Raw genomic sequence first — 115,343 nt, 5'->3', positions numbered from 1 at the left:
CCGAGCAAACGGCTCATAGACACGTTCAAAATAGTCTCTTCTGGGTTTCCCTATCTACCAAACGTATCGAACGCGCCTCACGATCGTCGGACGGAGATCTGACTTGGACCAAGAATCGGTCCGCGAACCAGAACGTTTTCGACCGAGTACGCTCGAGAGCAAGCCGTGCGAACCGACTCTGTCGAACGTCCCGATAGTCGCTACAGCTGGTTGGTGGCGATCGTCGGCGCCGTTGCGATGGTCTTCACCTTCGGGACGCCGCTGTCGTACGGGATCTTCCACGGGCCGTTCCGCGACGCCTTCGGCATCTCGTCGCTCGCGCTCTCGGGCGTGTTCGCGATCATGCTCTTTACGTTCTTTATCGGCTCCGGTCTCGTCGGGGTGTTCGGCGCGCGATTTTCGGCTCGAGCGGTGTTGCTCGTCTGTGCGATCGCGACGGGCGGTATCGCTCCCTCACTGTACGTCACGAGTTCGGTCGCCGGGCTGACCGTCGTCTTCGCCGTTCTGGGACTCGCACTCGGGACGGTGTTCGTTCTCGTCGCGTCGATCGTGCCACGTTGGTTCGAGCGCCGTCGCGGTGCGGCGACGGGACTCATCTTCGTCGGCAACGGGCTCGGACTGACAGTCCTGCCGCCGATCTGGCAGTTCACCTTTACCGAGGTAGGCGTGCGTCGGGGTTTTCTTCTCATCATGTCGCTGACCGCATTCGCGTTCGTGCTCTCGGCGCTCGTTTGTCGCCGACCGCAGTGGGCCGAGCAGTCGACCGAGAGCGTCGACGAACTGCTCGAGTGGCTCTCCCGTCTGAGCGGAACGCGGACGTTTCGGATACTGTTCGTCGGAATCGCCCTCTCCTTTGCGTGGTACCAGCTACTCGCCGCCTACGCCGTCGACCTGTTCGCCCACCGCGGGCTGACGGCGGCCGGTGCATCACTCGCGTTCGGTCTGATCGGCGGCGTCAGCATCATCTCGCGGATCGGTAGCGGTTATCTCGCCGACGTCGTGGGCTCGAGACGTGCCTACCTCGCGTCACTCCTCTGTGCGGCTGGCGGTATCGTCCTGCTGTTCGTCCCCACTGTTTCGGCCCTGGCGCTCGCAATCATCCTAATCGGGCTCGGTCTCGGCGGTACAGCAACGCTGTACATCCCGCTTCTCATGAACGTATACTCCCCCGAAAAGGACACTGCCATCGTCGGCGTATTCAATATCGCGATCGGCGTCACTGCGCTGGCGATGCCGCCGCTCGGAACCGCGAGCGTCGCGTACACCGACGGCTACCTCGTCGCAATCTTGTTGACGCTCGTCGCCACCGTCGTCGGCATCTGGGCCGTCACCGTCGGTACTTCCGGACGGTAGCCGGACCGCTCGAGGTTGATTGTGCTAGACGGCATCGCGGAGTAGCGGCTTCCGTTGCGCAGTAGCTGTCCACCTTTCGTCGCGGTCTCCGAACGACTATCTCTCGATAGAAACAAATCTGTCGAGAGCAGCCTCTTCGGCCGTGTCTTACGCTGTGGCGTGAAAAACGCGCTCACCAAGCGTACGTCCTCATGACGACAGTCAAACCAAACGCTGAATTCGATCACAAACGGTTTGTAACAGCTCTCGAGTAATTATCACATGGTGTCAGACGAACAACGAGATCGTGCGCAATCAGGACTCACTGATTTCGTTGGGGTCGTTACGGAGCGCCAGACCTACCGAAATCTCCTCTACCTCTTCGTTACGAGCTTTGTCGGCGGCCTCTATTTCATCGGCATCTTTTTCGGGTTTTTCGCCGCGCTTGTTCTCACTTTTGTGCTCGTTGGTATCCCCATCTTTCTCGTTCTGCTCGCCGGAACTCGCGGTGCGGCAGAGCTCGAACGGCAGTTGACCAATCGCTTGCTTGGAACGAACATCCAATCTCCCACATCCGGAGTGAATCCCCTCACGTACGGCTGGGGCGCTGCACTTCGCGAGCTCGTAACCGCTGACACGACGTGGAAAGGAATCGGTTTTCTCGCCATCAAAGGCGTGATAGCCTTCTTGCTTCCGCTGTTTGTCTTACTCGCTGGCGTCACCTCGCTCGCGCTGGTTCTCTCGCCGGTCGGCGAACCTGTCCTATGGGAAGTCTGGACGATCGACACGTGGATCGAGTCGTTGATCGCCGTTCCACTCGGGATACTCATCGGACTCGCGACGCTTCACGCTCTCAACGGACTCGCTCGAGTCATCGGGTCCATCGCGGAAAGCCTTCTCTGAGACGAACTAATTCACGTCGCCTCGCTCCTCCGAAACTGCGCGCCAGACACGCTCTTCAGTAAGCGGCATGTCGATGTGAGCGACGTCGAGCGCGTCACAGACGGCGTTTACGACGGCCGGCGGCGCGGCGATGGTCCCGGCCTCGCCGATTCCCTTGACTCCGAGTTCGTTCAGGGGGCTCGGAGTAACCGTTGCGTCGGTCTCGATCTGCGGGAGGTCGGCGGCTCGCGGGACGCCGTAGCTGTCCATCGCGTCGGTCAGGAGCGTGCCGTCATCGTCGTAGGCGACCTGCTCGTAGCGCGCCTGCGCGATCCCTTGTGCGACGCCGCCGTGGACCTGGCCCTCGACGATAGTGGGGTTGACCCGTTCGCCGCAGTCGTCGACGGCGAGATAGCGCTCGAGTTCCACGTCGCCGGTGGCGGGATCGACGGCGACGATGCAGGCGTGGGTGCCGAACGTGTACGCCGTTCCGTCGAGTTCGTAGAACGTCGTCGCCTCCAGCCCCGGCTCGAGGTCGTCGGGAAGCCCTCTACCGTACGCCGCCTCGGCGACGGCCGCGAACGAAACCTCATCGCCGCGCGCGCTGGCTGTGGCCGCCTCAGACCCGTCCGTTCCGGACACCGTGAACGCTCCGCCGTCGTAGACGACTCGCTCCGGATCGACCTCGAGTTCGGCAGCCGCGATCCGACGCACCTTCGAGAGCACTTTCTCGGCGCTCGTGACGACCGCGTTACCGCCGACGATCGTCGACCGGCTCCCGAAGGTGCCCGTTCCGGTGGGGATCGCTTCGGTGTCGCCCTCGGAGACGTGGATCCGCTCGATCGGGAGGGAGAGGGCATCCGCGACGAGCTGGGCGTAGGTCGTCTCGTGGCCCTGTCCGTGCGAGTGGGTCCCCGCGTACACTTCTACGTCGCCGTCGGGAAGGACGCGGACGAGCCCGCTCTCGAAGCCGCCGCCGGTGGACTCGACGTAGTTGGCGATCCCGACACCGCGAAGTCGGCCGTCGTCGATCGCCCCGTTCTCGACGTCTTCACCCGAGCTATCCCAGGTAGTCCCGGAGCGGTCGCGACGGTCGTCGTACCCGATCGCCTCGAGCGCTCTCTCCATCGCGGGTTCGTAGTCCCCCGAGTCGTACGTCGCTCCGACGGGCGTCTCGTACGGAAATGCGCCGGACGGGATGAGGTTCCGTTGCCGGAGTTCGACGGGATCTATCCCGAGTTCGTCGGCGGCGACGTCGACCAGCCGCTCGGTGACGTATATCGCTTCGGGACGGCCGGCGCCGCGGTAGGAGTGGATCGGCGCCGTGTTGGTGAAGACGGTGTGCGTCTCACAGCGGATCGCATCGATCGCGTACTGACTGGCCAGCAGCCGGCCGTACCGAGCGGGCATCGAGGCACCGACGCCGAGTCCGTAGCCACCGACGTTGGCGTAGGTTTCGGCTCTGAGCCCACGGATCGACCCGTCGTGGTCGACCGCCAGCGCTGCGGTTGTGCGGTGGTCGCGCCCGTGTGCGCCCTCGAGGTAGTTCTCGCTCCGCGTCGCGGTCCACTTGACGGGTCGATCGAGGTCGCGGGCACACCAGGCCGCCATCGCCTCGCCGGGATGGTGGTGGCCCTTGTGACCGAATCCGCCGCCGACGTGGGGCGAGATGACGCGGATCTCTCCTTCGCGAACGCCAAGGGTGTGAGCCAGCTTCCGACGGTGGCCGTGTGGCGACTGGCTGGTCATCGTGACGGTGAACCCCTCGTCGGGATCGAACTCCGCGATAGCCGCCCGAGGCTCGAGCGCAGACGGGATCAACCGGTTGTTCGTCAGGTCGATCTCCACCGTCCGATCGGCCGCATCGAACGCCCTGTCGGTCGCATCGGCGTCGCCGAGCTCCGCGGATGTCGCGACGTTGTCCGGTGCTTCCGCGAATAGTTGGGGCGCGTTCGGATCGGTCGCTGCGTCCTGCGGGTCGACCACCGCCTCGAGCGGCTCGTACTCGACGTCGACCGCCGCGACACCGTCGCGTGCGCGATACCGGTCCTCGGCGACGACAGCCGCGATGGGCTGGCCGTGGTATCGTACACGATCCGTCGCGAGCACCGGATGGGCCGGGATATCCCCTTCCAGTCCCGAAAGCGGGAGTCGACCCGGCGACGGCGACGCCTCGAGATCGTTCCACGTGTACACGCCGATCACGCCGTCCATCGCCTCGGCGGTTGACGTGTCGATTTCCTTCAGGTCAGCGTGGCCGTGCTCGCTCCGGACGAACGCGAGGGAGACCGTTCCCGGCGGCTCGTGATCGTCGGTGTACTCGGCACGGCCGGTCAGCAACGCGACGTCCTCCCGGCGTTTTTCGCGAGACCCCGTGTACGTATCACCCGTGTCACCATCGGCGTCGTCAGCGTCCAGTTCGACCCCCCGCGTTGCATCCGCAGAGTCCGCGTCGCTCATCGTAGCTCACCCTCCTGACTGTTCGTTCGGCTGCCTGCCGGGCTGTCAGTGGGAGCGGCGGCATCATCTTCCCTATCGATCTTCGCGTCGTCAGCGGCCGACAGAATCGCCCGTTCGACGTCGATTGGAAGGACGTTCACGCGATACTTGCTCGAGGCGTGAACGTCGCCGCGTCCCTTCACCGTCAACTGCTCCTGTTCCCCGTCGACGGTGAGGGTGATCTGGTGACCTAACATTAAGCGACTCTTAGTGGACGTAGACCTTGAAAGATCGCTCCACTGTGGAACTCATTCCACCTATCTGGTGGATCGAACTGATCAATACAGGCCACACACGTATCACAGACCGTCTTATCAGTCGATCAGTGATAATCTCTCGCGTTTTTCAGTTAGAATGGAGTTGACGTATTTCACGTCTTCATCGTCCCAAAGGCCGTCGAAATCGCCGTCAGTTGTGATCAAATAATCGGCATCACTTGTCCGCGCGAGGCCAACTATCGATATATTCGTCCCGTAGTGCAGATGTCTCTGCTGTTGAAACAGATTTGAAAACCACTTCGGGAATCTCGCTTAGATCTCAAAAGAGGAACTCCCGCTCGAGATCCTGCGGCAAAATCACCTCGAGTTCACCCCGAGACTCGTACTCGCGGAGCGTTTCGACCAGCGTCTCGAACGCCTCGAGGTCATCGTCCTCGAGCCGGTGGTAGAACATCGACGTGATCCCGCCCATCTCAGCCGTGCGCTCGAGTTCGGTCTCGATGCGCTCGTCGTCCGGTTCGGCGATTCGGGAGGCCAGCACGGTATTCGTGGTGTACCCCTGTACCGGTTGGCCGCCGCCGAAGCCGATCGCGTGGTAGTCGTCGACGAGTTCGAGCGTCGTCTCCTCGTACTCGCCGAACGGGTAGGCGAAGTACTGGGCACCCTCCTCGAACCCCTGCGCCTCGAGCCACGCCTTCCCCTCGCGGATCTCGACCTCCTGTTCCTCGGCGTCGAGTTCCGGGAGTTCCGGGTGGCTCACGGTGTGGTTCGCGATACACCAGCCGGCGTCGTGGAGTTCGTGTAGCTGATCGGTCGTCATTCGCGGGTCACCGCCGACATCGCCGCCGTCGACGTAGTCCGGGTTGATGAACGTCACCGCGGGATAGTCGTACTCCTCGAGAAGCGGCAGCGCCTCCGTGTAGTCGGTGACGTGGGTGTCGTCGAACTGGATCATCACCTTTCCCGTCTCCGGGCGAGGGGTGAAGTGGAAGTCGTCGAACCAGATTGTCCGTTCGTCGTCGTCCCCTTCGGGGATCCGTAGGTGTACCTCGTCGACGCTCGTCGCGTCGAACCCGTCGTCGACGTCGGTTACGCCGAAATTGTATCGCTCGAGCGGCAGGTCGCCGGTCACCGTGCGACGGTACTCGATCGTTTCCCCGTCGCTGTCGACCAGTCGCAGCCACGGGACCACCAGCTCCTCCGACGCGACCGCGACGCCGGGAACGACGTCCGTCAGTTCGCGCGACTCCGAGAACGATTTCGAGAGCGTCGCCGGTTCCTCGTCGGTCTCGAGTCGAGCGCTCTGCGAGCCGACGAGCACGCGACCCTCGTCGGCCGACAGGGTGGCCCCCTCGACGTCCCAGCGATCTAGCTCCTCGAAGTCGTCGTCGGTTCCCGCACCGTCCGGGTACTCGCTCGAGTCGTTCGCTCCGTCCTCGACCTCCGACTCCGACGGACCGTTCGCGGCGTCGGTACGGCCTGTAAGTCCCACCGCTGCCGTTGTGGCACCGAGGTAGGTCCGGCGGTTCAGTTTCGACGAATCCATCGGCGTCGATTGTCGATCCGTGCCGTCTTTTGTCTACCCCCTGATCTATACGGGCTCGAGTCGTCGCAGTCCCTGATCCGGACCGCCGGCGGTCGTTTTTTCTCTCGAGCGGCTATCGGTCCTCCGGACGATCGGTCGGGGACCCGGCACGAATTCGCGAGAGAGTGGTTGGGTACGTAAACGAGTGGACCCGGTAACGCACTCGTCACCGCGCGCATATGAGGCTCCGGCCCCAACATCGGTTATGAACCCTGAGTCCACGACGAAACTCTACAAAGCGCCGCGCACGGAGATCTCGCAGAATCAGGGACGGTTTCGAATTCACTTCAACTTTCCCGGACACAACCATCCGGAGCACGACGATCACGGTTACGGCCCCCTCGCAACCGTCGTCGAGTCGTTCATGGATCCCGAGACGCTGATCTCGATGCATCCCCACCAGAACGAGGAGATCATCTCGTGGGTCCCGTCCGGCGTGATGCGCCACGACGACCGACAGGGAAACCAGCTAGTTACCGACTCCGAGCACCTGATGGTAATGAACGCCGGCAGCGGCTTCTGGCACGAAGAACGCACGCTCGCGGACGATCCGCCGCTGCGAATGTTACAGATCTTCGTCCGGCCGCACAGTCTCGATCTCCCGCCGACCATCCAGCACGAACCGATCGCTGATCCGGTCGCCAACGAGTGGCGACACCTCTTCGGTCCCGAGGGCTCCGACGCGCCGCTGTCCGTGCGCAACGACGTCCACTTCTACGACGTCCACCTCGAGGAGGGTGCCAGCGTCGACTTGCCGACGAAGACCGACTGGGACACCTACTTCTACGTGTTCGAGGGCGCGGTGACGGCCGATGGAACGCGCTTCGACGAGACGGAGAGCGGCCTGCTCGTCGACGGAGACGGGCTGACGGTCACCGCTGAAACCGAGACGCTGCTCGTCGCGTTTTGCATCGATCCCGACGCGCCGATCACCCGTCAGGGGACTATCGGTCGGTGAGGGGCCACCGAGCATTGGATCGGCTCGCAACCGATCGCAGTATCTCGCTAACGCGTCCGAACCGGACTGCGCCGACGATGCCGTCGTGATACTCCTGTATACTGGCCCCGAAATCCCTACACAACCGACTGAAAGAAAGAACAGCGATTGAGCTGAAACGAATCCGCTGAGTCTCACTGCAACAATGGTGTGCTTTAACATGCCATGGAATCGTAGGTTGATTCGTGATGAGTTTCGATAGCAATTCCCAATCCACCCGAGACGACCGTGATAACAAAGAGGAAACCGAGATCCCGCTCGGCGAACCGCGAGACCCCGAGAGCCAAACTCACACGATGTGGCGGTGCCAGGAATGCGGAGAGATGGGACGACTCGGGGACACGCTCCCAAAAGAATGTCCGGGATGCACCGGGCCGAGAGAGGACTTGTATTATTGGGAAGAGGACTGATTTTCGTCGCGGTCCTTTCCCCTCATCTGATCACGTCATCGCTTCGTTGGCGACGGAACAAGCGACGTCCCAATCGTGGTATGCAACGACGTCCATCAGTCACCCATCAATACAAGAAATCCCCTGACTGATTGATTCGACGTGACTCCCGACTGGCGACCCAAAGAGACCGTCAAACGGTTACGGACACGGATCGCATTCAACGAGCAACAGATCTACTTCCGATTCGCGTGGGAGCAACCCGATCCCGGTGGCTGGCTCCACGATATGCTCGTCTATCAGGACGGGGAGTGGCAACAGTTCGGCAGTCCGTCGCCGTGGGTTGCCAGAGGCGACCACGAGAATCATACCGGATTTTACGAAGATCGCGTTAGCTTTCTGTTGGACGACGGCTCCGTGACGGGTGCCGAGCAGTTCGGGGGGTGGTTGACCGTCCACACCGGCCAGCGGTCTCTACCCAGTCAGGTCCCCGAATCGGACGTCCGCGAACACGAACACTTTGGGCCGGACGGGTTAGACAAGACGGATATCCGGAAGTACATCCCACAGGCATGTGCGGGAGAGTGGTGGGAAAACGACTGGCAAGCGGTTAGACCACAGCACGAACTCGAGCAGCTGAAAGCCGATGGCGTGTTTCTCGACCTGCCGATGTGGCGTGCGCATCGTAGTAACCCGAAGGGCTACGGGACGGACCACCACGTCCTCGAGTATCGTCACAGCGATCAGGGCCAAAATACGTACACGACCCAAAATTGGGACCCCGAGGACGGCCCCGAGTACATGTGGGACCCGGACGTGGTCGACGGCGGTGCGCTCGACTATACGGAGATTCGTGACGGGAATCTCCCAGACCAACAGGACGGGACGTACGCCCTAGAACTGGAGGATGCAGTGGCGTTCGATCCGGCTGTCGCGGAGTGGGAGGGCGCGATGATCCCGCGACGACCGTTGCGTGAACCCCATGGAAGTGCGGCGGATTGGAAGGCCACCGGGACGTGGGAAGACGGCGAGTGGACCGTCGAAATGTGGCGCGATCTCGAAACGGACCATCCTGGCGATACCAAACAGCTCCACCCTGGCGAGGTCTATACGTGGTCGCCGGCCGTTCATCACGGGGCTGGCCAACGATGGCACTGGGTCGCCTATCCCTACAAGGTAGGACTCGGCGTGAAACCCGATTACGTGGGCGACCGATACACCGATGGAACGACCGAACTCGTCGCTGACGAGTTCACCAGCGATGCGCCGAACTGGGACTCGATCGAGTCGTATACGATCCCACTCATCTTTCCAGGAATCCTCACGTGGGACGACCTCGCCGGTTCAGCGCACGCACGTCGTTCAGAGATCCGCAACGCGAAGATCACGATGTGGGAACTGTACGAGAAAGATCCCGCTTCGTTCCTCCCCTGAAGACTACCGAGAGATGTCACCATCCCAGCCCAAATCGCCGACTTCGCTGGTATTTATGTCCACGAGTGACTGAGAGATAGTATGGCAGAGCAACAGGTTGAAGTTGCCGGACCGATGGATGCCTTCCGGCAGTTCTTCTCGCTTCAACGAGACGTTTTGGTCCTCTCGTTGGCGATGTTTGCGTTCAGCCTTGGCTTCCAGATGACCAATCGATTCCTTCCGGAGTATCTCGTCTTTCTCGGCGCAACTGGGTTTATCGTGGGTCTGTTTGCCACGCTTGGGAACGTAATCGGGGCGGTCTTTCCGTACTACGGCGGGGTCGTCTCCGATCGCGTCGGATCACGGTATGCCTTGACCGTCTTCGGCTTTCTGTCGACGTTCGGATTCGCGATCTGGTTTGCTGCCGCCTATATTCCGGCGATCGATCTCGGTGCGTTCGTCCTCGAGCCGTGGGTCTGGGTATTCGTCGGCCTGTTGTTGGCCCAGTGCTGGAAGTCGTTCGGAATCGGCGGCCACTACGCGATCGTCAAACAGGCCACCGAACCGAGCCGACTGGCTCGCGGGTTCGCCAGTACGGAAACGTTCCGACGAACGGCGTTTCTGATCGCGCCGCTGATCGTCGCCGCCCTCGTGGCCGACCAACTCATGCCCGGCTTCCTCTGGGTACTCGTGATCGCCATCGTCTTCGCTATCCTCGGCACAATCGTACAGCACCTGTTGTACGAGACCGATACGGACACCGTCGGCAAAGAGTTCCAGGGCTTCGGTCAGATTCTCACCGATCTACGGGCGCTTCCAGAGCCGTTACGCCCACTGTTGGTGGCAGACACGTTCGTTCGGTTCGCCAACGGGATGGTGTACGCGTTTTTCATCCTCGTGATCACGCAACTGATGCGGATCGGACTGACGGTGTCGCTTCCCGTGTTCGGCACGATCGATCTGTCGCCCGCCGCGTTCTTCGGCATTCTCCTGAGCGTCGAGATGTTTATCGCACTCGTTACGATGGCCCCCGCGGCCAAAATCGCCGAGTACGTCGGACTCAAGCCGGTCGTTGGGCTCGGATTTTTGGTCTACGCCATCTTCCCTATCATGCTGATCTTCGCGCCGGAAAACGCGTGGGTATTGATCGCGCTGTTCGCGTTCTCGGGACTGCGCTTCGCTGGGTTACCGGCTCACAAGGCACTGATCGTCGGACCGGCTGAACGAGGCGCAGGAGGTCGAGTGACCGGGTCGTACTACTTCGTCCGCGGTGCGATCGTGATCCCCAGCGGGGTACTCGGTGGGTTCCTGTGGGAGTTCGTGGACCCGACAATTTCGTTCACGATCGCATCGGTCATCGGGATGATCGGCGTCGCCTACTTCGTGATCTTTGGCGAGGAGTTCGAGGCCTACCAGTAGTTGACAGCTAGATGACTAGTTGGCCTCGGTAGTTCACGTTTCCAACTGGTCGAAAAACTCACTGACCCGACGCTTGATTTCGTCTCGTTGCGTTCGCGTTGCCTCGAGGTCATCGCCCTCAGGATGGGGCAATTCCCACGTTTCGGCTTCACCGTTCCAGTTCTCAGGCCGGAATTGATCGACTGAGCAGCCCATCGTAATAACGTAGTCCACATCCCTGATGTCGTCGGGAGAAATCTCTCGAGGAGTTCGGTCGCTGATATCGATTCCCTCCTCTCGGAGTACGTCGATGACCTCTTCGTGAATGTGTTCGGCTGGATCGGTTCCACCGGTAACAATCTCCATATCGACGTTGCGTTGGTCTCGCTCTCGTTCGGCGAACGCTGTTGCCATCTGGCTTCGCCCTGCGTTTCCGACGCAGACGAACGCGAGTTTTATCGTCATTACAACGAGGTTAGCTCTCACTGCCGGTAAGACTTGGGCACAGTTCGATCTTCAGATCGTGATCTATCCACCTCCATGACTTCAACAAAACCCGTTCAGTTTCGCTGCTCGATTTCGTCGACCAACAGACAGATGTTCGAAACGGCCGCTTCCACCAGCGTCTCCCCCTTCGCTTCCGTCGCGACGGTCGGATCGCCGACATTCCCCGTCGGCGTCAGTTCCGCCATATCCTCGGCGGTGAGCGCCCATCCGACTTTGTTCTCACCGAGGGCGTCGTAGTCGGTCAACGGGAGCGATTCGTCCCCCGGTTCGACGGACTCGGCGCGATCCATATCGACGAGTTCGGGGAACAACTCGAGCATGATGCTCGTCTCGAACTCCGAGGCGTGAAAGGAGACCTCGCCGGTGCGGATCTCCGCTGCGACGTCCGCGAAGAGATTCACGAGCGGGACGTGAAACGCCGTCAGGTCGGTTTCTTCTTGGAGTTTGCGAACGACGATCTCGAGTTCGGGGTCCTGTGCGAGGTAGTGACCGTTGAGCAACAGGACGGTTTCGATCCCCCAGTCGGCCGCGGACGCACAGACGCCGAAGACGTATCGCTGGAACGTCTCCGTGGAGACGGTGAACGTACCGGGTTTGAACGTGTGGTGGGGACTGACTCCGTACCAGATCGGCGGTGCGAGTAGCGCCGGACTGCGCTCCGCGACGCGCTCGCCGATCGCCTCGGGCATGAAGACGTCGACGCCCAGCGGCAAGTGGTGTCCGTGTTGTTCCGTGCTTCCGACGGGCAGCAGTAACGTACTGGTCCGCTCGAGGGCGGCCTCGATCTCCTGCCAGCTCATCTCCGCGACGCGGTACGGATCGGTGTCGGAATCGGTGCTCATACGGGCCGTTCGGGACGACGAAGCAAAACGAAAGCGAGGCCGGAATACGTGCTGTCAGTGTCTATCGACGGCCAGTAGCTGTGCATGCTGCGTTCGTCTACGGCCAACGGATGTGTTGCCAGTCTTTGTCGATGATCAACGGATGCCCAGTCCGTCGACGACCAAAGGATGAAGCCGACGCTACGGAAATCTCCAGTATGGATCTCGCTGTAAACGGAGCGCGATTACGGTCCGATATCGAGACCAACGCCGAGTTCGGCGCCGTCGACGTTTCTGACGGCCGCGCGCGGACGGTTCGGACGGGAACGCCGGCGAACCGACGCGCTCGAGACCACCTCGTCGATCGAATGGAGGCTGCGGGACTCGAGGTGCGAACGGACGCCGTGGGGAACGTTGCCGGTCGATGGGAGCACCCGTCCGCAACCGGCGCCGCTCCTGTCGCCGCCGGCAGCCACCTCGATTCGGTACCCGAGGGCGGCATCTTCGACGGGCCGCTCGGCGTCTATGCCGCGCTCGAGGCGATCCGAACGATGCGGGACGCGGATCTTCGTCCCGACCGACCGATCGAGGTCGTCTGTTTTACCGAGGAGGAGGGCGGTCGCTTCGCGTCGGGACTGCTCGGTTCGTCCGTCGCTTCCGGACATCGATCGGTCGAGGAGGCGCTCGAACTGACCGACTCGGACGGGGTCAGGCTCGAGGACGCGCTCGAAACGATCGGCTACCGCGGCGACGGACGGTTCGACGCCGCGAACTGGGACGCGTGGCTCGAGCTACACATCGAGCAGAGCGACCGCCTCGAAACGGCCGGCGTCTCGGCCGGCGTCGTCACGACGATTACCGGGATCACTCACTGCGAGGTGACGATCGAAGGCGAGGCGAACCACGCCGGCTCGACGCCGATGTCGGATCGGACGGACGCGCTCGCGGCGGCGAGCGAGTTCGTCCTCGATATCGAGCGCGCCGCAAACCAACTCGTCGCCGAGGAGAGCCCCACTGCCGTCGGGACCGTCGGGTCAGTGGACGCAGCGCCGAACGCGACGAACGTCGTTCCGGGACGCGTCCAACTCGGCCTGGACGTCCGCGACGTCGAATCTGGCTCGATGAACGAACTCGTCGACCGAGCGCGCCGTAGCCTCGATCGCCTCGAGCGGACGCGAGGAGTGACGACGACCCTTTCGAGGCCGTTCGATCTCGAGCCGATACCGATGGCCGATCGGTGTCGCGATGCGCTCCACGAAGCCGGGGACGCCCACTCCGTGGAGACGGTCGAACTCCACTCCGGTGCCGCACACGACACGATGCACGTCGCGTCCGTGACCGACGCGGGAATGCTGTTCGCTCCGTCGCGTGATGGGATCTCGCACAGTCCGCTGGAGTGGACGGACTGGGACGATTGTGCTGCGGCGACGACCGTCCTTACCGGCGCACTGGCGCAACTCGTCGAGGCGTGAACTCCATCTTCTCGTTTATTTCATGCGAACACTGACATTCCAATCCGCGTCCGAGATGAACTATTGATTTGAACCGTCTCTCGTGGACGTTGTTACATACTGGTGACAAACGAGTCACATACCCCGTTCCGGTTCCACTACAGTCAAAAGAGCGGGCCGAGAAACCCAATCAGCGACCGGAGCTCCAATGAAATGGCAGTATCGTGATACCGTTCTCCTACTGTGTACGTGTGCGTTTTTCGTAACGTACTTCGCGAGACTCGCGTTCAGTCCCGTCGTTCCGTTCATCACCGATGATTTTTCGGTTTCGAACACCCAGATCGGGATCGCGCTGTCGGGGATGTGGATCGCGTACGGACTGACGCAGTATCCGAGCGGGTTGCTCGCCGACCGGTTCGGGGAGAAACGAATCATCCTCCTGTCAGTCGGCGGTACGGCTGTGCTGAGTTTCGTCGCCGCCGCGTCGCCGGTTTTCGTCCTCTTTTGTCTGGGCGTCGCCGGGATCGGTGCAGTCGCCGGACTCCACTATACCGTCGCGTCGACGCTGTTATCGCGGACGTACGACGACACCGGAACCGCAATCGGTATCCACTCGCTCGGCGCACCGGCCGCCGGATTGATCGCCCCGGTGGCTGCGGCTTGGGTCGGTGTTCGATACGGCTGGCGACCTGCGGTTGCGCTCGTCGTACTGTGTGCACTCCCGATATTCGTGCTGTTTCTGTGGCGAGTGCACCCGACCGAGCCGCGCCGGCCCGATACGGAGTCGACGGATCGGAGTATCGGTGGCTCGTTCGTTTCGTTTCTCGTACGGCCGACGATTGCGTTCTCTACCTGTGTTGCGATCCTCGCGATGTTCGCCATCAACGGACTGATCTCGTTTCTCCCGACGTTTCTCGTCGAATTCCACGGCTATACGCCTACATTGGCCGGCATCGTCTTTTCAGCGTATTTCGTCGCCCGGGGTGGAACGCAGATTGGAGTCGGCGCCCTCTCGGACTGGTACGATCGCGATGTCGTCATAGCGGGGTGTTTGTTACTGGGGATGGTGGGCATTCTATTGTTCCTGCTCGATTCGGGTCTCTGGGTCGCCTTTTTGGCCGTTCTCTTGTTCGGGACCGGAACGAGTTTTTTCGCGGCGCTGGAACCCAAGATGCTCGATAGATTGTCCGAGAGCGAGCGAAATACCGGATTCGGTGTGTTTCGAACGGCCTACGTCGTCGGCGGATCGACCGGTTCCATCGGCGTTGGAGCGTTCGCGGACGCCCTCGGGTGGCACCGAACGTTTCTCATCCTCGCCGTTCTTTTCGCCGCTTCGTTCACCCTCGTTGCGATCAATCGCCTCTTCAGACTCGGATACTGAGGGACGAACAGCGGAACTCTCGTCCGTTTAGAGCGCGGAGGAGTCGGTACCGTCGCGTAACGGTCGGTCGATAAGTCTGGTCGCCGTCGTTGCGTATCGGTCGTCGAAGAGGAGGACGGTATCTTTATCCAATCAGCGCTGTTTTTCGACCCATGGCTGTAGATGACACGCACGCTATCCGGCGACTCAAACACGAGTATTGTTTCGCGATCGACGCCGGGAACTACGAGGAGTGGGCAGCACTGTTCACCGAGAACGGCCGGTTCGTCCGTGACGACGGCTCTACCTTCGAGGGTGCCGACGAACTCTACGAGTTCGCCAGTGAACGCTTCGATGCCGCATTCGACCGTGTAGCCCATCTCGTCACCAATCCCGTCATCGACGTCGATGGCGACGACGCGACCGGCCAGTGGTACCTCTTCTTGCTGTTCCAAGATGACGATGGCAACGTCGGTTGGCGACAGGCGAAGTACAACGACCAGTACCGGAAGGTCGATGGAGCGTGGAGAATCGTCGAGTCCGAGGTCACCTACGGCGTCCGAACCGACGACTGACGGCCGCCTTCGATTCATCTTTTCGACGATACTTGCTGGTTCGATCGTACGCAGCACTGGAAATTGCGCGGAACCTGCGTATCACACCGAACGTCCTTACAGTTACAATAGTAACCTTCCCAAAAATTGGTAGCTATTTAACAATAGGTAGCTATTAAACTCCTGACCCCACCCGAATCTGTCTGTGATGGTTCCGCGCTTAATCCTGGTACCCCGGTGTCTCCCATCCCTCGGTTGTCGACTACGATTTCGAGAACTCCACGTACGAATATCGTAACAACTGAAACGAGTTACACACTAACCGCACAGCCGTCGTGCGATCAGGTGTGTATTGACTTTCAGTGGCTACTGTAGGCAGAACTAATTCGGGCACTTGTTATCAAATCGACACCTCAGCGACCAACCGCCCGAATTTCGCCCTCGTGAAGCGTGCGCCCGGCAGGAGACCTCGACTCCCCGTTGGTTTCCGACGGTCTGCCGGCTCCGCCGCCCCCTCGCTGAAGGCACAAAGCGTGCCAACACGAGCCTGGCCCGTCAGAGTGGGCTGATATCAACGCAGTTCGTCGTCGAAGAACGCCGATAGCAGGCTCAACCCACCCTTCCGGAGGTGCTGGTGCAGCGTCGACGACGAGACGCCCATCGAATCGGCGAGTTCCTCGGCGGTGGTCTTTCGCGGCCAGTCGTAGTAGCCGGCGAGGTAGGCTGCCTCGAGCGCCGCGCGCTGTTTCTCCGTGAGTTGTTCCGCGACGCCGTCACGGAACTCGCGGGCGGTCAGTATCGAGCGTTCGCGGTCTCGCTTGGCGACGAGTTCGAGCGTTTCGAACTCGCGCTCGAACGCGGCCACGATCTCGCGGACGTCCGACGTCTGCGGCGCTTCGAGAACGACCGTTCCCTCCCCGCCGTCGGCGACTGCAGATCGGACCGACGCTCCCTGCTCGAGTGCGAACTGAACCATCGAGTGGGACGTCACCGATTGAAGCACGAACCCGTCAATCCACTCCGAGACCACGCGGGCGCTTTCGATGTGGGTCGCGCGCTCTGCGATCTCGAGGACGGCCGCCGGCTCGGCGCCGGAGATCGTGTCGTAGGTGATGATCCGTCCGTTTTCGATCGGAACGGCGCGCTCGAATTCGCACTGGCAGTCGAGATCGGCCGTCACCTGCGTGTAAAAGACGGTGGGGTCACGCAGCGTGAACTCGAGTTCGACGATCGAGTCGGAGAGGAGCAACTCCCGACCTTTGAGTGCGTTCTTCGCGAAGCCGATGACCCTGCCGAGCGCCTCGAAACCGGCGATCGCATCCTCACAGAAGACGTCGTCGCGGATGCTATTGATGACGAGAACGCCGACGGTCTGATCGCCGTACAGCAGCGGAACCGCTGCGATCGCTTCGATGTCCGCGTCGGATTCACGCTCGCTCGAGTCGTCGATCCCGGCGATATGGTACTGCCGAACGATTTGCATTTCCTTCGTTTCGATCGCCCGTTCGACGGTTCCGCCGCCGATTTTCGAGAGCGCTCGCTTCGTGATCGCGTCGAGATAACTCGCTTCGACGCCGACGCCGACGGTTCTCACGATCCGATCCGTACTGCCGTCGAGGAGACCGATCCAGGCGCTCCGGTAGAGATCCGAATCGACCAGTCCCTCGCAGATCGTTCGGTCGAGTTCCTCGCGGGTCGTCGCCGCGACGAGCCCGGTCTGGATCTCGGTATTGACGGTGTTGATTCGACTCAGCGTCTCCAGTTTCTGGTGTTGCTGGCGTAACTCTCGTTCCTGGGTGCGAAACAGGCGCGTTCGATCGGCTCGAACGAACGCCGCTTCCATACCCATCGCAACCATCTCGGTAAGGGAGACGTCGCTATCGTCGACCGCTTCGGCACCGGAGACGAGGAGACTGAGGACGCCGTACGGGCCGATCGGAACGTGGACGCTGGAGCCTTCGTCGGCCAACCTCGACGCGTCTCCCGAGACCAGCTGTATCCGCGTCGATTCGGCTCTGAACGCGGATCCAGCGAGCGTGGCGTCCAGATCGTACGCCGTCCGCGTCTCGAGGAGCTCTCGAGCACCGTCGGTCAGGGCGCCGTACTCGAGACGGTTCGCGTCTCGATCGAAGAGGCGGACGCACGCGAACTCGAACCCGAGCACGTTCTCGATCGCCTCGACGCCGATCCGGGCGATGTCGTCGTGCGTGTCGGCGTTCATCAATTCGCGGGAGACCCCGTTGAGCGCCTCGAGCTGGTGTTCCCGCGCTTTCCGTTCGCTGACGTCGCGGACGAGACAGACGATTCCGTCGTCGAGGGCAGTGAGCGAGTGGTCTTGATGAAAGCGCGACCCGTCCGCCCGCTCGCCGACGGCTTCACCGCGCCAGTACCCCTGCTCCAGAAGAATCGGCAGGGCCTCCCGTTCCAGACGACTGACTTCGTCGTCGGGAAAGAGGACGTGCCAGGTGGTCCCGATGAGGTCCGCGGGGTCGTCGTAGCCGTGAAGGTCGGCGAGCGCGGGGTTGACGTAGCGAAGGACACCGGCTTCGTCGGAGAACCCCATCCCGTCCACGGCCGATTCCATCATCGCCGACCGTCGGCTGAGTTCGTGCTCGCGTTCGACGCGGTCGGTGATATCCCGGACGACACCGACGGTACCCACGAACTCGCCGTCTACGAGGAGGACGGACAGCCGCAGCTCACACGGGAGTACGCTGCCAGTCGCCGTTCTGACGTCGAGTTCGAGCGTGGCCGTCTCCTCGCCCGTGCGGACCAGGTCGCTGATTCGCCGTTCGATCCGCTCGATCGTGGCGTCGCCGAGAAGAACCGAGACGTGCCTCCCGAGTAACTGGTCGCGATCGTATCCAGTCGCGTCGACGACCCGATCGTTGACCGTAACGAACCGTCCGTCGCTATCGAGCTGGTAGATGCCATCGTCGACGGCGTTCTCGATGGATTCGATCGAGTGATCCGTCCGTTCTCTATTCACTGTGTTCTCTAATGCCATGCTTCTTGTTACCGTCTTATACGCGTTGCTCGAGTGTGAAGGGAGCAGTCCGTGCGCCACGGTCGGACGAGGGACGCCCCCATTGTCGTGCTGGCTCCACACAGTACAGACAGCCCCTCACGCTCCCGTCGTTGTCTCCGAACACCCGCGCGTACGCTCGGGAGAGATCGCTCCCACAAGTATTACAGGAGCGCATTGTCGACGCGGAGTGCGTTGGTTTCTTCCGTTTCGTACGCGGCCATGATGAGGCCGACGACTTCGGGATTCGATGGCTCGTACCCGAGTTGCTGTTCCATACTGGTTTTGATCTCTTCGAATCGGTTACTCTTCGAGCCGTAGAGTTTGATGTGTGATGTCATGGGTTGTTCTGATTGTCTCCGCGGCCGCAGATCGTCGCCCAACGGCGACTCGAACGCCGGTATCCGCCGAAATCGTTATCGAGGCCACCGGCAGGGGTGACGGCGATGATGGCGGCGACGCACCGTGGCAGGTCCGGATCGCGTCGCGCCGACACTCGTCGCCCGAGATAGCAGCAATCGACCGGTTCGTTGAACGAACCCCGAACGACGGTCAACAGCTACTATACGATTACAAACGACACGCTATGGTACGAGTTATCCGCCTATGTGGTTGGATGCCGTACAACCTAGATCCATTGATTGGCTCGTATTCGTGGTCCCGCCTGCCGGTTTTGGAGACCGCGCCGTGCTATCGATTGAGTAGCTCGGTGCGCTTGCGGCTCTCCGCCGCGCGAGCGAGCAGCTTTCCGTTGCTCGAGGGACTAACTCTCGGTCGCGCGAGTCGATAATTGAGTGAAGACGGACTACGAAGACGACTCTCACCCAGCGGTGGCCGTAACGCCCGTTCGACCACCTCATTCGTCGCGATCCGTTTCGTCGGCGAATACCATCGACAGCAGTTTCCGCTGTGCCATCCGGAGGTGATTGTTGAAGGTGGGTTGGGAGATTCCGAGACCCTCCGCGGTCTCTTCCCCGGTCGTGTCTCGAGGAATTTCGAAGTAGCCGCTCGCGAACGCCGTCTCGAGCGCCTCGAACTGTTTTGCCGTCAGCGCGCTCTCGAGTTCCGAACGGAATCCGTAGCTCGGTTCGTCGACGAACTCGTGGTCCTGCCGTCGAACGAGGGTCGAATCCGGGTACAGTCGGGTGAAGAAGTCGACGAACTCCCTGACGTTCGCGTGCTCGGGAAGCGAAACGACCAGGTGTCCTCCGGCTTCCGACGTCGAAATCGCCTTCGGAACGACTCCGTACTCGAGCAGGTGGGCGACGACGCTGTCTTCGGTATACGTACACTCGAACAGGTGTTCGTCCCCCCGGCTGGTGACGAGTCGCGTCTCGGCAACTGACGGCGATCGGTTGGCGAGTTCGAGAACCGTTTCGGCCGATACCCCGTCGGTCGTAAAGAAGCCGTGGATCGATCCATTGGGTCGCGAAACGACCGTCTCGAACTCGACCGTACAGCCCGTTTTTCGCGCCCACTCGAGGAACTGGATCCCTCGATCGCGGATGTCGAACTCGAGTTCGACCTCCCCCCGACCGACGAGGGCCGCTCTCGTCTCGATGGCGTGCATCGCGTGTGCGACCCACCGGGCGAGCGCCTCGAATATCTCGCGTTCGGTTTCGTCGAATGCGCTCGGTCGTTCGCTGTACACGGTCAATCCGCCGTAGGCCCGTTCTCGAAAGACGAGGGGGACGCCGACGACGGATCGGTATCCCCGCGTGATCGCATCCTGTCGCCAGCGTTCGTCGGTCGGTCCCGTCGGCATCTGCCGCACGACGCGCGACTCGAGCGTCCGGATCGCACCCGCCATCGGTTCGTTCTGTTCGACGAGGACGCTCACACTGGAATCGAGGCTCTCGAGGTAGCGCTTCTCGGACCCGGCCCACGCTCGGTCGCGGATCTCCTCGTCGACCTCGTCGAGCGTGGCGATTCTGGCAAACGCGTACCGCTCGCTCGAGACGAGTTGCTCACAGATTCGCGTCTCGAGTTCGTCTCGGGTCCACGCTTCGCCGATTACTCGAGCAACGCCCCGAACGAGTTCGACCGTGCTGTCGAGGCGTTCGGCGCTCACGGTTGCTGCTTCGAGCCGTCGTTCACACGCATCGAGTCGCCGTCGAGCGTCGAGGCGATCTAGCGCCAGTCCCGTAGTTGTACCGACGAGACGGACGAACGCGTGATCGAGCGGCGTCGGCCGTGCCCCCTCGAGCGTCCCCGCGACGAGAACGCCGTGGGTTCCGATCGGCGTGACGAGGGCGCGGGCCGTGGCGGGATCTCGTACAGGATCCTTCGGTCCAGTATGAACATCGGCGACGAGTGCCGGTTTGCGTTCGACGAAGGCGTTCCAGACTGCCGTCGATTCCTCGTCGAACGGTAACGCGACGGCCGCGTCATCGAACCGAGGAGTCACCGCCCGGCGCCGGAGCGCGTCGACGTTCTCGTCGTACAGGTAGATGGCGACGGCCGCCGACTCGTTTTCGTTTTCGATCGTCTCGACGACGGCCTCACAGAGATCTCGAACGGTGGATGTCTCGTCCCCGAAACGCGTCGTAAAGAGCGTTTCGACCCTCGCGAGTGCGCGCTCGAGACCGATGGTACCGTTGTCGCCGCCGGCGACAGTGGGACGGTGACCGCGGTCGGAGACGGTACAGACGTACCGCTTTCGAGTCACGCTGGCGAGCGAAACGAGCGCGGAGAACGTGCGCCCGTCTCCGCTGCGTGCAGTCGTTTCCCCGACTGCGCTCCCTTGGGATTGCACGCGTTCGACGACGTCGTCGAGCTCGGTCGCGCTGTTGTCCGCGAACACGGCCGCCCACGGCTCACCGACGAGTTGTTCCGGATCGTAGCCGTGAAGTTCCGCGTAACTCGTGCTGACGGCGACGAACCGAAGCGATTCGTCCAGTAGACAACTGCCGTCCAGTACATCGGTGTCAGGTGCCTTCGATCGATCGACGTCGGTTCGCTGCTGATAGTGAGCGACCGTCGTCGCCACCCTCGAGGCGAGCACCCAGTATCCGGCGTCGTCCGCGTCCGCTCGCAGGTAATCCGTCGCCCCCGCCGACAGCGCCTCGCCGACGAGCTCGGCGGTTCGAACCTCCGAGAAGACGATGTACGGGAGACCGGGTGCTGATTTCCGAACGTCCCGCAACACGTCCAATCCGTCGAACGCGGGCGGTCGTATTTCGCTGACGACGCAATCGACCGTCTCGAGCGATCGAAGCACGTCTTCGGTCCGGGAGGCGATCGTTACGTCGATACCGAACTCGCCTTCGAAAACGGGTTTCACGGCTTCGGCGGTCGTGCTACCCGCGTCGACGAAGAGGACCCGGATCGACTCGTTCGAACGAGACGAACCCCGTGACGGCGTCGTGCTACTCATTGATGGTCACTTTTGATCGGCCGGTCCCGCCCGCGAGGCGACCGGACGCGAACCCGGTGTCGTCTCGTTCTCGCTGCGTTCGTTCGCCTCGAGTCGGTCGATTCTCGTGCCGTCCGCTCGACGGTATCGCTTCACCAGTCTCTCGAGCGGAGCAGCACACACGTTCTGTAGGACGCGATACGGGCATAGAAACACGAAGCCGACGCTCGTAACCGCTCGCGACCGACGTACGTTATCGGCGTTCGCTCGGCAGCGCTGATCGACGAACGGGCGATCGCTCGGTTTTGCGGACGCGTCGCGCGACGACTTACCTCTATCGATCTGCACAGTCCCCCGATCCGGATTGTATGGTCCGGCGAACAGCAAGCGAGCAACGGGAAGAGACGGACGATCGAACGAAGACACTATTCGGATAGATTCGTCTTGAGCGTCGGACTATCCACGTAGCGCCAGCGGTTTTGTTTGTGTCGAAAAGAGCCCTTGTCGAAGAACGATATGACCGAACAGGGACGATCCCACCCGATCGACGACGAATCCACGCCAGCCTTCCCGGAGGATCGAGAGAAGCGCGAAGCCCGTCGCGCCGAGGGGCCGTCGGTGCGGTCGATTACTGCCGAAATCGTGCCGTTTCTGATACGCGGCCCGATACGGTATCTCCGTACGACTCTGCGTTCGGTACTCGGTTCGCTTCTCTTCGTTTTGCTGCTCACTGTTCGACACGGACCTACACGACGGTCGATCCTCGGGTCGTTCGGTGTCGGTCTCGTCGGTTCGTTCGGCGTCATCACGGCGTCTGCCGAGGACACGAACGGAGACGGTGACGAGAACGGGGCTGGAGATCGGTACGTCGTCGGTCTCGAGGCGGGAACGTCGACAGCCAGCGTCTCCCGAAGCGCGACGCAGCTGTATCGATCGTTGGACCTCTCATCGGGCGGGAGCGTCGTGGTCGGCGATTTCGACGACGACACCCGTCGACAACTCGAGGGTCGATCGGACGTGAGATACGTCGAGAAAGATCACGTCCGCCAACAACAGGTCCACAGCGCCGTCCAACCGTCGGAGAGCGTGGATCTGTCCGACGAACAGGAGACGCCGTGGGGCGTCGAGCGGATCGGCGCCACGGATTTCCACGGGAAGGGGGAAACGGAGTCGGGTGCGACGGTCGCGATTCTCGACTCCGGGATCGATCCCGAACACGAAAGTCTCGAGGTGGCCGACGGCAAAGCGTTCACCGATTGCAACGGCGGCTCGTGTGCGAGCGAGTGGGACGACGACACCGGCCACGGAACCCACTGTGCGGGGACCGTCGCTGCACAGGATAACGGTACCGGCGTCGTCGGAGCGGCTCCCGACGTGGATCTCTGTGCCCTCAAAGTCCTCGCGGGCGACGGATCGGGCTACGATTCGGACATCGCAGCCGCCATCGAGTGGTGCGCGGACAACGACATCGACGTCATCAACCTGAGTCTCGGCGGGAGCGACGAGGCACGGGTGCTCGAGGACGCCCTGCGGTACGCGTACGACCGCGGCGTGCTCGTGGTCGCTGCGGCAGGCAACAGCGGTTCCGTCGGCGGAATAGACTACCCCGCCGGCTACGACGAGTGTATCGCCGTCGGTGCGACGAACGACCGCGACGAGGTTCCGGACTGGTCGGCTCGCGGCGACGGAATCGAACTCGTGGCGCCGGGCGACGCCATCCTGTCGACGGTACCCGACGACGAGTACGCCTATTTGGAGGGGACGTCCATGTCGACGCCGCACGTCGCAGCCATCGGTGCCCAGCTGATGAGCCAGGGGCTTCCACACGCCGAACACACCGACGATGTCGACGATCCCGGTGGCGTCCGGGGTCTCCTTCGTGAAACGGCGGAAGACGTCGGATTCGATGAGGACGAGCAGGGATTCGGCCTCCTCAACGCGTTCGACGCCTTCGAGGAACTCGAACCGATCACCACCGAGGACGTCACCGACGTTCGTGCGACCACCGCGACGCTCAACGGGTCGGTTAGATCGATCGAGGACGCGTCCGCTGTCGACGTCCGCTTCGAGTGGCGCGAATCGGACGGTTCCGAGTGGACCGAGACGGACACGGAGTCGATCGAGCCCGGAGACGAGTTCAGCGTCGCAATCGACGGGCTGACGCCCGACACCGAGCACGACGTCCGCGGCATCCTCGACGACGGCGACGACACTTCGACGGCGAACGTGGAGACGTTCGCGACCGGACTCGACGAACTCGCCGTCGAAACGGGCGACGTCGAGGCGATCGATCACCGAACGATTCGGGGGGTCGGGAAACTCGAGGGACTGGGCGACGCCGAGAGCGTCGAGGTATCGTTCAGCGTTCGGCGAGACGGCGACGACGAGTGGGAGGAAACCGAGTCGCAGGGCCGCGACTCGATCGGGACGTACGAGGACGACGTCTCGGGGCTCGAGCCCGAAACCGAATACGAGGTCGAAGCCGTCGCCGACGGAAGTGGCGAGCGAACGAGCGGCGAGACGGTGACGATCGAAACCGATCCGGAACCCGGGATTCCGGAGATCGAACGGTTCGAACTCACCGACGACAGCACCGGTCAGTTCGTCCGGTGTAACGTCAACTGGGGCGTTGCAGATCGCGACAGCGACCTCGAACTCGTCGCGACCGAACTTCGCTACGCGGACGACGACGAGGAACTCCACCGCGTCGCGACCGAGATCGAAGGCGGCGAGGAGAGCGGCATTCACACGGTCAGAAACAGCGATCGTTTCGAGGGCGCCGGCGAGGAGTACGAAATCACGCTGACGGTTACGGACGCCGAGGGGAACGTCACCGAAGAGACCGAGGAAGTTACCCTCGACGAGCGCTCACCCGCACCCAGTATCGACCGGTTCGAGGTTTCGACCGACGACTTCCTCGGAACGCCCGAGACCGTCGTCGACTGGGCGGTCTCGGACGAGGGCGAAGAACTCGACGGCGTCGAACTCGAGTTGTGTCGCGCCGACGACGACGAGGTGATCGACGAGTCGAGTTCGATGGCGAGAGGCGAGGAAGCGTCGGGAACCGACTCCCTCAGAGGTGGAGACGCCGATGACGACGAAACGGCGTACGACGTCACGATGCGGGTGACCGACTACTTCGAACAGACCACCGAAGAAACGACGCGAGTAACCCACGGAGAGTAAAAAAGTGCTTGAACGACGGGAGGTAGAACCGCCCGACCACTGTTCGGTAGGCGTCAACTCGGGGTCGATCTTCGGTGGGCGTCGACTCAGGGTCGATCTTCGGTGGGCGAACCGGTGTCCGAACCGAGACCCGCCATCAGGAGGCCGAGGACTTCCGGATTGCTCAGCTCGTAGCCCATCCGCTCGCTCAACTCGAGTTTGACTTCTTCGAACCGTCGTGCCTTCGATCCGTGGAGTTTGATGTGTGTCGTCATAGTACCGTCCGGTGACCGCTCGTCGCTTCGTCGTAGTGGCGATCACTCCTCGAGAACAACGGTTCAGCAACGATAGGGGGTCTTCTCGTCCGACTCCGGATCGTCGATTCAGTTTCGCCGATCACGTCGATCACGTCTCCCCGTCCCGATCCAGATCCAGATCCAGATCGTCCCGTTCACGTCGCACTTTCAATTCTCTCGCGATTACGGACGCGTACTCGGGAACGATACTTCCCGTTCTGCAAAAGTGTACCCAGACGGCGTACTCGTCGTCACGTGGGTTCCTTCCGGGTCGCGTCTGTAGTTTCTGGAACATGCTCAGGTTCGTTTCGACACGACTTTGACCGGTCGACGGAAGCGGGTTCGTGTCATCGAAAGAGGGGTGCACCTCGAACCTAAACCCCGGTCGAAGCCGCGGCGTGGATCGGGAAGACCCGGAACCATTCGACGTCAAACACGTCCGAGCGGAGTACTGACGTGGTGCGAACGAGCACCGACCGACGGATCGCTCGAGTTTCGGACCAGTGGTCGGCCGGCGAGTGACCGTTGCAGAGTCGAGGCGGCTCGTTTACGGAGATGCAAGGAGAAAGCCTCGCCCTTTAGGGCGGGGATGAATCCGACACACCCCTTCACACCCACCGATTGATGACACGGCGGGATATTCTACGCTGCGTAATCCATACTCTCAAGTAACTATCTATACATTGGTTACGTATGGCGAAACAGGTCGTCACCCGAACCTACACTGCTTCCATACGGAACCAGTCACGGGTATCCGACGACCTTGATTCGCTTGGGTTCGCCGCCTCAAAACTCTGGAACGTTGGACGGTGGACAATCAGTTGCGTCTGGGATGAGATCGACTACATCCCAGAACACGACGAACTCACCGCGTACCTCAAGAGCCACGAACGCTACGATGACCTGCATTCTCAGTCAAGTCAGCGAGTTTTGCAAGAACTCGCTGAGGCGTTCCACGGCTGGTACGGCAAACGACGCAACGGAGACACGAGAGCGAACCCGCCCGGCTACCGTAAGCACGGTGACGAACACCCACGAAGCACGGTCACATTCAAAGCCGCTGGCTTCAAACTCGACACCCAGTACAACCGTGTCCGACTCTCCAAGGGATCGAACCTCAAAGAATACTGGTCGGATTTCATCCTCTGCGAGTACCAAATTCGCCCCGACGTTGACCTCTCCACCGTGGAGAACGTTCAGCAAGTTCGAGCGGTCTGGACGGGTGACGAGTGGGAACTCCACTTCGTCTGCAAAGTCGAGATAGAGGTGTCCGAGTCGCCCGGCGAGAAGACGGTGGGCGTTGACCTCGGTATCAATAACTTCGCCGCACTCGCCTACGAGGACGGCCACAGCGAACTGTACCCACTCAACTGCTTGAAGCAGGACGACTACTACTTCAGCAAGCGGATTTCACAGTGTAACGACTCGGACTCCGAGCAGGCCACGCGGCTAAACCAGAAGAAGTCTCGACGGCGCACCCATTACTTCCACACTCTCTCCAAACACATCGTCCAGCGATGTGTTGAGGAAGGTGTTGGAACCATCGTGGTTGGCGACCTCTCCGGCATCCGTGAGGACGAAGAGAACGGTGAGGCGAAGAACTGGGGCAAGAACGGCAACCTCGACCTGCACTCGTGGGCGTTCGACCGATTCACCGACCTACTCGAATACAAGGCCGAGATGGAAGGCATCACGGTTGAGCAAGTGTCTGAGCGTGATACCTCAAAATCGTGCTCGTGCTGTGGTCGGGAACGCAAAGCCAACCGTGTTGAACGCGGGTTGTACGTTTGTGATGAGTGTGGGACGGTGGCGAACGCGGACGTGAACGGTGCTGAGAACATTCGGCAGAAAGTATCTCCGAGTCCCGCCACGGATGGCGGCGATAGGAGTAACGGCTGGTTGGCACAGCCATCGGTGTACCTGTTCGATTTAGAGAGCGGATGCTTCGCACCGCGAGAACAGGCTACGTCATAAACCACAATATCCCAACGCGGGAATCCTCGCCCTTCAGGGCGGGGAGGATGTCAAGCCACGTGTTTGAGCGAGAGCGCAAACGTCGAACTGAGCCAGGCCGTCTCTCGGTGCTCGTCGTATATCGTGACGTTCCCGTCGTGATCGATATCGGCGACGATGGTCGTCGGGATACGTGGAGGCTCGGCGTCGGTACGGCGACCGTCGGAACTATCGTACGATACCATGAGTTGCGTGGGATTTCGGCGTGCGGCGGTCGTTCCCGTTCTGCGCAGCTACCGCACGCGTCTTCCCGTTCGTTACGAGACCGGAGAACATCTGCTGGACGCCGACTCACGTCGATCCGCTGGACCGAAATACGTTAGCAGGTAGTCACGCCGTCCCGTCCGATGTTCACTCTGACTGGTCGTCGAGGAACGCCCGAAGCAGGCTCCAGATTCCCTTTCGCAAGTGCTGGTGGAGCGTCGACGAGGAGATCTCCATCGACGCCGCGAGTTCTTCCGCGGTGATCGCTCGAGGCCAGTCGTAGTAACCGGAGGCGTACGCCGACTCGAGCGCTGACCGCTGTTTCTCCGTGAGCCCGTCGTCGACTGCCCGGCGAAACTCCGCTGCGGTCTCGATCGATCGATCGCGCTCCCGCTTCGCTGCGAGTTCCACGTTCGAGAACTCCTCGTCGAACTGGGAGACGATTTTCCGGACGTCGGCCGTCTGCGGGGTCTCGAGAACGATCCGCGCTTCACCGCCGGTAGCAACCGCGGATTTGAGGGTTGCACCGGCTTGCAAGGCGACGTGTGCCGTGGACTTCGACGTGAGCGTCTGGAGCAGGAGGCTATCGTCGCCCTCGCTGATCACGCGTGCGTTTTCGACCTGCGCAGAGCTCCTAGCGGCCTCCAGAACCGATGTCGGATCACTGCCCGTGATCGTGTGGTAATTGAGGATCTTCCCCGCCTCGATCGGAACCGATCGCTCGAACCGGCATTCGCAGTCGAGTTCGGACGAAACGGCGAGGTAGAACCGCTGCGAATCCTCGACGAGAAGCACCAGTTCGATCATCGAGTCGGTCAGTAACAGTCGCCTGTTCCTGGTCGCGTTGATAGCGAACCCGGTCACCTTTCCGAGCGACTCGAATCCGCTTATCGTCTCTTCGCTGAAGAGACTGCCACCCGTACCGTTTACCACCAGCACGCCGAGCAGTTGATTGCCGTACGTGAGGGGGATCGCCGCGGTGGACAGGGCGTCCGGAGACGACTCCTCACCGTTCGGGTACTCACCCGCGAACTGGTAGGACCTCACGACCTCGAGCGATCCGGTCTCGAGCATCCGTTCGACGGTCCCGCGGCCGACGCTCGAGATCGACATCCCGTTGATCGCCTCGAGATCGTCGTCCGTGATTCCGAACCCGACGCGGGTCGTGATTCGGTCGGTGCTCGCCTCGATATCACCGATCCATGCGCTCTGGTACAGATCAGTATCGCCCAACTGCTCACAGATCGTTCGCTCGAGTTCCTCGCGCGTCGTCGCCTCGAGGAGTCGACGACCGATCTCCTGAACGAGGTTGTTGATCTGGTTGTGCGTTTCGAGTTGATCGCGCTGCTGGCGCAGCTCCTGTTCGTGCGTTCTGAGGTGCCGGATTCGCTCCGCTCGAGCGATCGCAGTTCTCGCGTTGACGGCCAGCATTTCGACGAGTTGTACGTTGCGTTCGTCGAGTTCGTCCTCGCCGTCCGAGACGATGGTGAGAACACCGTACTCTCCCACCGGCACGTGTAGACTCGAGTGATCGTCCCCTCGTCGTTCGGGCGTTCGTCGGTCGATCACCGCCCGCTCTTCTCGGAACGCGTGACCGGCGAGGGTCGCTTCGAGATCGTACGCTCGCTGCGTTTCGAGCAGCGCCTCGGCCGCGTCCGTAAGCGCGACGCACTCGAGGCGGTTCGTGTCCGGGTCGAAGAGGCGCATACAGGCCCGATCGAACCCGAGAACGTCCTCGATTGCGTCGACGCTCGTTTGGCTGACTGCCTCGCTGTCGCCAGCCGTCATCAACGATCGGAGACCGTCGGTAAGCGCCTCGAGTTGCCGCTCCTGAGCTTTCCGCTCGGTAATATCGCGAGCGATGCAGACCGAGGAGCCGTCGGCGAGCATGGAGAGCGAGATCTCCAGCGGAATGTCGTCCCCCGTCCGGGACCTCCCGATCGCCTCTCCGCGCCACGATCCCCGCTCGGACACGACCGGGAGCACCTCGGACTCGTAGCGCGCGAGTTCGCTCGAGCCGAAGAGATCCTTCCAACTCGTTTCGACCAGGTCGATCGAATCGTCGTATCCGAACAGGTCGGCGTACACGTCGTTCGCGTACGTGAACACGCCGTCTTCGTTCGCGATCGCCATCCCGTCGATGGCTGCGTCGATAACCGCAGAGCGTTGGCGAAGCAGCTGCTCGCGCTCGAGTCGGTCGAACGCCGTCCGCGTGTGTTTTCCGAGGATCTCGATGAGTTCCTGCAAGGGTGCATCGATCTCCTCGTCGCCGGTGGAGCTGACCGCCAGCAGACCGTGCGTTCCGAGCGGAACGACGAGCCGTTCGTCGAGTCCCATCCCCGGATGCGCCGGATTCGTCACCGTCTCGTACGCGTCGAGAACGATCGGTTCGCCGTCCTCGAAAACCGTCATCTCGGCCGTCTCCGCGGTGATCGACGGGATGGGTTCCGCCGCCGACCCGCCCGATGCGCTGGTCGCTTCCCGGCTCGCTGCCGTAGCGCGAAGGACGTCCTCGTCGTCAGTAGCACACCACACTGCCGCGAACGATCGTTGCAGTACCGTTTCGACGACGTCGACGGTGATCCGCCCGATTTGCTCGGGAGTTTCGGCGACCATGAGTTCCCGAGCAGCTTCGTTGAGCGCCTCGAGTCGGCGTTCGTATTCGGTTCGTTGGACGTACGTATGGACGCTCGCGAGCACGCGTAGCCGATCCGAGTGCCCGATCGTCGACGTCGAAATCACGACGCGGACGTCCTCGCCGCCTCCGTCTCGGAGCCTGATATCGTTGCTCCAACCCCACCCTTCATCGACCGTCGCCGAGAGGAGCGTTCGAAGCGACTCTTCGTCGCGTGGCGCGAGAGCTGCGAGTTCGAGTGAGCGAACGTCGTCGCTCGAGCGGTCGAGAAGATCTCGGAATCGGTCGTTGCAGTCGGTGATCGTCCACGATTCGGGATCGAAGGCGGCGATTCCGATAGACGGGTGCTCGAATACGGGCTCGAACGTCGACTCCGGCGCTCGAACTGCGGGCGAGTCGTCACCCCCCGTTGTTTTGTGAAAATTAGTAATATACAGCGGGTCCTCGTCCCGCGTCGTACGGTGCAGTGCGAGAGTCACCGGAACCTCGCGGCCGCGGTGGTCCAGAAATGCAAACGGAACCGGTGCTTCCTTCGTTCCCGTCGGTCGCCGTCGGAGGCGGTCGAATACCGATCGCTTGTCGTTCGGGAGCAGTTCGCCGACCGATCGTTCGAGCAACTCTCCGGGTGCGTATCCGAGTAGTTCCCGTGCGGCCCGGTTGGCGAAAACGATCGTTCCGTCGGTCTCGAAACTGATCACGCCTTCAGTAACGGTATCTATCACGTCCTCGAAGAACGTGTCGTCGACTCGGGGAGATATGGTGTTCATTAGCGTAATTTAACGCCCCCTGTGGAGATAAGTGTTCCATGCAGAATTATGAAATAATAGCCTTACATTAGAAATAGAACAGTATAACCACTCGAACCATGTGTGTCAGAGATTGGCACGATACCGATTCGGCTCCGACGAGCGACGGGGGAGCACTCGCGCTGTCCGTCGCCACCGTACCGAACGCGTCGCCAGATTCGACCAGTCTCGACTCGATCCCTCGAACGCGGTGGATTCGAAGGCGTACGTCCTCTCCAAAGATGGTTCAGGACCAACTGCGGGTCTCACTCGTCGTTCGTGTCGCCGTCTCCCTCAGTTTCGTTTCCGCCATCGTCGTCGTCACCATCGTCACTATCGCTACCATCTCCGTCATCATCACCATCATTTTCGTCGCTCTCCGTTTCGTCGTCTCCTTTGCCCTCCTCGTCAGGGTCGCTTTCCTCCTCGGCGTTCGATTCCGCCTCGTCCCCCTGCCCGTCGACCGGCTCTTCCGACTCGAACGTTTCCGCAATTCGGGTGAGCAACTCGCGCCACTCGAGCGATTCCGAGAGATACGCGTCGACCCACTCGCTGTCGATCGAAAAGTGATCGAGCGGCTCTTGATCGTCCGAATCGAAGGCGGTCGCGTCGAGGTGCGTCGACGACAACCCGTGTTCAATAATGGTCGTGTACCCGTCTGCGATCAGTTCGATTTCCACAGCGACGTCGTCTTCGGCGGTTCCGGTCGCGTCGTATCCTACTTCGATACTGTCGTCAACCACGTCGACGACGACCCCGTCGAATCCGCTCGCCTCGAGTTCCGAGCCGAACTGCTCGAGGATGTCGGCGTCGCTCAACTCTTCGTCCTCCGTGCCCGCTCCAGTATCCGACGTCGATCGATCGCCGGTCTCGTCTGCTTCGGTGTTACCGTCGGACTCCGCCGTCGAACAGCCTGCCAGGAGCACTCCAGCAACCGCTGTCAGCAGTGTTCGTCGTCTCATAGCGATACCAGTCCCGGCACCCTTTTTAACAGGCGACGAACGATGACCGCGAGTAGAGAAGGTGCGGGTAGATTCCGCCCTCCGATTCGCGAGCCGATCGTCGCGCTCGAAACCGATCAGACGGAACGGAGGTATAGTAGCCACTGAAAGTCAATGCACACCTTATCGCACGATAGCTGTGCGATCAGTGTGTAACTCGTTTCAGTTGTTACTATAGCACGGTGCCTTCGAAGCGACCGCCGATCGACGTATGCCGACTCGGTAGAACGCTATGTCTCATCCGGAACCACGCACGCACGAAACAGGTCTGGCCGTTCGTGATCAAACCTACGTATTGAGGGGGCGAGACGCCAACTCCGGCCGTCGGTCACGCAACTGGGTCGCGAAAAACACGTAATGGGGCTGAAACGTAATCCCCCGAGCGCACCTCTAGTCCTCCGTGACCCGCTGATGTACCACGGAAGACACAGTCCAAATCGATCGGATATTTCGGACGGGGCTAGACCGGATCGTCTCGCGAGCTTCGTGTCGTTTACGACCGAAGATGGGTCAGCCGTCATCTACGATATACGCCAGCCTACCGCGTGGATTACCTCGGATCACGCCGTCCTCATCGATTCGTCTCAGTAACATCTCGCAGCGTCTTCGGTTACGATCATGAAACCCACAAACACAACCATCGGAATCATCGGTCTCGGAAATATCGGCTGCCTTCACGCTGAGCGTTTCGTTACACTCGGTGCGGACGTCGCTGGGATGGATAGCAATGACGATGCGCGGCGACGGTTCGTCGAAGACTTTGCCGCACCGGTATTCGACGACCACCACGAACTGTTCACCGTCGTCGATGCCGTCGTCATCGCCGTGCCAAATACGTATCACGAGCGGTACGCGATCGCGGCTCTCGAAGCCGGACTCGACGTGTTCCTCGAGAAACCGATGGCGGATACCTGGCTCAACGCCCGGCGAATCGCCGACGTCGCTGCGACGGCCGACGGGGTCTGCATGATCGGGTTTCACAACCGCTATCGGCCCGTCGTCGAACGGTTCAAGCAACTTCAGGTGGCTGGTCGTTTCGGCGATCTCACGCACGTCCAGGCGAACTACGTCCGGCAGAACGGCGTTCCGGAACACGGCGGGTGGTTCACTCGAGGAGACATCTCCGGCGGCGGCGCGCTGATCGATATCGGCGTGCACGCGATCGACCTCGCGCTGTATCTCCTCGATTTTCCGCGCGTCGAAGACGTAGTCGGAACGACTCGCCGGGGTCCCGACCGCGCGTTCGAGGTCGAAGACGCGGCGAGCGCGTTCGTTCGCTGCGCTGACGGAGCGACGATCTCTCTGGAAGTCGCCTGGCGGACGAACGGGTCCGACAACAGGGCGTTCGTGATCGACGGTACCGACGGGAGCGCGGAACTGACCCCCGGTGACGAACGGCTCGAGCTATTCGATAGTGGTCGCCGAACGGCCATCGACATCGATCGAATCGATCCGTACGAGCAGCAGGCGCGCGCGTTCCTCGACGCGGTCGAACGCGACGTCGATCCGAGGCGAAACACCGTCGAAGAGGCGTTAGCGGTCCAGCGCGTGATCGACGATATTTATCAGTCATCCGCGCTCGAGCACGTGAACAGTCCGCTGTTCTCGACTGCTGAACCGGGACTCTCGGCGAGTCCCCCTCGACGCGAACTGGAATCGAGGTAACTCGATCGTTTCAGCAAACGTACCGATTGACATCCTTCGGCTCACAGGTTATCTATGATGAGCGCGTATATCGTGTAATATCCTGAAACGAGAGTGGAAACCGCTCGATAACGCTCTCGGGCACCCCGACCGAATTTCAGAAACGGATACCGTGATCACAAATGCAAACCAACCCATCGATCGACTTTCCAATCACGACCGAATCGGAGTTCCACAGCGCCCTCTGCGATCTGATTACGAGCGCCACGGCGAACGACATTTCTCCCGAAGGCGCGTGGACCCATCGCTGTAGCGACGAGGATCTCCCCGACCTCGACATCGAAATTTCGCGAGTCACGAAGCCCGTCGACGACTGATTTGTGGGTTCGGACGCACAGATTGTTTCAGAAGTCATTCTCTCCGACGACCGGATCGGGCATTCAGTACCGCCACTCCGAGCACCTCGACCACTCCACGACGGGGCGCCGATCGATTCGTCGAGCCTCGAGTTTCCTAGTGATGCTCCGGACGACGGTACGGAACAGACTCGAACGATACTGAATCAGCGACTGTCCCGGCTGTAAAAACAGGGTTGACGCGTCTGAACGCTTTCGATACGCGACGTCGGTCGCGTCACAGATCCGGAGTCGTCGCCGCTACTGGCGATCGATCTTCGACGAGGACGACCGCCTCGCCGTCGATCACGGCGTCGCCGTCCTCGTCGTACACCGTGGTGGCGAGGCGGTAGCGCCCACCCCCGAGCGTCTCGACGATTTCACACTCGGCGGTGACGGTATCGCCGGGATAGACCGGCGCGTTGAACTGCAGGTTTTGCGAGAGGTAGATCGCGAGTCCGGGGAGGCGAGCGAGGGCGGCACTGATCGTCCCCGCGACGAGCGCTCCGTGGGCGATGCGGCCGTCGAAGCGCGTGTGGGTCGCGAACGACTCCTCCAGGTGTAGCCGGTTCGTATCACCGCTGATCCGCGCGAACGCTTCGAGGTCACTTGCCGGAATGGACTTCGTGAATCGGACGTACGATCCCACGTCGAGTTCGTCGACGCGTTCCGCCGATCGCTCCATCGACCAGTCGGGTGCCGCGTAGGTCAGTCCGCCGATCGGTGCGTCGATTCGATCGTCCGTCGTCCTCGGGGCGGAGAGACCGAACGCGGAGAACAGCGCGTCGTTGGCGTGGAGATAGCTGTCGACTGCGTGTTGAGTGGCGTTGCCCCACCGTGGTCCCGAAGGTTGGCGTTCGACGGAGCCTATCGTCGTTTCGTTGGTGCTCATACGTTCTCAAAGGAGCGCAACGGTAGTAGGACGTGCGCCGATGTCGTTGATCGGGGGATACCGGAGGACGTTGGAACGGACTGACCGAACTCGCTGTCGACGGACGATACCGACTCCCTCGCGGACTCACGTCTGGATGGTCGACGTGACCGAAGGTGGTCTCACGGGTGTACGACGGAGTCGCTCCGGTCGATATCATAACCTCGTTCGTCGACTCGATCGACGTCCGATGCGGCTGCTCTCGAGTCGTCGACGGTGCCACAAAAAAGAGCCGACGGGTCGCGTTCGCGTCTCTAGCCGAGGATGGCGGACACGAGGTTCCCGAATGCGTTGCCGATGCTCGAGGTCACGCTGGAGCGCTCGGTGCTTTCGGAGTTGTCGCTGTCGTCGTCCGCGTCGGAGTCGCCGTGGCCGCAGTTGGAGTCGTAGGACTCGTCGAAGCTACTGTCGTCGGACTCGCTCTGGGAGCTCACGCTCTCGGAGTCAGTGTCGGAGTCGCTTCGGGTGCTGTCCCGACTGTCGACGTCGCTGTCGCTGTCGCTGCTGTCGAGGCTGGACTCGCTCTGGCTGTCGGTACTGCTCTCGCTACGGTCGCTCTGGCTGCTGTCGGAGGCGCTGTCCGCGTCGCTGCTGGACTCGCTCTCGACGTCCTTCGTCTCGCTGGTGTCGACGCCAGCGTCGCTCTCGCTGTCGGTGTCGAGTTCGGACTCGCTGCTCTCGCTGCGGTCGTTCTCGCTCACGTCGCTCTCGTCGGTGGTCGTGCTCTGGTCGTTCTCGCTGTAGGTGCGGTCGCTCGAGACTTCGTGCTCGTCGTTCGCGCTGCTACTGCGTTCGTTGTCGTTGTCCGTGCTGTCTAGGCTACTATCCTGTTGGTCGCTCTGGGTGTCGCTGCTGTCGCTCGTGTTCTGATCGCTGGCGGACTCGCTGTGGGTCCGGTCGCTGTCGGCGGTACTCGCGTCGCGGTCGCTCTGGTCGAGGGAGCTCTCGGAGCCGTGACGGTCGCTCTTGCTCGCGTCGCGTTCAGATTCGTCGCTCGAACTCGAGTCGCTGTCGCTGTCGGAGCTCGTGCGGTCGCTCTGGGTGCGGTCGTTCTGACTCGCGTCGCGCTCCGATTCGTCGAAGGCGCTCTCGCTCACGCTGCGGTCGCTCTCGCTCGAGTCCGTTTCGCTCTGTGAGCTCTCGTCTGAGTCGCTGTCGCTGCTGCTATCGATGCGGTCGAAGGTGTCGCGATCGTTCTCGCCGCGGTCGCTCGAGTCGCGTTCGTCGTGTTCGGAATCGCTCGAACTGTCGGCGCTCTCGCTCTCGTCGCTCTCGCTCTCCTCGGAGTCGCTCTCGCTCTCGTCGAGGCTGTGGTCGCTCGTGTCGCGTTCGCTCTCGGAGCTGTCGCTCTCTTCGACGTCGCTCTCTTCGAGGTCACTCGAGCTGTCGCTCTCGTCCGAGGAACTCGAATTACGCTCGCTCACGTCGACGTCGGCGTCGTCGTGGTCGATGTCGCTGGAGTTCGAGTCGCTCGAACTCTCGTCGGTAGAGCTGTCGGTCTCGTCCGTGTCGCTCGAACTGTCGCTGGCGCTCGAGTCGCTCGCGTCCGAGGCGCTGTCGTTGGCGCTCGAGTCGCTCTCGCTGAGCGTGCTGTCCCTGTCGGACTCGCTCTCGCTACGCTCGCTGACGTCGCGGTCGAGGTCGGTTTCGCTCTCGTCGACCTCGACGTCCGCGTCGTCGACGTTGCTTTGACTCTCGCTGCGGTCGCTCTCGTCGACGTTGCTGACGGTGCGCTCGCTGCTCGAGTCGCGCTGTTCGTCGCGGTCGCTCTCGTCGAACGTGCTTCCGTCGCGGTCGGACGCGCTGTCGCTCGAACTGTCGCGGTCGCTTTGGTCGAGATCGCTCTCGTCGACGTCGCTGGAGCTATCGCTCGCGCTGTCACTTTCGCTCAGATCGGCGTCGTTCGAACTCTCTCGGAGGTCGCTACTGGAGCGATCTCGGTCGCTGCTACTGTCCCGCTGACTTTCCTCCTCGTCGGCGGCCGTCGACGTACTGTCCTCGACGGATTCATCCGCGTCACACCGATCGTCCACTTGCATGCTGGCGCCGGAGCTCGCTCCAGCCACCCCGCTTACGCCGGCCGCGCCGGACAGCAACAAGAGACAAACCACTGTGAGGGTTGCTAATTTCTGTTTCATGCTATGCTCGAAACCTATCCCGTAGGTCACTGCCCTCTTTGCCGGATGGTGTTAAGAACTGGAGACGAAGCCACGGGGAGATACGGGGGAGATCGGACCCACTGACGGCGATCGGGCGCCGAACGGAACGCGGCCACCGTTCGGAACTCACCTGACGTGCGAGAAACGCCGTCCCCGCGGAGACGGCTCCCCACTGAGAGCCGTGCGACGGTGCCCCTGATCGTCTGCGAACCGAAACGCCGAAAAATAGCGGCCGAAACTGTCGGGTCGGTTCCGTCTCACTCGAGTTTGCTGACGTCGACGTCGTACGATCCGTTATCGTTCTCGACGAGGACGCCCTTTCGCTCGAGCTCCTGCGGACTGTCGCCGGTGACGATCATACGCTCCGAAACCGTCTCACAGTCCGAATCTGTCGTCTGTTCGCGTTCACTCTGGTCGCGTTCGCTCTGTGTTCGTTCGCTCTCGCTGTCGGCGTCGGACTCGCTACGGTCGCTGTCGCGCGTCTCGAGGCCGCGCTCGCGCTCGCTCTGGTCGCGCTGACTGTCGCGTTCGCTCTCGTCCGCGCGCTCGCTGCGGTCGCGTTCGCTCTCGTCTCGGTCGCTGTCGCGGTCGCTGGTCCGTTCGCGTTCGGTGTCGGTGTCCTGACGCTCGTCGATTCCCGTGTCGCTCTCGCTCTCGGTGTCGAGTGCGGACTCGGTCGACTCGCTGCGCTCGCGCTCGCTCTCGTCGCGTTCGTCGGAGTGCGTACTCCCGTCGCGTTCGCTCGAGGTACGGTCGCTGTCACTGCCGCGGTCGGTACGGTCGCTCTCGTTGCGTTCGGAGTCGTTATCTGTGGTGTCGAGACTCGTATCGCGCTGCTCGCTCGCCGATTCGCTGCGATCTCCGGCGAACTCTTCGCTGTCGAAGTCTGCGCGGGAACTGTCGCGTTCGGCGCTACTCGCCTCCCGATCGCTCTGGTCGAGGTCGCTCTCGCTACCCGCTCGAGTGCTTTCGGAGTCGTCGAGGGCGGACTCGACGCTCTCGCCGCGGAACGATTCGCTGTTGAAGTCGTTCCTGTCGCTTTCGCTACGGTCGCTCTCGCTCGCCTCGCGATCGCTCTCCTCGCGTTCCGACTCGTTCGTTTCGCTCTCGCCGTCGCGTTCGTTCCGCTCGCTCGATTCACTCGCTTCGCTGTCGTTGACGTTTTCGGCGTCGACGTCGTCACCGCGATCGAATCGGTCCGCATCGATCCGTTCGGAGTCCGTCCCGCTCGCGGACTGATCGCTCTCGTCGCTCGAATTGGCCTCGTGCTCGCCCTCGCGCTCGTCGCGTTCGCCGTCGATGACGTCGCGTTCGCTTTCGTCCGCGGTGCGTTCTTCGAGGTCGCGTTCGTCGGATGTCGTCTCGCTCTCGTTCGCTTCGGTATCGCTACTGTCGCGTTCGCTCACGTCACGCTCCGCATCGTCGTGGTCGACGTCGCTCTCGCTGCGATCGCTCGCGCTCTCGTCGGCGGAACTCCCGCTTTCGGCGATGTCGTTCGAACTCTCGCTGGCACTCGCCTCGTTCTCGTCGGCGGCGCTGTCGCTGGCGCTCGAGTCGCTCTCGCTGTGCGTGCTGTCGGCGTCCGACTCGCTCGCGTCGCGTTCGCTGACATCGTGCTCGCTGTCGCGCTCGCTTTCGTCGATCTCGACGTCCGTGTCGTCGGTTTCGCTCTCGCTGACGTCGCGTTCGCTCTCGTCGACGTCGCTCGCGTCGCGCTCGCTGCTCGAGTCGCGTTGTTCGTCGCGGTCGTTCACGTCGGAGCTGCTGCCGTCGCGATCGTACTCGCTGTCGGAGCTGCGATCGCTCTCGCTGACGTCGCGATCGCTCTCGTCGACTGCGCTCGAACTGTCGCGCTCGCTGTCGCTCTCGCTGACGTCGTAGTCGCGTTCGTTTTCGCGGTGATCGTTATTCGCCCGGTCCCGCTCGCTCTCGCTTTGACTCTCTCGCTCGTCGATCTCGTTCGTGATATCGACAGTTTCGTCCAGGTGTTCGCTCACGTCGCATCGCTCGTCGTCAAGTGTGTAGATGACGGTCTGGTCGTCACCGTTCGTGACGGAACCAGTCGCTGCCACGACACCACCTAACACCACGAGAGCAATCAACGCGATGACACCGACTCGATCTATCATGTGTGTCTATCCAATATCTAGTATGACTGCCAGTTACGCTGTAGGTCGGTCTCTAGACTGGTCGCTCTTCGGTGGTTACGGTCAAATAGAGACGACGAAGGGTAGGGAAGAATCGCGGTAAAAGCTGGCTGTTCGGAGATTCAGACTGGGATACTATGACTCCACGCTACGCTGCTTACTCGGCTTCAGGCGGCAATTGATACAGTAGTAGCCGTGGTATCTATTCTCCTGCTCGTACGTGTGGCCACAGGTAATGCACAGTGACGGGTTCTGGTACGTCATACACCGTCTCGAACGCCGGGCAGGATCGTATAGGGTCGGTGAACGACGGCGTAGGTTAGGAGACAAATCACCCGCGTTAGATCCTCGTTCCCGTCTCCAGGCGCCTCGGATGATTAGGATCCGAAGTGGCCGCTCAGTCACCGGATCGGACGACGATTTCGACGGTATCACCCGCTCCATCACCCGCCTCGTCGACGGATTCGACGCCCTCGAGCACGTGCTCCTGCGGATCGACCGCCTCGCCGTCGACGGTCACGCTGACGTCGTCACCGTCCGCCTCGGCGAACGTCTGCCCGTCGACGGTGAACGTGTCGGCCGTCACGTCCATGCCGAGCGTCTCGAGGGCGTATTCGATCGTGACACCATCGCAATGGGTGTGCCAGACCTGCGCGTCGCTTTCGTGGAAGTGGAAACAGCCGTCGGCTTCGACGTACCGCGGCTCGGTAAACTCGACGGTGGTATCATCGTACTGAACGGTGAGCAGCCCGTGTTCGTGTATCTGAGCCGTCGCGTCGGGTTGGACGGCCGCGGAACTGGCGTCGGCGCCGGAACCGAGGAACACCAGACTGTATCCCAGAACGAACACGACGAGGATGACGCCGGCGCCCGCGTAAAACGCCAGATTTCGGCGCTTCGACTCGTCGGACGGCGGCCCCACTCGTCGTTCGTCGATCCCCGTCAGCTCGTCGGCGTGTGTCCGCCTGAGGTGCGTCTCGTAGTCGTCGTCGGGAACGGCGTCCCCGCAGTAGGTACAGTGCGTTGTCATCGGCGTTAGAAGACGAACAGGCGTCGACGGAGTATGAAGAGGGGTCGAAGAATCGGGTCGCTACTCGTCGCGGGACCTCGGCTGTGGAGCAACGTTCCCATCACTTCCACGGAACGACTACCGCCACTTCCACGCGATGCTTCCCCGTTCGGCGAGCGTCTTCACCCACTGTACTTCTCCCACCGGGACCGGTACCGACTATGGACCGTATCGACCGTCGAACGTACCTCGCGTTGATCGGAGGTGGAGCGATCGCTATTGCCGGCTGCACGAGCGACGGGGAGGACGAAACGGAGGCGGGTGACGACGACGAAACACGATCGAAAACTGAGACGGACGGCTCCGCTTCGAGTGACGAGCTTGGTAGCGCGGACGAGAGCGACGAGTCGGACGCGGCGACTCCCGAGTTCGGGGTCGGAGACCGCCTCGAGGTGGGTGACCTGCACGTCGTCGTCGCCGATCTGGATCTGGTCGCGGACGTCGTGACCGGATCGGACCGCGAGGTTCTCGAGGCGGACGACGGAGCGGCGTTCGCGGTCGTCGACCTCGCGCTCCAGCACGTCGGTGACGAGGCGGTGGTGGACGTCGACGACACGGTAACGGTCACCCTTAGCGACGAAGACGGCGAGACGTACGACCGCGTCGACGAACTCGACGCTGCGGCGCTCGATCCAACCGAGCGTCACCTTGCACCCGGCGAAGTCGTTCGGGGCGATCTCGTTTACGACGTCGACGACGATATCGAGGGACTCGTGCTCGAACTCGAGTCACTGCCGTCGGGCGAGACCGCCACTATCGACCTCGACACGAAGCGGGACGCAGCCGCCAGCGAATCGCTCGAACACGACCTCACCGACGACGCGCTCGGTTTTTCTCAGGGAGTCGAACGAGCGGGGATCGAAGTTACGGTGGCGAGCCTCGAGCACGGAAACAACCTCGGCGGGTTCATGCAGTCCGACGAAGGGTACGAGATCATCGCGATCGGTGTTCTCGTCGAGAACGGGAGCGGACGCGATCGAACGCTCTCGGCGGAACAGGTTCAGCTCAAGGATGAATTCGGACGAATCCACGGCGAAACGTCGGGTATATTACCAGCGCTCGAAGACTTCGACGGCACAACCCTAAACGCCGGTGAGGAACACGAAAGTAAAATCGCCTATCAGGTCGAAGAAGGGCTCTCCGAACTGTACTGGGTGTTCGACTTCACCGAGTGGGGCGAGGACCAACGAGTAATCTGGCAATTACGCTGAGTAATTGAGAGTTACCGTTCAGAATTAGACTGATAGGCTCACTTCGCCGACTCGGGGCTCTTCGCGGAGAAAGCCCGCATTGCGATGTGTGGCAACACTGCCACGGCGAACGCCCAGACCAGCGCGAAGCCGATGTAGGTCTCGATAGGGAGCCGCCGGTTTCTGCCAGTCGAGGCGCCTCGAGAACCGGTGCGGACATCGAGTAGCCGAAGTAGCGGAAGCTGATGACCCAGATCACCGCGAACAGACCCCACATCAGAACACCCTGCAGGAAGTCGGTTGCGGTGATCGCCCACATTCCGTCGATGCTCAACTCCGGCGAGTACAGGACCGGCAGGTAGACGACGAGGAGTCAGACTACGCACGCTACGGTCATGACTTTCGACACCGGATCGAGGTAGAACCAGCCACTCGTCTCGATCGAACGGGTGGATTCTTTCGATTCGGTATTCGTACGCTGAGCCATGTCCACCAACCCCCTCCGATTCGGATTGACTATGGGAATAATTTCTATACTGAGGGACAGTTGTAAAGTCTGCGGCTGTAATTATTACTATACGGGACCGAATCAACGATGCGAGTCGCTGTGCTCGTCGAACGAGAAACGAAGAAATCACGGTTCAGTCGCCGACACGGTACGACCGCTGCGTTGGACTCACTTCGCGAGCGTTCCGTCGTCCAACAGTTTCTCGAGGTCGTCGTCGTCGTAGTTGACCAGGAGTCGGGATTCGTCCTTGAACGTCTTGAGAACGATGTGCGTCGAGGAGTGTTCGACGCCGTCTGTATGAATGATCTCGTCGATCAGCGCCTGGAGGTGTTCGTGATCGCGAAGGCGAGAGACCAGGGTGAACGACATTTCCCCGAGCATGAAGTACACCGACTGGACGCCGGACAGTTCCGTGAGTCGGTCGCCGATGTCGTCGTAGCCGGGACCGTACTCGCTTTTGATCTCCGTGATGGCAGTGAGTTCGAAGCCGAGTTTCTGGTGGTCGATATCCGCCACGTTCCCCTGGAGGATCCCCTTTTCACGGTAGTTATCCAGACGGTAGTAGATCGTCGAGGTACTGATCCCGAGCTCTTCGCTCAGCTGATCGACGTCGATTTCTCCCTCTCGGTCCAACCAGCGCAGGATCTCGAGGTCGTTCTCGTCAAGATTGAGTTCTACCATACTCGAACACGGGGAGAGGACGAGTATATAGATTGTTACAGCTATCGAAAAGCGGGTGGAATGTTAGACGGGTTCCAATCCCGTGCTATCGACGTAGGCGAGCCTCGATCAGATAGCATTCTTCAGCGAGGGAAATCCGATCGACGACACGCACGGTGGGACGAATCACGTAAATCGGCCCGTACGACGCGAGCGGTGGAGCTTTTTTCACGGCGATTCGAGAGGGTATCGCGCGTGCCGCCCTTCGACTGAACTCTGTTATTGTGCCCATTCCAAATTAAAAACCAATAGATTAGAAATAGGACTGATTTCGGCCCCTTCAGCAAGATTTATTTTAGCATACCCCATCTAGAGTCGTATATGGCCAACACAGCGAACCTGTTTTATAAGTGGGGCGGGGGAATGAAGCCGGATTTTCCCCGGATCCGCTCCGCTCACGACGAATTTCTCGTTACCGAAGATGGACGCGAACTCGTCGACGCTGCGGCGGGTGCCGCGGTCGTCAACCTCGGCCACTCCGTGGAGGGCGTCGAGAGCGTCGCTGATGCGCAGCTCTCGGAACTGTCCTATCTGAGCCTCTCGCACTTCTCTCACGAGGCGCCGGAAGCGCTGGCCGAAACGCTGGCTGCGGTATCCCCCGGCGATCTGAACGCCGCGTTCTTCGTAAACTCCGGGAGCGAAGCGAACGAGATGGCGTTCAAACTCGCCAGAGCGTACCACCGGGAGACGGGGAACCCGCACAAGAGCACGATCATCGGCCGCTGGCAATCCTACCACGGTGCAACCCTCGGCGCGCTATCCGCGACCGGTAACACGTCCCGTCGATCCGAGTACGAACCACTGCTCCACGGCTGGCCCCACGTTCCGCCGGCGTACCCCTACCGCTGGGAGTACGAGGGAACGCCCGAGGAGCAAGCGATCGCCGCCGCTGCGGAACTGGAGACGACGATCAAGCAGGAAGGACCGGAGACGGTCGCGGCGTTCATCGCGGAGCCCGTTTCAGGGGCGAGCATCCCCGCGGCCCACCCGCATCCCGCCTATTTCCAAGAAGTCCGTCGCATCTGCGACGAGTACGATGTCCTCTTCATCGCGGATGAGGTGATGACCGGGTTCGGCCGAACGGGGACGATGTTCGCGATGGAACACTTCGACGTTGTTCCGGACATGATGGCCCTCGGCAAGGGGTTGTCGGGCGGCTACGCTCCGATCAGTGCGACGATGGTTCGAGACGAGATCGCCGACGAGTTCGAGAACGGCACCGGTCGGTCGTTTTCGCACGGCCACACCTTCGGCGGAAACCCGCTTTCGGCGGCGATCGCAGCCCACGTCGTCGACCAGTACACGGATTCTGTGTTGCAAACGGGACGGAAACGCGGCGAGTTGCTGGCTGCGGAACTCGAGCCCCTAGCCGACAACCCGATCGTCGGCGACTTCCGACAGATCGGTGCGATGATCGGTATCGAGTTCGTCGCAGACCGCGACACTGGCGAGCCGTTCGATCCCGATCTCAACGTCAACGGCCGCGTCTACGACCGTGCGCTCGAGCGCGGCGTTTACACCTATCCGGGATCGGGCTCGGTCGACGGGCTGAAAGGCGATCACCTCATGCTCTCGCCGCCGTTAACGATCAGCGAACCGTCGGTCAGGATCGTCGCGGAGGCGGTTACCGATGCGGTCGACGCCGTCGCCGAATCGGTCGCGCCGCACACCGTCTCGAACTGAGCCGTCGTCGGGGCGTCGTCACGGAAATTCGTTTTCGAGCGATTCTCCCAGAGTGAACGGTCCGCTTCCGGCCGCTTTCATCACGTATATCTGCACCTATCGGCTATCCGATCGATAGAGATCTAATGCGCTGGCACTATCGGACGACGGTTCTCGCGTTGTGTCTCCTCGCGTTCTTTGTCACCTACTTTGCACGAATGGCGATCAGTCCGGTCATCCCGTTCATCGCCGACGACTTCGACGTCTCCAACACGCAGATCGGGTTCGCCCTGTCGGGTATGTGGCTCGCCTACGGGCTTTCACAGTTCCCGAGCGGTGTCCTCGGCGACCGGTTCGGAGAAAAGCGGGTGATACTCGTGGCCGTCGGCGGTACGGCGGTTGCCAGTCTTTTGCTCGCGTTCGCCCCGGTGTTCGCCGCGTTCGTCCTCTTCGCCGTCCTCCTCGGACTGGTCGCGGGGCTGCACTACACCGTCGCGGTGACGCTGCTGTCACGGACGTACGACGAACTGGGACGAGCCGTCGGGATCCATTCGATGGGCGGCCCGTTCGCGGGGCTGGTCGCCCCCGTCGTGGCGGCGTGGGTCGGCGTTCGGTTCGGCTGGCGGCCGGCGGTGGCGCTCGCGCTCGTCGTCGGACTGCCGGTGTTCGCGCTGTTCGCCTGGCGGATCCGACCGACCGAGCCGCGACGGCCGGCCCAGCCGATGCGCGAGCGGTTCGAACTCGACGCCGTGGTCGAACTCGTCTCGAGACCGTCGATCGCGTTCACGCTCGTGATCGCCATGCTCGGGACGTTCGTCGTGCAGGGCCTGCTCACGTTTCTCCCGACGTTTTTCATCGAACACCACCGGTACTCGGCGACGCACGCTGGCGTGGCTTTTTCGGTGTTTTTCGTCGTCCGAACCGTCGGCCAGTTCGTGTTGGGCGAACTCTCCGATCGGTACGGTCGCGACCTCGCGATCGGTGCGTCGATGCTCGGCGGGGCTGTCGGCCTGCTCGGACTGGTCGCCGGCGCGAGTTCGGTTGTGCTCGGCGCGTCCGTGATCCTCGCCGGATTCGGCTCGAGTTTCTTCGCGGCGCTCGATCCGCGCTTTCTCGACAAGCTCGGACACGCCGAACGCGGGTCGGGCTTCGGCCTCGTTCGGACGGTCTACACCGTCGTCGGCTCCGCGGGGTCGGTCGGCGCGGGGCTGTTCGCGGACCTGTTCGGGTGGGGAACGTCGTTTCTGATACTTGCCGTCCTGTTCGCGATCACGTTCGCCGCGCTCGCCGGCAATCGGCTGCTCGAGCTCGGCTACTGATAGGTAGTCTGTCGTCGATTTTCGATCTGCACCGATCCGATTTCGGAAGCCTTGAGACCTCCTGTCGAAAACACCGACCGTGTCTCGATCCCGACTGTTTGCCTCCCTCTGTGGACTGGTCTTTCTCCTCAATCTCGCCAGAATCATCTTCGCACCGCTGCTGGACGTCATCATCGCGGAGTTCTCGATCGGCGAGGCGACCGCCGGACTCCTCGTCACGCTCGCGTGGGTCGGAAGTGCGGCCCCCCGCTTACCGACGGGGTGGCTCCTGACGAAGGTCCCCAGACACTCCGTCGTGATCGGGTCCGGAGCGATTCTCACTGTCGCCTCCGGGTTCGCCGCGACCGCGACATCGGTTCGCCACCTCATGGTCGGTGCCTTCCTGATGGGTATCGCCTCCGGCGTCTACTTCGTCTCGGCGAACCCGTTTTTGAGCGAGCTGTATCCGGACCGCGTCGGGCACGTGATCGGCATTCACGGCGCCGCCAGTCAGATCGCCGCGGTGATTGCCGCTCCGCTCGTGGCGCTTACGCTCCTCGTCGACTGGCGACTCTCGCTGTGGGCGATCGCCGTCGGTGCGGCGGTGGTGACGGCGTACACGGGAGTCGCCGCGATGCGGACCGAGTTGCCGCGGGCGGGGAGCGAGGATCGAAACTTCGTCGCCGGCGCGCTGTCGGAGTGGCGGATCATCGTGACCGCGCTGGCGATCGTCGGCATCGCGTCGTTCATCTGGCAGGGCGTGTTCAACTTCTACGAGCTGTACATGCAGTCGAAGGGGCTCTCGCCTCGAGCCTCCGGACTAATGCTGACGATCGTCTTCGCCGCCGGCATTCCCGCGTTTTACTTCGGCGGCGATCTGGCCGACAGGCTCCCCCGCGTGCCGTATCTGCTCGGCGTCGTCGGAACGTTCGCCGGGACCCTCCTCGTGTTGACGACGGTGGACGGGCTCTTCGGATTGATAGTAATGTCGGGTGTCATCGGCTTCGTCATCCACGCGCTGTTTCCGGCGACGGATACGTTCCTCCTCGATACGCTCCCGGACTCGACGCGGGGGAGCGCCTACGCCGTCTTCAGCTCTCTGTGGATGCTCATTCAGGCGCTCGGCTCGTTCGTTCTGGGCGTCTTTATCGAAGGCGGCTACTCCTACGACGCGGTGTTCATCGCCGCTGGGCTCTTCCTCGGGGCGACGACTCTCGGCCTCGTTGTTCTCGAGCGAACGGGACGCCTGCCGAGTTGAACCGGCGCGTGAGCGCCCAGTCCTCCGCACCTCGTCTTCTGCCGCAAGAATCCTGGTGTTTCGAACGGCGGTGACTACGGGGCTGCAAGGAGCGCCTCGAGGTCCTCGAGCGTAACGAGCGACCAGTTATCGCCGACTTCGTCGTCGAGCCCATCGACGAACCCGCTTTTCGAGAAGAGGGCGAACCGTTCGTCTCGCGTCCCCGACCCCCACCGGACGCTTTCGGCCTTCGCTCGAAGGCTCTCGACGAGCGAGCGCCCGACGGGTTCGGCGGTCCACTTACACTCCGCGAGCAGGATTCGATCGTCGTCGGGTGCGAGACCGACGATATCGACCTCCTCTTCGCCGTACCACCACCGCCCGACCTCGGAGTACGGATCGACGTCACCGCGTCGGATCGCTTCCCAGATACCCTCCTGGCAGACGTCTTCGAACGTGGTTGCGACGTGGGAGGGGAGATCGGGTTCGATGGTCCCGTCGAAGACGACCGTCGGCGCCGCTTCGATGCTGGAACGGTTCGGTTCGACGTATCGGAACCAGAAGCGCAGGAACTCGTCGGCGACGCGATACCGGGATCGTTTGGACTTCTTTCCGGACGCGGTGACCGGGACGTCGCGGTCGATGAGTCGGAGTCGTCGGAGCGTCTGGAGGTATTTCGACAGCGGCCCCGGATCGATTCCCGTCGCCCCCGAAATCTCGTTCGGCGTCGTGTGGCCCAGCGCGACCGCCTCGAGGATACTCATGTATCGCGCAGGATTCCGCAACTCGGTGCGCAACAGGAACTCCGGCTCGTTGTAGAGGACGGCCGTCGGCGAGAGAATTCGCTTCTGGATGTTCTCGGCGAGCGATCGGTCGTAATCGAAGAGCGTGAGGTACATCGGCGTCCCGCCGGTGACCGAGTACGACCGAATCGCCGCCTCGAGATCGTACGAGATGACGTCTCGTGCCTGTCGGAACGAGAACGGCTGGAGATCGATCTGGCCCGTTCGACGGCCGTACAACGGACTTTCGTGGCCGAGTACCTCTGACTCCATGGTGCTCACGCTCGAGCCACAGAGCACGAGCATGGAGTCGGTGTCCCGCAGCTGTTCGTCGACGAACGCCTGGACGTACGACGGCACCGAGTCGTTCGCTTCGACCAGATAGGGAAACTCGTCGATGACGACGATCCGGTGCTCCGAAGCGAGCCGTTCACCGAGATACTCGAACGCGTCGTCCCAGCCGTCGATGCGCGGGACGCGGTCACCGAAGCTGTCGGCAATCTGCTGGACGAACTTCTCCCGCTGGCGATGTTCGGCTTCTTGAGCCGCGAGGAAGTAGCTGTGCGGACGATCTGCGCAGAACTCTTTGAGAAGTTCCGTTTTCCCGACACGGCGTCGCCCGTAGACGACGTAGAAATCGTGGCCGGGCGAGTCAGCGGCCGTCTCCAGCGCCGCGAGTTCGTCGTCCCGGTCGTAGAAGGTCATACTCTGGCTAATGATTAGTACGATAATGACCTTACGTGTTTCGGTGTGTCATCGGTTCTCTATCACGGGACCTCCGATCACTGTACCTCGACCGGTTCCGGAAGAGGAACCGTTATACGCTATCGCTAAGAGAAGACGGTGTGAGCCAACCGGCTACCAGTGGAGACTGTCTCCACTACATCGACGGTGAGTGGACCGACGGGAACGGGTCCGAAACGTTCTCGAGCGTAAATCCCGCGACGGGCGAGACGCTGGCGACGTTCCGACGCGGGACGGCCGACGACGTCGACGCCGCCCTCGAGGCCGCCGAAGACGCCTTCGACGAGTGGCGCGCCCTCTCGTATATCGACCGCGCGGAGTACCTCTGGGAAATCTACCACGAACTGCGCGAGCGCCACGAAGAACTCGGCGCGACCGTCTCGAAGGAGTGCGGGAAGGAGATCTCCGAAGGGAAGGCCGAGGTGACCGAAGCCTGGCACATGGTCGAGTGGGCCGCCGCGAACGCCCGCCATCCCCACGGCGACGTCGTCCCGAGCGAGGTCGCCTCCAAGGACGCCTACATGCGCCGCAAGCCCCGCGGCGTCGTCGGCTGCATCACCCCGTGGAACTTCCCCGTCGCGGTCCCGTTCTGGCAGATGGCCATCGCGCTGGTCGAGGGCAACACGATCGTCTGGAAACCCGCCGAGCAGACGCCGTGGACCGCCCAGATCGTCGCCGAGATGATGGACGACGCCGGGATTCCCAAGGGCGTTTTCAACTTAGTCCAGGGCTACGGCGACGCCGGCGCCGCTATCGTCGAGGACGCCCGCGTCGATACGGTGCAGTTTACCGGCTCCGCGGAAGTCGGCCACGAAATCGCGGGCAAAGTCGGCGGCGAACCCGGGAAACTCGCGGCCTGCGAGATGGGCGGCAAGAACGGCATCATCGTTACGGAACAGGCGGACCTGGACATCGCCGTCCACGCGGCGGTGATGTCGTCGTTCAAGACGACCGGCCAGCGCTGCGTCTCGAGCGAGCGCCTGATCGTCCACGAGGACGTCTACGACGAGTTCAAAGAACGGTTCGTCGAGATCGCGGAGAACGTCGCCGTGGGTGATCCGCTCGAGGCGGATACGTTCATGGGGCCGGCGATCGAGGCGGGCCACGTCGAGAAGATCCGCGAGCACAACGAACTGGCCGTCGAAGAGGGTGCAGAGGTGCTGGTCGACCGATTCGAACTCGGTGACGAGGAGATACCCGAGGGCCACGAAGAGGGCCACTGGGTCGGCCCGTTCGTCTACGAGATCGAGTACGACACCGACCTGCGCTGTCTCAAAGAGGAGTGTTTCGGCCCGCACGTCGCCCTCCTCGAGTACTCGGGCGATATCGACCGCGCGCTCGAGATCCACAACGACACGCCGTACGGGCTCTCCGGTGCGATCGTGTCGGAGGATTACCGCCAACTCAACCGGTTCCGCGACCGAGCCGAGATCGGACTCGCGTACGCGAACCTCCCGTGTATCGGCGCGGAGGTCCAGTTGCCCTTCGGCGGCGCGAAGAAGTCCGGCAACGGCTACCCGAGCGCCCGCGAGTCCATCGAGGCCGTCACCGAACGCACCGCCTGGACGCTGAACAACTCCAAAGAGATCGAGATGGCCCAGGGGCTGTCGGCCGACATTACGACGACCGACTCGTAGTCCCGGACGGCAGCTGAGGACCGTGTTTCCCGCTCTCCCCTTGATCCGGTGTCGCCACACCTCAGTAAGCGCTGCTCCGCAGTCGTCGCCGCTGCTCCGTAGCCGTCACCGCTTTCTCGCCGCTCACACTCGAGACGGCTTCGATCGCTTCCAGCGGAGCGAACTGTCGAGAACCGACACTACCGCCGACCGCGAACGTCCGTTCGGTCGGGGAACGGGGACTCGAGGGCGGCCGCGAGCACGTCGGCGGTCTCCTCCGCGTCGGCGAGGTCGATCAGCTCCACGGGCGAGTGGGTGTACCGACAGGGGACGGCGATCGCGCCGGCGTGGCGCCCGCCACCGGCGCTCTGAAACTCCGTGGCGTCGGTCGTCCCGCCGATCATGAGGTCGTGTTGGAGGGAGACGTCAGCGCTCTCGCCGGCTCGCTTGAGCCACTCGAGGGTCTGTCTGTCGACGAGAACGCCGCCGAAGAGGTACTCCGAGGTGCCGTCGCCGAGTTCGACGACGGGTCCCGACCCGAGTTCGACGTCGACCGAGCGCTCGCCGTCGATCGGGTAATCGTCGGTCGGGAAAATCTCGAGGGCGACGGCCACGTCGGGGTCGACCTCGTGCACTGCGGCGCGAGCGCCCCGGAGACCGACTTCCTCCTGGACGGTCGCGACGTAGTGGACCGTTCTATCGGGATCGGCGGCGCGGGCGACGGCGACGAGAATCGCGAGGGCGATCCGGTCGTCGAGCGCTCGGCCCGTGAGTCGGCCGTTCGCGAGGTCGGTCAGTTCGCGGTCCCAGGTCGCCTGATCGCCCGGTTCGACGTTCAAATCCGCGACCTCGTCTCGGCTCCGCGCGCCGAGGTCGATGTGGAGGGTCTCGGGGAGCGCCTCCTTCTCCTCGTTGTCCATGAAGTGTCGCGGCTTCGCACCGATGACGCCCGGCACGGCGTCCGGGCCGACGCGGACGTGCTGGCCGAGCAGGTAGCCCCGGTAGTGGCCCCCGAGCATCGAGAACGAACAGAGCCCGTCGTCGGTAATTCCGTCGATCAGGAACGCGAGTTCGTCGGTGTGGGCGGCGAGCATGATCTCCTCGCTCCCCTCGTCGTCCCCGTTTTCGTTCGTCCCGTCGCCGCCGTCTTCGTTCGCTCCGTCGCCGTAGCTCGTAGCCACCACGTTTCCCATCGCATCCCACGAGATCTCGTCGACGTGGGGCTCGATTAGCTCCTCGAACACGCGAGCGACGCGATACTCTCCGCCGGGTCCACCCCGAGCAGCAACGAGTCTGTCCAGTTCGGTTCGGTCGATGTCCATGGGTGGCGTGCTCGGTCGACGGTGGTAGCTCTTGGGGCAGCGGCACGCGACCCCCGTTCGGATGACAGCGACGACATCGCGCACACGCCACACAGGAGAGCCGAGAGCCTCACCGAAAGCACCAAATCGTCCGCTTGCGTCGCTCGAATCGAGACGATGGCACCCAGAGACGAGCGACGAAACGCCCGCACGGAGCTCGATCGGACGACCGGCGACGAGACGCGCGTCGGGTTTCCCGGGTCGCTCGTTCCGACGGGGCTCGCGTACCGGGCGCTCACCTGTTCGCTCGAGGTCCCCGATCGGATCGTCGTCGGTCGACAGACGCCGTTTCGGTTTCACGTCAGGAATCGGTTGCCGACGAGCGTCGTGCTCGAACTCCCGACGAGCCGACCCTGGGGGTGGACCATCGACGATCTCCCGGAGGCGGGAGTCGGACGGTTCGACCCGCCGGAGGCGAATTCCCAGCTCGCGTTCGGCCCGCGGGAACGACGAACGTTCACCGGCCACTGGGACGGCCAGGTTCGCGAGCGAGCGGACGGCCGGGACCGCTGGTCGCCCGTCCCCGGCGATCGCGAACTAATTGTGTATCTCGCGGTCGACGACTGGCGCGATCGTGGCGTTTACACAGCGCAGACGGTCAGGATCGAACACGCGTAGTTCTCGGTCACCGTTCTCCTCTAGTATGATAGGGAACGACTATTTTCCCCTAGTGTAGCAAGCTGGTGGTACACATGAGGACTGTTCGCAATGCGCAATAAACTCAGCACACCAGACATGAATCGGCGTCGGTTCGTCAAATCGATGGCGGCCGCCGGCACTGCCGGTCTGTTCGCCGGTTGCATCGGCGCGGATCCCGACGGCGACGGCGGGGGGACCTTCCGGATCGCGACGTCGGACGAAGTGGAGACGTTCGATCCGCGGATGAATCAGATGGCGTGGTACAGCACCGCCGCACACTACCTGTTCGACTCGCTGCTCATGATGGAGCCGGACGGCAGCGGCACGATTCCGCACCTCGCGGACGGCGAGCTCGAGGAGGTCGACGAGACGACGTTCGTCGCCGACATCCGAGACGACGTCACCTTCCACGACGGCTCGCAGCTGACCGCGGAGGACGTCGCCTACTCGCTCAACTGGGTGCGGGACCCGGACAACGACTCGCCGAACCTCTCGAACGTCGAGTTCCTCGACGAGGCCGAGGCGACGGGCGAGTACGAAGTCACGCTCCACCTCGAGTACCAGTCGGCGCTCATGGAGCGGACGCTCGCGGGGATGAACGCGGCGATTGTTTCGAAGGACGCGGCCGAAGAGATGGGCCAGGAGGAGTTCGGCCAGAACCCGGTCGGGAGCGGTCCGTTCGAACTCGCCAACCACGATCCGTCGGCCAGCGTCGAACTCGAGGCCAACAGCGACTACTTCATGGGCGAGCCGGAACTCGACGGACTCGAGTACCGCATCATCCCCGAGACGGAGGTCGGCTACGTCGAACTGGCCGACGGCACGATCCACCAGTCGGGCGTGACGGAGGCGCTGGTCGACGAAGCGGAGGACGACGACAATATCGACGTCTACCAGCTCGACAACTTCGACTTCCAGGGCTTCCTCATCAACTGTCTCGAGGGCCCGTTCGAAGACGTCAGGGCTCGCGAGGGGCTCAATTACCTCGTCGACTACGACGATCTGCTGACGGGTGCCGTGGGCGACCTCGGGAGCCGGAACTGGGGGCACATGCCGCCGGGCGTCGTCAACGGCTGGGACTTCCCCGCCGACGAGTGGGAGGCGGAGTACTATCCCGAGCAGGACCACGAGCGCGCGCTCGAGCTGTTCGAGGAGGCGGGGATCGGCACCGACTTCGAGGTCAATATCACCGCCCGGGCTGGTGAAGCGATGACGGGACGGGCGACCGTCTTACAGAACGAGTTCGAACAGGCCGGCATCGACGCGACGGTCAGCGAGGTCTCCGACGGCGAGTGGCTCGACTCCCTCGACGTCGGCGACTTCGACATCACCACGTACGGCTGGGGTGGGAACGACGACCCGGACGGCTACTACTACCACATGTTCCGGGACATCGCCAACGACGACGGCGGGATGAGCGACGACGTCGTCGGTCACTCCTCGATCGGCTACCTCTACGAGGGTGCCCGAGAGCGGGGCGAAGACGATCACCTCGAGGATCTCGAGCGACTCGACGAGATCGTTCGCGAGGCGCGAATGACGACGGACCGAGACGAGCGCTACGAGTACTACGTCGAGGCCGTCGATCTCCTGATGCCGCTGTATCCGGTTCTCGGCGTCTACTCCGCCGAGAGCGCGACCGGCGTCCACACGGACGTACAGGGCTACGAGCCGACCGAGTTCGGCGATCAGGAGGTCTTCAACGAGTGGCAGTCGGCAACGATCGACAACTAACGGCGGACGGAGACACGCACTATACGACTATTTCGACCATAGATGGGATTGTTTAGATACACACTCCGACGGTTCGCCCAGCTCGTTCCGGTCCTGTTCGGCATCGTGACGCTGACGTTCATCATGATGCACGCACTGCCGGGGGACCCCGTCCGTCTCTACCTCGGGACGGAGCCCGGACAGGAGCTGGCGGACGACCTGATCGAGAGCCACGGCTTCGATCGGCCGCTTTACGAACAGTACTTCGAACACCTCTGGCGGCTCGTACAGGGCGACCTCGGTCAGTCGTTCGTCTACAACCGACCGGTGACCGACCTCATCTGGGAGCGCATGGAGCCGACGCTCGTCGTGATGGGGCTGTCCTACGTCGTGGCGCTGCCGGTCGCCATCGGGCTCGGCATCTACGGCGCCGCCCGACACAACGAAGCCGGCGACCACGTCTCGAGATTCGCCGGTCTGGCCGGCATTTCGACGCCGAACTTCTGGCTGGCGCTGATGCTGATCTACGTCATGACCTACCACCTCGGACTCCTCCCCGCGTCGGGCTACACGTCGCCCTTTGTCAATCCGGTCGAGTCCGCAATGTTGCTCGTCATGCCCGTGTTGACGCTCGCGACGGCACAGACGGCGCTGCTCATGCGGATGACGCGCTCGAGCATGATCGAAGAGCTCCGCTCGGAACACGTCGAGACCGCACGCGCCTACGGCATTCCGGAGCGCAAGATCATGGTCCGTCACTCGTTCCGAAACGCCCTCCTACCGCTGATTACGATCGTCGGGCTTCAGCTGTCGACGCTGCTCGGCGGCAGCGTCATCGTCGAAGAGATCTTCGCCATCCCCGGTCTGGGACGGCTGTTCTTCGACTCGATCATCGACCAGGACTACTCCGTCGCCGTCGGCGTCACGCTGTTCTTCTCGACGCTGTTCCTGATCGGCGTCGTGCTCACCGACATCGCCTACGCCTACATCGATCCACGGATCAAATATGACTGACACACCCACCACGAGTTCGACCGTTCGCCACCCGACGCCCGCTCGAGGTGAGGCGAGATGAGCCAGGACGGCAGCCGCGTGAAAGAGGCGGAGTTCGACGCCAGAAGCGGGTTCGTCACGACGCTCCTGAAACTCAAACACAGTCCGACCTCGCTCGCCGGTCTCGGTATCATCGCCGTGCTCGTACTGATGGCGCTGTTCACGACGATCGATAGCTTCGTCTTCGACCGGGCGATGATCACGTGGCTCCACGCGGACCCGTACGCGATGGACCAGACGATGCGGTACGAGGGTCCCTCGAGGGAGCACCCGTTCGGGACCGACCGCTACGGCCGTGACATCCTCTCTCGGCTAATTTACGGGAGTCGAACGGCGCTCGCGATCGGCATTCTCGCGGTCGGAATCAGCTTTATCGGCGGGATCATCATCGGCGCCGTCTCCGCCTACTTCGGCGGCTACGTCGACGACGGCCTGATGCGAACGGTCGAGGTTCTGTACGCGATCCCCGGCCTCGTCCTCGCGATGATCTTCATGGCGATCTTCGGCCCGAGCATCTACAACCTCTTCATCGCCTACGGTATCGTCGGTATCCCGGCGTACGCGCGGGTGATGCGCTCCGAAGTGCTCTCCCTGCGCGATCGACAGTACGTCGAGGCGGCAAAACTCGCCGGGCTCCCGCGACGGACGATCCTCTTTCGCGAGATCGTTCCGAACGGGCTCGCCCCGGTGGTGGTTCAGGGAACCCTCTCGATGGGGACCGTGATCATCGGCGCGGCCGCGCTGTCGTTCCTCGGCTTCGGCGTCCAGCCGCCGACGGCCGACTGGGGCCGGATGCTCGCGGACGGCCGAACGGCGTTGCTCGTCGCCTGGTGGGTCGCGCTGTTCCCCGGAATAATGATCTTCCTCACAGTCATGGGATTCAACATGCTCGGCGACGGACTACGAGACGTAATGGACCCGAAGATGACCGTCGAAGACGTCGGAATCGACGACTTCGATCTCGACGACCTCCCGACGGAACCCGACCACGGGTACGGGTTCGGCGACCTCGAGGACGGCGGCCGACAGCCGGCCAGCACGGACGGCGGCTCGAGCGCGCCCGAGGGAGGTGATCGCCCGTGAGCCTCCTCGAGGTCGAAGACCTCCGGACGTACTTCTTTACGGCCGACGGGATCGTCCAGGCCGTCGACGGCGTCAGTTTCGAGGTCGACACCGGCGAATCACTGGGAATCGTCGGCGAATCGGGTGCCGGAAAGAGCGTCGCGGTCAAGAGTATCATGGGCCTGATCCGGGACCCCGGACGGGTCGTTGACGGAAGTATCCGTTTCGACGGCCGCGAACTGACTGACCTCTCCGAACGCGAACTCAGACAGGAGATTCGCGGCAACGAGATCGCGATTATCTTCCAGGACGCCATGTCGGCGCTCAACCCCGTCTTCACCGTCGGAAGCCAGATCGAGGAAGTCATCGTCGAGAACACGGACCGATCGCCGAAAGAGGCCCGCTCGCGGGCGGTCGAACTGCTCGACGACGTCGGCATCCCGGACCCCGAACAGCGAATCGACGAGTACCCACACCAGTACTCCGGCGGGATGCAACAGCGAGCGATGATCGCGATGGCGCTGGCCTGCGACCCGCGGCTCATCATCGCCGACGAGCCGACGACGGCGCTCGACGTCACGATTCAGGCCGGCATCCTCGACCTGTTCGACGACATCCAGGAGAAGTACGAGACGAGCATGGTGTACGTCACGCACGACCTCGGCGTCGTCCGAGAGGTGTGTGACCGCGTCGGCGTGATGTACCTCGGCAACATGGTCGAGTGTGCGCCGTACGACGAACTGTACCGAAACCCGAAACACCCCTACACGCAGTCGCTGCTCAACTCGGTGGTGACGCCCGACGAGACGTTAGACGAGATCGATCCGATCGGCGGAACGATGCCGAGCGCGGTATCGCCGCCCTCGGGCTGTCGATTCCGCACGCGGTGTCCGGCCGCCTTCGACGACTGCTCGAAGGCGACGCCGCCGTCGTACGACGTCGGCGAGGACGACCCGCACGAGGTCGCCTGCCTCCTCTACGACGAGACCGTCTCGCGAGCGGAGCCGGCGTTACACGAGTCGAATACGGATACCGACCCCGCGGAGTCAGGAGGGACTGCGGATGATTGAGATGGGACGCCCACGACTAACTGAGCCAGCACGGAGCCACGCATGAGCACGATCGACCAGCGCGACACTGACGACCGAACCGACCGCGTCGACGGCCGAGAGCCCCTGCTCGAGGTCACCGACCTGCAGAAACACTTCCCCGTCCACTCCGGGCTCTTCGCCTCGGTACGATTCGACCGCGACTCGGGCGGTCTCCCCGTCCGCTTCGACGAGTCGAGCGTGAAAGCCGTTGACGGCGTCAGCTTCTCGGTCGAACCCGGGGAGACCCTCGGGGTCGTCGGCGAGTCCGGCTGCGGCAAATCCACGCTCGCGCGGACGATCGTCGGCCTCGAGGAGCCAACTGCCGGCGAGGTTCGTTTCGACGGCGAACGAACGGACGAGATCGAGGAGTCGGAGTTCCGAAAGCGAACGCAAATGGTGTTTCAGGACCCCCAATCCAGTCTGAACGGCCGCCGGAAGATCGGCCACATCATCGAAGATCCGCTCGAGGGGGCCGGCTGGGAGAAATCGCGGCGACAGGAGCGCTCGCTCGAGTTGCTCGAGCAGGTGGGTCTCAAGCGGGAGTACTACAACCGGTATCCACACGAGTTCTCGGGCGGCCAGCGCCAGCGGATCAACCTCGCCCGGTCGCTGTCGATCAACCCCGACCTCGTCATCGCCGACGAGCCGGTCAGCGGGCTCGACGTCAGCGTGCAGGCCCAGATTCTCAACCTGATGGACGACCTGCAGGAGGAGTACGGCCTGACGTACCTCCTCATCTCGCACGACCTGAGCGTCGTCAGGTACATCGCCGACCGGGTCGCCGTGATGTACCTCGGCGAGTTCGTCGAACTGTCGCCGACGGAGGAGCTGTTCACCGACCAGCACCACCCCTACACCAGGTCGCTGTTGCGATCCGTCCCGAACCCGGATCCGGATCAGCCGGGCGTCCAGTCGGTGCTCGGCGGCACCGTCCCGAGCGCCTCGAACCCGCCGCGAGGCTGTCGTTTCCACACCCGCTGTCCCGACTTCATCCTCCCGGACGGCTTCAGCAGCGATGGCTACGAGGCGTACGAACGGCTGCTCGACGACGTCCGGGACCGAACGATCGACGCCGACGCGAACGAGCCGAGCGCCGTCGTCGACGCGTATCTCGGCGATTCCGACGGTATCCCAACCGCAGCACGTGGGGACGCCGAACGCGCGGTCGAACGCGCACTCGAGGGCGAGTGGGCGACCGCTCGAGAGACCCTCGAAGCCCACGAGTCGGTCTGCCAGTCGACCGCGCCGGCACTCGAGTCGACGGCTGCTGGTCGCGTCGCCGCCTGCCATCTCGAGGTCGACGAAGGAGGTGACAGCCGTGAGCCTTGAGGAACGGACTGACGTGCGGACACGCGTCGAATCGGCACTGCCGGCGTTGGACAGAATCAGTGCGAGCGTCTACGCCGTCGATCTGCGGACGGGCGAGCCGATCGTCGCGATCGATCCGGCGGTGCCGCTGCTGCCGGCCTCGAACGCAAAGCTCGTCACGGCGGCGAGAGCGTTCGCCGAACTCGGACCCGCCTACCGGTTCGAGACGACGCTTCACGCGGTCGGCGAGATCAGAGACGGCCACCTCCTCGGGGATCTCGTGTTGACCGGCCGTGGCGCACCGGATCTCTCGCAGGCGGATCTGATGACGCTCGCCGACGGCGTCGCCGCCTCGGGGATCGACACCGTCGCCGGCGAACTCGTCGTCGACGCCTCCGCGTTCGACCGCGAGTCGCTCGGTCCGGGCTGGACGTGGGACGACGGCCAGTTCGCCTACGGCGCCAAGAGCACGCCGCTGGCGGTCGAGCGAAACACCGTCGATATCACCGTCAGCCACCGTACCGACTCGGTGACGGTCGACGCGTCGCCGACCTCGGAAATCGTCCGGATCGAGTCCGACGTCGAGACGGGCCCGAGCGAACGACTCGAGGTGTACAAGAAACGCGCTTCCGAGATCATCCGCGTCGAGGGCGAGATTCCGCCGGGCGAGACGGCGGTCGAAGCCAGTCCCGTCGACGACCCCGTGATGCACGCGAGTTCGCTTCTGTGCGATGCACTCGAGGCGAACGCGATCGATATCGACGGCTGGACGCGAATCGAACACGACCCCGTGGAAACGGACGGACTTCCGTGTGCGGCCGTCGAGTCGGCGCCGCTGTCGACGCTGGTGCGGGAGATGCTCGTCAACTCGGACAACTTCGTCGCCGAACAGCTCGCCAGGGCGGTCGCGCTCGAACTCGAGGGGCAGGGATCGTGGGGGACCTGGGAGGAACACGCTGACGCGTTCCTCTCCGAGCGCGGCGCCGACGCCGTTCGGCTCCGCGATGGGTCGGGACTCTCGCGATACAATCTCCTGTCGGCCGCGAGCGTGAGCGCCGTCCTCGAGTGGGCCCTCGAACAGCCCTGGGGCGAGCAGTACCGCCAGTCGCTGCCCCTCGCCGGCGCCGAGGGCACTGTCGAGAATCGACTCGCGGACGTCTCGGCCCCGGTCAGAGCGAAGACGGGGACGCTCACCGGCGTTCGGACGCTCTCGGGCTACGTCGAGGACCGCGAGGGCGAGCCCGCGATCGTCTTCTCCTGTCTCCTCTCGAATCTCACCGGCGACCTCGAGGCGACGGCGACGGACCGGATCGACGAACTGGTCGGCGAGATCGTCGCGGCGACGGACCTCGAGTGAGGCGCTCGTGCGCGAGGATCCCACCACGAACAACCGTTTCGGGGCCCTGTTTTGCTGATGCCAACCGTTCCATCGCCGTCAGACACGCATGAGCTGTTCGCAACGACCGCGCAACCGTCGATAGCGCTGTAATAAATATGACCGCGGTCGGTCAATCGAGATCATAGTCACGAAACACGGAGCCTAGGCAGATCTACCACCGACCGGCACAGGTTCGACGCCGTACGCTCGGCGTTCGAGGCACACGCACGAACACGATCTCTACCAAAATGACAACCGGAAACCAACGACGCGAAAGAAGCCGCACAACCCGATTGACGACCCTGCTGATCGTATCGATCGTCGCGCTGTCGGCAGTCGCCGCGGGTGCGGCGCCCGTCGCCGCGACCACCGACGAGTCGGCCGACGACTTCGAGGTGACGGTCGACGGACCCGAAGCGATCGGCAGCGACGAGTCGGCCGAGTTCCACGTCACCGTGACCACCCCCGACGGCGAGGCGGCCGCGACCGACGTCGTCTTCGAGATCGGCGCGGACGAGGTCATCGAAGAGGTCACCGCAAACACCGACGGCGAAGGGGGCGCCACGTTCGTCGTCGAATCGTTCGCCCTCACCGACGGCGAGTACGAGTGGTCCGTGAGCGCGGAGAACGCGCAGGCGAACGGCGCGCTCACCGTCGGCGACGTCGCCGACGAGAACGCCAACGGCGACGACGCCGGTGACGACGACACCGATGCCGACGAGAACGGCGCGGACGACGGCGAAACTGACGACGATGATGCCGACGGTGCCGATGAGAGCGGTGCGGACGACGATGATGCCGACGATGCCGAGAACGGTGCGGACGACGATGATGCCGACGATGCCGAGAACGGTGCGGACGACGATGATGCCGACGACGCCGAGAGCGGTACCGATGACGCAGACGGTATGGCCGACAGCGCCGACGACGCGGACGACGAAGGAATGCCCGGCTTCGGCGTCGGTATCGCGCTCGTCGCCCTGCTCGCGAGCGCCGTGCTGGCGCTTCGCCGGCGCAGTTAAGCGGTAGCGCCACTCGAGTCGACCGGACGCTATTTTCGGAGAAAGACCGACGAGCGGCGTCGAACGCCGAGCGCCGCTCGGTCGGGAGGCCGGCTGACGGCCTCAGGCGGACTTCCGGAACGATGGATCGGATCGCTGCTGTTCCTTGACGCTGTTGAGCACGCGCTCGAGGACCACGGCTTCGCCCTTTCGAAGGTGCTCGAGCGCCGTCGGACCGGAGACGTCGTGTTTCTCGGCGAGATCCTTCGCCGCGACGTCGCGCGGCCAGCCGTAGTAGCCCTCCTCGAGCGCCGAGAGGAGGTACTCCGTCTGTCGGCCGGAGAGTTCGTCCCTGATCTCGTCGATCAGCGTGTAGTTCGTCGACGCGTCGGGTTCGTAGTCGACCACGCGGCGGATGTCGACGTCGGCAACCGTCTCGAGGTCGGCGATGGCGGACCCGATCGCCTCGCCGTCGGCGAGGAGCGTCCAGTGTTCCGTGTCGTCGGCGATCCGGATCTCGCCGATGGGGGTCAGCGACGACCGAACGATCGTGTCGTACACCGAACTCGTCGCGTCGAACCGAGCGTGAATGCGGCGGTGTCGGGCGCCAGCCTCGAGGAGATCCGTCGCCCGAACGTCCGGATACGCGGCGATCGTTTCGGCGACCGCCTCGAGGTCGAGTCCGTCCTCACCGGTGACGACGAGCGTCGCCAGAATATCGGTGCCGTCCGAACACATGTCGGTGATGACGAGCGTGGCCGACGGATACTCGCGAGTGACCGACAGCATCCAGCACGCTTCGTGCCACAGCGTCAGATCGATCCGTTTTTTCATAGAGATACCGAACTATGTCTTCTGTTGGCATACATCGTATAAATATTTATGGACGTCTGTGTAGCTGAAACGTCCTTGAATTACTAGTCTATATTGCGAAGTTAGCAATCTTTGGGGAATCACACGAGAGCGTGCATCTCCTATCCGGAATCTCAACACTGGTTAGACTGCTGCCATCTGTGGCGAGCTATTAGGTGATGGCGTCGGTATCGGCACACAGCACATGTCTCCGACAGCATCCGACGGGTCGACCGACGTCGTCGAAGCGACCGTCGAGGAGCTCCACGCAGCGTTCGATAGCGGATCGCTCACCGCCGAGTCGCTCGTCGAACGTTATCTCGAGCGGATCGAAGCTTACGACGACGAGTTGAACGCGATTCTGACCGTCAACCCGAACGCCGGAGAGCGGGCCAGACGGCTCGACTCGCAGTTCGAATCCGACGGCTTCGTCGGCCCGCTCCACGGGATCCCGATCGTTCTGAAGGACAACCACGACACGCACGATATGCCGACGACGGCGGGATCGGTAGCGCTCGCTGACTCGGTCCCGCCGCGGGACGCGTTCGTCGTCGACCGACTCCGGGACGCGGGCGGCATCGTTCTCGCGAAGGCGAACTTGCAGGAGTTCTCCTTCGGCGTGGACACGATCAGTTCGCTCGGCGGCGAGACGCGAAACGCCTACGCGCTGGATCGACGGCCGTCGGGCTCGAGCGGCGGCACAGCGGCGGCGATCGCCGCAAACCTGGGCGCGATCGGCACGGGGAGCGACACCTGTTCGTCGGTCCGCTCGCCGCCCGCGTTCAACAATCTCGTGGGCGTCCGGCCGACCAAGGGGCTCGTCAGCGCGGCGGGCATCGTTCCTCTGAGCGCGACGCAGGACACGGCCGGTCCCATCACCCGGACCGTCGCGGACGCCGCGCGGCTGCTGGACGCGATGGCCGGCTACGACCCGGACGACCCCACCACGTCCGCGGGCGTAGGCAACACCCCCGATGCGGGGTACGTCTCACATCTGGACGAGCGCGGGCTCGAGGACGCCCGAATCGGGGTCGTTCGCGAGCTGTTCGGACTGCAGGACGAAGCGAGCGCGCCGCAGGCCGCCGCGGACGCGGTAACCGACGTGCTCGAGACGGCGATCGAGGACCTCGAGTCGGCGGGGGCAACGATCGTCGATCCCGTCGAAATCGTCGACACGAACCACCTCGCGTCGGCTCGCGTCATCGGCTACGAGTTCGAACGAGACATCGACCGCTACCTGTCGGCGCTGGGGGACGATGCTCCCTACGACAGCTTTTCGGAGATCCTCGAGGCCGACGTGATCGCCCCGCCGGTCCAGTCCCGGCTGGAGGACGGCATCATGTTAGATCTCGATCCCGAGTCGCTGGATCAGCACAGCGGCTACCTCGCCCGACTCGAGCGACGACGGGAGCTCAGGATCGACACGCTCGATCGAATGGCGGCTCAGGATCTCGACGCGCTGTTGTACCCGCCGTCGACGATCCCGCCCGTGCAGATTCCCGACCATCAGCCGTTCGCGGAACTGCCCTGCGAACTGGCCGCCAACACGGGGCTTCCCTCGATCGTCGTCCCTGCCGGATTCACCGATGACGGGCTCCCCGTGGGGATGGAGCTACTGGGACGACAGTTCGCCGAGGATCGGCTGTTCGAACTCGCCTACGCCTACGAGCAAGCGACCAAGCATCGTCGGCCTCCGGACGGGTTCGGCGCGCTCTCGTAAGTGGCCGCACAACGTCGGTGATCGGATCGTTACCAGCGATCGAACCGACGGAGTTGGTGGCTCGCGTGGGTATCGCCACCGAGAACGCCGTCAACTGCCGCCAAGATTATTACACCTTACTAACAAGTGTTGGTCGTCAATGGCTTCGTCCTCGATACTGCCGGCTGCGACGAACCCAATCGATCGTCACCTCCTCGAGCGACGTGATCGCTCATGATTCGGTGGCGACCCGTGCTACTCGGTGCGCTCGCACTGACCGGCGCGATGGTGAGCATCGTGATAGCGGTGCGGCCGGATTTCGGCCCGCTGTTCGTCGTCACCGGACTCGTCGGCGGGCTCGTCGCCGGCGTAACGACGGCGGATCCCGCCGACGGATGGGTCGATGGCGGTCTCGCTGGACTGTTCGGCGCCCCCATATTCGCCGTCGGCTACGCTCTCGTTGTGCTGATCGCCGCGTCCGTCACCGGAGCGTCCGTCCCAACCGGGCCGCTGTTCCTCGAGCCGTTCGCCGGGAACCCCGTGCTGTTCGTCGCGACGTTCCTCTTCTTCGGCGGGCCAGCCTGCGCGATTCCCGGTGCCCTCGGCGGTTTTCTCGTCGGGAAAGGGACCTCTTGACTCACTGGCTGCAAACTCGTATTCGACGTCGCCGAGCGCGCTCACTCGAGGCTGCCGAACGCGAGGGATCGAGGGACCCAGCTCTCAGTTGCCCGATCTCCGGTCATCCTTGCTCGAGAATCCGATACACGCCCGCACTCAGTTCGGCGATGGCGTCGACCCCCTCGCCGCGGTGCTCGAGTCCGTCACAGCAGATCGCGTAGGCGACCGTTCGCTCGCCGACCGTCAGCAGTCCCGCATCGGCGGCGACCGACGGCAGGTTCCCGGTCTTGTGCAGGATATCAACGTCGGGCGGGAGATATCGGGGGACCATCGAGCCGTCGTGCTGGTGAGCGAGCGGTCTCGCGAGTCGCTCGTACGCCGCACTCGAGAGCGTCCGCCCGCCGTGAATATCCGAGAGCAGCGTCGCGCAGTCCCGCGGCGTTACCCAGTTCACGTACCGATGGCCGTTCGATTCGATTGGCGACGCGCGGTCGGTTTCCAGGGCCGCAGCCGACGGATCGACCGCCGGCGTCTGCATCATCTTTCGACCGAGGCGGGTTCCCTCGAGTCCGAGGTCGGCCGCTCCTTCGTCAATCGCGTCGAAGCCGAGATGGTCGATCAGTTCGTTGGTCGCGGCGTTGTCGCTCACCGAGATCATCGCCGTCGCCAGATCCTCGGTCGTGGGAGTGGGGTCCGACAAGAGGTGGAACAGCCCATCGCCACCGACGCGGTTTTCGGGAGCGATCGAGTGCGGACGGTCGAGGTCTGCGAGTCGACCGTCGTACGTGCGGTACAGCGCGTACAGAATCGGGAGTTTGACGAGGCTCGCGGCGCCGAAGCGCTCGGTCGGACGGATCGCGACGAGGGGAGTACTGCTGGAATCTGATTCGACGTCGTGATCCGATTCGACATTCTGATCAGGTCCGGCGTCGCAGACGACCATCCCCAGTCGCCCGTCGAGGCGCTCGTCGATCCTTTTCGCGGCCGATCGAAGTTCGGTCCAGCTCTCGAGTTCCGGCCGCGGTCCCGTCACCGATCGTTCACCCGCGGTGTCGCCCTCGAGTGCGTGCATCGTCCCATGGACGTCGCTTCCGCCGGCGTCGGTGAGAAACGAGCGCCTAGTATGCGAGGGGGTGTGTTTTCCCCGATACCTGCGCCTACTGTGGGTAATGGAACTACAGGAACGGAGAGAACGGCTCTCCGGAATCGAATCCGAACTCATCTCTTCGCACGGGACGCCGGCGTACGTCTTCTTCGAGGACGATATCAGAGAGAACTACCGAACGCTTCGTGGGGCGCTCGACGAGCAGTACCCGGACTCCGTCGTCCACTTCGCCGTGAAGGCGAACTACAACCCCGGCATCCTCTCAGTGCTTCGCGACGAGGGCTGTCACGCCGAGGCGTACGCCCGGGGCGAGCTATCAGCGGCGCTGACGGCCGGCTACGAACCCGAGGAGCTGCTGCTGACCGGAATGAATCGCCGCCCCGAGGACGTCGAGCGCGCGCTCTCCCTCGGCGTCGAGTACCTTCTCGTCGACAACGCGACGGAACTCGAGCGATTGATCGAGGCCGCCGAAACGACGGGGGCGCGGCCGAAGGTGCTCGTTCGTGGAAACCCCGCGATGGAGGTGCCAACCCATCCCGAGGTGGCGACGGCGACGCGGGAGACGAAGTTCGGTCTCGACACCGACTCCGGTCGGGCGATGGCGGTCGCCGAGCGGGCCGCGTCGGCGCCCGCGGTCGAACTCGCCGGCGTCCAACTCCACATCGGCAGCCAGATCCGCGGCGTCGAACCGTACGCCGTCGCCGCCCGCGAGATGCTGTCGTTCGCGGCCGACATTCGGGACGAACTCGACGTCGAGATCGACGTGCTCGACCTCGGCGGCGGCTTTCCCGTTCCCTACGACGGCCCGGTTCCCGACACCGAGGAGATCATCGCGGAGATCGCGACGACGGTCCGCGAGACGGCCGCCGAACTCGACCTGTCGCTGCCGACGCTCTTTCTCGAGCCGGGTCGACGGCTCGTCGGCAACGCCGGAACCCTGGTGTCGTCCGTCGGCGTCGTCAAGGAGACGCCGCACACGACGTTCGCGGTGCTCGACGCCGGCACGAACGCGGTGTCGTCGTACTGGCCGTACCCGATCTACGCCCTCGCGGACGGCGAACGCAGCGAACGCTACCACGTCGCGGGGCCGCTCTGTTACTCCGGCGACGTCATCTCCGAAGACGTCTCGTTGCCGCCGCTCGAGCGCGGCGACCTGCTCGCGGTCGATCGAATCGGCGCGTACTCGCTGGGCAGCGCCTCGCACACGAACGCCCAGCCGAAGCCGCCGGTGTTGCTCGCGCGGTCGAACGGCGACGTCGACGTGATTCGCCGACCCGAACGCGCGGCGGACGTCGTCGCTAACGCGGAGGTGCCGGATGACCTCCAGTGAGCGCCTCGCCGTCCAGCGAGCGAGGGCCGCGTACGCGCCCGACCAGCGCGTGACCTGTCTCGAGGTCGACGTCGAGACGCCGGAGCGAGGGACGGAGGGTCCGGTTACGCTCTCGGGAATCGTCCAGACCGACCGCCTGCGGCGGGCCGTCGTCGACGCGGTCGAGCGAGCGAGCGTGCGCGAGGTTCGCGACGAACTCGCTGTGCTCGAGGACGGGAGTGAGCCCCGAGCCCCCGACCGTCGCGTGCTCTCCGTTCGCGGCGCGCCCGACGATGATGCCGAGCAGGTCACGAAACTCCTCTACGGAGCCGCGGTGACCGCGTACGACGGACGCGACGGGTGGCGGCGGGTCCGGACGCCCGGCGGCTACCTCGGCTGGGTCGACGACGGCGCGCTGACGACCGTCGCCGAACCCACGGGGGGCGAATGGACCGCAGACGCGGTCGTCACCGCCGCGCCGGCCGACGTGGTCGACGAGTCGGAAACCGCGCTGGAGACCGTTCCCGCGGGCGTCGACTGCCGGCTCGAGTCGCGCGCCGCCGACGGTGACGAGATTTCGGTCTCGTTCAGAACCGGCGCTCGAGCGACGCTTCCCGCCTCGAGCGTCAGCGAGCGGAGACCGGTGGGGGCCGGCGACCACGTCGTTTCCGTCGCCCGGCAGTTCCTCGGGACGCCCTACGAGTGGGGCGGGATGACGGCCGCAGGAATCGACTGCTCCGGGCTGGCCTGGGTCTCCTACGCCGCGGCCGGCGTCTCGCTTCCGAGGGATGCCGATCAGCAGTCGACGATGGGGAGGGACGTCGACCGCGACGCGCTCGCACCCGGCGACCTGCTCTTCTTCCCGGGACACGTCGCGATCAGTCTCGGCGGGAGCGAGTACATCCACGCCTACGGCAGCGCCGAAGCGGTGACGATCAACAGCTTCGACCCGGACGACGAACGGTACGTCGAATCGCTCGACGAATCGATGTCGGCAACGAAGCGACTGCTCCCGGAGGGTCAGTCATGATCGTCGATCGGGTTGACGTCTACGAACTCGAGTTACCGCTGACCGACAGCTTCGAGATCTCGCTGGGTTCGAAACACCGGGCGACGAACGTGCTCGTCGAACTCGAGACGGACTCGGGTGTCGTCGGCTGGGGTGAAGGCGCACCACTCGAGCCGATCACGGGCGAAACCGTCGAGAGCGCGGTCGCGTGCGCGAAGGCCGGGGCATCCATCCTGGAGGGTCGAGATTTGCGAGACCGTCGCGGCCTCGTCGCCGAACTCGATGCGGCGCTTCCGGGGGCCGTCTCCTCGAAATTCGCGCTCGAGACGGCGTTGTACGACGCCTACTGTCGCGAGCGGGGGATCGCCCTCGCGGAGTGTTTCGGCGGCAAACCCGCCCCCGTTCGAACCGATCTCACGGTCTCGATCGTCGACCCGGAGACCGCCGCCGCTGAAACGAACGATGCCCTCGAGGCGGGTTTCGACGAGATCAAGGTCAAAGTCGGCGGGAGCGTCGACTCGGACCTCGAGCGCGTCGCCGCGGTCCGGGACGCCGGGCCCGACGCGGAGATCAAAGTCGACGCGAATCAGGGCTGGACGCCGAAGGAAGCGATCCGATTCGCCCACGAGGCCGAGGATCGAGGGTTCGACCTCGAACTCCTCGAACAGCCCGTCCATCGGGACGATATCAGCGGACTCAGGCGAGTCACCGAGACCGTCCGGGTGCCGGTTGCCGCCGACGAGGCCGTCTTCACGCCCGCGGACGCCCATCGAATCGCGGCGGAGGGGGCCGCCGACGTCATCAATATCAAAGCCGCGAAATCGGGGCTGACCGACGGCGCGGCGATCGCCGAAATCGCCCGCGGCGCGAACCTCGAGGTGATGATCGGCTGTATGCTCGAGAGCGCTCTCGGGCTCCACGCCAGCGCCCACCTGGTCGCCGGACTCGGCGACTTCTCGTACGTCGATCTCGACGGCAATCTCTCGTTCGAACGCGGCATAACCGACGTTTCGAAGGGCCCAACACACGATCTATTCGGCCCCGGCCACGGTATCGTTCCCGATCCCGACGTTGTTCCCGACTCCCCCGTCTGAGATGACAGTCAACGATACTCGCCGAATCGAGTCGCAGCGTGGCGACGCCGACGATCCGACCACGGCGCGCGTTCGATCCCTCCTCGAAGAAGGGCTAGAGCGCCAGTACTACACGGCGGCCGCCGCCGTCGCTGGCACCGCCGACGACTGCTCCGTCGAGGTGGCAATCGGGCAGCAGTCGCCGACCGACGAGACTCCCGTCGGACTCGAGACGCCGTTCGACGTCGCCTCGCTCACCAAACCGATCGTCACGACGACGATCCTCTTTCGTCTTCTCGAGCGCGGCGCGCTGACGCTGACGGACGAACTTGGAGAGCACGTCCCCGCCCTCGAGCGCCGCCGCCGCGGCGAGATTCCGCTCTGGCGGCTGGTGACCCACACGTCCGGCCTGCAGCCCTACGCCTACTCCGACGCGTGGGACGGCGTCGACGACGCGCTCGCGGATCTCTACGATCGACAGCTGTTCGACCGACGGATCGGCGACGGCTACGTTTACAGCTGTCTGAACTACGTCCACCTCGCCGAAGCGCTTCGGCAGGTCACCGGGCGATCGCTCGCGGACCTCGCCGAGGATCACGTCTTCGAGCCCGCCGGAATGGACGGCTCCTCGCTCGGGCCGTACGACGACCCCGATCCGGGTGTCGTCGAGACCTACGAGCACGAGCGCGGACTCGGGGCGCGTCGAAACGCGATCAACGATCCGATCGCGAACGCGATGAACGGCGAGAGCGGCAACGCCGGCCTGTTCGCGCCGGCTCGAGACGTCGCTCGCTACGCACAGGCGGTGCTCGCAGATGCAGATACCTCTGGCGGGAGCCGACTGCTCGCCGCGCCGACCGTCGACTGCCTGCCGGTTCGACGGAGCGGGACGGACACCGCCGCACAGGGGTACGGCTGGCGCGTCGCGACGGCGCTGATTCCGGCGCCGCAGTGGTCCGATCGATCGATCGGCCACACGGGGTTTACTGGAACGTCGCTGTGGATCGACCTCGAGCGCGGCCGCTTCGCCTGTCTGCTCACGAACGCCGTCTACGAGCAGGTGCAGTTGTACCGGTTCCGGCAGCGCTACCACGCGATCGTCGGGGCTTCTTTCGGCTGAGTAGGCCACGCTGCTGCGATCCAGTTCGCCGTGTGACGCTGTCCGAATACGCGTCTCGAACCTCGCCGAACACGCGTCTCGACCCTCGTCGAAGTAGTCGGCCATCGTCGCGTCCGGAACGCCGGCGATGTCGGACTCCTGAGGGATACCAAGCGTCGAAGCGCGTGAGTCGTGGCCCGTCCGCCCGCTGCCGGCCGCGGGCCCGACCTATCTTCCAAGGGGCTGGTTTTTAACGCGTGAAGGGAGTTCACCGGTTCATGATAGAATACGACACGGTCGTTCGGAACGCTCGAGTGATCGACGGTACGGGCGCACCGTGGTTCGACGGCGACGTCGCCGTCAGCGACGGCCGGATCGCCGCCGTCGGGGACGTCCCGGGATCGGCCGGAACCGAACTCGACGCCGACGGCGCCGTCGTCGCACCCGGCTTCATCGACATCCACACGCACTCGGATTTCACGCTCCCCGCGAACCGGGACGCCCACAGCAAGGTCAGGCAGGGCGTGACTCTCGAGATCGTCGGCAACTGTGGAACGAGCGCGGCGCCGCGGTACGGAGAGGGCGCCGAGGACGTCGACGAGGGCTTCGCCTACCGGGGCGTCGGCGACGTTGTCGATACGTCGGCGTGGGAGTCGATGGGCGACTACCTCGACCACCTCGAGGGCGCGGACGCCGGCGGCGTCTCGCTCAACGTCGGCTCGCTGATCGGGCACGAAAACGCGCGGATCCCCGTCCTCGGCTACGAGGACCGCGAACCGACGGCCGACGAACTCGAGGAGATGAAAGCGATCGTCGACGAAGCGCTTTCGGACGGCGCGGTTGGACTCTCAACGGGGCTGATCTACACGCCCGGCGCGTTCGCCGACACCGAGGAACTCGTCGAGTTAGCGTCGGTCGTCGCAGACCACGACAAACTGTACGCCACGCACATGCGAAGCGAAGGTGACGACATCTTCGAGGCGCTCGAGGAGGCCATCGAGATCGGCGACCGTGCGGGCGTGCCGGTACAGGTCTCACATCACAAGGCCGTCGGCCGCGACAACTGGGGGAAGGTCAAGTACACCCTGGACCGAATGCAACGCGCCCGCGACCGCGACGGCGTCGAAATCCAGTGCGAGCAGTACCCCTACACCGCGTCGTCCACCAGTCTCGGCGCGCGCCTGCCGACGTGGGCCCGCGAGGGTGGGACCGACGCGATACTCGACCGGCTGACGGACGAAGAGACGCGAGCGGAGATCCGGGAGGAACTTGAGGCCAACACCGACTCGTGGGGGGATATTCTCATTACCAACGTTCGGACGCCCGACCTCGAGAACGTCCAGGGGCAGACGGTCGCCGAACTCGCCGAACGCGACGGCGAGTCCCGGCCCCCCGCGGAGATCGTCATCGACCTGCTGATCGAAGACCGGGTCCGGACGAGACACATCCACTTCTGTATGCGCGATTCGGACGTCGAGGAGGTCATGGCCCACGAACTCACGATGATCGGCAGCGACGGGAACTCGCTGCGGCCGACCGGCCCCCTCGGCGACGGCGTCCCCCACCCGCGAAGCTACGGGACGTTCCCCCGCGTTCTCGGCCATTACGTCCGCGAACGCGGCGTCGTCTCGCTCGAGACGGCTGTCTACAAGATGACGGGGCAGCCGGCAGCCCGGTTGGGGCTCGAGGACCGCGGCGTTCTCAAGGAGGGTCTCTGGGCGGATCTCACCGTCTTCGATCCCGAGACCGTCGGACAGGGCGGTTCGTTCGTCGACCCGGCTGTCTATCCCGACGGCATCCACCACGTGCTGGTCAACGGCGAGTTCGTCGTCCGAAGCGGGGACCACACCGGCGCGCGTCCCGGCGTCGCGATTCGGTGACCACACCGAGTTTCGCCAGTCTGCGGTGACGCCCGTCTCCGTTCGGAACGCCAGTTCGGTGAGCGTGTCGAATGTAACTATCGCGTCCGACCCCATGTTTCCTACCGTCGTGAGTCCTGACTCGGTTCGTCGCATGGTAGTACTACTCGTGCGTACATTTGATATATGAGAATGTGGGTGTGGCTGAAATCGGCTGTCACGCGAAGCAGACATCGGCTCGTATAATCGGTTACAACCGGTTTGACTGGTAGAACGGCCCGCTCTTCTCACCGCGATTTGAAATCCGCGACGTTAACCCGGCGACGTCGCAGTGGATCTCGAGCTGGACATTCTCACTCTATTTTATGTGTAAAGTTGATACGTTGGGCGATAAAACGTATTGAGTGTATGAGCGTCTATTAATATTGGTCGATCGGTTGTGGCGATTGGTCATCTTCCACAATTCGTTACAGACATACGAATGTAATCTGTAACACCTGTTGCAGTATGTTTGTAACTATCAAACATTAGTCGGCTGATCTGACAGTGCTGGGCAGTGTGATACTGCGCGTCGTTAGCCGCATCACCGAGTTCGATCGGAGTGTGAGAGTACCACTGACGCGATATCGGGGCAGTAGTTCTCCTCTCCACGTCTTTTTCTTAGACGCGGTTCTGATTGATACGCCGATTGTGCCAGTCTGAGTTGGAACGCGACGCGGCCGGTTTCGGCGAGCGATGTTTGATCATTGCAAATACTTAAGTTCCGCGTACAGTATCATCGTATATGACACCCGATCCCGACGGGGAAACCGAACCGAGACGGATCAAATCGGTGCGAACGGGCTCCGACATCATCGACGTCGTCAAACGGCTGCAAGGCGGGACGCTCGCGGAGATCTCGGCGGAGATCGATCTGACGAAAGGAACCGTCTACACGTACCTGCAGACGCTCGTCGACTCCGGATTCGTGACGAAACGGGAGGGGGAGTATCGACTCAGCTTTCGGTTCATTGCCCTCGGCGAGCACGTCCGGAACGAAACGGGCCTGTACGTAGCCGGTCACGACGTGATCGACGACCTCGCGGATCGAACCGGCGAGTACGTCCACCTGATCGCCGAGGAGCGAAATCGGATCGCCGTGCTGTACGAGAGCCACGGGGACCGCGCCATCGCGAAGGACTACCATCTTCGCATGCGCGAGACGCCGCAGTACTTCCACGACACCGCGGCCGGCAAGGCGATCCTCGCCCACCTCCCGTCGGATCGGCGCGACGCGATTCTCGAGGCACACGAGTTCGAAGGGCAGACGAAAAACACGATCACGGACGCACCCACGCTCCGCGAGACGCTCGCCGAGATCCGCGAGCGCGGCTACGCGCTCAACGACGAGGAGGAGATCCGCGGCATGCGGGCCGTCGGCGCGCCGATCCTCGATTCGGACGAGACCGTCGTCGGCGCGGTGAGCGTGACGGCGCCCACGAGCCGGCTTTCGGACGATAGGTTCCGCTCGACAATGCCGAAACGCGTCATCGAGGCCGCGAATTTGATCGAAGTGAACCTCGAGACCGCACAGATCGATCGGTGAGTGACCGCCCGTCGGGGATCGTGTCGCCGTCGTGACTTCCACCGAGGGCCCTATTTATGAAGGTAATTGCTTAAGTACAGTGACGGTCACATTTCCGTATGGACCGCGAGACCGCAGAGCCGACCGTAGAGCAACTTCCAGGGCCCGTCGCGTCCGAGTCGATCGAGTACCACCACCAGGCTGCAGCGAAGACGACCTACGTCTACGACTTCGTCTGGGATATCACTGCTGACGCGGAAGGTCCCTTCTGTACGGACGCCGACGGCAACGTCCTGCTCGACTTCACGAGCCACGTCGCCGCCGCCCCGCTCGGGTACAACAACCCGATGCTGATGGACAAACTCCGTGAGTTCGACCTCGTCGATCCGCTGAAAATCGCCGGCCAGGACTTCTACATCAGCACCGGCGGCCCGCCGGAGGAGAGCGAACTGCCGGGGCCCGCCCACCTCATGAACACGCTGACCGATATCACCAGTCAGTACGACATGGACACCGTGTTCCTCTCGAACTCCGGGGCGGAGGCCGTCGAGAACGCGATGAAGATCTGTTACGATCACTGCGAGCAGCCGAAGTACGGGCTGACGTTCGAGGGGGCGTTCCACGGCCGAACGCTCGGGGCCCTCTCGCTGAACCGCTCGAAGTCGGTCCACCGGCGCGACTTTCCCGAACTCAGCGGCATTCACGACGTCCCTCACAACCTTGCCGGCGTCGAACGCCTCCGGGAGAAACTCGACCCCAAACACGGCCACATCCCCGCCGAACAGGTCGCGTTCCTGATTCTCGAGCCAGTGCAAGGCGAGGGCGGCTACCGCGTTCCCAGCGCGGAGTTTATGGCCGCCGTCGACGAGCTCTGCACCGAGTACGACATTCCGCTGATCGCCGACGAGATCCAGAGCGGTGTCGGACGGACCGGGGAGATGTGGGCCTCGGACCACTTCGCGTTCGATCCCGACATCATCACGTCGGCCAAGGCGCTCCGCGTCGGCGCGACGATCGGTCGGGCGGAGCTCTTCCCCGACGAGACCGCCCGCATCTCTTCGACGTGGGGCGCCGGTGACGTCATCGCGTCCATGCAGGGGGCGCTGACGCTCGCCGCGATCGAGGACCACAACCTGATGGCCAACGCGGCGCAGAAAGGTGCGGCCCTCCTCGAGCGACTAACCGCCATGCAGGACGAGTACGACGCCGTCGTCGAGGACGTCCGCGGGCTCGGTCTCATGGCCGCGATCGAGTTCGACACCGCGGAGCATCGCGACGACGTGATGGAGGCGGCGCTCCAGCGCGGCCTGCTCACGCTCGGCTGCGGACGGAAGTCGCTTCGACTGCTCCCGCCGCTCGACGTCAGAGACCGCGAACTCGCCATCGCCGGCGAACTCTTAGAAGACGCGATCGCCACGGTCGCACCGGTTACGTCGGCGAATACGGGACAGTATGCGAAGTAACGAAGCCGTCATCGATCGCCCGGCGACGAACGGGATCGACACCCTGTTCGGCATTCCAAGCAAGCAGACGCTCCCGTTGAACGAGTCCATCGGCGAGCGCGACGACATCGAATTCGTGATGGCGCGACACGAGAGATCTCCAGTTCCGCAATGGGATTGCCGAGTGAATCCTCGTAGATATTGTTGACGAAGTCGACGTTGTCGCCGCGGTTGACGGCGCCGATGACCTGACCGAACTCGGGGCAGCAGGCGGCCGACGTCGACCGAGTTCTCCGTGTAGGTGATCTCTTGCAGGAGGTCGCCGATGCGTTCATGCGTTTCATCGTGTAGCTTGGGAAACTCGACACCGCACTCGATGAGTTTGGTGTCAACAATGCTCCGGCCGGCCTGAACGGTGACTACGCCGCGTTTTCCCAGCGGGGATCGGCGTGTCCGCGATCGTACGGCAGACATCTAGAAGTTCGGCCACCAACTCTACGAAAACAACTCTCTCACTGGCGAGGGTCTCTTCGGAAGTCGCGGGGTGCTGAATCGGCGCACCGGTGTGAGATTGGACGCACTCGATCAGGTCCTCGCTATCGGCTTTGTATGCGGCGATCGGCGTCTCCGAATTCCGGTCGCATCGAAGAGATCACTTACTCCATACAGACTCATAGTCGGAAATGTACTATAACTAGCAAAGGGGTAGCTCTTATCGAAGATAAACAATCGGCTACCGATCTATTTTTAACACAGTTACTCGTCGTGCTCCAGATACTGTCGTCCTTCTTCGGTTTCCGCGAGAATGGTATCGAAGACGGCCGCTTCCGTTTGGAATTTGTGAACGCTATGAAGCATAGTGTTGTGGAACTCCGAAATGAGGTTCCCGTGCTCCTTAAAGAAATTGTGGACCCATCGTTCCATCTCATCATCCGTTCGGAACTGTGAAATCGCGTGCCACTGGTAGTTGCTGTCCGCGGTAAAGAACATCAGTACGTGGGGATCACTCTGGAGCGCATCGTAACAGTCCCGCCAGTTGTCCTCGAAGTTCGGGAAGTTAAACGAAATACGGAACAGGTAGTGTCGGAATATTTCTCGGTTCGGAAGGATCGTTTCCCGAAAGATTTCCTGTTCGGACATCGTCCGCAGAATCTCGTTGATCCGATTGTGAGAGAGCGTGATACCGTACTCTTCCTCGAGGATCCGACTGAGTTCTCGCGTGGACGAGGTTGGATGATCAACTCTTGCTTTCAGAATGGCGATATCGCGCGGAGAAACGTCGAAGGAATCGTCTTCATCCATTGTAATTGTTCGTGGGGATGCACTGTAAAAAGAGTACCCGATATCTCACGACCGCCGTACATATGATATGGATATCTGGGATACCGGTCTCGTTCAACGGTACGTTTGGATGGGTGGACTGGAGCCGAATCTAGACTGGCTTGACGGCGTCCAACGGATTCTTAGAATAATCACTCTCATTCGAATAAAATATATTAATAGTTTTGTATTGTGGGTCGCAGGATGCATAACCTCGAGAGAATTCTTCCGAAACAATTGCTGAAACATCTATCTAGTTGTCATACAATTTTCTTATATCTCTATTACAATCTCATTCTGCCCTATGTGGGCGAGAAATGGCAAGAATGTCAGATTTCATCCGTTGACGGCTATGAGAGGCGACCCACTATCTCAAGAAATCACCCTTTCAGGGTCGTTAAATGGCTATACAATATAGTCTGGTTCAAATGGAGTACTGTGAAGTCGATGTCAGAGAACGGCTCTGGTCAAGATATTGCCAATAATATAAACACCAATACTGTTTTTATAGTAGATCGTAAACAAGACCGGTTCGATTTGTACCTCATGAGGAACGTTGGATCGGTGCGCTCCCTCTTCGATTCCCACCGCTGTTCAAGAAACTACGTTTCACTGCGGACGTAGTTTCCAGACAGGACGGGCGAGACGGCCCGAATCGCCGGATCAGGAGGGACGTAGGTGTGTGCGAAGTACGCCGAGGACGTCCACGAGTCCCGTGAGCCGATCGCCTTCGAACCGAATCTATTGAGTGATTCCCACCTTCGGTTGAGACAGGGAGCAAGACGGAGCAGCGCACTCGAGACTACGTGGGGAGTCACTCACCTCTTCTGGCCGGGAAACGGTGTTACAGATACTGTGAACAGCCGTGGGGCACCGTGTTGTGCGCTCTACTGTCGTCTCGAGTATCAGTTGACACCGTCGCCCACGGACTGATCAGGCAACGTGCGATCGGGTACACCGTTGGGATGAGCCGTGTCACAGCGAGACCGCTGCTCGAGCCGCGATGGTCGGCCGCTATCGCGGCAGTGCGTAAGCGAGTAGTTCGATCGGGGTCGGCGGCTCCGACCTGTCGAGATCGCTGCCGGCCAGCGCGCTCTCGGCGGGAACGGGCTCGACGCGCTTGTCACCGAGTTGGGTCCGACAGGAGGTCCCCGGCGCGGTGACGACGGTTGCCTCGCTGTCGTCGATTTGGTCGACTAAGATGTCGCCGATCGACTGGCTCAGCGAGTAGTGTTCGGCCTCGTAGCCGAAGGAGCCGGCCATCCCACAACAGCCCGAGTCCAACGGATCGACGGCGTAGCCGGCGCGCCGAAGGACGCCGACCGCGTGATGGTCTTTCTTCGTGGCCTTCTGGTGGCAGTGACCGTGGTAGGCAAGCGAATCAGACGGCGCCGCCCAGTCGATGTTCGCATCGAGCCGATACGTGTCGAGGTACTCGGAGACGCCGTACGTGTTCGCCGCAACCGACTCGACGCTACTGCCGCCGAGCAGGTCGAGCGCGTCCGACTGGAACATTACCGCGTCGGAGGGTTCCGCGAGGACGACGTCCCAACCGTCGTCGATGCGGGGTGCGAGTTCGGCGACGTTCGCCCGCATCGTCTCACGAGCCTTGTCGACGAACCCCTTCGAGAGCGGCGGCCGACCGCTGTCGGTCCGTCGAGCGACGTCGACGTGGACCCCGGCGGCCTCGAGGACGCGAATCGTCGCCTTGCCGACGTCGGGGTGGCTGTAGTTCGTGTAGGTGTCTACGAAGAAGACTGCCTTCCGCTCGGCTTCGGCTTCGGGAACGCGAGGGCCCCCGCGGGCCTCGAACCAATCCTGGACCGTCTCGCGATGGAACTCCGGCAGCGACCGTTCGCGGGCGATTCCGACCGTCTTCTCACCGATCACTCCGGCGCCGGGCAGCGACTGCGCGAGGTTCGAGAGGGGAGCGAGGGCGCTGCCCAGCGGTGCGAGCCGGTCGAAGTTCGCGAAGAGTTTGTCGCGGAGGCTCGCGCCGTGTTCCTGGTGGCGTTCGTGCATGACCTCGGTCTTGAGTTTGGCCATGTCGACTTCGCTCGGGCAGTCCCGCGCACAGCCCTTGCAGCCGATACAGAGGTCGAGGACCTCCTCGACGAACTCGTCGTCGGTCGGGTCGTCGGGCAACTCGCCGCTCATCGCGTTTCGGAGGAGGTTCGCGCGGCCGCGAGTGGTGGTGACTTCTTCTTCGGCGGCGCGGTAGGTCGGACACATCACGCCACCGGTGGTCTCCTGGTCGCCCCGGCAGCCGCCACAGCCGTGACAGAGTTCGACCATTCCCTGCATGCCGTTCTCGTTGTCCCAGTTGAGTGCGGGATCGAACCCGGCGTCGTGGCTGTAGTCGGTGTCGTACCGGAGGTTCTCCGTCATGTCGTGGTCGCCACAGACGTTTCCGGGGTTGAGCAGCCAGTCGGGGTCGAACGCCGTCTTCAGTTCGCGGAACGCCTCCCAGAGCTCCTCGCCGTAGAGCTTGCGATTCCATTGGGTCCGGGCGCGGCCGTCGCCGTGTTCGCCCGAGACGGAGCCGCCGAACTCGACGACCATGTCGGTCACTTCGTCGGCGATCTCGACCATGTCCGCGCGGTCGTCGGCCGCCTTCGTGTTCACCAGCGGGCGAACGTGGAGGACACCCGGTCCCGCGTGGGCGTAGAACGCCGCATCGACGTCCCGCCCCTTCTCGACGAGCAGCGACTGGAATCGTTCGACGAACTCGGGCAGGTGTGCCGGCGGGATCGCACAGTCCTCCATGAAGGAGATGTGCTTCTCGTCGGAGGTCCGCGAGAGGAGAATCGGGAGGCCTGCCTTGCGCAGCTTCCAGAACTGCTCGCGGTCGGCCTCGGCGTGGGCTTCGAGGCCCTCGAAGGCGAAGGTCTCGTCGACGTCCGTTGGATCGTCGGACGAGGCGACCGCGCTCTCGGTTCCCGGCACGCGGTCGGAGAGGAGGCCACCGGTCTGTTCTCGGCCGTGCTCGTCGTCGTCGGCGTAGAACTCGATCAGCAGCGCCGCTTCAGCGTCCTCCGGGACGAGAGACGCGACCTCCTCGAAGTCCGCCGTGTTTCGTGCCAGTCCGATGAGCACGTCGTCGATGAGCTCCACTGCCGCCGGATCGTGCTCGAGGACGTACTGAACGTCCGTCACGGCCTCGAGAACGCTCTCGTAGAACAGCAGGGAGACGGCCTTCGTTTCCGGGACCGGCTCGAGAGAGACCTCGGCTTCGGTGACGACGGCGAGGGTTCCCTCGCTGCCCGCGAGCAGGCGTGCGAGGTTCACGGTGCCGGTCTCGGCCTCCGCGACGAGCATATCGAGGTTGTAGCCGGAGACGTTTCGCTTCAGGTTCGGGAAGCGATCACGGACCGCGTCGGCCTCGTCGTCGATGATGCGGACGACCTCGGCGGAGACGCGCTCGAGGAGGTCGCCGTCGGGGTCGGCCTGCGCTCGGAGTTCATCGACGTCGATCTCGCCGAGCGTGGCGACCGTCCCGTCGGCGAGGACGACCTCGCAGGTCTCGACGTAGGCATCGGTCTTTCCGTAGACCAGCGAGTGAGCGCCCGTCGAGTTGTTACCAATCGCGCCACCGATAACGCTGCGGTTCCCCGCGGCCGGATCGGGAGCGAACTTCAGCCCGTGGCCGGCGAGGGTCTCGTTGAGTTCCTCGAGAACGACTCCCGACTGGACGCGCGCTCGCCGCTCGTCCGGGTCGACCGAGACGATGTCGTCCATGTGGCGAGTGAAATCGAGGACGACGGCCTCGTTGACCGCCTGTCCGGCGAGGCTCGTGCCGCCGCCCCGCGGGAGGACGGGAATTCCGCGTTCGGCGCAGTAGGAAACGGCGCTCGAGACGTCTTCGGTCGTCGTCGGGAAGACGACGCCGATCGGCGTCTCCTGGTACGCGCTGGCGTCGGTCGCGTACAGCTGACGGGTGTACGTGTCGAACCGGACGTCGCCTGCGATCCTGTTCCGAAGGTCGGCGACCAGTTCTGGTCGCTCGACGTCGTCCGAAACGTAGTCGTAACCGGCCCGTTCGTCGGTCGCCGGCCCGGCGTCGGTCTCCTCGATCGAAGTGGGGGGAGTCGCAGTCATAACTGAATTAGTTCGTGTCTGTGGAGGGTCCCGTGGGTAGCTCTACGGGGTCCCGTTCGGGGGCTCGATCCGCTCCGTTGAAATCGCGTCACAGTCTCCGGTTCGCAAAACGGACAAGTAACGTTGACGTTTTCTCCTGCGTCCACGAGCGGTTCACGACTCCCGTTAGACCCGCCTTCGCACCTGGCTCTCGGACGGTCTGTTCCGAACGGACCCGCAGCGAGGGGAGCGTCGACCTCGAAAGCGAGCGCTGGTATTCGCCCGGTGTGGTGTTCGGGCGACGGGGGTAACGGTCGACGGTACGAGCAGCCATCTGTGAGGGCTACTCGTACGATGACTGCCATCACATCCTTGTTGTACTCCTCACTTGCAACCTACTGTGATGACACATCGATCTCAATTAAAGGGTGTTACATCCAGTGACCCACCGTTCGGCAGTAACTTTATCACACCTGCGAACTCGTTTTGGAACACCAACGCATGAGCTTTACACGCACCTGGACCGTTCGATTTTCGGACACTGATCCGTTTGGTATCGCCCACTATCCACGGATGATCGACGCGATCCACGAGACGTCGGATATGTGTATGGACGAGATCGGATGGCCCTACTGGGAACTCAACGATCGATACGGCCTGGGGTTGCCCCTCGTATCGATGGACTTCGACTTCACGAGTCAGGTCAACGGCGGCGACGAGGTCGAAATCGAACTGGACGCGACCGTTGGCGACTCGAGCATCGAGTTCAACTATCGAGCAACACACGAGAGCGATGTCGTCTTCGAGGGGACCGAATACCGCGTCTGCGTTCCGCTCGACGGGGACAGCGGCATCGAAGTGCCCGACGACCTGCGCGAATCACTGGAGAATATTTGACACAACTGTCGTCAGTCCCGATCTACAGAGCAACTGCGACCGACCTGTGGTCGCGTCGAGAACGGCGTCCAACAATACGTGTCACACTGCTCGCTGGCGATTTCACAAGTTACTCAATCTACAGGCGGAGCAGCCCGAGTGCCTGGTCGTCCGGAAATCGGTGATTTCCGTGGTTGCACGAATCGATGATTCGCGAAGGGCTCTCTTCGAAGCAACACCGTCGCCTTCCTGCTGGTACTCTGTGTTCTCTGAGGGCACTGTGACGACCGCCACCGTTCGCTCCTCGCGAACGGGCCAGTTGCGAGACAGTAAATCCAGGGAATTAATAGTCCTCCTACCCAAATTCAGATCGAAAGACGAATTGGTCGTGCAGAACGAGAGAATACGACACAAACCGCGATATTCATGACAACGATACTAGTCAGCATCGACACGGACGTTACACGAGCGAAAGAACAGGTCGAGTCGATTACCAGCTTACCATTGCAGACGGATGAGACGGATCTCGTTCTCTATCACGTCTTTCGAGCGGACGGCGAGGGGGCCGACGCGAGGAATCTCAAGTCGGTTTCTGTGGCTCTCGACAGCCTTGAGGAGGCGGGTTTCGACGTCGAAATCCGCCAATCAAGCGGTGACGCTGTTCGAAACATTCTGGACGAGGCAGAGGCGCTCGACGCCGACGTGATCAGCCTCGCCGGGCGAAAGCGCTCGCCGACCGGAAAGGCGCTGTTCGGCAGCGTTGCACAGGATGTCATCTTGAGATCGGACCGTACGGTGCTGCTCGACACGACCGACAACTGAGACGGATTGCGGTACGTCATTTTCGGCGCCAACGTGACCGTTCTGCGACTGCACCTGTACATCGTCACAGCAGACGATATGACAGGTCGTCCGATTTTTCGTGGGACTGCACTCCGCCGCGCAGTTGCCCTCAATGGCGCTGATTGCCGACGGCCCCCTCTTTAGCCCGTTTGCTGCGTTCGCTTACGGTTGATACCGTCCCTGTCGCAACTATTCGGTCCGTCTCAGCGTGGACCATCTTCATTGACGATTGTACTATTGTAAAAAATCGACGAACGTGGACCATTCTCCCCTCATACCGTTGGGTTTGCAACTAATATGGCTAATAACATTACAAGCATTTACTAAATTGGCGCTCGAACGATCTTTGTAACCTATGAGTTTCCTATCTCGATAACTGTAACCTCACCCTGGCATGGATTACGGAGTATACAGCAGTGCAGCCGGACGGAAACCGTCACTGTCGATAGTACTGCTTGGCAGTTTGCCGATCGCGTCCTGCCGAGATACCGCCGGTAGACGTACTGTGTGCAATATTCGTGTGACGGATCGAGTGCCCTGCCAACTATTGGCTCGATGTCGCGGCACCGAAGGCGTGTGGTGAACGGCATAATTCAACCTGTTGGGGAATAGCGCAACTTCAACTGGATACTATCCCTTTCTCATCTCCGTCGTGTTCTGCGGACATCGCTGTTTAGTTCGCTGTGAGGAAACGCGGGTGCTGCCGACGAAAGTCAGTGGCGAACGACTGACGGGAACTCGACTGTTGGACCACGAAAATTCTCACTCGCACGCAGGTATCGTGGATTTCGGGCCGTTACGGTACCGTCGGCATCTACATCTGGTGTGTTCTCGTCTCGAGCATGTTTAAACACTCTGAGCGATCCTCTGCTATCGTTGAACGTAATGCTAAAACCTCTAACATCGACTTTTGTAACCTAATGGTCCATAAACAGTGGACGACCACAACTACTATGATACCGTGGTCCATCACTACCGACAATGAGCGGCGATACGAACGACAAACCAGCCCTAGTTGCAGGCGCCGGGCCAGTCGGTATGACGGCAGCACTCGCATTGAACGCGCGCGGAATCGAGACGGCGATTCTCGAGGCCGAACCCGAAGACCGGGATCGGGACGGGAGTCGTGCGATCTACGTCCATGGCGCGACGCTTCGAACGTTCGAACGGATCTGCCCCGGACTCGGAACGGACCTCGTCGATGAGGGTCTCGTCTGGCCGACTCGCAGGACACTCTACAAGGGAAAAGAGGTGTTCAACCGGACGTACGACTCGCCCGGCGGCTCGGGTGACATCCCGCACTTCACCAGCGTCCCGCAGGTCGTCACCGAGCGGTACATGCACGAGGCGCTCGAGGACGCCGGTATCGAGATCCACTGGGAGTCCGAGGTCGTTTCGGTCGATTCCTCGCCTGACGGCGTCACCGTCGAGACCGGTGACGGGCGCGAGTGGAAGACGGAGTACCTGGTCGGCGCCGACGGCGGCGGCTCGCAGGTCCGCAAGGAAATCGGTGCGAATTTCGAGGGCGATCAGTCCGAGAACGCCTTCATCATCGCCGACGTCGAGGACGAAGCGATCGAGGACGACCATCCCGGGCTCGAGCGGATGTTCCACTACGACGCGCCCGAGGCCGACGGTCGAAACGTCTTGCTCGTTCCGTTCACCGGCGGCTGGCGCCTCGACATCCAGTGTATCGGCGACGACGATCCCGGGGAAATCAGCGGCGAAGAACAGATGCGGGAGTTCGTCCGAGACATCATGGGTGAGGAGTACGAGGACAAGCTGAAGTGGGTCTCGACCTATCACTTCCTCCAGGTGATGGCCGACACCTTCGTCGACGAGCACCGCCGAGTCCTGCTCGCCGGCGAGGCCGCCCACCTGCTCGCGCCGTTTGGCGCTCGCGGGATGAACTCCGGGGTCCCCGATGCGGACGAAGCAGCCTCGGCTATCTCCGTCGCGCTCGACGCCACGACGGAGGGCGTTGCACACAACGAGATCGAACTGTTCGCCGCGCGCCGCGAGAAGGCCGCCGAGTTCAACCTCAGTGCGGCCGGTCAGGCCCTGGAATATCTCCAGGGCGACGATCCAGAGACGGTACTCCGGAAGGAAGTCGCGGCCGAGCTATCTGACTACTTCGAGGTCGCCGGAGAGTGGCTCGACGACGCGCCGTACGGCCCCCACGAAGCGCCGCCGATCGTCTCGACCGGTAACTACTGAGCATCCGCTCGGTTCGGCTTTTTCCTCGCGCTTTCGAGGAGCGCTCGCGGTCTTCACGTCGCTCGAGACATCGATCCGAACAGCAGTCGCTTACGCGTCGCTCGATCGAACGGCGAATACGAGCGCCTCGAGCAGCAGATCTAGTCGCATCTCGGTTCTCGAAAGCGCCGACCGAACGACGCGTCTATTCGGACTGCGCCGCGCGCGACGCGCGAAAAGCGATACGGCTCAGACCAATTGCAGTCGCTTGGCGACCCAGTGATCACGAGCGGCGAACACGAACGCCTCCTCGTCGTCGAACTCGGTCGACTCGGCGACGAACTCGTCCCACTCGCCGTGAGAGACCTTTTCGAATTCCTCAACCGAGCCGGCCTCGCTGGGACTGGCCGCGACCAGTTCGTCGAAGGTTTCGAACTCGGTCCGCGCCTGCACGAACGCGTCGTCGAACACGTCCTCGATGGGGATGTCCTCGCCCTCGTCGTAGACGTCGGCGGCAGATGGCAGGTCGTTTCGCTTCGCTGTGACCGCTTCGAGGTCTCGTTCTAGTACCATACTCACAGTCTGTGGCGCGAATACCTAAATTCATTCCCTTTTGGTCAGTACTACCCTCTCGAAAGATTCCAAACGTCGGCCACTTCCGATTGAGCGAAGGACCCGACGTCGACTCGATCACCGACCGCAACGAGACCACGCGAGCCGATCTGTCCCTGTAGCCCCACAGTAGGGTCTGCGCGCGACAGGGAACCTCTCGACTTCGTGCTCCAACACACTTATGCCGATTCTTGCAGTTGTAACACCTATGGCACAACAGGAGCCCGAAGAGGGTATCGAACTGACTTCGGAGACCCGGAGTATCCTCGAGGAGAACAACCTCCGGCCGCTGTGGGAGGTCGAGGACGACTTCGGAAACACCTACGACGATCTCGAGCCGGACATCTGGAAGTGGGAAGACATCAAGCGGGCGATCGACAACGTCGAGGAGGACATGCCGATCGAGGAACTACCGCCGGGGTTCCAGCGGCGAGTCGCGGTCCCGATCAACACCGGAATGAACAACGCCATCTCGAACACGATCTATCTCGGCGTCCAGACCGTTTCGCCGGGTGAGACGGCGCCCTCCCATCGCCACGGGGCCAACGCCCTGCGCTTTACCATCGACGGCCACGAGGAGATGAAGACCGTCGTTGCAGGCGAGGAGTTCCCGATGGAGAACAACGACCTCATTACGACGCCCCAGTGGGAGTGGCACGACCACGTCAACGACTCCGACGAGACCGCGATGTGGCTCGACGTGCTGGATCTGCCGCTGATCTTGGACTCGCTGAACTCCTCGAACGTCTTCGAGAACCACGAACTCGAGCGACAGCCGGTCACGAAGACCCAGGGCTACTGGGATTCCCAGTTCGGACAGGCCCGTCCCGCCAACGAGTCGAACGGCGACGGCATTCCGGGGCCGTTCGAGGGGATCCGCGATCCGACCCCGCCCTACCGCTTCGGCTGGGACGAGACCCTCGAGACGCTGCGCCAGCGCGCCGACAACACCACGCCGGACCCGTACGACGGCTACAGTATGGCGTACGTCAACCCGGCGAACGGCCAGGCGCCGCTGTTCCCGACGATGTCGTTCCGGGCGCAGCTTCTGCAGGAGGCCACCGAGACGCACTTCCACAATGCCACGGAGGTCTACTTCGTCATCGAGGGCGAGGGTGTCACCCACGTCGGCGACGAGACCCTCGAGTGGGGGCAGTGGGACATTTTCGTGGTCCCGCCGAACGAACTCCACAGCCACGAGCCGGACGGCGAGGAAGCGATCCTCCTGGGCATGACCGACCGACCCGTGTTCGAGGCGTTCAACTTCTACGCCGAATCCGCGCCAAACGAGTAGCGACTGACGGCGGCGATCACACGGCCACGGTCCGTTTTTCGATGGACGCTCGGACTCGAGCGGTGACTACGCGTCCCAGGCGCGCTCCCGATAGTGGTTTTCGTTCCCCGTCTCGTGCTCGAGCCACCGTCCCCGAGATCATCGGTATGGGGAATCCTTTATTGGTCGGCGGACGTACCGTACGCGTATGGCAGAGTTCGAGAATCCGTACGCGGAGCACAGTCCGTTCGTTCGGGCACACTTCGACTGTCTGGACTGCGGCGGCAAACTCTGGGAGTACGCGATGGATCAACAGATGGTGTGTGAGGACTGTCGCAACGTCTTCGACTCGGACACCGTCTTCGACGACCAGATCGCCGCCAACGACTGATACGGTTCGCTGTAGCGTTTTACCGGAGCGGCCGCGTTTCGTCCTGCGGTCGCTCCTGTACCGACGTACAGCAGACCGTATGATGATCGGATCGGCTGATCGCCTTCCGTTATCGGTCCGAGGACAGCCTACCAAACCGTGGAGGCGGTGCGACGCCGTTCCGATCGCAATCCCTCACTATTGTTCGAACGTGCGAGACCGAGAGAGGATGTTTTATGTGGTCGGATCGCAGTGGGTCTACCATGCGACTCGTTAGATTCAACGACGATCGGCTCGGACTCCTGACCGACGACGACGGCATCATCGACGTGACCGACGACCTCGGTCTCGAGACGAACGACCCGCTCAAGGAATACGCCCGCAAGGACTTAGACGCCAGCGAGTACGAAAGTGAGGACGCTGACTACGACCGCGAGGAGGTCACCATCGAGTCTCCCGTCCGCCGCCCCGGGAAGGTCATCGCGGCGCCGCTGAACTACGAGAACCACGTCGAAGAGGCCCTGGCCGACAAGGACATCGTCACCGAGGAGTGGTTCACCATCGAGGACAAGGGCTACTTCCTCAAGGCGCCCTCGAGCGTCGCCGGCCCTGAGGACGGCATCGAACTCCCCTTCAACGACCGACGGGTCGACCACGAGATCGAACTCGGCTTCGTCATGGGCGAGGACGTCAAGGACATCGACGCCGACGACGTCTGGGGCGCTATTCTCGGCTACACGATCCTGCTCGACGTCTCCGTTCGCGGCGACCAGGACCGCTCGAACCGCAAGTCCTACGACACGTTCACCATCATCGGTCCCTGCGTCACGACCCCCGACGAGTTCGACGATCCCCACGACCTCGAGATGGAACTCCAACTCAACGGCGAGACGAAGCAACAAGAGAACACCGGCGGCATGATCTACAGCTGCGCCGACATCGTCGAGTACGCCTCGATCGGCGCGACGATCGAAGCCGGGGACGTCATCACCACCGGGACGCCGGAAGGCGTCAGCGCGATCGAGGGTGGCGACACCATCGACGCCGAGATCGAGGACGTCGGCGCGATGACCGTTGACGTCACGGAACGCGACCTCGCCTTCGAGGACGTCAACGTTCAGAAGAGCCAGAAAGACGACTGATAGTCGATCGAAACGATCCTCGTCCGCGGGACGATTTTTCGAGAACGCGACAACGCCGAGAGCCGCCGGTCAGTCGTCGAGCGAGACGAGCGCGTCGAGCGCGACCGCTCGATCCGACTCCGCCAGTAGCGGGTTGATCTCGATCTCGCGGATCTCCTCGTTCGCGTCAAGTACCTCGCCAACGGTGACGATCGCCTCGGCGACGGCCTCCCGATCGACCGCCGGAGAGCCGCGATAGCCGTCGAACAGCGGCGATGCCTCGAGTTCGCGGGTCATCGCGACGGCCTCGGCGGTCGAGATCGGGGCGATCCGGTGGCTCGTGTCCTGGAGGACCTCGACGGTAATCCCGCCAAGGCCGACGAGAACGGTCGGGCCGAACGACGGATCTCGCGTGCCGCCGACGATCACCTCGAGCCCGGCCTCGAGGTCGGCGGCTTCTTCGACGAACACCGCGGCGTCGATCCCCTCGCGGTCGGCCGCCTCGAAGATGTCCACCGCGGCCGTCCGAACCTCGTCGGGGGTCGTGAGGTTCACGTTTACGCCGACGCCGCTCCCCCACTCGCTCTTGTGCTGAACTGCCGGCGAGGCGACCTTTACGACGACCGGGTAACCGATCCGTTCGGCGGCCTCGACCGCCTCTTCGGACGACGTGACCGTCTCGCCGTCCGGAACGGAGAGCCCGCGACTGGCGAGCAACTCCTTCGCTTCGGCTTCTGTCAGCGCGGAGCGCTGCTCGTCGCGGGCGGCCTCGAGAGCGTCAGTCATCGACGCTCACCTCCTCGCCCGCAACGGCCGCGTCGGGCCCCGCGTTGCGCTTGGCGTACTGGACGAGCGCGCTGACCGCGTCCGCCCCGCGTTCAGGCGCCGTGAAGGTCGGGATTCCGAGCGCCTCGAGTTCGGCGAGCTCTTCGTTGATGACGGCCTCGGGGCCGCCGCTGGCGAAGACGATCGGTTTCTGCACCTCGTCGACGACGGCCGCAAGCGTGTCGGTCGGATACCCCAGTCCGCCCTCGTAAAGCTCGTAGACGAGAACGATATCGATGTTGTCGTCGCGAGCGACGGCGGCGACGACGTCGCCGAACTCCGGCATCGGACGGCCGGTATCAACCGGGTTCGCCGAGAACGTGATTCCGGGGAGGATCTCCTCGACGATGTCTTGGGTCTCCTCGGTGAGCGAGGGGAGGTTCGCCCCCGCCGCTTTCAGTCGGTCCGTGATCGCGATCCCCGGGCCAGCCTGGGCCGTGACGACGCCGACGTTCGGCCCGTCCGGTCGTGGCGACGACGCAAGCGCCGTGCCGGCATCGAGGAGTTCCGTCGACGTACGGACCGTGGGCACGCCGTACTGGGCGAATCCTGCTTCGTACAGTTCGTATTCGCCTGTGAGTGCCCCAGTGTGTGACTCCGCGAAATCGCCGACGTCCTGTTCGCCGACGTTGTAGGCGACGACCGGCGTCTCGACGCGCCGGCAGGTCTCGAGGAGGCCGCGACCGTCGTCGGTCCCCTCGACGTGGAGGACGATCGAGTCGGTCTTCGCGTCGCCGTCGAAGTACTCGATCGCCTCCTCGAAGCCGACGTTCGCGCGGTTGCCGAGCCCAACCATCGCGGAGACGCCAACTCCCTCATTTTCAGCCTGAAACGCGATGGCGTACGCGAGTCCGCCGCTCTGGGCGACGACAGCGACGTTGCCGGCGGGGATGGTGTCGACGTCAGTCGCGAACGTCGCGAAGAGATGCTCTTCGGGGACCAGAAAGCCGCTCGTGTTCGGCCCGAGCAACGCGACGTCCCCCTCGGATGCGGCCTCGATGAGTCGCTCCTCGAGTTCCTCACCGTCCGGTCCGGCCTCGCCGAACCCGCCGGCGAAGACGACTGCGCCGCCGATACCCGCTTTACCACAGTCTTCGATGACGTCCGGGACGATCGGCGCCGGCACGCAACACAGCGCCAGATCAACCTCGCCGTCGATCTCGGTTACCGAAGAGACGAACTCTCGGCCGAAGATGGTCCCGGACGCCGACGGGTTAACCGGGTACACCGGGCCGTCGAACTCGACCGCGTTTTGCATGGCTTCGTAGCCGATCTTTCCGGACGTTTCGGAGGCTCCGACAACCGCGATACCCCTGGGATCGAACAAGTCAGTTACCGACATACCGGCTATTGGGGAAACTGGGTGAAAGCGTTTTCCACTGGCGGGAACCGAACACCGAGACCGACGACCGGACTCGCTATCCGCGGAGGGTAGCGTTTATCGCGTGATCACCCTTGAGAAGTTCGTCACCGGTTCCGGACGAACGATCCGACCGTTCTCGAGCGGGTATGCCCTGCCGGCGATCTAGCGGGCTCTGTCGACGTGTTGTTCGAACAGCCGGCGGGGGCATCGTCGCTGATCGTTTCGATCTTCCTGAGGCGACACCGGAAGGGACGAATCACTCTCGAACGACCACTATTGATGTACTGCGATGTGGTAAGGCAATTCGTGTCCGATCCATCCGTACCGTCGCGAACGCGACTCGAGCGTAGGGGTCACGGGCTGTGGGTCCACGTCCAACCGATATTTCTGGTTCCGGGAGCGGCGATGTCAGTGTTCGGCACGGCGCTCGCGACCGATATATCGGTCTCGAGTGGGGCGATCCACGCGTTCGCCGTCTGTCTGGCCGTCTACGTCGCTCACCTGAAAGACGGCTACGTGGACTACTACGTCCGCGGCGAAGACGAGAGAAACCCCCTCGAGCCACGGGAGATCCGTCTCGCGATCGCCGTAGCGACGATCCTGTTCGGCCTCTGTCTGGGACTCCTCTGGCAGTTCGGCGGGCCGATCGCGGCCGTCGCCACGGCACCGTTGCTCGTGCTTGGCTACTTCCACGCGCCGCAACTGGACACCCATCCGCTCACCGTCACCGTCGATTACCCACTTGGCATCTGCCTCGCGACGGTCGGCGGCTACGCGACCCAGACCGGGACAGTCAGCGACACGGTCCTCGCCGTCTGTCTCACGCTATTTTTGCTGCTCGCGGCAATCAACATCATGCTCGACCGGCTCGACTACGATCACGATCGGCGGCTGGCAAAGCGAACGCTTCCGGTCGTTCTCGGCCCGACTCGAGCCCAGCGAATCGCCTGGGGACTGATCGGTGCTTGTCTGGTCGTTCTACTCGTCTCGAGTCTGTTCGGACCGCTGCCGACCGTCGCTGCACTCGCCGGGGCCGTCCCAGGTGCCGTCACGCTCGCCTGTCTCGTCAGGCCGCTCGACCCGAACCGACTCGTCGCGCTGTTCATCGGTGTGACCTACGTCTTCGCCACGATGCTGTTCATCGCGATTCGCATCTCCGGCTGAGGGTTCCTATCAGTCCGATCGGCCCGATTCGCGACGGGATACCGTCCCGTTTCCTGAGCAGCAAACGGTTCTCTCACGAAGAACAAGCGCTCTGTGAACAGGGAATATCCTCCTCTCTCGTGTTCGATCCAGTCACAGTGATCGCGGTTTCGTCCCACTCGAGAGGTTCGCCCACGACGAGTCAAAAGTGATCGACGTGTATTCGCTACCGAGAAACGAATTGCTCGCGACACCCGCCGCCGACCGACGTTTGGCGACGCCGGTTTCGAGTCGAAGCCCACGCTCGAGTTGCCCACAGGCACTCGATCTGGGATCAACTCGATCTCGGATCGACCGGCTAGGGTCCGACAGTCAGCACGCAATTGGTTTCACGATGGCTGTACGGTCAGCACGTCTTCAGATCAATGGTCCCGTTCGCTGGCGGAACTGAACCAGTGGGTTTCTTCTTAGCGAACGTTTGTCGTTCGTGATCGTTTCCGGTAATGGACCCCCCGATACGACGGTATCACCTCGAGTCACGTGCCGTACCGATACTTGATCGTAATCGAATCGATCGTCCCCTGGAGTTCCTGTCGGAGCGTGGTCTGATACGTCTCGTCCTGGATCCGCCCCGTCGGCCCCGCGATACCGACTGCACCCTTGAGTTCGCCGTCGATCTCGATCGGTGCCCCGATTAGCCCCATTCCCTTGACCTGTTGATCCCAGTCGACTGCGTACCCCTGTTCCCGGATCGAGTCGAGCTCGGTTCGTAACCGCTCCTCGTCGGTGACCGTCTTCTCTGTCAACGGCGTGAGCCCGTGGGTCTCGATGATTTCGTCCGTCCGCTCCGGTGGAAGATTGGCGAGAATCGCTTTTCCGGTTGCGTTCGAGTGCAACGGCGTGATCATCCCCGAGTAGATACCCAGTTCGAGCGACCGGTCGCCAGTTTCCTTGTGGAGGATTACGGACTGACCAGCTTCCTCGATGACCAGAGTGATGAGTTCGCCCGTCTCCATCGCGAGTTCGCGGAGTTTCGGCTCCGCCGCCTGAAAGAGGCTGTTGCGGTGTTTAATTCGCGATCCCGTCGCCAGGAACTGGTGGCTGAGCCGGTACTCGCCGCCGTCGTTGACGACGTAGCCAGTCTCCTCGAGCGTGTGGAGATAGACGTGAGCCGTGCTCTTCGGTACGTCCATCCGCGTCGCGACCTCCGACGGGCCGGCGCCGTTTACTTCCCAGAGAACAGTCAGTACGTCGAACGCCCGGAGCACCGATGACATCGGGGGTGTTGCGTCGGTCATACCGGAATGTCGCCGTCCCGATACTTAAACTGTCCGATTATATCAGACGATATTCTGAAACCATCTGCGAACCAAACCGGACTTCTCTCCGCCGCTGGTTGATCTCTCGGGCGATCTGCGATGAGTCTCCGTTCGTTCCACCGTCGATTACAATAGTACCGCTGTAATCAATCCGAAGCGGCAGCCGAAACTTGGGCGTGTACGAGACGATGTCTACTACTAGTAGACGAATACAGCGGTCGTCATCGACTGGCACTGCATGTTCGGTCGCTCGATGGGAGACGATGACGAACGAATGTGGTGCGTGAACGACTGGCATGAGAAGATTCGCGGATCGGCGGAATAGGGTTCGCCAGTTCGACCGACCATCGGTCGGTGACCAACCAGTCACCAACCGGTTCCTGAGACGGGCCCAGACCCTGTAGGGAACGGTTCGAGCAACCACAAACTGGCTCACGACACGTCGGACCATCGGTGCGGCAGTCGGTAAGAAACGCCCATCTAATATGGACAGACGGAATTCGAAAACGAGATTGGAGCGTCACGGCGGCTGGGAACCGGACTGATACGGGCAGGTATACCGGTCACTCGGCGCAATCGAGAACAGTCACAGTCGCACCAAAATCGCCCTCCAATGCTTCGTGGCTCCGTATGACGTGGGCTGAGCCGAACCCCCCGTCAGCCACCGATGTACGATTCGACGAGTTCGTCCGACTGAAGCTCCGCCGTCGTTCCGGATCGCTGTACCGTTCCGTTCTCGAGGAGCGTGAGTCGGTCGGCGTGTTCGAGGGCGAACGTGAGGTTCTGCTCACAGAGTAGGATCGTGACGTCGAGTTCCTGAATCGACGTTAGCGCCTCGCTGATGTCGTCGAGAACGACCGGCGCCAGTCCGATCGACGGTTCGTCCAGAACGAGAAACTCCGGATCGCTCATCAGACCGCGGCCGAGCGACAGCATCTGTTGTTCGCCGCCGCTCAGACTCTCCGCTTCCTGTGATCGGCGCTCTTCGAGTCGCGGGAACAGGTCGAAGACCTCCTCGAGTCGCTCGTCTTCGCCCTCGTCGTTGAGGTACGATCCGAGGCGGAGGTTCTGTTCGACGGACATCTGGCCGAACAGGTCCCGCCGCTCGGTGCAGTAGAACAGCCCGTTTTCGATCAGCGTCGGCGTATCCGTCTCCGAGACCTCCAGACCGCGATAGGTGATCGAGCCCTCGTAATCGAGGAAGCCGCCGATGGTGTCGACCAGCGTCGACTTGCCCGCACCGTTCGGTCCGATGACGCCGATCGTCTCACCGGACGGGACGTCGAGGTCGACGCCATCGAGTGCCGTCACCTTCCCGTAGGAGACGGAGAGATCCGAAACCGAGAGCATCGATTCGCGCGAGTCGTCCGCCATTTAAATCTCACCCCCGAGGTAGGCCTCCTGGACGGTCGGATCGTCGCGGATCTCCGCCGGCGTCCCCTCGGCAATCTTCTCGCCGAAGGAGATGACGATAACGCGGTCGACGAGGTCGAGCAGCCCGTGCATGTTGTGGTCGATCACGACCAGCGTCATCCCACCCTCGCGGAGCGAGGTGAACAGGTCGGCGGTGCGGTCGATTTCGTCGGACGTGAGTCCGGCGAACGGCTCGTCGACCAACAGCAAATCCGGATCGGTTCCGAGTGCCCGTCCGATCTCGAGCCGGAGCATTCCGGCGTGGGGAAGTTCGTCGGGCGTCTGGTCGACCACGTCGCCCAGTCCGACCTGCTCGCAGATCTCTCGGGCTCGCTGTTCCGTGTCGGCGCGGAAATCCGCGAACGAGAACAGCGAGTTGGGCATCTGTGAGAGCGCGATGTTTTCCAGTACCGTTCGGTCGTTCAGCGGGCGGAACGTCTGGTAGGTCCGTGCGATCCCCTTCTCCACGAGGGCGTGCTGTGGGACGCCGGTGACGTTCTCGCCGCGGTAGTATATCTCGCCGTCCGTCGGCGCCATCGTCCCGGAGACGCAGTCGAACGTCGTCGACTTTCCGGCGCCGTTTGGACCGATGAATCCGAGTATCTCTCGCTCGCTGACGCTAAAGGAGAGGTTGTCTACCGCGGTAACGTTCCCGAACTGTTTCGTGACATCTTCGAGTCGGAGGATGTCGGTCGTCTGTGCTTCGTCATGGGCCGATTGCGTTGTATGCGTACTCATTCGTGTTCCTCCGTCGGTTACGATGGCGACTCCGACCGCTGGCTTCGTCGTTCGAGTATGTCTCGGCTCCACTCGGTGACCCAGGGAAGCGCCCCCTTCGGCAGGAAGAAGAGGACGAGTAGCGCAATCGCGAAGAATAGCGCCATCGAGATATGCCCGACCGTGGCGTCGAGGACGGGAATCGTCAGGGAACTGGTCTGGAGCGCGTCCCGAACGAAGTAGTAGACGATCCCCGCGGCAGCGGGACCGGTGATCGTCCCCATGCCACCGAGGATACTGACCAGAACGACTTCGATGCTGACGACGATACTAAGGATCTCTCCGGGATTGGGCTCTCCGGCGGTGTGTACGAACGCCGCGCCCGCCAGCCCGCCGACCGTCCCGCTCATCGTGAACGCGAACACCTTGAATTTCGCCGCGTTGATGCCGACGGATCGGACCGCGTCTTCGTCCTCGTGGATCGCCGTGAATATCGAGCCGACGTACGACCGCGTGAAGACGTAGAAGAGGGCGTATATCGCCAGAAAGAGTGCTAGCGCGAGGTAATAGTACACGATCGTCTCGTGAACGAACACCGTTTCGAAGCCGATCGTCGAGAGGATCCCGATGGGCTCGTCGACCGAGACCAGGCCCGCCGGACTCGGAAGTCCCGCGTCGCCACCCAACGTTCCGGGGAAGATGTTGACGATCTGGACGAGCACGAGCGGTGCGATCAGCGTGATGAGCGCCAGATACGGTCCCTCGAGGCGGAGTGCCGGAAATCCGACGGCGAGTCCTGCGATGCCCGCAGCGATCGTTCCGACGAGAATCGCCAGCACCGGTGTGAGACCGAGTTCGAGATTGAGCACCGCTGCAGTGTAGCCACCGATCCCGAAGAACATGCTGTGCCCGAAGCTCAACTGGCCTGTGTAGCCGGAGACGTAGTCCCAACTCATCGCGAACATCCCGAGGAACAGCGCCGCGGTGAGCTGTCTGAGCGTGAGTATCGGGAGGAGGAACGGCGCCGAAATGAGCCCAATGAAGCAAACAATGCCGACGACGTACCGTGGTTCGAGGTCTACCTGTGTCATGTGTTCACTTGATCTTCGACAGTATATGTCTGGCGCGCCACTATATATGTTTCTACCATGGTCTGTTCCTGCTTATCATTTCGTTTGCTGTATCTGCTAACGCGTACTCGGGCGACCGTCGTCGGCCTCGGCACACCACATTGCCGGTAGTTTTATTTGGTATTAGAAACACTCGGTTCATATGCGTGGTAATCAAAGGCATATCACAGGTGTCCCTGGGAAACTGAACAGACGGCAGTTCGTCGGTCTAGCTGGTATCGGCGCGACCACCTCACTCGCCGGCTGTATCGGCGGGATGGGGGATAGCGACGACGACGACGAAATCAAGATCGGGCTGCTCGCGTACGACCCCGGGAGCGCTCCCCAGGGGACCGCACAGCAGCAGGCTGCCGAGTTGGCCGTCAGCGATCTCAACGATGACGGTGGCGTCCTCGACGAGGACGTGGAGTTGCTCGTCGCGGACACGCAGGGGAGTTCCTCGACCGCCTCGGACCGGTATCTCGAGTTCGTCGTCGAGGAGAACGTCGACGTAACGGCGGGCGTGTTCGTCACTGAGGTGATGACCGCCCTCATGTCCGACATCGCCGACCACCAGACGGTTCACATGAGCGGCGGCCACACGTCGCCGACGATCGCCGAGATGCTGGCGGACGACTACGAGCAGTACAAGTATCAGTTCCGTCCGTACGGGAACGCGACCCGCTGGATCGAGTCGATCTCGGATCTCGCCGCGCACATGCAAGAGGAGGAGGATTGGGATCAGGTCGCTATACTCTGCGAGGAGTTCGAGTGGACCCAGTCGTTCACGAACGCCCTCCCCGACCTGCTCGAAGACGCCGGCCTCGAGGTCGTCTACAACGAGCGATATCCGGCAGATACGGAGAACTTCACGCCGCTGTTCGACAACATCGAGGGCGAGGACGCGGACGCCGTCGTGATGGCACAGGCCCACAGTGCGGGACCGGCGATGATCCAGTGGCGAGACGAGGAACGTGAGTTCTCGATATGTGGTCAGATCTCTCAGATCGTCGATCCGGGCTCCTACGAAGCGTTCGACGGCGACAACCAGTACGCAATCAGTAACGCGCCCGCGGTCCACACCGCGGATCTCTCCGAGCACACGACAGCCTTCGCGGAGCGGTACAACGACGAGTTCGACGTCTATCCGAACGATGCCTTCTCGTACGCGACCTACGACGGGATCATGATGTGGGCTGAGGTCGTCGAAGAGCTGGGGACGACGGACTCCGAAGAGGTCGTCCCGGCGCTGGCTGACGCCTCTTACGTGGGAACGCGCGGTCGGATCGAGTTCAACGACGAGGACCACGAGTACCCACACGACGCGAAGTTCGGGGAGGACTACCTTCGGCGAATCAACTTCCAGTGGCAGGAGGAAGACGACGGCGAGGGGCTTCAGCAGGTCATCCACCCCGAGGATCTGGCGACCTCGGAGTACCAGGAGCCCGAGTGGTTCTGATCCATGGTCGATATCGTCGGCATCGCCGCCAACACGATCATCCTCGGATCGCTGTACGCGCTCATCGCGGTCGGATTTACCCTCGTCTTCGGCGTCGCTGGCCAGGCGAACCTCGCACACGGTGCGACGATTACGATCGGCGCGTTTACCGCCTGGTTCGTCGCCGGATGGGGCGGTGGGGTCTGGATCGGGCTGCTGGCGGGTACCGTCGCCGGCGCGGTCTTCCACGTCCTGCTCTACCAGGTCTTCGTCAGACACATCGACGACCCGATAAACGTGTTAATACTGACGCTGTTGGCGTGGTTCGTCATCGAGTACTCGTTTCGGGCCGGAATCGGCTCCGAGCCGCGCTCGGTCCCGTCGCTCCTCGCCGGAAGTACCTCGATCGGCAGCGTCTCGCTCCTGTACAATAATCTGCTGATATTCGTCCTCTCGTGGGTGTTTATCGGCGCGCTGTTCGTCTTCGTCAACCACACGAAGCGCGGACAGGCGATCATCGCCACCAGCATGAACGAGAAGGGCGCCGCACTGGTCGGCATCAAGACCGGCGACATCACGCTGCTGACCTGGGGCGTGGCCGGACTGCTCGCCGGCTCCGCCGGCGTACTCTACGGCTCGTTCCGCGCCGCGTCGTACGACATGGGGATGACGCCCCTCGTCCTCGCGTTCGCGATCGTCATCCTCGGCGGCATCGGCTCGATCCGGGGTAGCCTCGTCGCAGCGTACATCATTGGCTTTCTCGAGGTGTTTACCACCTCGGCCATATCGCCGCGACTCAGCGGGATGACCGCGTTACTGGTCGTCGTCGTCGTGTTGCTGGTCAGACCGACCGGGCTCTACGGCCGGGAGCTGCCGGCCTGAGATCGGCACCTCTCCTCGTATTGGGTCCTGCACTGCACCGCTTTCTTTCGTTGCAGTCTTTGGAATCGCGGATACTGCATTTGACAATAAAATACATACATGTCTTCTCTCCCGACACACCGTACGATTTTGATGATCGTCACAACATATATGTGTTGCTCCGACATCATTACCGCATGTTGACAATGATCAATCATAAGAAGAACCGTGGTGCGTCCCGAAGATCGGTCCTTCGCGGACTCGGTATCGCCGGATCAGCGCTTGCACTGTCGGCTGGAACTGTGGCGGGAAAGCCAGCAACGCCCGCAAACGGAATCGAAACGTACGAAAACCTCACGTTCGCTGAACGTCCTGAAGTTGACCGCGAGGGCCACGGAGAGGGGGAACTGCGTCTCGACCTCTATCTCCCGGAGCAACGCGATCCCCATCCGGTTCCCGTACTCGTGTACATACACGGCGGAATGTGGATGTTCGGAACGAAAGAAACGGACCGAGAGATTCTCGAGCACTTCGCACGACAGGGGTTCGCCGTCGCCAGTATCGAGTATCGGTTCATCTCGGAGGCGCTTTTCCCCGCACAGATTCACGACGTCAACGCCGCTATCCGGTGGCTCCGCGCTCACGCGGACGAGTACGGACTCGACACAGGCAACGTCGGTGTCTGGGGGGTCTCCGCTGGTGGCCACCTCGCTGCACTGGCAGGGGTTACGAATGACGTCGACGAGTTCACGGCTGACGGTCCGTACGCTAGCTACTCGAGCAACGTACAGGCTGCAGCATCCTGGTACGGAATCATGGCGCTACACAAGATGGTTGAAACCGCACCGCCGGACAGTGAGATGCCGTACGAGGAAGCGGACGCTCCGGAATCGATGCTCGTCGGGGAACCCATCGCGGAGAACCCCGAGGCCGGAATGTACGCGAGCCCGGTCGAGTATCTGGATCCTGACGACCCACCGCTCTTGCTCTACCACGGCAACGAGGACGGCCTCGTCGGCTACGGACAGAGCGAACTCATGTACGAAACAGCCCTCGACGTCTGCCACGAGACGACGTACTACGAACTCGAGTCGCTCGGTCACTCCTCCGAGGCAGTCTATTCGGCACTTTCCAGCAAGCCACCCGCGATGGGAACCGCCAGAACGGTCCACTGTCGCCCGTCGCCCAACGCGCCACAGGAACGGGTTCAGGACGGTCGAGTAGCCTCTCTCAGTGACATGGAGCAGTTCTTCCAACGGAGCCTGCGACACTGAGGCCGAGTCGACGAACGAGTGAGTGGAGCGGTACCCCTGGACGAACGAAACGAACCAAAAAATCGGTTGGCGACGCGTCTACTGGTCGACCGGGAGCTCCCCGTATTCGGACTTGAACTCGTCGCGAAGCACCTTCTTGTCGAACTTCCCGGTCGTCGTCTTCGGAATCGACTCGATGAAGACGATCTCGTCCGGTAGCCACCACTTCGGGAACCGCTCTAACAGGTGTTCGTTCAGCTCGTCCTCGGTGACCTCGCTCCGCTGGACGACGTACGCGATCGGCCGCTCGTCCCACTTCTCGTGTTCCATGTTGATCACCGTCGCCTCTTCGACGGCGTCGTGGGCCATGAGCTCGTTCTCGAGTTCCAGCGACGAGATCCACTCCCCGCCGCTTTTGATGACGTCGTCGAGGCGGTCGACGACATCGAGATAGCCGTACTCGTCGATGGTACCGACGTCTCCGGTCTTGAACCAGCCGTCGTCAGTGAACGACGCCTCGGTCTCCTGGGGGCGCGCGTAATACTCGTCGATGAGCCACGGTGACCGCGCCTGGATCTCGCCGGTCGACTCTCCGTCGTGGGGAACCGGTTCTCCGCCCGGCGTGCGCAGGCGGATCCGGACGCCGGGCGCGGGGATTCCGGGCTTCATCTGCTGGTGGTATCGCTCGCTCTCCGGGAGCTCCGCGACCTCTGATGTCGTCATCGTGTTGACGAGATGCGGTGCCGCCTCGGTCATCCCGTAGCCCTGATGGATCGGTGCGCCGATCTCCTTATCGAACTTCTCCATGAGCCACTCCGGCGGTGACGTGCCGCCGATGAGAACTCGATCGAGGCTCGCGAGTTCGATATCGTCTCGGTCGTCGTAGAACTGGGCCATCTCGATCCACACCGTCGTCACGGCGGCGGTGACGGTCACGTTCTCCCGATCGATGAGCTGTGCGATCCCTTCGGCGTCGGTGTTGTTTCCCGGCAACACGAGCTTCGAGCCCGATAGCGTCGCCGAATACGGGAGTCCCCAGCCGTTGACGTGGTACATCGGGACGACGGGCATCACGGCGTCGTTCTCGCCGACCTCGAACACGTCGACGTGGCCGTGGGTCAGCGAGTGCAGGTAGAGGTCTCGATGGGAGTAGGCGGCACCTTTGGGCAGCCCCGTGGTTCCGGAGGTGTAACAGATGCCGGCCTCCTCGTCCTCGTCGATATCGGGCCAGTCGTAGTCGGTGTCCTGTCCCTCCAGAAGATCCTCGTAAGCGACGACCGGCTCGAGGTCGGTTTCGGGGACCTCATCGTCCAAGATGACGTAGTGCGCTACCGTCTCGAAGTCGTCGGCGACGGCCTCGACGGTCTCGACGAACTCGGGATCGACGAAGACGACCTCGTCCTCGGCCTCGTTGACGATTTCGACGAGGTGTTCCTCGGGGAGCATGTGGTTGGTCATGTGGATGCTCCGACCGCTACACGAGGGAGCGAAGTACAGCTCGTAGTGGCGGTAGTGATTGATCGCCATCACCGACACGCGTGAGCCGCGATCGACGCCGAGTTCGTCGAGCGCGTTGGCCAGTTGGCCGATTCGGTCGTAGGCGTCGTTGTAGGTGTATCGATGGGTCGTTCCGTCCGGCAGTTCCGAGACGATTTCCTTGTGGCCGAACAGGTCAGTAGCCCGTTCAAGTAAGACCTGAAGCGTGAGTTCGTAGTCTTTCATCGTGAATCACCGTCCTGTGGTTCGAAGCGGTAGAAGACGCGTTCTTCGTCGGTCGGGCCGTCGATCTCGACGATCTTCAGCGAGACCGGGTCGCCGATCTCGAGGTCGCTGTAGGCGGCGTCGTCGACGCGCCCGGAGAGTCGCACGGGGCCGAGATCGACGACGCCGACGACGTAGGGGACGTCGTGCTCGCTCAGCCCCATCGGGAGGCCGCCACGGACCTCCGAGAAGGCGAACAGTTCGCCCTCGTGGGGGAGGTCGACGTACTCGAGGTCGTCGCTGGTACACTTGGGACAGACGATCCGAGGCGGGAAGTGGATCGCCTCGCAGTCGGTACACTGCGTGGTCGTCAGCTGTCCGTCCCGGAGGTTCTCGTAGAACTCGTGGATCTGCGTCTGATCCTCCGTCTGCAGTTCGTAGAAGTCGAGCAGACGGGGGAGTTCGACCTCGTCGGGGACCGAGACGCGCTCGCGTTCGGTGTTACCGCCGTTGGTGTCTGCGTCAGTCATTGTGGATCACGGTCTAAGACCATCACGCTGTGGACCGAGCCGCTGCCGCTTAAGTTGTGGATGAGTCCGGTCGTCGGGTCGTCTACCTGTCGGTCGCTCTCGACGTCGCCGTTGAACTGGCGGGTGACCTCGAGGGCCTGGGAGACGCCGGTCGCGCCCAACGGGTGGCCACATCCAAGGAGGCCGCCGCGGGTGTTGACGGCGACGTCGCCGTCGATCTGGCTGCGGCCGTCCTCGATGAACTGGCCGCCTTCGCCGCGCTCACAGAAGCCGAGTTCCTCGTACTCGATGATCTCGCTGATCGAGAAACAGTCGTGAACCTCGGCGATATCGATCTCCTCGAGGGGGTCTTCGATGCCGGCCTGCTCGTAGGCGTTCTGGGAGGCCTTGCGAGCCTGCGGCCAGCCGGAGAACGACGGCAGGTTGTTGATCGAGTTGCCCGCCATCGAGGACTGGCCGCTGCCGGTGATCCAGGCCGCCGTGTCGGTGACCTCGCGAGCCTTCTCCTCGCTCATGAGGATCACGCCGGTTGCGCCGTCGGTGATCCCGCTGCAGTCGTAGAGGTGCAGCGGCGGCGCGATTTTCGGCGACTCCGTGACGTCCTCGGGATCGATCTCCGAGCGGTACTGTGCGAAGTCAGTGTTGGCGGCGTGGCTCTTGTTTTTGGCAGCGACCAGCGAGAGCTGTTCACGGGTCGTCCCGTGTTCGTGCATGTGTCGCTGGGCGTACCACGCGAAAAACGGTGGCGCTGAGAGGCCGTTGACGCCGTCGAACTCCCGATCTAAGACGTTCGCCATCGACGCCTGCATCTCGGGCATATGTTCGCGGCCGAGGTTCATCTTCTCGACGCCGAGGACGAGTGCCGTATCGAGCTGGCCGGCGGCGATGGCGAGCCAGGCGTAGCGCAGTGCTGCCTGCCCGCTGGCACACGCCAGTTCGGTCCGGGCGGTCATCTCCGTGACTTCGATCCCGAGCAACTCGGCGACCATCGGTGCGACGTGTGACTGGTAGGCGAACCGCTCCGGCTGGACCGTGCCGACGAACAGCCCCTCGATATCGTCGGGGCCGACACCGGGAACAGCATCGAAGGTTGCCTTTCCGCCCTCCTGAGCGAGGTCTTTCCACGTCGCGTCGCGTTCGCCCCACTCCGAGGTGCCGCCGCCGACGATCGCGACGTTACGCGCTGAAGCTGCCACGATCACTCACCCTCGAAGTGAGGTTCGCGGTTCTGTCTGAACGCCGTCACGCCCTCGAGCATGTCGTCGGTGGTCGCGAGGACGGCGAACGCCTGTTTTTCCATCCCGAGTGCGACCTCGAGGCTGGCGTCCTGGCCGTCCTGAATGACCTGCTTTGCGGCTTTGAGCGCGACCGGCGGGCCGGAGACGAGGTCGTCGACGATCTCGCCGGCGCGGTCGTCGAACTCGTCGTCGGAGACGGCGTGGTTGACGATGCCCCACTCCTCGGCCTGGACGGCGTCGAACTGCATCCCACGGTAGACCATCTCCTTGGTTCGGCCCTCGCCGATCAGACGGAGGAGGCGCTGGGTCGCACCGCCGCCGGGAATCACGCCGAGGTCGGTTTCGGGGGTGCCGATCGTCGAGCCCTCGGTCGCAATACGGATGTCACAGGCCAGTGCGAGTTCGATGCCGGCGCCGAGACAGAAGCCGTCGATCTTCGCGACGGTTGGCCGAGGGAACTCGTAGACGGTCTGGAACATCTCGTCGACGTCCATGATCTCGGCGGGATCGTCGGCCGTGAAGCCGGTGATGTCCGCCCCGGAGCTGAACGCTTTGTCCCCGGCGCCCGAGAAGACGACACAGCGGACGTCGTCGGTATCGATGTCGGTCAGGAGTCGGTCGATCTCCATGAACATATCGTCGGACATCGAGTTCAGCCGCTCCTGGCGGTCGAGTTCGATCTCGAGGACGCCGTCGTCGTCGACGTCCCAGTTGATGTAATGGTACGGGGGATCAACGCGGTAGTCGTAGAACCCCTTGCCGGCGTCTTCGCCAGTCCAGCCCTCTTCGACGAGTTCGACGAGGTAGTCGGTCGGTTTGTAGCGCTCCGCGTCGTACTCCGCCGAGAGCGACTCGAGTTTCTCGAGGACGACGTCGAGTCCGATGCGGTCACCGCGCCGGCACATCCCCTCCGGGAAACTGCCGCCCAGGCGGAGACCGATGTCGATCTCTTCAGGCGTGGCGACGTCGTTGCCGACGAGCCAGGCAGCCTTGTTGATCATGACGGCTTCCGTTCGAAGGGTGTCGTAGCGTCCGGCGTCCTCGGGCTTATAGTCGACGCCGTCACCGTCGTCGTAGTTGTAGAAGCCTTTGCCGCTTTTCTTTCCGAGGTGGTCGTTCTCGACTTTCTCCTCGACGACCGGCGGAACCGACTGATCGGACTCCGAACGGAAGTGGTAGCCGATGTCGATACCGCCGAAGTCGTTGAGTTCGAACGGCCCCATCGGGTAGCCTCGTTCGTAAACCATCGCGGCGTCCGCCTCCTGGACTGTGGTTTCGTCGTTCGAGAGCATCCACGCGGCCTCCTCCATGAACGGGACGAGGACGGTGTTGACGACGAAACCGTGGACGTCCTTGCGGACGTAGATCGGCGTCTTGTCGACCGATTCGACCCATTCATAGGCCAGTTCAGCTGTCTCGTCGCTCGTCGCCTCGCCGTAGGTGACTTCGACGAGGTCCATCTTCACCGGCGGATTGAAGAAGTGCAGTCCGACGACCTGGTCCGGCCGATCCGTCGCCGACGCGATATCCGAAATCGAGAGGCTCGAGGTGTTCGATGCGAGAATCGCGTGGTCGGGGGCGTGTTCGTCGACTGACGAAAACGTGTCCTCCTTGATCTCTAGTTGCTCGGGAACAGCCTCGATGACGAGGTCGGCGTCGGAGACTGCGTCAGCGAGGTCCGTCATCGTCTCGATTCGCCCGAGAATTTCGTCGGCGGACTCGTCGACCTGTCCTTTCTCCGCGAGTTTCTCGACGCTCCATTCGATGTTGTCGTACCCTTCTTCGACGAGGTCGTCCTCGATGTCACGTATCGTCACGTCGTAGCCACCGATCGCGGCGATCTCCGCGATCCCGTGACCCATACTCCCTGCTCCGAGGACTGTTACACGCTGAATGCTGCTGACTGTCATCATAAATATCTCTGTGGCTCCAACAAATATATCTTTGGACAACCCACCAGCATGCAGCTATTGATGGAACGTGACATCCTCCAGTTAGTTCGACCTGCATCGATTCGTCAGCTGACCCGCTCGCGATACGCATGCATGATTACAATAATTCGAATTCGAACACCCATCGATATATTTATCATGGGTGGTGTGCACATAATCTGATGTGATTGGGCAAGATGCATGGCGTAGCGACGAGGAGACGTGGGAAGGAGTCGAACCCGATGAAAAAACAATCGCCGACGAGACACTCAACGAAACTGAACGGCTCCCGTTCGCACGGTTCCTCGCTGTGTTCGTCCTGGGAACAGCCTTCTTCGTGCTTCCGGTTCCGTGGGAAGGTGCTGTAACGGTTCCGTTCGATATCTTCGTGTCGTACATTGAGGAGGGTGCCGCGCAGTACGTGCTGGGCCTGGCATGGCTCATGATCTTCGGCGCCGCCATTATGACGACGATCGCGGAAAGCCATCGTCGCGGCCTCTATACGTTCGATGACAGCGTCACGAACCGATTCGATTTACAGGTTTGGGAGACGAACGCGGCGTTCTGGTTCCTCCGCCTCGCCGGAACGGTACTTGCGACCGCCTATCTCCTGGGAGTCGGACCCACACTTATCCAGAATCCAGGCGTCTCCGGCGTGATCTGGGAGACGTTGATTCTGAGCGTCGTCATCATCATCCCGCTCGGCTCGATCTTCGTCAACATGCTCATCGAGTGTGGAGCTCTCGAGTTCGTCGGGACCCTCGCCCGCCCCGTGATGCAGCCGCTGTTCGGACTCCCCGGACGATCTGCACTCGACAGTGCCGCGTCGTGGGCGGGCTCGTTCGCGATCGGCTTCTACGTCACGCGAACGGTCTTCGACCGTGGGGGGTACAACAAACGCGAAGTCTTCATCATCTGCTCGTGTTTCGGGACGGCGAGCATCGGAACTCTCGGCGTGTTCGCCTCTGCCTTCGAACTGCTGCATCTCTTTCCCGTGATCTTGCTCGCGTACCTGATCGCGATCGTCGCTACCGCGATCATCACCGTTCGTATTCCGCCGCTCTCTCGAGTTCCTGAGGAGTACATCAGCGAGCCGAACGTCGAACCCGACCTTACGGGGTCGATCGGCGACTATTTCCGACTCGGTATCAGCGAGGCGATGGCGGAATCGAAGGGGACATCGTCGGTGCGAGCTGGTTGGAAAGGACTCGTTGACGGCATCGTCCTGACGGCGAGTCTTATCGGAACCGTCGTCGCTATCGGAACGCTCGTACTCGTCGTCTACGAGAACACGCAACTCTTCCAACTGATTTCCAGCCCACTCGTTCCGGTCATCGAACTGTTCGGTATTCCAGACGCGGACGTCGTGGCCGCAGCGATCGTTCTTGGCTTTGCCGACGTCTTCATCGGTGCACTGGCAGCAGTCGGCATTGCGCCCGCCGCACAGTTCTTCGTGATCCTGGTCGTCAGTGGCCAGATCCTGTTCCTCGCCGCATCCGGTCCAATGATGATGGACATGTTCGACGACATTCCGGTTCGGCTCCGAGATATCACGGCGATTTTCGTCGTCCGAACGCTCATCTTGATTCCCATCAGCGCGGCACTGACGCATATCGTGTCGTTTGCGGGTCTTCTGTAACCGACTCCCGTCTGCCGAACGGGATTTCTCGAGCGACACAACGCCCCTGATCAGTTCTGGAACCAGGCGTTCAAACGCTCGACACAGTACCTCACTGCCTTTCTCACCGACGGAAAACGAGAACTACGCTTTCGTGATCTGCAAGGGGAGACCGATCATCCGTAGACGAGTCGCAGTTCGATATCGTCGACGGCCTCGAGATCGGCGAACAGTTCGTCTTCGTCAGTAATCGTGTTCTCCGTCTGGGCGGGGAGTCCGTGGCAGTCCAGGGCGGCCGCGATCTCCTCGTCGGGGAGGTGAGCCAGGATCACCTTCTCGGCAGAGTTCGCGTGGAGGGAGACCAGGTTCCGATCGTCGAATCGAACGAGAACGACTCGTTTCGCGGGACGCCGTAAACGAACATCCCGAGTCCGTTTTCGTGGGCGATGAGCCACGCCGCCTCGTCGGTCTCTTCGGCGAGCTTGTCGATACGGTCTTTCGCGGCGTGATAGACCTCGTACTGATTGCGAACGTGGATGCCGTGTTGAAGAACTCGAGGCCGAGCCGGTACCTGCCGCCCTCGTTGACGACGTACCGGTGTCGCTCGAGGCTGAGGAGGTGATTGTGGACCGTGCTTTTGGCCAGCCCGAGCCGGTCGGCGAGTTCAGTGACTCCCGTAACGTCTGTCTCTTTCAAAGATTCGGTACTGGAGAACAGTGTCCCGTTCTACTTGACCGACCGCCCGGCCAACTCGTCTGTTTCCATAGCTAGTCTATTATAGTCGGTACCATAACGTAATCTGTCCCGATTCGAACGAATGATAGGCGAAATTAGTACAGCTAGTTCTCCCTGGGAGAACAGAATCTGGTAACCGTGATGGCGTAATTCGACACCATTGTTAATACGTAGTATTAAGTGAAATGAATCTTAACTTCCGGTAAGTATGGGTGACGAAACCTACCGTGGTGGGCGTTCGGACGGTACGAATGACACTACCCGGCAACGTACTCTCGACCGCCGCCAACTGCTCAAAACGACGACGGCGGGCGCAACCACGATTTCGCTTGCGGGCTGTCTGGGGAGTTACGAGATGATCGGCGGGGAAGCCGACGATACCGATCCGGTACGGATCGGCGTTCTGACGCCGAATCCGAACAGCAACCACACTGGCCAGTCGATCGTTCGCGGCGCCGAAGTCGCCGCCGCCGAGCTTAACGAAGCAAACGGGATCCTCGACCGGGACGTCGAACTCATCGTCGCCAACACGAACGCGAGTCCGCTCGAGGCGCGGCGGGCGTATCACCGCCTCATTCTCGAAGCGGACGTCGACGTCACCATGGGCGTGGCGACGGCGGAAGTGCTGAACGGACTGATGGATGACATCGCCGAGCAGGAGACGGTTCACCTTACGGCGGGGTCGGTCCCGCTGTTACCGAATCAGCTCGTCCGCGAACAGTACGAGACGTACAAATATCACTTCCGGGTGGGGCCCCAGAACGCCCACTTCATGGGCGAGATGCAACTCGATTTCTTCGAGGACATGGCGAGCGAGATCGGCTGGGAGTCGATCGCCGTCCTCGCCGAGGACTACGCCTGGGTCGAACGGTCATGGGAGATTTATCGGGAGCATCTCGCCGACACCGGCGTCGACGTGACACTGTGGGAACGGTATCCGCCAGCGACCAACGACTTCGGGGATATTTACGACGACGTCGAAGCGTCCGGTGCCGACGCGGCGTTCGTCTCGGCGGCCCACACCGGTAACGAGCTCCTGGCGGACTGGGCGACCGAGCAACGGGCGTTCGCGTTCGGCGGGAATCACGTCCCGATGCAACTTCCCATGTACTACGACCTGACCGATGGACGCTGTGAGTACGGGTTGAGCTACACCACCGCAACCGCAAACAGCGAACTGACCGAGAAGACCCAGCCGTTCGTCGAGGAGTATCAGCGGCTGTTCGACGGCGATGCACCGGTCTACAGCGGATACGTCGCGTACGACGCGATCGAGGTGTTCGCGGATGCGGCACAACGAGCCGAGACGCTCGAGGCCGACCCCCTCGTCGATGCACTCGAGCAAACGTCGGTTACCGGCACCACGGGAACGATCGAGTTCTACGACGCGAACCACGAGTTCGCACACGACGTTATCTACGGCGAAGACAACATCCGACCGGTGTACTTCCAGTGGCAGGAAAACGATGCGGGCGACGGCGTTCAGGAAGTCATCTGGCCAGAATCGGAGGCGACGGCCAATTACGTCGACCCCGACTGGCTATGATCGGCGGGCTGTCGACGCAGTTCGAACCCGGAGCGTAACGGTCGGTCCAGTGAGAAACGACCGTTCGCATCTCGTTCACGCGATCAACTCGATTTATCCCAGATTCGTACTCACGCTGTTTCCACTGACCGAACGTCCGTGGAAGCGTTCACCTATAGTAGACGATACCGACGGCGAGCACTCCATGGATTTCGGATCGGCAGTGGCGGTTCAGTTTGATAGCATCGATATCTCTCCCTCGAGATTTCAATACCGTAACGATCTACCTCACTAGACGGTCCGAGGCCAAGTATTACCGAACAGAGTTCACCCCGTCACTGGTGATTCAGCTCTCGCACGTCGACGAAGCGGTCGAACTCGCCACCGATACGGCGTTCGGGCTCTTCGGTTCGGTCCATGCTGGCGGCGTCGCCGCGGGAAACGTACCGCGGAACGCATGGACGCGTGGATCTTACTTCAGCACGAGTTCTGATGGGGTCTCGGACGGACGCTGTCGGTCATGAACGGGCTCCGTCTTGCCAGCTTGAGCGCTGGCGGAACTGTCTCACCCGCACGGATCGAACCGTCGAACCAGTTGTATCCGTCTGAAATTACTGGACGACCGAGTTCGTTCGCTAAGAACGTCGTATCCGTCACCGTAGATACAGCGTTGCGTCAAACTCGGCCGACCAGTTGTATTAGCGGACGTTAGAAATTGCTCTCGAGAATCGTGACGGTAATCGCACTTACCCCACGGCAAAACAGTCACTCGAGCGCGATTGCTTACTTCGGAACCGCGATGATCAGGATCCCAACGACAGTGAAGAATACTTGAGAGCCAACGAGTGCGACCCGCCGATTGATCCGCGTAAGAACCGGAAACGGACGGGTCGAGTTCAGTCCGTACGAGAGAACGAAGACGCCGATGACGACAAATATCGCCGCCCAGAGCGTATTGAGAGAGGGGCTGTCAGTGACCAGCGACGGGTTGTAGACGAACGCGAACGGGAGTGCAAATACGGGCATCGAGATCTTGATCGCTTCCAGACAGCTCTTCCAGAAGTTCGATTCCGCGATGGCGCTCGCGATGACGATCGCCGGAGCGATCGGTGGCGTAATCGCCGCGAGGATAGCGAAGTAGAGCACAAAGAAGTGCGCGGAGAGTTCTGGAATGCCAAACTGGATGAGGTTCGGCGCGACCAGGAGCGCGACGACGAGGTACGAGGCGCTGGTTGGCATTCCCATCCCCAGGATGATACAGAGAATCATCGTAAGTATCAACAGAATTGCCATGATCCCACCGGAGAGGTCGATAAGCGCGAACGACAGCGTCGCCGGAAGGCCTGTCGTAAACAGTGTATCGACTAGCAGCCCGATAGCCGCGACGACGATCGTTAACGGAGCGAGCGTGTGGAGCCCGTCGTACATTCCGTCCGCCAGTTTCTCGATTGCGTCGCGTCCCGATGCCTGTAGCGACGAATCGTCCGCGTAATAGTTGTCGAACACGGTGAACACACAGCCGGTAAGAACCATCACGCCTGAAGCGTACATTCCTGCTCGCATGACCGTCGTCTGTACGTATGCGAGATAGTAGAACAGCACTACCAGTGGAAGCACGAACTGTGTGACCTCAAGTACAGTGTATACGGTCGATCGGTTTTGTCCATCGGTATCGATCCACTTCCCAAGCTCCGGGACGCGCTCGACCAGGTTTTGTCTGTCAACCGAGACATCGACGTCGCTTTGCCGATCGATTTGGTAGACAGAAATGACGATCGTCAGGTAGAATATCAGCGCCGGAACGGCCGCAGCGATGAAAATATCGATTAGCGGCCGGGCAAGAATATCTGCCATTAGAAACGCCGCGACACCCATCACCGGCGGCATGATCTGGCCGCCCGTCGAGGCGACCGATTCTATTGCTGCCGCTTGTTGTTTCTTGATGCCGGTGCTCTTCAATACCGGGATCGTGAACGAACCCGTGATTGACGTATTGGCGAGGGCGCTCCCGTTGATCGATCCGATTAGCATACTACTGATGACGGCCATTTGAGCGATACCCGATTTAACGTACTGTGACACCCAGAACGACAGCCGGATTATCAGTCCGAAGCCGCCGAACAATCGAATAAGACCGGCGAGCAACAGGAACGGGGCGACCATCGTCCCCATGACCTGTGTTAGATCTCCGTACACGCCCTGGATTCCGAGCATCCCGACCTCGAGTCCGCGTTCGTAACTCAGACCGGCATGAGAAAGCCACCCCGGAAACAGGGAACCGAACTGGCTGTAGATGATGACCGCGACGATCATCGATGCGAATCCGAGTCCGTACGCGTCGTAGGTCAGATAGATGATCGATGCGATAAACGCAGCGGCGATAACGTAATCGATCGTCGTCGAATAGCCGACCCGTACCGTCTGGAGTTCCTGAAAGTTCAGGACGATGTATCCAGTCGTCACGATACCGATCGCGAGCGAAAGCGTGAGGAGTCCGAGACGACGCTGTTCCCCTTCTTCGAACGCTTCGGCGATCGTCTCGAGACAGTACACCGTAAGCGCGAATCCGAGAACAATGACGCCGAACAGCGCCTGGGAAATCCGCCACTGCAGAGTATGCCACGTAACGAATCCCCAGAATAGAATTGCGAGGCCGTAGACGACTGCTGTAACGTCTGCGTGTCGTGCAAGTCGAGCAAGGGGACCCATGAGACGAGTGAACATTATTCGTATTGGTACGTAGTGGTGGCTGTATTGAAGACTATTTCTATTCGAGGACCGCTCAAACCGAGCCGATGTCCCAGTCGTCCGTCTCTACACCGCGGTCCTCGAAGACGTTTGCTGCGCCCGGATGGACGGGAAGGCCGTCGAGGAATCCACTGTGGAGATTGTCGCCCTCGTTGTCGAGCATGGATCCGTACGCTTCTTGGACTTCGCCCCAGTTGTCGAACCAGACCTCGACCGCGTGTTCGGCGAGGTCCTCGGGGACGTGATCCGCAAACACGACGTTTGCGACGTCGGTCCACGCGAGCACGTCGTCGATGTTGTCGAACGACTCCGGCGAGATCTGTTGCACTTCCGGCGCGACGACCTCTTCGACGGCTGCCTGCTGTTCGTCGCTCATCTCGAGTGCCTGGAGGTCGACGCGGCTCTCGAGATCCTGCATCCCGCCGGAGATACTCGTTCCCAAAAGCGTTGTATAGGCCCCACAGGCATCTATTCGGCCCTCATCGAGTGCGGAGCCGAAGTCACTAAGCGGGATGTCCCGATAATCGTAGTCGTCGTAGATGCCGAGCTCTTCGAATATCGTCGCTGTTAGCTGGTAGAGAGCTGAACCGGAGCCGAACGTCGTTATCGTCTCGCCGACGAGGTCGTCGTACGTTTCGATGTCGCTGTCGGCTCTCGTGACCATGAAACACTCGGACGACGTCGTAGAGAAGCCCAGATAGGCGGGGTTATCCGGGGCCTCGTCTGCGAACGGCCCGCGCTCCTCCAGTGAATCGTAGTGAATGTTGTTCGATAGCAACGCGAGATCGTACGTGTCGCCGAGCTGTCGTGCGTTGGCGACCTGTCCGTCGGATGCCTGTGCCGAGACTTCGACCTGGTCGCTATTATTCCGGAGGACGCTCTGCAGTGCCTGCCCGATCGAGAAACTCGAAGTCCCCTGTTCGCTGGTACCCATTACCCAGCTCTCAGCACCGTTGTCACCCATACACCCTGCAATCGACGCTGTCCCGACCGCTGCAGCGCCGATGAGATACTGTCGTCTACTCTGACGGCCGCTCGTAATGCCAGTCATGGTTGGTCTTGCGATAACATACCATGTATGGGGTGAATATATATTTCTTTCTATTCTGCAAACTCTACCGCACCCTTTTTGGGACGGTTCATTCCCACGTGCGCGATCCACCCACGCTTGCTGGATTATCTGTGATTCGGAACGCTCCGTCGTGACTCGGGCCCGGCGATCGATTTACTGTTCGCGTGGTTGATAGCCGTTCGACCCGTCCGTTGATCGTACTAAGTCAGTGGTCTCCCCGCCTTTTACCGTGAGTAAATACACTAGTTTCCGGTATCTCTTCGTCCGGCCTGCACATAATTACAACAGTACGACTGTAAATTCTGTGCTGTCGAGATTACCGTACGACGCCAACCACTTTCGATGACGTCTGAAAACGTCAATTTCGGGCATTTCGTAGCCGACACTGACGCTCTCGCACATTTACTGCTGGTAAAACCACTGGCGATTACGCAACGAACGTGCCGCCCTCTTGATTGAGAATGTTCACTCACAGCGTTGGTGAATCACTGAACGATGAGTAGTGGTAACAAGAATCGGTCACTTGCCACCACCAATCGTTTCGGTAACTCCCCAACGAGGATCTGAAACCCTAATCGTTTACCAGTAGTGAAAACGATTCAGTCCTCGCTTTCGGCTATGGCGAGTTCACGACGTTTTCGTCCATCAGGCGCTCGATCGTCGACGCGTCAAAACCGAACTCGCTGAGTACTGTAGACGTGTGTTCGCCGAGTTCGGGTGCAACGTCGTCGACTGTACCCGGTGTCTCGGAGAGTTTAACCGGCGGCCCGGTCGCGATCACCTCGGACCCATCGACATCGTTTACGTGCCGGAGCGTCCCGCGTTCGTGGAGATGCTCGTCGTGTGCCGCCTGTTCGACTGTCTGGAGTTCGGCTGCCGGGACGCCCGCGGCGACCAGCCGTGCGAGTAACTCTTCCCGATCGAACGAACGGAACTCGTCCTCGAGTTCGGCGGTGAGTTCGTCGCGGTTCTCGAGGCGTTTCTCGTTCGATTCGAATCGCGGATCATCGACCCAGTCGTTTCGATCGATCGCGTGCGTGAATCGCTCCCAGAGACCCTGGAACGGCGTCGCGAGATAGATGGGGTCTGTCCCCGTTTCGAAGACGCCCGACGGGGCGTAGCCGTCCCAAGCGTGACCCTGCCGCTGCGGAACCTCGCCGGTCATGCTGTACTGCGTGTACCAGTTTCCTAAATACGTCGCCGCGGTATCGAAGAGGCTGGTCTCGATCTGTTGTCCGACTCCGGTTTCTCGAGCGTGCCAGAGTGCCAGGACCATCGAAAAGGCGGCGTACGTTCCCGTACCGGAGTCGATAGTCGGTGCACCGATTCGCGAGGGTTTTCGATCTGGCTCGCCGGCCGTCCACATCATTCCGGAGATCGCCTGTGCCAGCGGGTCGATCCCCGGTCGGTCGCGGTACGGACCGTCCTCGCCGTAACCGGTAACGGAGCAGTAGACGAGTTCCGGATTGATCTCGGCGAGCGTTTCGTAGTCACAGCCGAGGTCGGCCATCTTTCCCGGTCGGTTGTTGTGAATGAGGGCGTCGGCGTCTTCGACCAGTCGATGGAGCACGTCGGTGCCGTCGTCGGATTTGAGGTCGATTACAATCGAGCGCTTGTTGCGACTGACGTTCGGGAACGCGGATCCCTCGGCGAGTCGGCGTTCCGTCGCGCCGCCCGGCGGTTCGACGGAGATCACGTCCGCACCGAAATCCGCGAGCAACGTCGCTGCGGTTGGTCCGGCTACTCCCTGTGAGAGATCGAGTACAGTCGTCGCTGCAAGCGGCGTTTGAGCCATACACCCTATCGACTGTGATTAGATAAAACGGTTTGGGAGACGGTATCCGTCGTCGGTGCGACTTGCCGTTGGCTGCACACGTACCTGAGAAATCGAGAGAAAGCAGCGACACCGTCCGTTCTCGAGGAACGTCAACGCGGACAGACGACAGTGGAGCGGAACAGTCAGCGCAGTTTCCGGAATTATCTTTCGTGGACGATGTCGTCGCTGACCAGCCGCTCGATCGCGTCTTCGTCGAATCCGAACTCGTCCAGAACGTCTCGAGAGTGCTCACCGAGCGACGGTGGACCGCGTTCGATGCGGCCGGGTGTCTCCGAGAGAGAGACTGGCGTCGCCGCGGCCGTGACCTCGGAGCCGTCGACGTCTTCGACCTGCTGTAACGTGCCCCGTTCGTGGAGGTGTTCGTCGCGCGCTGCTTCTGCGACATTTTTGAGCTCCGACGCGGGAACACCCGCTTCGAGGAGGCGATCGAGGAGTTCGTCGCGCTCGTAGGTAGCGAATTCGGCCTCGAGTTCCGCAGCAAGTTCCGACCGATTGTCGACTCTGTCCTCACCCGTTTCGAAGCGAGGGTCGTCGATCCACTCTGGTCGATCGACGGCCCGACAGACGCGCTCCCAGAGATGCTGGAACGGCGTCGAGAGGTAGATCGGATCGGTGCCAGTTTCGAAGACCCCCGACGGGGCGTAGAGTTCCCAGGAGTGGCCTTGCCGCTGTGGTTGCCGCCCGGTCTTGTCGTAGAGCGTGTACCAGTGGCCCATGAACGCGGCCGCGGTGTCGAACAGAGAGGCTTCGATCTTCTGCCCCTGGCCGGTCGCTCTGGCGTGACGGAGTGCTGGCCAGATCGCGAAGGCCGCGTAGATGCCGGTTCCGATGTCGATCGTCGACGCCCCGATGCGCGACGGTTTGCGATCGGGCTCGCCCGTCGTCCACATCAGACCGGACATCGCCTGCGCGAGCGGGTCGAATCCGGGGCGGTCGCAGTAGGGACCATCTTCACCGTAGCCGGTAACGGAGCAGTAGACGAGTCGCGGATTGACGTCCGAGAGCGTCTCGTAACCACAGCCGAGGTCCGACATCTTTCCCGGTCGATTGTTGTGAATGAGGACGTCAGCGTCCTCGACCAGTCGGTGGAGTACGTCGGTGCCGTCGTCGGTTTTGAGATCGATAACGATCGACCGCTTGTTCCGGCCGAAGTTTGGCATCGTTGACCCGCCGCCGTACTTCCGTTCGGAGCCACCGCCTGGCGGTTCGATGGAGATCACGTTCGCGCCGAAGTCAGCAAGTAACACGCTTGCACACGGCGCTGCAACTGCCTGTGACAGATCGAGAACCGTAATGTCCGCTAAGGGCTTCCCGCGCATACTCGATGGGAGCATGCCAGATGATAAAACCTTTTGGATGGAACGGTCGCTCTTGTTCGATGATTGCGCACGTAGAGTTTGAGCCGTCCAGGGGGTATATAATGCCGGTCTACCCCAATCACCGCTCAACTGGACGATAGTCGAGAGAAAACGTCGAAGCGTGTTACTGTGATTCGAGGAGCGTATCGATCTTCTCGACTTCGTATCCGTACTCGGAGAGCACGTCTCGCGTATCAGCGCCGAGCTCGTGCGGACCGTGTTCTACTTCGGCCGGCGTCTCGGAAAATCGAGCGGGACAGGCAGTAGCGATCACGTCCGAGCCATCCACGTCCTCGATGTACTGCAGCGTCCCGCGTTCGTGAAGATGCTCGTCGTGGGCTGCCTCCGCGACGGTCTTGAGTTCCGACGCGGGAACGCCAGCCGGCAACAGTCGCTCGAGAAGTTCGTCGCGATCGTATGCTGCGAACTCTGCCTCGAGTTCAGTGGTGAGCTCTCTGCGGTTCTCGAGGCGCTTTTCGTTCGTCTCGAACAGCGGGTTTTCGAGCCAGTCGGGCCGGTCGACTGCCTCGGCAACGCGCTCCCAGAGGAATTGGAACGGCGTCGCCAGATAGATCGGTTTCGTCGCCGTCTCGAAGATGCCAGCGGGCGCGTAGGTGTCCCACGAATCACCCTGTCGGTGCGGTTGCTCGCCGGTCTTGCTGAACAGCGTGTACCAGTGGCCCATGAAACCGGCCGCAG

90 protein-coding genes and 2 pseudogenes (1 of these 92 running past the window's edge) are annotated in these 115,343 nt (G+C 62.2%); 50 read left to right on the top strand and 42 right to left on the bottom strand.

The annotated features are described in order from the left end of the window. The first annotated feature begins 165 nt into the window (after positions 1-165). The gene (locus tag BLT08_RS16335; RefSeq protein ID WP_175529351.1) at positions 166-1,353 is read left to right on the top strand and encodes an MFS transporter; all 1,188 of its coding nucleotides are present in this window, start codon (positions 166-168) and stop codon (positions 1,351-1,353) included. 261 nt (positions 1,354-1,614) lie between these two features. Further along, positions 1,615-2,235, top strand: coding sequence for a sensor domain-containing protein (locus BLT08_RS16330; protein ID WP_090310023.1), 621 nt, complete (start codon positions 1,615-1,617; stop codon positions 2,233-2,235). A gap of 6 nt (positions 2,236-2,241) precedes the next feature. Here BLT08_RS16330 and BLT08_RS16325 read toward each other — a convergent pair whose 3' ends face one another. From BLT08_RS16325 to BLT08_RS16310, 3 genes are all read right to left on the bottom strand, one after another. After that, positions 2,242-4,674: a xanthine dehydrogenase family protein molybdopterin-binding subunit gene (locus BLT08_RS16325; protein ID WP_090310020.1), complete on the bottom strand. Its 2,433-nt coding sequence runs from the start codon at positions 4,672-4,674 to the stop codon at positions 2,242-2,244. Next, positions 4,671-4,910 (bottom strand): hypothetical protein, encoded by a 240-nt coding sequence (locus BLT08_RS16320; RefSeq protein ID WP_090310017.1) that lies wholly within the window; start codon positions 4,908-4,910, stop codon positions 4,671-4,673. Before BLT08_RS16320 ends, BLT08_RS16325 begins: the two co-directional genes overlap by 4 nt. A gap of 340 nt (positions 4,911-5,250) precedes the next feature. Beyond that, positions 5,251-6,477, bottom strand: coding sequence for a polysaccharide deacetylase family protein (locus BLT08_RS16310; RefSeq protein WP_090310014.1), 1,227 nt, complete (start codon positions 6,475-6,477; stop codon positions 5,251-5,253). A 244-nt stretch (positions 6,478-6,721) separates the two neighbouring features. Here BLT08_RS16310 and BLT08_RS16305 point away from each other — a divergent pair, with 244 nt between their 5' ends. The 4 genes from BLT08_RS16305 to BLT08_RS16290 all read left to right on the top strand — a co-directional run bounded on the left by BLT08_RS16305 (position 6,722) and on the right by BLT08_RS16290 (position 10,734). Then, complete coding sequence (locus BLT08_RS16305) at positions 6,722-7,474, top strand: pirin family protein (protein ID WP_090310011.1); 753 nt, start codon at positions 6,722-6,724, stop codon at positions 7,472-7,474. Between the two features lie 227 nt (positions 7,475-7,701). Next, entirely contained in the window at positions 7,702-7,923 is a 222-nt protein-coding gene (locus BLT08_RS23825) for a DUF7130 family rubredoxin-like protein (protein ID WP_090310008.1), read from the top strand. Between the two features lie 141 nt (positions 7,924-8,064). Continuing rightward, positions 8,065-9,336, top strand: a complete 1,272-nt coding sequence (locus BLT08_RS16295; RefSeq protein ID WP_090310005.1) for an ethylbenzene dehydrogenase-related protein — start codon at positions 8,065-8,067, stop codon at positions 9,334-9,336. Between the two features lie 81 nt (positions 9,337-9,417). Beyond that, on the top strand, positions 9,418-10,734 hold the full coding sequence (locus BLT08_RS16290; RefSeq protein WP_090310002.1) for an MFS transporter: 1,317 nt from the start codon (positions 9,418-9,420) through the stop codon (positions 10,732-10,734). A gap of 33 nt (positions 10,735-10,767) precedes the next feature. Here BLT08_RS16290 and BLT08_RS16285 read toward each other — a convergent pair whose 3' ends face one another. Then, complete coding sequence (locus BLT08_RS16285) at positions 10,768-11,178, bottom strand: arsenate-mycothiol transferase ArsC (protein WP_090309999.1); 411 nt, start codon at positions 11,176-11,178, stop codon at positions 10,768-10,770. A gap of 95 nt (positions 11,179-11,273) precedes the next feature. Beyond that, complete coding sequence (locus tag BLT08_RS16280) at positions 11,274-12,062, bottom strand: creatininase family protein (protein WP_217636381.1); 789 nt, start codon at positions 12,060-12,062, stop codon at positions 11,274-11,276. Positions 12,063-12,259: 197 nt separating this feature from the next. On the opposite strand from BLT08_RS16280, the gene BLT08_RS16275 reads away from it, so the two are divergent. The 3 genes from BLT08_RS16275 (at position 12,260) to BLT08_RS16265 (ending at position 15,427) form a co-directional block, all read left to right on the top strand. Further along, entirely contained in the window at positions 12,260-13,513 is a 1,254-nt protein-coding gene (locus BLT08_RS16275; protein ID WP_090309996.1) for a Zn-dependent hydrolase, read from the top strand. A gap of 187 nt (positions 13,514-13,700) precedes the next feature. After that, a complete protein-coding gene (locus BLT08_RS16270; protein WP_090309994.1) occupies positions 13,701-14,873 on the top strand; it encodes an MFS transporter in 1,173 nt (390 codons plus the stop codon). 152 nt (positions 14,874-15,025) lie between these two features. After that, entirely contained in the window at positions 15,026-15,427 is a 402-nt protein-coding gene (locus tag BLT08_RS16265; RefSeq protein WP_090309990.1) for a nuclear transport factor 2 family protein, read from the top strand. A gap of 550 nt (positions 15,428-15,977) precedes the next feature. On the opposite strand, the gene BLT08_RS16260 is transcribed toward BLT08_RS16265, so the two are convergent. The 4 genes from BLT08_RS16260 to BLT08_RS16255 form a co-directional block, all read right to left on the bottom strand. After that, positions 15,978-18,395: a bacterio-opsin activator domain-containing protein gene (locus BLT08_RS16260; protein ID WP_245724252.1), complete on the bottom strand. Its 2,418-nt coding sequence runs from the start codon at positions 18,393-18,395 to the stop codon at positions 15,978-15,980. Between the two features lie 34 nt (positions 18,396-18,429). Continuing rightward, complete coding sequence (locus BLT08_RS23820; RefSeq protein ID WP_449406633.1) at positions 18,430-18,609, bottom strand: DUF7563 family protein; 180 nt, start codon at positions 18,607-18,609, stop codon at positions 18,430-18,432. Further along, positions 18,596-18,772, bottom strand: coding sequence for a hypothetical protein (locus tag BLT08_RS23110; protein ID WP_175529350.1), 177 nt, complete (start codon positions 18,770-18,772; stop codon positions 18,596-18,598). Before BLT08_RS23110 ends, BLT08_RS23820 begins: the two co-directional genes overlap by 14 nt. Positions 18,773-19,287: 515 nt before the next feature. Beyond that, on the bottom strand, positions 19,288-21,807 hold the full coding sequence (locus BLT08_RS16255; RefSeq protein ID WP_090309984.1) for a bacterio-opsin activator domain-containing protein: 2,520 nt from the start codon (positions 21,805-21,807) through the stop codon (positions 19,288-19,290). A 495-nt stretch (positions 21,808-22,302) separates the two neighbouring features. On the opposite strand from BLT08_RS16255, the gene BLT08_RS16245 reads away from it, so the two are divergent. Further along, on the top strand, positions 22,303-24,972 hold the full coding sequence (locus BLT08_RS16245) for a S8 family peptidase (protein ID WP_090309978.1): 2,670 nt from the start codon (positions 22,303-22,305) through the stop codon (positions 24,970-24,972). A gap of 86 nt (positions 24,973-25,058) precedes the next feature. Here the strand turns inward: BLT08_RS16245 and BLT08_RS23105 are convergent, their stop codons facing one another. Further along, complete coding sequence (locus BLT08_RS23105; RefSeq protein ID WP_175529349.1) at positions 25,059-25,226, bottom strand: hypothetical protein; 168 nt, start codon at positions 25,224-25,226, stop codon at positions 25,059-25,061. A 714-nt stretch (positions 25,227-25,940) separates the two neighbouring features. Here BLT08_RS23105 and BLT08_RS16235 point away from each other — a divergent pair. Next, the gene (locus tag BLT08_RS16235; RefSeq protein WP_090309972.1) at positions 25,941-27,221 is read left to right on the top strand and encodes an RNA-guided endonuclease InsQ/TnpB family protein; all 1,281 of its coding nucleotides are present in this window, start codon (positions 25,941-25,943) and stop codon (positions 27,219-27,221) included. 50 nt (positions 27,222-27,271) lie between these two features. Here BLT08_RS16235 and BLT08_RS23100 read toward each other — a convergent pair whose 3' ends face one another. From BLT08_RS23100 to BLT08_RS16225, 3 genes are all read right to left on the bottom strand, one after another. Further along, positions 27,272-27,445 (bottom strand): DUF7331 family protein, encoded by a 174-nt coding sequence (locus tag BLT08_RS23100; RefSeq protein WP_175529348.1) that lies wholly within the window; start codon positions 27,443-27,445, stop codon positions 27,272-27,274. A gap of 166 nt (positions 27,446-27,611) precedes the next feature. Continuing rightward, positions 27,612-30,866, bottom strand: a complete 3,255-nt coding sequence (locus tag BLT08_RS16230) for a bacterio-opsin activator domain-containing protein (protein ID WP_090309969.1) — start codon at positions 30,864-30,866, stop codon at positions 27,612-27,614. Between the two features lie 284 nt (positions 30,867-31,150). After that, the gene (locus tag BLT08_RS16225; RefSeq protein ID WP_139171319.1) at positions 31,151-31,846 is read right to left on the bottom strand and encodes a DUF8159 domain-containing protein; all 696 of its coding nucleotides are present in this window, start codon (positions 31,844-31,846) and stop codon (positions 31,151-31,153) included. Positions 31,847-32,242: 396 nt separating this feature from the next. Here BLT08_RS16225 and BLT08_RS23815 point away from each other — a divergent pair, with 396 nt between their 5' ends. From BLT08_RS23815 to BLT08_RS16215, 3 genes are all read left to right on the top strand, one after another. After that, a complete protein-coding gene (locus BLT08_RS23815) occupies positions 32,243-32,476 on the top strand; it encodes a DUF7331 family protein (RefSeq protein WP_449406632.1) in 234 nt (77 codons plus the stop codon). Between the two features lie 24 nt (positions 32,477-32,500). Further along, positions 32,501-33,550 carry a Gfo/Idh/MocA family protein gene (locus tag BLT08_RS16220; protein WP_090309964.1) on the top strand — a complete coding sequence of 350 codons (1,050 nt, stop codon included), beginning with the start codon at positions 32,501-32,503 and terminating at the stop codon, positions 33,548-33,550. A gap of 161 nt (positions 33,551-33,711) precedes the next feature. Further along, a complete protein-coding gene (locus tag BLT08_RS16215) occupies positions 33,712-33,906 on the top strand; it encodes a hypothetical protein (protein WP_090309961.1) in 195 nt (64 codons plus the stop codon). 256 nt (positions 33,907-34,162) lie between these two features. Here BLT08_RS16215 and BLT08_RS16210 read toward each other — a convergent pair whose 3' ends face one another. The 4 genes from BLT08_RS16210 to BLT08_RS16195 all read right to left on the bottom strand — a co-directional run bounded on the left by BLT08_RS16210 (position 34,163) and on the right by BLT08_RS16195 (position 40,191). Continuing rightward, positions 34,163-34,816, bottom strand: a complete 654-nt coding sequence (locus BLT08_RS16210; protein ID WP_090309956.1) for a MaoC family dehydratase — start codon at positions 34,814-34,816, stop codon at positions 34,163-34,165. Positions 34,817-35,109: 293 nt separating this feature from the next. After that, entirely contained in the window at positions 35,110-36,894 is a 1,785-nt protein-coding gene (locus BLT08_RS16205) for a hypothetical protein (protein WP_245724251.1), read from the bottom strand. Between the two features lie 377 nt (positions 36,895-37,271). Beyond that, positions 37,272-39,086, bottom strand: a complete 1,815-nt coding sequence (locus tag BLT08_RS16200; RefSeq protein ID WP_245724250.1) for a midas domain-containing protein — start codon at positions 39,084-39,086, stop codon at positions 37,272-37,274. A 472-nt stretch (positions 39,087-39,558) separates the two neighbouring features. Beyond that, a complete protein-coding gene (locus BLT08_RS16195; protein ID WP_090309946.1) occupies positions 39,559-40,191 on the bottom strand; it encodes a hypothetical protein in 633 nt (210 codons plus the stop codon). A 200-nt stretch (positions 40,192-40,391) separates the two neighbouring features. Here BLT08_RS16195 and BLT08_RS16190 point away from each other — a divergent pair, with 200 nt between their 5' ends. Next, on the top strand, positions 40,392-41,441 hold the full coding sequence (locus BLT08_RS16190) for a DUF4352 domain-containing protein (protein ID WP_090309944.1): 1,050 nt from the start codon (positions 40,392-40,394) through the stop codon (positions 41,439-41,441). A 655-nt stretch (positions 41,442-42,096) separates the two neighbouring features. On the opposite strand, the gene BLT08_RS16180 is transcribed toward BLT08_RS16190, so the two are convergent. Then, positions 42,097-42,609 (bottom strand): Lrp/AsnC family transcriptional regulator, encoded by a 513-nt coding sequence (locus tag BLT08_RS16180; protein WP_090309941.1) that lies wholly within the window; start codon positions 42,607-42,609, stop codon positions 42,097-42,099. Positions 42,610-42,969: 360 nt separating this feature from the next. On the opposite strand from BLT08_RS16180, the gene BLT08_RS16175 reads away from it, so the two are divergent. The 3 genes from BLT08_RS16175 (at position 42,970) to BLT08_RS16165 (ending at position 46,866) form a co-directional block, all read left to right on the top strand. Further along, a complete protein-coding gene (locus BLT08_RS16175) occupies positions 42,970-44,331 on the top strand; it encodes an aminotransferase family protein (RefSeq protein WP_090309938.1) in 1,362 nt (453 codons plus the stop codon). A 125-nt stretch (positions 44,332-44,456) separates the two neighbouring features. Continuing rightward, positions 44,457-45,629, top strand: a complete 1,173-nt coding sequence (locus BLT08_RS16170) for an MFS transporter (RefSeq protein ID WP_090309935.1) — start codon at positions 44,457-44,459, stop codon at positions 45,627-45,629. A gap of 79 nt (positions 45,630-45,708) precedes the next feature. Then, entirely contained in the window at positions 45,709-46,866 is a 1,158-nt protein-coding gene (locus BLT08_RS16165; RefSeq protein ID WP_090309932.1) for an MFS transporter, read from the top strand. 74 nt (positions 46,867-46,940) lie between these two features. On the opposite strand, the gene BLT08_RS16160 is transcribed toward BLT08_RS16165, so the two are convergent. Next, positions 46,941-48,332: an ATP-binding protein gene (locus BLT08_RS16160; RefSeq protein WP_090309930.1), complete on the bottom strand. Its 1,392-nt coding sequence runs from the start codon at positions 48,330-48,332 to the stop codon at positions 46,941-46,943. A gap of 140 nt (positions 48,333-48,472) precedes the next feature. Here BLT08_RS16160 and BLT08_RS16155 point away from each other — a divergent pair, with 140 nt between their 5' ends. Beyond that, positions 48,473-50,008, top strand: coding sequence for an aldehyde dehydrogenase family protein (locus BLT08_RS16155; protein WP_090309928.1), 1,536 nt, complete (start codon positions 48,473-48,475; stop codon positions 50,006-50,008). Positions 50,009-50,187: 179 nt separating this feature from the next. Here the strand turns inward: BLT08_RS16155 and BLT08_RS16150 are convergent, their stop codons facing one another. Further along, a complete protein-coding gene (locus tag BLT08_RS16150; protein ID WP_090309926.1) occupies positions 50,188-51,309 on the bottom strand; it encodes a M42 family metallopeptidase in 1,122 nt (373 codons plus the stop codon). 156 nt (positions 51,310-51,465) lie between these two features. Between BLT08_RS16150 and BLT08_RS16145 the strand changes: the two genes are divergently transcribed. The 8 genes from BLT08_RS16145 to BLT08_RS16110 all read left to right on the top strand — a co-directional run bounded on the left by BLT08_RS16145 (position 51,466) and on the right by BLT08_RS16110 (position 60,614). Further along, positions 51,466-51,966, top strand: coding sequence for a DUF7974 family protein (locus BLT08_RS16145; RefSeq protein ID WP_245724249.1), 501 nt, complete (start codon positions 51,466-51,468; stop codon positions 51,964-51,966). A gap of 90 nt (positions 51,967-52,056) precedes the next feature. Continuing rightward, positions 52,057-53,721: an ABC transporter substrate-binding protein gene (locus BLT08_RS16140; protein ID WP_175529346.1), complete on the top strand. Its 1,665-nt coding sequence runs from the start codon at positions 52,057-52,059 to the stop codon at positions 53,719-53,721. A gap of 42 nt (positions 53,722-53,763) precedes the next feature. Continuing rightward, the gene (locus BLT08_RS16135; RefSeq protein WP_090309922.1) at positions 53,764-54,714 is read left to right on the top strand and encodes an ABC transporter permease; all 951 of its coding nucleotides are present in this window, start codon (positions 53,764-53,766) and stop codon (positions 54,712-54,714) included. Between the two features lie 57 nt (positions 54,715-54,771). Next, complete coding sequence (locus BLT08_RS16130; RefSeq protein ID WP_090309919.1) at positions 54,772-55,836, top strand: ABC transporter permease; 1,065 nt, start codon at positions 54,772-54,774, stop codon at positions 55,834-55,836. After that, positions 55,833-56,885, top strand: a complete 1,053-nt coding sequence (locus tag BLT08_RS16125) for an ABC transporter ATP-binding protein (RefSeq protein WP_090309917.1) — start codon at positions 55,833-55,835, stop codon at positions 56,883-56,885. Before BLT08_RS16130 ends, BLT08_RS16125 begins: the two co-directional genes overlap by 4 nt. Before the next feature lie 42 nt (positions 56,886-56,927). Beyond that, positions 56,928-58,235 carry an ABC transporter ATP-binding protein gene (locus BLT08_RS16120; protein ID WP_090309914.1) on the top strand — a complete coding sequence of 436 codons (1,308 nt, stop codon included), beginning with the start codon at positions 56,928-56,930 and terminating at the stop codon, positions 58,233-58,235. Beyond that, positions 58,225-59,571: a D-alanyl-D-alanine carboxypeptidase/D-alanyl-D-alanine endopeptidase gene (gene dacB / locus BLT08_RS16115; RefSeq protein ID WP_090309911.1), complete on the top strand. Its 1,347-nt coding sequence runs from the start codon at positions 58,225-58,227 to the stop codon at positions 59,569-59,571. The genes BLT08_RS16120 and dacB overlap by 11 nt, the downstream gene beginning before the upstream one ends. 314 nt (positions 59,572-59,885) lie before the next feature. Next, complete coding sequence (locus tag BLT08_RS16110; RefSeq protein ID WP_245724248.1) at positions 59,886-60,614, top strand: PGF-CTERM sorting domain-containing protein; 729 nt, start codon at positions 59,886-59,888, stop codon at positions 60,612-60,614. 102 nt (positions 60,615-60,716) lie between these two features. Here BLT08_RS16110 and BLT08_RS16105 read toward each other — a convergent pair whose 3' ends face one another. Beyond that, on the bottom strand, positions 60,717-61,427 hold the full coding sequence (locus BLT08_RS16105; RefSeq protein ID WP_090309906.1) for a helix-turn-helix domain-containing protein: 711 nt from the start codon (positions 61,425-61,427) through the stop codon (positions 60,717-60,719). Between the two features lie 223 nt (positions 61,428-61,650). On the opposite strand from BLT08_RS16105, the gene BLT08_RS16100 reads away from it, so the two are divergent. Together BLT08_RS16100 and BLT08_RS16095 are read left to right on the top strand one after the other, a co-directional pair. After that, positions 61,651-63,165, top strand: coding sequence for an amidase family protein (locus tag BLT08_RS16100; RefSeq protein ID WP_090309903.1), 1,515 nt, complete (start codon positions 61,651-61,653; stop codon positions 63,163-63,165). Between the two features lie 213 nt (positions 63,166-63,378). Further along, positions 63,379-63,780 (top strand): hypothetical protein, encoded by a 402-nt coding sequence (locus BLT08_RS16095; RefSeq protein ID WP_090309900.1) that lies wholly within the window; start codon positions 63,379-63,381, stop codon positions 63,778-63,780. Positions 63,781-63,883: 103 nt separating this feature from the next. On the opposite strand, the gene BLT08_RS16090 is transcribed toward BLT08_RS16095, so the two are convergent. Next, positions 63,884-64,834 carry a serine hydrolase gene (locus tag BLT08_RS16090; RefSeq protein WP_245724247.1) on the bottom strand — a complete coding sequence of 317 codons (951 nt, stop codon included), beginning with the start codon at positions 64,832-64,834 and terminating at the stop codon, positions 63,884-63,886. Between the two features lie 97 nt (positions 64,835-64,931). Between BLT08_RS16090 and lysA the strand changes: the two genes are divergently transcribed. The 8 genes and pseudogenes from lysA to BLT08_RS16050 all read left to right on the top strand — a co-directional run. After that, the gene (gene lysA / locus BLT08_RS16085; protein ID WP_090309897.1) at positions 64,932-66,197 is read left to right on the top strand and encodes a diaminopimelate decarboxylase; all 1,266 of its coding nucleotides are present in this window, start codon (positions 64,932-64,934) and stop codon (positions 66,195-66,197) included. Further along, positions 66,184-67,206, top strand: coding sequence for an NlpC/P60 family protein (locus tag BLT08_RS16080; protein WP_090309894.1), 1,023 nt, complete (start codon positions 66,184-66,186; stop codon positions 67,204-67,206). The genes lysA and BLT08_RS16080 overlap by 14 nt, the downstream gene beginning before the upstream one ends. Further along, a complete protein-coding gene (locus BLT08_RS16075; RefSeq protein WP_090309891.1) occupies positions 67,203-68,279 on the top strand; it encodes a dipeptide epimerase in 1,077 nt (358 codons plus the stop codon). Before BLT08_RS16080 ends, BLT08_RS16075 begins: the two co-directional genes overlap by 4 nt. Position 68,280: 1 nt before the next feature. After that, complete coding sequence (locus tag BLT08_RS16070) at positions 68,281-69,378, top strand: serine hydrolase domain-containing protein (protein WP_090309888.1); 1,098 nt, start codon at positions 68,281-68,283, stop codon at positions 69,376-69,378. A 257-nt stretch (positions 69,379-69,635) separates the two neighbouring features. Further along, the gene (locus tag BLT08_RS16065; protein ID WP_175529345.1) at positions 69,636-71,237 is read left to right on the top strand and encodes an N-acyl-D-amino-acid deacylase family protein; all 1,602 of its coding nucleotides are present in this window, start codon (positions 69,636-69,638) and stop codon (positions 71,235-71,237) included. Positions 71,238-72,000: 763 nt separating this feature from the next. Beyond that, positions 72,001-72,801 carry an IclR family transcriptional regulator gene (locus BLT08_RS16060; protein ID WP_090309884.1) on the top strand — a complete coding sequence of 267 codons (801 nt, stop codon included), beginning with the start codon at positions 72,001-72,003 and terminating at the stop codon, positions 72,799-72,801. A 98-nt stretch (positions 72,802-72,899) separates the two neighbouring features. Then, on the top strand, positions 72,900-74,243 hold the full coding sequence (locus tag BLT08_RS16055; protein WP_090309881.1) for a class-III pyridoxal-phosphate-dependent aminotransferase: 1,344 nt from the start codon (positions 72,900-72,902) through the stop codon (positions 74,241-74,243). After that, positions 74,233-74,376 (top strand): annotated as a pseudogene (locus BLT08_RS16050) (thiamine pyrophosphate-binding protein); the annotation flags it as partial. The gene BLT08_RS16055 and the pseudogene BLT08_RS16050, both read left to right, overlap by 11 nt. 602 nt (positions 74,377-74,978) lie before the next feature. Here BLT08_RS16050 and BLT08_RS16045 read toward each other — a convergent pair. Together BLT08_RS16045 and BLT08_RS16040 are read right to left on the bottom strand one after the other, a co-directional pair. Further along, positions 74,979-75,524: a helix-turn-helix domain-containing protein gene (locus BLT08_RS16045; protein ID WP_090309875.1), complete on the bottom strand. Its 546-nt coding sequence runs from the start codon at positions 75,522-75,524 to the stop codon at positions 74,979-74,981. Positions 75,525-76,556: 1,032 nt separating this feature from the next. Then, a complete protein-coding gene (locus BLT08_RS16040; RefSeq protein WP_090309872.1) occupies positions 76,557-79,640 on the bottom strand; it encodes an FAD-binding and (Fe-S)-binding domain-containing protein in 3,084 nt (1,027 codons plus the stop codon). A 480-nt stretch (positions 79,641-80,120) separates the two neighbouring features. Between BLT08_RS16040 and BLT08_RS16035 the strand changes: the two genes are divergently transcribed. The 3 genes from BLT08_RS16035 (at position 80,121) to BLT08_RS16025 (ending at position 83,555) form a co-directional block, all read left to right on the top strand. Continuing rightward, positions 80,121-80,516: an acyl-CoA thioesterase gene (locus BLT08_RS16035; RefSeq protein ID WP_090309869.1), complete on the top strand. Its 396-nt coding sequence runs from the start codon at positions 80,121-80,123 to the stop codon at positions 80,514-80,516. A gap of 405 nt (positions 80,517-80,921) precedes the next feature. Then, complete coding sequence (locus BLT08_RS16030; protein WP_090309866.1) at positions 80,922-81,317, top strand: universal stress protein; 396 nt, start codon at positions 80,922-80,924, stop codon at positions 81,315-81,317. 1,002 nt (positions 81,318-82,319) lie between these two features. Further along, entirely contained in the window at positions 82,320-83,555 is a 1,236-nt protein-coding gene (locus BLT08_RS16025; protein ID WP_090309863.1) for an FAD-dependent monooxygenase, read from the top strand. Positions 83,556-83,783: 228 nt separating this feature from the next. Here the strand turns inward: BLT08_RS16025 and BLT08_RS16020 are convergent, their stop codons facing one another. Beyond that, complete coding sequence (locus BLT08_RS16020) at positions 83,784-84,107, bottom strand: hypothetical protein (RefSeq protein WP_090309860.1); 324 nt, start codon at positions 84,105-84,107, stop codon at positions 83,784-83,786. 247 nt (positions 84,108-84,354) lie between these two features. Between BLT08_RS16020 and BLT08_RS16015 the strand changes: the two genes are divergently transcribed. From BLT08_RS16015 to BLT08_RS16005, 3 genes are all read left to right on the top strand, one after another. Then, positions 84,355-85,440, top strand: coding sequence for a cupin domain-containing protein (locus tag BLT08_RS16015; RefSeq protein ID WP_090309857.1), 1,086 nt, complete (start codon positions 84,355-84,357; stop codon positions 85,438-85,440). A gap of 187 nt (positions 85,441-85,627) precedes the next feature. Continuing rightward, positions 85,628-85,810 carry a hypothetical protein gene (locus BLT08_RS16010; RefSeq protein ID WP_090309853.1) on the top strand — a complete coding sequence of 61 codons (183 nt, stop codon included), beginning with the start codon at positions 85,628-85,630 and terminating at the stop codon, positions 85,808-85,810. A 242-nt stretch (positions 85,811-86,052) separates the two neighbouring features. After that, the gene (locus BLT08_RS16005) at positions 86,053-86,931 is read left to right on the top strand and encodes a fumarylacetoacetate hydrolase family protein (RefSeq protein WP_090309850.1); all 879 of its coding nucleotides are present in this window, start codon (positions 86,053-86,055) and stop codon (positions 86,929-86,931) included. A gap of 69 nt (positions 86,932-87,000) precedes the next feature. Here BLT08_RS16005 and BLT08_RS16000 read toward each other — a convergent pair whose 3' ends face one another. Beyond that, positions 87,001-87,696 carry an acetate--CoA ligase family protein gene (locus tag BLT08_RS16000; RefSeq protein ID WP_090309845.1) on the bottom strand — a complete coding sequence of 232 codons (696 nt, stop codon included), beginning with the start codon at positions 87,694-87,696 and terminating at the stop codon, positions 87,001-87,003. Beyond that, positions 87,689-89,077 carry an acetate--CoA ligase family protein gene (locus tag BLT08_RS15995; protein ID WP_090309843.1) on the bottom strand — a complete coding sequence of 463 codons (1,389 nt, stop codon included), beginning with the start codon at positions 89,075-89,077 and terminating at the stop codon, positions 87,689-87,691. The genes BLT08_RS16000 and BLT08_RS15995 overlap by 8 nt, the downstream gene beginning before the upstream one ends. Positions 89,078-89,503: 426 nt before the next feature. Between BLT08_RS15995 and BLT08_RS15990 the strand changes: the two genes are divergently transcribed. Next, positions 89,504-90,262: a UbiA family prenyltransferase gene (locus BLT08_RS15990; RefSeq protein ID WP_245724246.1), complete on the top strand. Its 759-nt coding sequence runs from the start codon at positions 89,504-89,506 to the stop codon at positions 90,260-90,262. A gap of 515 nt (positions 90,263-90,777) precedes the next feature. On the opposite strand, the gene BLT08_RS15985 is transcribed toward BLT08_RS15990, so the two are convergent. The 4 genes from BLT08_RS15985 to BLT08_RS15970 all read right to left on the bottom strand — a co-directional run bounded on the left by BLT08_RS15985 (position 90,778) and on the right by BLT08_RS15970 (position 94,781). Beyond that, entirely contained in the window at positions 90,778-91,539 is a 762-nt protein-coding gene (locus BLT08_RS15985; protein WP_090309837.1) for an IclR family transcriptional regulator, read from the bottom strand. 678 nt (positions 91,540-92,217) lie between these two features. Further along, a complete protein-coding gene (locus tag BLT08_RS15980; RefSeq protein ID WP_090309834.1) occupies positions 92,218-92,934 on the bottom strand; it encodes an ABC transporter ATP-binding protein in 717 nt (238 codons plus the stop codon). Next, positions 92,935-93,711: an ABC transporter ATP-binding protein gene (locus tag BLT08_RS15975; RefSeq protein ID WP_090309830.1), complete on the bottom strand. Its 777-nt coding sequence runs from the start codon at positions 93,709-93,711 to the stop codon at positions 92,935-92,937. A 17-nt stretch (positions 93,712-93,728) separates the two neighbouring features. Further along, entirely contained in the window at positions 93,729-94,781 is a 1,053-nt protein-coding gene (locus tag BLT08_RS15970; protein ID WP_090309827.1) for a branched-chain amino acid ABC transporter permease, read from the bottom strand. A 181-nt stretch (positions 94,782-94,962) separates the two neighbouring features. On the opposite strand from BLT08_RS15970, the gene BLT08_RS15965 reads away from it, so the two are divergent. From BLT08_RS15965 to BLT08_RS15955, 3 genes are all read left to right on the top strand, one after another. Further along, entirely contained in the window at positions 94,963-96,258 is a 1,296-nt protein-coding gene (locus BLT08_RS15965; RefSeq protein ID WP_090309823.1) for an ABC transporter substrate-binding protein, read from the top strand. Positions 96,259-96,261: 3 nt separating this feature from the next. Further along, positions 96,262-97,119, top strand: coding sequence for a branched-chain amino acid ABC transporter permease (locus tag BLT08_RS15960; RefSeq protein WP_090309820.1), 858 nt, complete (start codon positions 96,262-96,264; stop codon positions 97,117-97,119). A 281-nt stretch (positions 97,120-97,400) separates the two neighbouring features. After that, positions 97,401-98,372 carry an alpha/beta hydrolase family protein gene (locus tag BLT08_RS15955; protein ID WP_175529344.1) on the top strand — a complete coding sequence of 324 codons (972 nt, stop codon included), beginning with the start codon at positions 97,401-97,403 and terminating at the stop codon, positions 98,370-98,372. Between the two features lie 78 nt (positions 98,373-98,450). Here the strand turns inward: BLT08_RS15955 and BLT08_RS15950 are convergent, their stop codons facing one another. Genes BLT08_RS15950 through BLT08_RS15935 form a run of 4 tightly spaced genes read right to left on the bottom strand, consistent with a single transcriptional unit; the run spans position 98,451 to position 103,730 of the window. Then, on the bottom strand, positions 98,451-100,073 hold the full coding sequence (locus tag BLT08_RS15950; protein ID WP_090309814.1) for a long-chain fatty acid--CoA ligase: 1,623 nt from the start codon (positions 100,071-100,073) through the stop codon (positions 98,451-98,453). Next, positions 100,070-100,582 (bottom strand): Zn-ribbon domain-containing OB-fold protein, encoded by a 513-nt coding sequence (locus tag BLT08_RS15945; RefSeq protein WP_090309810.1) that lies wholly within the window; start codon positions 100,580-100,582, stop codon positions 100,070-100,072. Before BLT08_RS15945 ends, BLT08_RS15950 begins: the two co-directional genes overlap by 4 nt. Beyond that, entirely contained in the window at positions 100,579-101,778 is a 1,200-nt protein-coding gene (locus tag BLT08_RS15940; protein WP_090310152.1) for a thiolase C-terminal domain-containing protein, read from the bottom strand. Before BLT08_RS15940 ends, BLT08_RS15945 begins: the two co-directional genes overlap by 4 nt. A gap of 2 nt (positions 101,779-101,780) precedes the next feature. Then, positions 101,781-103,730: a 3-hydroxyacyl-CoA dehydrogenase/enoyl-CoA hydratase family protein gene (locus tag BLT08_RS15935; RefSeq protein WP_090309807.1), complete on the bottom strand. Its 1,950-nt coding sequence runs from the start codon at positions 103,728-103,730 to the stop codon at positions 101,781-101,783. A 205-nt stretch (positions 103,731-103,935) separates the two neighbouring features. Between BLT08_RS15935 and BLT08_RS15930 the strand changes: the two genes are divergently transcribed. Continuing rightward, positions 103,936-105,390 carry a YjiH family protein gene (locus BLT08_RS15930; protein ID WP_090309804.1) on the top strand — a complete coding sequence of 485 codons (1,455 nt, stop codon included), beginning with the start codon at positions 103,936-103,938 and terminating at the stop codon, positions 105,388-105,390. Between the two features lie 155 nt (positions 105,391-105,545). Here BLT08_RS15930 and BLT08_RS23460 read toward each other — a convergent pair whose 3' ends face one another. Then, positions 105,546-105,701 (bottom strand): IclR family transcriptional regulator C-terminal domain-containing protein, encoded by a 156-nt coding sequence (locus BLT08_RS23460; protein ID WP_245724245.1) that lies wholly within the window; start codon positions 105,699-105,701, stop codon positions 105,546-105,548. Between the two features lie 107 nt (positions 105,702-105,808). Here BLT08_RS23460 and BLT08_RS23455 point away from each other — a divergent pair, with 107 nt between their 5' ends. After that, positions 105,809-105,991: a hypothetical protein gene (locus BLT08_RS23455; protein ID WP_245724259.1), complete on the top strand. Its 183-nt coding sequence runs from the start codon at positions 105,809-105,811 to the stop codon at positions 105,989-105,991. Between the two features lie 11 nt (positions 105,992-106,002). On the opposite strand, the pseudogene BLT08_RS23450 reads toward BLT08_RS23455, so the two are convergent. After that, a pseudogene (locus tag BLT08_RS23450) lies at positions 106,003-106,065 on the bottom strand (hypothetical protein); the annotation flags it as partial. A gap of 247 nt (positions 106,066-106,312) precedes the next feature. Between BLT08_RS23450 and BLT08_RS15920 the strand changes: the two are divergent. Then, positions 106,313-107,650, top strand: coding sequence for an ABC transporter substrate-binding protein (locus tag BLT08_RS15920; RefSeq protein WP_090309799.1), 1,338 nt, complete (start codon positions 106,313-106,315; stop codon positions 107,648-107,650). 762 nt (positions 107,651-108,412) lie between these two features. On the opposite strand, the gene BLT08_RS15915 is transcribed toward BLT08_RS15920, so the two are convergent. The 5 genes from BLT08_RS15915 to BLT08_RS15895 all read right to left on the bottom strand — a co-directional run. Then, entirely contained in the window at positions 108,413-110,338 is a 1,926-nt protein-coding gene (locus tag BLT08_RS15915; protein WP_175529343.1) for a TRAP transporter permease, read from the bottom strand. A gap of 73 nt (positions 110,339-110,411) precedes the next feature. Then, the gene (locus BLT08_RS15910; protein ID WP_090309793.1) at positions 110,412-111,428 is read right to left on the bottom strand and encodes a TAXI family TRAP transporter solute-binding subunit; all 1,017 of its coding nucleotides are present in this window, start codon (positions 111,426-111,428) and stop codon (positions 110,412-110,414) included. 637 nt (positions 111,429-112,065) lie between these two features. After that, a complete protein-coding gene (locus BLT08_RS15905; RefSeq protein ID WP_090309790.1) occupies positions 112,066-113,244 on the bottom strand; it encodes a CaiB/BaiF CoA transferase family protein in 1,179 nt (392 codons plus the stop codon). A gap of 182 nt (positions 113,245-113,426) precedes the next feature. After that, positions 113,427-114,605, bottom strand: a complete 1,179-nt coding sequence (locus BLT08_RS15900; protein WP_175529342.1) for a CaiB/BaiF CoA transferase family protein — start codon at positions 114,603-114,605, stop codon at positions 113,427-113,429. A 163-nt stretch (positions 114,606-114,768) separates the two neighbouring features. Continuing rightward, positions 114,769-115,343, bottom strand: partial view of a CaiB/BaiF CoA transferase family protein gene (locus tag BLT08_RS15895; RefSeq protein WP_090309785.1) — the 3' end only. Its footprint extends 589 nt past the window's final position; only the last 575 of its 1,164 coding nucleotides appear in the window; its start codon lies beyond the right edge, outside the window; the stop codon is at positions 114,769-114,771.

This window comes from Natronorubrum texcoconense, assembly GCF_900100335.1.
GTDB lineage: Archaea > Halobacteriota > Halobacteria > Halobacteriales > Natrialbaceae > Natronorubrum > Natronorubrum texcoconense.
The sequence above is the reverse complement of the archived record's forward strand: the minus strand, read 5'-3'. Positions and strand labels throughout refer to the sequence as shown.

Coding starts and splice junctions, on each gene's coding strand:
- BLT08_RS16215 (WP_090309961.1), top strand. CDS start 33,712: ATGCAAACCAACCCATCGATCGACTTTCCAATCACGACCGAATCGGAG.
- BLT08_RS16195 (WP_090309946.1), bottom strand. CDS start 40,191: ATGACAACGCACTGTACCTACTGCGGGGACGCCGTTCCCGACGACGAC.
- BLT08_RS16040 (WP_090309872.1), bottom strand. CDS start 79,640: ATGACTGCGACTCCCCCCACTTCGATCGAGGAGACCGACGCCGGGCCG.
- BLT08_RS15945 (WP_090309810.1), bottom strand. CDS start 100,582: ATGACTGACGCAGACACCAACGGCGGTAACACCGAACGCGAGCGCGTC.
- BLT08_RS16190 (WP_090309944.1), top strand. CDS start 40,392: ATGGACCGTATCGACCGTCGAACGTACCTCGCGTTGATCGGAGGTGGA.
- BLT08_RS16245 (WP_090309978.1), top strand. CDS start 22,303: ATGACCGAACAGGGACGATCCCACCCGATCGACGACGAATCCACGCCA.
- BLT08_RS16055 (WP_090309881.1), top strand. CDS start 72,900: ATGGACCGCGAGACCGCAGAGCCGACCGTAGAGCAACTTCCAGGGCCC.
- BLT08_RS16320 (WP_090310017.1), bottom strand. CDS start 4,910: ATGTTAGGTCACCAGATCACCCTCACCGTCGACGGGGAACAGGAGCAG.
- BLT08_RS16075 (WP_090309891.1), top strand. CDS start 67,203: ATGATCGTCGATCGGGTTGACGTCTACGAACTCGAGTTACCGCTGACC.
- BLT08_RS15970 (WP_090309827.1), bottom strand. CDS start 94,781: ATGACACAGGTAGACCTCGAACCACGGTACGTCGTCGGCATTGTTTGC.
- BLT08_RS16310 (WP_090310014.1), bottom strand. CDS start 6,477: ATGGATTCGTCGAAACTGAACCGCCGGACCTACCTCGGTGCCACAACG.
- BLT08_RS16070 (WP_090309888.1), top strand. CDS start 68,281: ATGACAGTCAACGATACTCGCCGAATCGAGTCGCAGCGTGGCGACGCC.
- BLT08_RS16265 (WP_090309990.1), top strand. CDS start 15,026: ATGGCTGTAGATGACACGCACGCTATCCGGCGACTCAAACACGAGTAT.
- BLT08_RS15900 (WP_175529342.1), bottom strand. CDS start 114,605: ATGCGCGGGAAGCCCTTAGCGGACATTACGGTTCTCGATCTGTCACAG.
- lysA (WP_090309897.1), top strand. CDS start 64,932: ATGGAACTACAGGAACGGAGAGAACGGCTCTCCGGAATCGAATCCGAA.
- BLT08_RS15920 (WP_090309799.1), top strand. CDS start 106,313: ATGGGTGACGAAACCTACCGTGGTGGGCGTTCGGACGGTACGAATGAC.
- BLT08_RS16270 (WP_090309994.1), top strand. CDS start 13,701: ATGAAATGGCAGTATCGTGATACCGTTCTCCTACTGTGTACGTGTGCG.
- BLT08_RS15980 (WP_090309834.1), bottom strand. CDS start 92,934: ATGGCGGACGACTCGCGCGAATCGATGCTCTCGGTTTCGGATCTCTCC.
- BLT08_RS15960 (WP_090309820.1), top strand. CDS start 96,262: ATGGTCGATATCGTCGGCATCGCCGCCAACACGATCATCCTCGGATCG.
- BLT08_RS15965 (WP_090309823.1), top strand. CDS start 94,963: ATGCGTGGTAATCAAAGGCATATCACAGGTGTCCCTGGGAAACTGAAC.
- BLT08_RS16150 (WP_090309926.1), bottom strand. CDS start 51,309: ATGGACATCGACCGAACCGAACTGGACAGACTCGTTGCTGCTCGGGGT.
- BLT08_RS16010 (WP_090309853.1), top strand. CDS start 85,628: ATGGCAGAGTTCGAGAATCCGTACGCGGAGCACAGTCCGTTCGTTCGG.
- BLT08_RS16035 (WP_090309869.1), top strand. CDS start 80,121: ATGAGCTTTACACGCACCTGGACCGTTCGATTTTCGGACACTGATCCG.
- BLT08_RS16205 (WP_245724251.1), bottom strand. CDS start 36,894: ATGCAAGTGGACGATCGGTGTGACGCGGATGAATCCGTCGAGGACAGT.
- BLT08_RS16160 (WP_090309930.1), bottom strand. CDS start 48,332: ATGACCTTCTACGACCGGGACGACGAACTCGCGGCGCTGGAGACGGCC.
- BLT08_RS16005 (WP_090309850.1), top strand. CDS start 86,053: ATGCGACTCGTTAGATTCAACGACGATCGGCTCGGACTCCTGACCGAC.
- BLT08_RS16020 (WP_090309860.1), bottom strand. CDS start 84,107: ATGGTACTAGAACGAGACCTCGAAGCGGTCACAGCGAAGCGAAACGAC.
- BLT08_RS16305 (WP_090310011.1), top strand. CDS start 6,722: ATGAACCCTGAGTCCACGACGAAACTCTACAAAGCGCCGCGCACGGAG.
- BLT08_RS23110 (WP_175529350.1), bottom strand. CDS start 18,772: ATGACATCACACATCAAACTCTACGGCTCGAAGAGTAACCGATTCGAA.
- BLT08_RS16025 (WP_090309863.1), top strand. CDS start 82,320: ATGAGCGGCGATACGAACGACAAACCAGCCCTAGTTGCAGGCGCCGGG.
- BLT08_RS15910 (WP_090309793.1), bottom strand. CDS start 111,428: ATGACTGGCATTACGAGCGGCCGTCAGAGTAGACGACAGTATCTCATC.
- BLT08_RS16170 (WP_090309935.1), top strand. CDS start 44,457: ATGCGCTGGCACTATCGGACGACGGTTCTCGCGTTGTGTCTCCTCGCG.
- BLT08_RS16285 (WP_090309999.1), bottom strand. CDS start 11,178: ATGACGATAAAACTCGCGTTCGTCTGCGTCGGAAACGCAGGGCGAAGC.
- BLT08_RS15935 (WP_090309807.1), bottom strand. CDS start 103,730: ATGACAGTCAGCAGCATTCAGCGTGTAACAGTCCTCGGAGCAGGGAGT.
- BLT08_RS16140 (WP_175529346.1), top strand. CDS start 52,057: ATGCGCAATAAACTCAGCACACCAGACATGAATCGGCGTCGGTTCGTC.
- BLT08_RS15905 (WP_090309790.1), bottom strand. CDS start 113,244: ATGGCTCAAACGCCGCTTGCAGCGACGACTGTACTCGATCTCTCACAG.
- BLT08_RS15950 (WP_090309814.1), bottom strand. CDS start 100,073: ATGAAAGACTACGAACTCACGCTTCAGGTCTTACTTGAACGGGCTACT.
- BLT08_RS15990 (WP_245724246.1), top strand. CDS start 89,504: ATGTCAGTGTTCGGCACGGCGCTCGCGACCGATATATCGGTCTCGAGT.
- BLT08_RS16060 (WP_090309884.1), top strand. CDS start 72,001: ATGACACCCGATCCCGACGGGGAAACCGAACCGAGACGGATCAAATCG.
- BLT08_RS16225 (WP_139171319.1), bottom strand. CDS start 31,846: ATGAGACGACGAACACTGCTGACAGCGGTTGCTGGAGTGCTCCTGGCA.
- BLT08_RS16175 (WP_090309938.1), top strand. CDS start 42,970: ATGGCCAACACAGCGAACCTGTTTTATAAGTGGGGCGGGGGAATGAAG.
- BLT08_RS23820 (WP_449406633.1), bottom strand. CDS start 18,609: ATGCGCTCCTGTAATACTTGTGGGAGCGATCTCTCCCGAGCGTACGCG.
- BLT08_RS23100 (WP_175529348.1), bottom strand. CDS start 27,445: ATGGTATCGTACGATAGTTCCGACGGTCGCCGTACCGACGCCGAGCCT.
- BLT08_RS16255 (WP_090309984.1), bottom strand. CDS start 21,807: ATGAGTAGCACGACGCCGTCACGGGGTTCGTCTCGTTCGAACGAGTCG.
- BLT08_RS16090 (WP_245724247.1), bottom strand. CDS start 64,834: ATGCACGCACTCGAGGGCGACACCGCGGGTGAACGATCGGTGACGGGA.
- BLT08_RS16235 (WP_090309972.1), top strand. CDS start 25,941: ATGGCGAAACAGGTCGTCACCCGAACCTACACTGCTTCCATACGGAAC.
- BLT08_RS15975 (WP_090309830.1), bottom strand. CDS start 93,711: ATGAGTACGCATACAACGCAATCGGCCCATGACGAAGCACAGACGACC.
- BLT08_RS15985 (WP_090309837.1), bottom strand. CDS start 91,539: ATGACCGACGCAACACCCCCGATGTCATCGGTGCTCCGGGCGTTCGAC.
- BLT08_RS16145 (WP_245724249.1), top strand. CDS start 51,466: ATGGCACCCAGAGACGAGCGACGAAACGCCCGCACGGAGCTCGATCGG.
- BLT08_RS15915 (WP_175529343.1), bottom strand. CDS start 110,338: ATGGGTCCCCTTGCTCGACTTGCACGACACGCAGACGTTACAGCAGTC.
- BLT08_RS16210 (WP_090309956.1), bottom strand. CDS start 34,816: ATGAGCACCAACGAAACGACGATAGGCTCCGTCGAACGCCAACCTTCG.
- BLT08_RS16290 (WP_090310002.1), top strand. CDS start 9,418: ATGGCAGAGCAACAGGTTGAAGTTGCCGGACCGATGGATGCCTTCCGG.
- BLT08_RS16120 (WP_090309914.1), top strand. CDS start 56,928: ATGAGCACGATCGACCAGCGCGACACTGACGACCGAACCGACCGCGTC.
- BLT08_RS16080 (WP_090309894.1), top strand. CDS start 66,184: ATGACCTCCAGTGAGCGCCTCGCCGTCCAGCGAGCGAGGGCCGCGTAC.
- BLT08_RS16325 (WP_090310020.1), bottom strand. CDS start 4,674: ATGAGCGACGCGGACTCTGCGGATGCAACGCGGGGGGTCGAACTGGAC.
- BLT08_RS16015 (WP_090309857.1), top strand. CDS start 84,355: ATGGCACAACAGGAGCCCGAAGAGGGTATCGAACTGACTTCGGAGACC.
- BLT08_RS23825 (WP_090310008.1), top strand. CDS start 7,702: ATGAGTTTCGATAGCAATTCCCAATCCACCCGAGACGACCGTGATAAC.
- BLT08_RS15995 (WP_090309843.1), bottom strand. CDS start 89,077: ATGTCGGTAACTGACTTGTTCGATCCCAGGGGTATCGCGGTTGTCGGA.
- BLT08_RS16230 (WP_090309969.1), bottom strand. CDS start 30,866: ATGAACACCATATCTCCCCGAGTCGACGACACGTTCTTCGAGGACGTG.
- BLT08_RS16275 (WP_090309996.1), top strand. CDS start 12,260: ATGGATCTCGCTGTAAACGGAGCGCGATTACGGTCCGATATCGAGACC.
- BLT08_RS16100 (WP_090309903.1), top strand. CDS start 61,651: ATGTCTCCGACAGCATCCGACGGGTCGACCGACGTCGTCGAAGCGACC.
- BLT08_RS16135 (WP_090309922.1), top strand. CDS start 53,764: ATGGGATTGTTTAGATACACACTCCGACGGTTCGCCCAGCTCGTTCCG.
- BLT08_RS23105 (WP_175529349.1), bottom strand. CDS start 25,226: ATGACGACACACATCAAACTCCACGGATCGAAGGCACGACGGTTCGAA.
- BLT08_RS16130 (WP_090309919.1), top strand. CDS start 54,772: ATGAGCCAGGACGGCAGCCGCGTGAAAGAGGCGGAGTTCGACGCCAGA.
- BLT08_RS16330 (WP_090310023.1), top strand. CDS start 1,615: ATGGTGTCAGACGAACAACGAGATCGTGCGCAATCAGGACTCACTGAT.
- BLT08_RS16045 (WP_090309875.1), bottom strand. CDS start 75,524: ATGGATGAAGACGATTCCTTCGACGTTTCTCCGCGCGATATCGCCATT.
- BLT08_RS16280 (WP_217636381.1), bottom strand. CDS start 12,062: ATGAGCACCGATTCCGACACCGATCCGTACCGCGTCGCGGAGATGAGC.
- BLT08_RS16030 (WP_090309866.1), top strand. CDS start 80,922: ATGACAACGATACTAGTCAGCATCGACACGGACGTTACACGAGCGAAA.
- BLT08_RS16095 (WP_090309900.1), top strand. CDS start 63,379: ATGATTCGGTGGCGACCCGTGCTACTCGGTGCGCTCGCACTGACCGGC.
- BLT08_RS16065 (WP_175529345.1), top strand. CDS start 69,636: ATGATAGAATACGACACGGTCGTTCGGAACGCTCGAGTGATCGACGGT.
- BLT08_RS23815 (WP_449406632.1), top strand. CDS start 32,243: ATGGGGCTGAAACGTAATCCCCCGAGCGCACCTCTAGTCCTCCGTGAC.
- BLT08_RS16000 (WP_090309845.1), bottom strand. CDS start 87,696: ATGACTGACGCTCTCGAGGCCGCCCGCGACGAGCAGCGCTCCGCGCTG.
- BLT08_RS16105 (WP_090309906.1), bottom strand. CDS start 61,427: ATGAAAAAACGGATCGATCTGACGCTGTGGCACGAAGCGTGCTGGATG.
- BLT08_RS16180 (WP_090309941.1), bottom strand. CDS start 42,609: ATGGTAGAACTCAATCTTGACGAGAACGACCTCGAGATCCTGCGCTGG.